Annotated in this window: 116 protein-coding genes and 2 pseudogenes (1 of these 118 cut by a window edge); 22 read left to right on the plus strand and 96 right to left on the minus strand. The window is 68.6% G+C overall.

The genetic code is table 11. From position 1 onward, the window contains the following. Together OTB19_RS02420 and OTB19_RS02425 are read left to right on the plus strand one after the other, a co-directional pair. Nucleotides 1-423 (plus strand): hypothetical protein (locus OTB19_RS02420; RefSeq protein WP_267796250.1); only part of this gene is annotated, 423 nt, incomplete at its 5' end. Nucleotides 424-434: 11 nt separating this feature from the next. Continuing rightward, nucleotides 435-1289, plus strand: coding sequence for a peptidoglycan-binding protein (locus tag OTB19_RS02425; RefSeq protein WP_324290497.1), 855 nt, complete (start codon nt 435-437; stop codon nt 1287-1289). 405 nt (nt 1290-1694) lie between these two features. Here the strand turns inward: OTB19_RS02425 and OTB19_RS02430 are convergent, their stop codons facing one another. From OTB19_RS02430 to OTB19_RS02505, 16 genes are all read right to left on the minus strand, one after another. Next, nucleotides 1695-1973, minus strand: a complete 279-nt coding sequence (locus tag OTB19_RS02430) for a hypothetical protein (RefSeq protein WP_267796252.1) — start codon at nt 1971-1973, stop codon at nt 1695-1697. A gap of 296 nt (nt 1974-2269) precedes the next feature. Next, nucleotides 2270-2821 (minus strand): histone-like nucleoid-structuring protein Lsr2, encoded by a 552-nt coding sequence (locus OTB19_RS02435; RefSeq protein ID WP_267796253.1) that lies wholly within the window; start codon nt 2819-2821, stop codon nt 2270-2272. 79 nt (nt 2822-2900) lie between these two features. Then, nucleotides 2901-3509, minus strand: coding sequence for a DUF6283 family protein (locus OTB19_RS02440; RefSeq protein WP_324290498.1), 609 nt, complete (start codon nt 3507-3509; stop codon nt 2901-2903). A 32-nt stretch (nt 3510-3541) separates the two neighbouring features. Beyond that, on the minus strand, nt 3542-3844 hold the full coding sequence (locus tag OTB19_RS02445; RefSeq protein WP_267796254.1) for a hypothetical protein: 303 nt from the start codon (nt 3842-3844) through the stop codon (nt 3542-3544). Between the two features lie 73 nt (nt 3845-3917). After that, nucleotides 3918-4256: a histone-like nucleoid-structuring protein Lsr2 gene (locus tag OTB19_RS02450; protein WP_267796255.1), complete on the minus strand. Its 339-nt coding sequence runs from the start codon at nt 4254-4256 to the stop codon at nt 3918-3920. Between the two features lie 289 nt (nt 4257-4545). Further along, nucleotides 4546-6027: a hypothetical protein gene (locus OTB19_RS02455; protein ID WP_267796256.1), complete on the minus strand. Its 1482-nt coding sequence runs from the start codon at nt 6025-6027 to the stop codon at nt 4546-4548. Nucleotides 6028-6119: 92 nt separating this feature from the next. Beyond that, nucleotides 6120-6434 (minus strand): hypothetical protein, encoded by a 315-nt coding sequence (locus OTB19_RS02460; RefSeq protein ID WP_267796257.1) that lies wholly within the window; start codon nt 6432-6434, stop codon nt 6120-6122. A 58-nt stretch (nt 6435-6492) separates the two neighbouring features. Beyond that, nucleotides 6493-6810, minus strand: coding sequence for a hypothetical protein (locus tag OTB19_RS02465; protein WP_267796258.1), 318 nt, complete (start codon nt 6808-6810; stop codon nt 6493-6495). Nucleotides 6811-7030: 220 nt separating this feature from the next. Beyond that, entirely contained in the window at nt 7031-7345 is a 315-nt protein-coding gene (locus tag OTB19_RS02470; protein WP_267796259.1) for a hypothetical protein, read from the minus strand. 81 nt (nt 7346-7426) lie between these two features. Further along, nucleotides 7427-7747: a hypothetical protein gene (locus tag OTB19_RS02475; RefSeq protein ID WP_267796260.1), complete on the minus strand. Its 321-nt coding sequence runs from the start codon at nt 7745-7747 to the stop codon at nt 7427-7429. A gap of 3 nt (nt 7748-7750) precedes the next feature. Next, complete coding sequence (locus OTB19_RS02480) at nt 7751-8080, minus strand: hypothetical protein (protein WP_267796261.1); 330 nt, start codon at nt 8078-8080, stop codon at nt 7751-7753. Beyond that, nucleotides 8080-8391 carry a hypothetical protein gene (locus OTB19_RS02485; RefSeq protein WP_267796262.1) on the minus strand — a complete coding sequence of 104 codons (312 nt, stop codon included), beginning with the start codon at nt 8389-8391 and terminating at the stop codon, nt 8080-8082. The genes OTB19_RS02480 and OTB19_RS02485 overlap by 1 nt, the downstream gene beginning before the upstream one ends. A 14-nt stretch (nt 8392-8405) precedes the next feature. Beyond that, nucleotides 8406-8609 carry a hypothetical protein gene (locus tag OTB19_RS02490; protein WP_267796263.1) on the minus strand — a complete coding sequence of 68 codons (204 nt, stop codon included), beginning with the start codon at nt 8607-8609 and terminating at the stop codon, nt 8406-8408. Nucleotides 8610-8912: 303 nt separating this feature from the next. Further along, nucleotides 8913-9476, minus strand: coding sequence for a hypothetical protein (locus OTB19_RS02495; RefSeq protein ID WP_267796264.1), 564 nt, complete (start codon nt 9474-9476; stop codon nt 8913-8915). A 1671-nt stretch (nt 9477-11147) separates the two neighbouring features. Further along, nucleotides 11148-11399, minus strand: a complete 252-nt coding sequence (locus OTB19_RS02500; protein WP_267796265.1) for a hypothetical protein — start codon at nt 11397-11399, stop codon at nt 11148-11150. Between the two features lie 790 nt (nt 11400-12189). Continuing rightward, the gene (locus OTB19_RS02505) at nt 12190-12501 is read right to left on the minus strand and encodes a hypothetical protein (protein WP_267796266.1); all 312 of its coding nucleotides are present in this window, start codon (nt 12499-12501) and stop codon (nt 12190-12192) included. A 1608-nt stretch (nt 12502-14109) separates the two neighbouring features. On the opposite strand from OTB19_RS02505, the gene OTB19_RS02510 reads away from it, so the two are divergent. Further along, nucleotides 14110-14793, plus strand: a complete 684-nt coding sequence (locus tag OTB19_RS02510) for a pentapeptide repeat-containing protein (protein ID WP_267796267.1) — start codon at nt 14110-14112, stop codon at nt 14791-14793. On the opposite strand, the gene OTB19_RS02515 is transcribed toward OTB19_RS02510, so the two are convergent. The 4 genes from OTB19_RS02515 to OTB19_RS02530 all read right to left on the minus strand — a co-directional run bounded on the left by OTB19_RS02515 (nt 14790) and on the right by OTB19_RS02530 (nt 16912). Further along, nucleotides 14790-15662, minus strand: a complete 873-nt coding sequence (locus tag OTB19_RS02515) for an aKG-HExxH-type peptide beta-hydroxylase (RefSeq protein WP_267796268.1) — start codon at nt 15660-15662, stop codon at nt 14790-14792. The genes OTB19_RS02510 and OTB19_RS02515 overlap by 4 nt on opposite strands. Before the next feature lie 91 nt (nt 15663-15753). After that, entirely contained in the window at nt 15754-15918 is a 165-nt protein-coding gene (locus tag OTB19_RS02520; RefSeq protein ID WP_267796269.1) for a hypothetical protein, read from the minus strand. A gap of 290 nt (nt 15919-16208) precedes the next feature. Continuing rightward, entirely contained in the window at nt 16209-16583 is a 375-nt protein-coding gene (locus OTB19_RS02525) for a hypothetical protein (protein ID WP_267796270.1), read from the minus strand. 80 nt (nt 16584-16663) lie between these two features. Next, nucleotides 16664-16912 (minus strand): hypothetical protein, encoded by a 249-nt coding sequence (locus OTB19_RS02530; RefSeq protein ID WP_267796271.1) that lies wholly within the window; start codon nt 16910-16912, stop codon nt 16664-16666. Nucleotides 16913-17157: 245 nt separating this feature from the next. Between OTB19_RS02530 and OTB19_RS02535 the strand changes: the two genes are divergently transcribed. Both OTB19_RS02535 and OTB19_RS02540 read left to right on the plus strand, forming a co-directional pair. Further along, the gene (locus tag OTB19_RS02535; protein WP_267796272.1) at nt 17158-18003 is read left to right on the plus strand and encodes a helix-turn-helix domain-containing protein; all 846 of its coding nucleotides are present in this window, start codon (nt 17158-17160) and stop codon (nt 18001-18003) included. Beyond that, a complete protein-coding gene (locus OTB19_RS02540) occupies nt 18000-18188 on the plus strand; it encodes a DUF397 domain-containing protein (RefSeq protein ID WP_267796273.1) in 189 nt (62 codons plus the stop codon). Before OTB19_RS02535 ends, OTB19_RS02540 begins: the two co-directional genes overlap by 4 nt. Nucleotides 18189-18250: 62 nt before the next feature. Here OTB19_RS02540 and OTB19_RS02545 read toward each other — a convergent pair whose 3' ends face one another. The 4 genes and pseudogenes from OTB19_RS02545 to guaA all read right to left on the minus strand — a co-directional run bounded on the left by OTB19_RS02545 (nt 18251) and on the right by guaA (nt 22459). Continuing rightward, complete coding sequence (locus OTB19_RS02545; RefSeq protein WP_267796274.1) at nt 18251-19054, minus strand: hypothetical protein; 804 nt, start codon at nt 19052-19054, stop codon at nt 18251-18253. A 31-nt stretch (nt 19055-19085) separates the two neighbouring features. Continuing rightward, nucleotides 19086-19931: a hypothetical protein gene (locus tag OTB19_RS02550; RefSeq protein WP_267796275.1), complete on the minus strand. Its 846-nt coding sequence runs from the start codon at nt 19929-19931 to the stop codon at nt 19086-19088. A gap of 339 nt (nt 19932-20270) precedes the next feature. Then, nucleotides 20271-20738, minus strand: a pseudogene (locus OTB19_RS02555) (class II aldolase/adducin family protein); the annotation flags it as partial. A 134-nt stretch (nt 20739-20872) separates the two neighbouring features. Continuing rightward, the gene (guaA, locus tag OTB19_RS02560; RefSeq protein WP_267796276.1) at nt 20873-22459 is read right to left on the minus strand and encodes a glutamine-hydrolyzing GMP synthase; all 1587 of its coding nucleotides are present in this window, start codon (nt 22457-22459) and stop codon (nt 20873-20875) included. 295 nt (nt 22460-22754) lie between these two features. Between guaA and OTB19_RS02565 the strand changes: the two genes are divergently transcribed. Further along, entirely contained in the window at nt 22755-23012 is a 258-nt protein-coding gene (locus OTB19_RS02565) for a chorismate mutase (protein ID WP_267796277.1), read from the plus strand. A gap of 323 nt (nt 23013-23335) precedes the next feature. On the opposite strand, the gene OTB19_RS02570 is transcribed toward OTB19_RS02565, so the two are convergent. The 7 genes from OTB19_RS02570 to OTB19_RS02600 all read right to left on the minus strand — a co-directional run bounded on the left by OTB19_RS02570 (nt 23336) and on the right by OTB19_RS02600 (nt 38125). Further along, nucleotides 23336-25000 carry a peptidase gene (locus OTB19_RS02570; protein WP_267796278.1) on the minus strand — a complete coding sequence of 555 codons (1665 nt, stop codon included), beginning with the start codon at nt 24998-25000 and terminating at the stop codon, nt 23336-23338. Between the two features lie 189 nt (nt 25001-25189). Then, the gene (locus OTB19_RS02575) at nt 25190-26971 is read right to left on the minus strand and encodes a GMC family oxidoreductase N-terminal domain-containing protein (protein WP_267796279.1); all 1782 of its coding nucleotides are present in this window, start codon (nt 26969-26971) and stop codon (nt 25190-25192) included. Nucleotides 26972-26996: 25 nt separating this feature from the next. Beyond that, nucleotides 26997-28628, minus strand: coding sequence for a succinic semialdehyde dehydrogenase (locus OTB19_RS02580; protein WP_267796280.1), 1632 nt, complete (start codon nt 28626-28628; stop codon nt 26997-26999). A 114-nt stretch (nt 28629-28742) separates the two neighbouring features. Then, nucleotides 28743-30395: a serine/threonine-protein kinase gene (locus OTB19_RS02585; RefSeq protein ID WP_267796281.1), complete on the minus strand. Its 1653-nt coding sequence runs from the start codon at nt 30393-30395 to the stop codon at nt 28743-28745. A 125-nt stretch (nt 30396-30520) separates the two neighbouring features. Then, the gene (locus tag OTB19_RS02590; RefSeq protein WP_267796282.1) at nt 30521-33325 is read right to left on the minus strand and encodes a serine/threonine protein kinase; all 2805 of its coding nucleotides are present in this window, start codon (nt 33323-33325) and stop codon (nt 30521-30523) included. Between the two features lie 116 nt (nt 33326-33441). Then, complete coding sequence (locus tag OTB19_RS02595; protein WP_267796283.1) at nt 33442-36270, minus strand: serine/threonine protein kinase; 2829 nt, start codon at nt 36268-36270, stop codon at nt 33442-33444. A gap of 148 nt (nt 36271-36418) precedes the next feature. Then, nucleotides 36419-38125 carry a glycerol-3-phosphate dehydrogenase/oxidase gene (locus OTB19_RS02600; protein ID WP_267796284.1) on the minus strand — a complete coding sequence of 569 codons (1707 nt, stop codon included), beginning with the start codon at nt 38123-38125 and terminating at the stop codon, nt 36419-36421. Between the two features lie 250 nt (nt 38126-38375). Between OTB19_RS02600 and OTB19_RS02605 the strand changes: the two genes are divergently transcribed. After that, the gene (locus OTB19_RS02605; protein WP_267796285.1) at nt 38376-39605 is read left to right on the plus strand and encodes a nucleotide sugar dehydrogenase; all 1230 of its coding nucleotides are present in this window, start codon (nt 38376-38378) and stop codon (nt 39603-39605) included. Nucleotides 39606-39792: 187 nt separating this feature from the next. After that, nucleotides 39793-40266 carry a hypothetical protein gene (locus OTB19_RS02610; protein ID WP_267796286.1) on the plus strand — a complete coding sequence of 158 codons (474 nt, stop codon included), beginning with the start codon at nt 39793-39795 and terminating at the stop codon, nt 40264-40266. A 77-nt stretch (nt 40267-40343) separates the two neighbouring features. On the opposite strand, the gene OTB19_RS02615 is transcribed toward OTB19_RS02610, so the two are convergent. The 4 genes from OTB19_RS02615 to OTB19_RS02630 all read right to left on the minus strand — a co-directional run bounded on the left by OTB19_RS02615 (nt 40344) and on the right by OTB19_RS02630 (nt 44824). Then, the gene (locus OTB19_RS02615; RefSeq protein WP_267796287.1) at nt 40344-41468 is read right to left on the minus strand and encodes a GuaB3 family IMP dehydrogenase-related protein; all 1125 of its coding nucleotides are present in this window, start codon (nt 41466-41468) and stop codon (nt 40344-40346) included. 183 nt (nt 41469-41651) lie between these two features. Then, a complete protein-coding gene (guaB, locus tag OTB19_RS02620; protein WP_267796288.1) occupies nt 41652-43157 on the minus strand; it encodes an IMP dehydrogenase in 1506 nt (501 codons plus the stop codon). A 161-nt stretch (nt 43158-43318) separates the two neighbouring features. Further along, complete coding sequence (locus OTB19_RS02625) at nt 43319-43948, minus strand: sigma-70 family RNA polymerase sigma factor (protein WP_267796289.1); 630 nt, start codon at nt 43946-43948, stop codon at nt 43319-43321. Nucleotides 43949-44212: 264 nt separating this feature from the next. Continuing rightward, on the minus strand, nt 44213-44824 hold the full coding sequence (locus OTB19_RS02630) for a response regulator transcription factor (protein ID WP_003948568.1): 612 nt from the start codon (nt 44822-44824) through the stop codon (nt 44213-44215). 380 nt (nt 44825-45204) lie between these two features. On the opposite strand from OTB19_RS02630, the gene OTB19_RS02635 reads away from it, so the two are divergent. Then, nucleotides 45205-45531: a WhiB family transcriptional regulator gene (locus tag OTB19_RS02635; protein WP_030230767.1), complete on the plus strand. Its 327-nt coding sequence runs from the start codon at nt 45205-45207 to the stop codon at nt 45529-45531. Between the two features lie 167 nt (nt 45532-45698). On the opposite strand, the gene OTB19_RS02640 is transcribed toward OTB19_RS02635, so the two are convergent. After that, the gene (locus tag OTB19_RS02640) at nt 45699-46598 is read right to left on the minus strand and encodes a LysR family transcriptional regulator (RefSeq protein ID WP_267796290.1); all 900 of its coding nucleotides are present in this window, start codon (nt 46596-46598) and stop codon (nt 45699-45701) included. Between the two features lie 79 nt (nt 46599-46677). Between OTB19_RS02640 and OTB19_RS02645 the strand changes: the two genes are divergently transcribed. From OTB19_RS02645 to OTB19_RS02655, 3 genes are all read left to right on the plus strand, one after another. Then, nucleotides 46678-47385, plus strand: coding sequence for an MOSC domain-containing protein (locus OTB19_RS02645; protein ID WP_267796291.1), 708 nt, complete (start codon nt 46678-46680; stop codon nt 47383-47385). 67 nt (nt 47386-47452) lie between these two features. After that, nucleotides 47453-48226: an SDR family NAD(P)-dependent oxidoreductase gene (locus tag OTB19_RS02650; protein WP_267796292.1), complete on the plus strand. Its 774-nt coding sequence runs from the start codon at nt 47453-47455 to the stop codon at nt 48224-48226. 133 nt (nt 48227-48359) lie between these two features. Further along, a complete protein-coding gene (locus OTB19_RS02655; RefSeq protein ID WP_267796293.1) occupies nt 48360-49061 on the plus strand; it encodes an ester cyclase in 702 nt (233 codons plus the stop codon). 126 nt (nt 49062-49187) lie between these two features. Here the strand turns inward: OTB19_RS02655 and groL are convergent, their stop codons facing one another. After that, nucleotides 49188-50816 carry a chaperonin GroEL gene (groL, locus tag OTB19_RS02660; RefSeq protein ID WP_053682585.1) on the minus strand — a complete coding sequence of 543 codons (1629 nt, stop codon included), beginning with the start codon at nt 50814-50816 and terminating at the stop codon, nt 49188-49190. A 144-nt stretch (nt 50817-50960) separates the two neighbouring features. Next, nucleotides 50961-51269: a co-chaperone GroES gene (groES, locus tag OTB19_RS02665; RefSeq protein WP_053682586.1), complete on the minus strand. Its 309-nt coding sequence runs from the start codon at nt 51267-51269 to the stop codon at nt 50961-50963. A 492-nt stretch (nt 51270-51761) separates the two neighbouring features. On the opposite strand from groES, the gene OTB19_RS02670 reads away from it, so the two are divergent. The 4 genes from OTB19_RS02670 to OTB19_RS02685 all read left to right on the plus strand — a co-directional run bounded on the left by OTB19_RS02670 (nt 51762) and on the right by OTB19_RS02685 (nt 56594). Next, nucleotides 51762-52442, plus strand: a complete 681-nt coding sequence (locus OTB19_RS02670) for a response regulator transcription factor (RefSeq protein ID WP_267796294.1) — start codon at nt 51762-51764, stop codon at nt 52440-52442. Continuing rightward, a complete protein-coding gene (locus OTB19_RS02675) occupies nt 52435-53793 on the plus strand; it encodes a sensor histidine kinase (protein ID WP_267796295.1) in 1359 nt (452 codons plus the stop codon). Before OTB19_RS02670 ends, OTB19_RS02675 begins: the two co-directional genes overlap by 8 nt. Before the next feature lie 141 nt (nt 53794-53934). After that, on the plus strand, nt 53935-55170 hold the full coding sequence (locus OTB19_RS02680; RefSeq protein WP_267796296.1) for an LCP family protein: 1236 nt from the start codon (nt 53935-53937) through the stop codon (nt 55168-55170). Beyond that, complete coding sequence (locus tag OTB19_RS02685) at nt 55158-56594, plus strand: FtsW/RodA/SpoVE family cell cycle protein (protein ID WP_267796297.1); 1437 nt, start codon at nt 55158-55160, stop codon at nt 56592-56594. Before OTB19_RS02680 ends, OTB19_RS02685 begins: the two co-directional genes overlap by 13 nt. Before the next feature lie 176 nt (nt 56595-56770). Here the strand turns inward: OTB19_RS02685 and OTB19_RS02690 are convergent, their stop codons facing one another. Beyond that, nucleotides 56771-57736: a polysaccharide deacetylase family protein gene (locus OTB19_RS02690; RefSeq protein ID WP_267796298.1), complete on the minus strand. Its 966-nt coding sequence runs from the start codon at nt 57734-57736 to the stop codon at nt 56771-56773. A gap of 168 nt (nt 57737-57904) precedes the next feature. Continuing rightward, the gene (locus tag OTB19_RS02695; protein WP_420716782.1) at nt 57905-58840 is read right to left on the minus strand and encodes a polysaccharide deacetylase family protein; all 936 of its coding nucleotides are present in this window, start codon (nt 58838-58840) and stop codon (nt 57905-57907) included. A 90-nt stretch (nt 58841-58930) separates the two neighbouring features. Here OTB19_RS02695 and OTB19_RS02700 point away from each other — a divergent pair, with 90 nt between their 5' ends. Beyond that, the gene (locus OTB19_RS02700; protein WP_420716783.1) at nt 58931-60109 is read left to right on the plus strand and encodes a THUMP-like domain-containing protein; all 1179 of its coding nucleotides are present in this window, start codon (nt 58931-58933) and stop codon (nt 60107-60109) included. On the opposite strand, the gene OTB19_RS02705 is transcribed toward OTB19_RS02700, so the two are convergent. From OTB19_RS02705 to tsaB, 5 genes are all read right to left on the minus strand, one after another. Further along, complete coding sequence (locus OTB19_RS02705) at nt 60015-60764, minus strand: hypothetical protein (protein ID WP_267796299.1); 750 nt, start codon at nt 60762-60764, stop codon at nt 60015-60017. The genes OTB19_RS02700 and OTB19_RS02705 overlap by 95 nt on opposite strands. 127 nt (nt 60765-60891) lie before the next feature. Continuing rightward, a complete protein-coding gene (locus OTB19_RS02710; protein WP_267796300.1) occupies nt 60892-61164 on the minus strand; it encodes a hypothetical protein in 273 nt (90 codons plus the stop codon). Further along, entirely contained in the window at nt 61161-62309 is a 1149-nt protein-coding gene (gene tsaD, locus OTB19_RS02715; protein WP_267796301.1) for a tRNA (adenosine(37)-N6)-threonylcarbamoyltransferase complex transferase subunit TsaD, read from the minus strand. The genes OTB19_RS02710 and tsaD overlap by 4 nt, the downstream gene beginning before the upstream one ends. Beyond that, the gene (gene rimI, locus OTB19_RS02720) at nt 62302-62823 is read right to left on the minus strand and encodes a ribosomal protein S18-alanine N-acetyltransferase (RefSeq protein ID WP_267796302.1); all 522 of its coding nucleotides are present in this window, start codon (nt 62821-62823) and stop codon (nt 62302-62304) included. Before rimI ends, tsaD begins: the two co-directional genes overlap by 8 nt. Further along, nucleotides 62820-63473 carry a tRNA (adenosine(37)-N6)-threonylcarbamoyltransferase complex dimerization subunit type 1 TsaB gene (tsaB, locus tag OTB19_RS02725; RefSeq protein ID WP_267796303.1) on the minus strand — a complete coding sequence of 218 codons (654 nt, stop codon included), beginning with the start codon at nt 63471-63473 and terminating at the stop codon, nt 62820-62822. Before tsaB ends, rimI begins: the two co-directional genes overlap by 4 nt. A 170-nt stretch (nt 63474-63643) precedes the next feature. Between tsaB and OTB19_RS02730 the strand changes: the two genes are divergently transcribed. Continuing rightward, nucleotides 63644-64204: a hypothetical protein gene (locus tag OTB19_RS02730; RefSeq protein WP_267796304.1), complete on the plus strand. Its 561-nt coding sequence runs from the start codon at nt 63644-63646 to the stop codon at nt 64202-64204. 39 nt (nt 64205-64243) lie between these two features. On the opposite strand, the gene OTB19_RS02735 is transcribed toward OTB19_RS02730, so the two are convergent. The 8 genes from OTB19_RS02735 to OTB19_RS02770 all read right to left on the minus strand — a co-directional run bounded on the left by OTB19_RS02735 (nt 64244) and on the right by OTB19_RS02770 (nt 72181). Then, nucleotides 64244-64423 carry a hypothetical protein gene (locus OTB19_RS02735; protein WP_267796305.1) on the minus strand — a complete coding sequence of 60 codons (180 nt, stop codon included), beginning with the start codon at nt 64421-64423 and terminating at the stop codon, nt 64244-64246. A 120-nt stretch (nt 64424-64543) separates the two neighbouring features. Then, nucleotides 64544-65119: a tRNA (adenosine(37)-N6)-threonylcarbamoyltransferase complex ATPase subunit type 1 TsaE gene (gene tsaE, locus OTB19_RS02740; protein WP_267796306.1), complete on the minus strand. Its 576-nt coding sequence runs from the start codon at nt 65117-65119 to the stop codon at nt 64544-64546. Continuing rightward, nucleotides 65076-66215, minus strand: coding sequence for an alpha/beta hydrolase (locus OTB19_RS02745; RefSeq protein WP_267796358.1), 1140 nt, complete (start codon nt 66213-66215; stop codon nt 65076-65078). The genes tsaE and OTB19_RS02745 overlap by 44 nt, the downstream gene beginning before the upstream one ends. Before the next feature lie 68 nt (nt 66216-66283). After that, nucleotides 66284-67420 (minus strand): alanine racemase, encoded by a 1137-nt coding sequence (gene alr / locus OTB19_RS02750; protein WP_267796307.1) that lies wholly within the window; start codon nt 67418-67420, stop codon nt 66284-66286. A 70-nt stretch (nt 67421-67490) separates the two neighbouring features. Beyond that, on the minus strand, nt 67491-68903 hold the full coding sequence (locus tag OTB19_RS02755; protein ID WP_267796308.1) for an NAD(P)H-hydrate dehydratase: 1413 nt from the start codon (nt 68901-68903) through the stop codon (nt 67491-67493). A gap of 123 nt (nt 68904-69026) precedes the next feature. Continuing rightward, a complete protein-coding gene (locus OTB19_RS02760; RefSeq protein ID WP_267796309.1) occupies nt 69027-69395 on the minus strand; it encodes a holo-ACP synthase in 369 nt (122 codons plus the stop codon). 75 nt (nt 69396-69470) lie between these two features. After that, nucleotides 69471-71318 carry a glutamine--fructose-6-phosphate transaminase (isomerizing) gene (glmS, locus tag OTB19_RS02765; RefSeq protein ID WP_267796310.1) on the minus strand — a complete coding sequence of 616 codons (1848 nt, stop codon included), beginning with the start codon at nt 71316-71318 and terminating at the stop codon, nt 69471-69473. Between the two features lie 110 nt (nt 71319-71428). Then, nucleotides 71429-72181 (minus strand): hypothetical protein, encoded by a 753-nt coding sequence (locus tag OTB19_RS02770; RefSeq protein WP_267796311.1) that lies wholly within the window; start codon nt 72179-72181, stop codon nt 71429-71431. A 285-nt stretch (nt 72182-72466) separates the two neighbouring features. Here OTB19_RS02770 and coaA point away from each other — a divergent pair, with 285 nt between their 5' ends. Then, the gene (gene coaA, locus OTB19_RS02775) at nt 72467-73486 is read left to right on the plus strand and encodes a type I pantothenate kinase (RefSeq protein ID WP_053682601.1); all 1020 of its coding nucleotides are present in this window, start codon (nt 72467-72469) and stop codon (nt 73484-73486) included. Nucleotides 73487-73517: 31 nt separating this feature from the next. Next, nucleotides 73518-74462, plus strand: a pseudogene (locus OTB19_RS02780) (DUF389 domain-containing protein); the annotation flags it as partial. 82 nt (nt 74463-74544) lie between these two features. Here the strand turns inward: OTB19_RS02780 and glmM are convergent. The 37 genes from glmM to OTB19_RS02965 all read right to left on the minus strand — a co-directional run bounded on the left by glmM (nt 74545) and on the right by OTB19_RS02965 (nt 99134). Continuing rightward, the gene (gene glmM, locus OTB19_RS02785; RefSeq protein WP_267796312.1) at nt 74545-75903 is read right to left on the minus strand and encodes a phosphoglucosamine mutase; all 1359 of its coding nucleotides are present in this window, start codon (nt 75901-75903) and stop codon (nt 74545-74547) included. Nucleotides 75904-75993: 90 nt separating this feature from the next. Then, a complete protein-coding gene (gene rpsI, locus OTB19_RS02790) occupies nt 75994-76515 on the minus strand; it encodes a 30S ribosomal protein S9 (RefSeq protein WP_267796313.1) in 522 nt (173 codons plus the stop codon). Between the two features lie 42 nt (nt 76516-76557). Continuing rightward, nucleotides 76558-77001, minus strand: a complete 444-nt coding sequence (gene rplM, locus OTB19_RS02795; protein WP_030230678.1) for a 50S ribosomal protein L13 — start codon at nt 76999-77001, stop codon at nt 76558-76560. A 233-nt stretch (nt 77002-77234) separates the two neighbouring features. Further along, the gene (locus tag OTB19_RS02800) at nt 77235-78506 is read right to left on the minus strand and encodes a glycosyltransferase family 87 protein (RefSeq protein WP_267796314.1); all 1272 of its coding nucleotides are present in this window, start codon (nt 78504-78506) and stop codon (nt 77235-77237) included. 242 nt (nt 78507-78748) lie between these two features. Next, nucleotides 78749-80377, minus strand: coding sequence for an ABC-F family ATP-binding cassette domain-containing protein (locus OTB19_RS02805; protein ID WP_267796315.1), 1629 nt, complete (start codon nt 80375-80377; stop codon nt 78749-78751). 44 nt (nt 80378-80421) lie between these two features. Further along, the gene (truA, locus tag OTB19_RS02810) at nt 80422-81273 is read right to left on the minus strand and encodes a tRNA pseudouridine(38-40) synthase TruA (RefSeq protein ID WP_267796316.1); all 852 of its coding nucleotides are present in this window, start codon (nt 81271-81273) and stop codon (nt 80422-80424) included. Nucleotides 81274-81383: 110 nt separating this feature from the next. Further along, nucleotides 81384-81848 (minus strand): 50S ribosomal protein L17, encoded by a 465-nt coding sequence (gene rplQ / locus OTB19_RS02815; protein WP_053682607.1) that lies wholly within the window; start codon nt 81846-81848, stop codon nt 81384-81386. Between the two features lie 98 nt (nt 81849-81946). Further along, complete coding sequence (locus OTB19_RS02820) at nt 81947-82969, minus strand: DNA-directed RNA polymerase subunit alpha (protein ID WP_008739666.1); 1023 nt, start codon at nt 82967-82969, stop codon at nt 81947-81949. 137 nt (nt 82970-83106) lie between these two features. Beyond that, nucleotides 83107-83511: a 30S ribosomal protein S11 gene (gene rpsK / locus OTB19_RS02825; protein ID WP_003956432.1), complete on the minus strand. Its 405-nt coding sequence runs from the start codon at nt 83509-83511 to the stop codon at nt 83107-83109. Between the two features lie 54 nt (nt 83512-83565). Then, complete coding sequence (gene rpsM, locus OTB19_RS02830; protein ID WP_267796317.1) at nt 83566-83946, minus strand: 30S ribosomal protein S13; 381 nt, start codon at nt 83944-83946, stop codon at nt 83566-83568. 199 nt (nt 83947-84145) lie between these two features. Next, the gene (rpmJ, locus tag OTB19_RS02835; protein WP_003956441.1) at nt 84146-84259 is read right to left on the minus strand and encodes a 50S ribosomal protein L36; all 114 of its coding nucleotides are present in this window, start codon (nt 84257-84259) and stop codon (nt 84146-84148) included. Between the two features lie 73 nt (nt 84260-84332). Beyond that, nucleotides 84333-84554, minus strand: coding sequence for a translation initiation factor IF-1 (gene infA, locus OTB19_RS02840; RefSeq protein ID WP_003956442.1), 222 nt, complete (start codon nt 84552-84554; stop codon nt 84333-84335). 143 nt (nt 84555-84697) lie between these two features. Further along, the gene (gene map / locus OTB19_RS02845; RefSeq protein WP_053682610.1) at nt 84698-85534 is read right to left on the minus strand and encodes a type I methionyl aminopeptidase; all 837 of its coding nucleotides are present in this window, start codon (nt 85532-85534) and stop codon (nt 84698-84700) included. A gap of 92 nt (nt 85535-85626) precedes the next feature. After that, nucleotides 85627-86274 (minus strand): adenylate kinase, encoded by a 648-nt coding sequence (locus OTB19_RS02850; RefSeq protein ID WP_053682611.1) that lies wholly within the window; start codon nt 86272-86274, stop codon nt 85627-85629. After that, a complete protein-coding gene (secY, locus tag OTB19_RS02855; RefSeq protein ID WP_053682612.1) occupies nt 86274-87587 on the minus strand; it encodes a preprotein translocase subunit SecY in 1314 nt (437 codons plus the stop codon). Before secY ends, OTB19_RS02850 begins: the two co-directional genes overlap by 1 nt. A 186-nt stretch (nt 87588-87773) precedes the next feature. Beyond that, nucleotides 87774-88229, minus strand: a complete 456-nt coding sequence (rplO, locus tag OTB19_RS02860; protein ID WP_053682613.1) for a 50S ribosomal protein L15 — start codon at nt 88227-88229, stop codon at nt 87774-87776. A gap of 1 nt (nt 88230) precedes the next feature. Continuing rightward, a complete protein-coding gene (rpmD, locus tag OTB19_RS02865; RefSeq protein ID WP_053682614.1) occupies nt 88231-88413 on the minus strand; it encodes a 50S ribosomal protein L30 in 183 nt (60 codons plus the stop codon). Continuing rightward, nucleotides 88413-89015 carry a 30S ribosomal protein S5 gene (gene rpsE / locus OTB19_RS02870; protein ID WP_053682615.1) on the minus strand — a complete coding sequence of 201 codons (603 nt, stop codon included), beginning with the start codon at nt 89013-89015 and terminating at the stop codon, nt 88413-88415. Before rpsE ends, rpmD begins: the two co-directional genes overlap by 1 nt. A 45-nt stretch (nt 89016-89060) precedes the next feature. After that, nucleotides 89061-89444: a 50S ribosomal protein L18 gene (gene rplR, locus OTB19_RS02875; protein WP_008739696.1), complete on the minus strand. Its 384-nt coding sequence runs from the start codon at nt 89442-89444 to the stop codon at nt 89061-89063. Nucleotides 89445-89446: 2 nt separating this feature from the next. Beyond that, nucleotides 89447-89986, minus strand: a complete 540-nt coding sequence (gene rplF / locus OTB19_RS02880) for a 50S ribosomal protein L6 (protein ID WP_267796318.1) — start codon at nt 89984-89986, stop codon at nt 89447-89449. Nucleotides 89987-90006: 20 nt separating this feature from the next. Then, complete coding sequence (gene rpsH / locus OTB19_RS02885; RefSeq protein WP_007265911.1) at nt 90007-90405, minus strand: 30S ribosomal protein S8; 399 nt, start codon at nt 90403-90405, stop codon at nt 90007-90009. Between the two features lie 223 nt (nt 90406-90628). Beyond that, entirely contained in the window at nt 90629-90814 is a 186-nt protein-coding gene (locus OTB19_RS02890) for a type Z 30S ribosomal protein S14 (protein ID WP_003956452.1), read from the minus strand. A gap of 5 nt (nt 90815-90819) precedes the next feature. Continuing rightward, the gene (gene rplE, locus OTB19_RS02895; protein ID WP_030388859.1) at nt 90820-91371 is read right to left on the minus strand and encodes a 50S ribosomal protein L5; all 552 of its coding nucleotides are present in this window, start codon (nt 91369-91371) and stop codon (nt 90820-90822) included. Then, entirely contained in the window at nt 91371-91694 is a 324-nt protein-coding gene (gene rplX, locus OTB19_RS02900) for a 50S ribosomal protein L24 (RefSeq protein WP_053682617.1), read from the minus strand. Before rplX ends, rplE begins: the two co-directional genes overlap by 1 nt. A gap of 2 nt (nt 91695-91696) precedes the next feature. After that, nucleotides 91697-92065 carry a 50S ribosomal protein L14 gene (rplN, locus tag OTB19_RS02905; protein WP_053682618.1) on the minus strand — a complete coding sequence of 123 codons (369 nt, stop codon included), beginning with the start codon at nt 92063-92065 and terminating at the stop codon, nt 91697-91699. Between the two features lie 105 nt (nt 92066-92170). Continuing rightward, on the minus strand, nt 92171-92452 hold the full coding sequence (gene rpsQ / locus OTB19_RS02910; protein WP_053682619.1) for a 30S ribosomal protein S17: 282 nt from the start codon (nt 92450-92452) through the stop codon (nt 92171-92173). Beyond that, entirely contained in the window at nt 92452-92676 is a 225-nt protein-coding gene (gene rpmC, locus OTB19_RS02915; protein WP_008739703.1) for a 50S ribosomal protein L29, read from the minus strand. The genes rpsQ and rpmC overlap by 1 nt, the downstream gene beginning before the upstream one ends. Next, the gene (rplP, locus tag OTB19_RS02920) at nt 92676-93095 is read right to left on the minus strand and encodes a 50S ribosomal protein L16 (protein WP_030026326.1); all 420 of its coding nucleotides are present in this window, start codon (nt 93093-93095) and stop codon (nt 92676-92678) included. Before rplP ends, rpmC begins: the two co-directional genes overlap by 1 nt. Before the next feature lie 5 nt (nt 93096-93100). Next, the gene (gene rpsC, locus OTB19_RS02925; RefSeq protein WP_053682620.1) at nt 93101-93940 is read right to left on the minus strand and encodes a 30S ribosomal protein S3; all 840 of its coding nucleotides are present in this window, start codon (nt 93938-93940) and stop codon (nt 93101-93103) included. Further along, complete coding sequence (rplV, locus tag OTB19_RS02930; protein WP_037792011.1) at nt 93940-94287, minus strand: 50S ribosomal protein L22; 348 nt, start codon at nt 94285-94287, stop codon at nt 93940-93942. The genes rpsC and rplV overlap by 1 nt, the downstream gene beginning before the upstream one ends. Nucleotides 94288-94330: 43 nt before the next feature. After that, nucleotides 94331-94612, minus strand: coding sequence for a 30S ribosomal protein S19 (gene rpsS, locus OTB19_RS02935; RefSeq protein ID WP_023539342.1), 282 nt, complete (start codon nt 94610-94612; stop codon nt 94331-94333). 12 nt (nt 94613-94624) lie between these two features. Further along, on the minus strand, nt 94625-95461 hold the full coding sequence (gene rplB / locus OTB19_RS02940) for a 50S ribosomal protein L2 (RefSeq protein ID WP_008739715.1): 837 nt from the start codon (nt 95459-95461) through the stop codon (nt 94625-94627). Nucleotides 95462-95501: 40 nt separating this feature from the next. Further along, nucleotides 95502-95825, minus strand: coding sequence for a 50S ribosomal protein L23 (rplW, locus tag OTB19_RS02945; protein WP_037792012.1), 324 nt, complete (start codon nt 95823-95825; stop codon nt 95502-95504). Continuing rightward, entirely contained in the window at nt 95825-96475 is a 651-nt protein-coding gene (gene rplD / locus OTB19_RS02950) for a 50S ribosomal protein L4 (protein WP_031146574.1), read from the minus strand. Before rplD ends, rplW begins: the two co-directional genes overlap by 1 nt. A gap of 4 nt (nt 96476-96479) precedes the next feature. Further along, entirely contained in the window at nt 96480-97124 is a 645-nt protein-coding gene (rplC, locus tag OTB19_RS02955) for a 50S ribosomal protein L3 (RefSeq protein WP_053682621.1), read from the minus strand. 14 nt (nt 97125-97138) lie between these two features. Then, a complete protein-coding gene (rpsJ, locus tag OTB19_RS02960; RefSeq protein ID WP_003948644.1) occupies nt 97139-97447 on the minus strand; it encodes a 30S ribosomal protein S10 in 309 nt (102 codons plus the stop codon). A 463-nt stretch (nt 97448-97910) separates the two neighbouring features. Then, nucleotides 97911-99134 (minus strand): hypothetical protein, encoded by a 1224-nt coding sequence (locus tag OTB19_RS02965; protein ID WP_324290499.1) that lies wholly within the window; start codon nt 99132-99134, stop codon nt 97911-97913. A gap of 446 nt (nt 99135-99580) precedes the next feature. Here OTB19_RS02965 and OTB19_RS02970 point away from each other — a divergent pair, with 446 nt between their 5' ends. After that, nucleotides 99581-99853 (plus strand): hypothetical protein, encoded by a 273-nt coding sequence (locus OTB19_RS02970; protein WP_267796319.1) that lies wholly within the window; start codon nt 99581-99583, stop codon nt 99851-99853. Between the two features lie 410 nt (nt 99854-100263). Here the strand turns inward: OTB19_RS02970 and tuf are convergent, their stop codons facing one another. The 4 genes from tuf to rpsL form a co-directional block, all read right to left on the minus strand. Then, on the minus strand, nt 100264-101457 hold the full coding sequence (gene tuf / locus OTB19_RS02975; RefSeq protein ID WP_267796320.1) for an elongation factor Tu: 1194 nt from the start codon (nt 101455-101457) through the stop codon (nt 100264-100266). A gap of 150 nt (nt 101458-101607) precedes the next feature. Then, on the minus strand, nt 101608-103734 hold the full coding sequence (gene fusA, locus OTB19_RS02980; RefSeq protein ID WP_267796321.1) for an elongation factor G: 2127 nt from the start codon (nt 103732-103734) through the stop codon (nt 101608-101610). 39 nt (nt 103735-103773) lie between these two features. Beyond that, entirely contained in the window at nt 103774-104244 is a 471-nt protein-coding gene (gene rpsG, locus OTB19_RS02985) for a 30S ribosomal protein S7 (RefSeq protein WP_053682626.1), read from the minus strand. Between the two features lie 2 nt (nt 104245-104246). Further along, nucleotides 104247-104618, minus strand: coding sequence for a 30S ribosomal protein S12 (gene rpsL, locus OTB19_RS02990; protein ID WP_007265893.1), 372 nt, complete (start codon nt 104616-104618; stop codon nt 104247-104249). Between the two features lie 422 nt (nt 104619-105040). On the opposite strand from rpsL, the gene OTB19_RS02995 reads away from it, so the two are divergent. Then, nucleotides 105041-106522: a DUF6056 family protein gene (locus OTB19_RS02995; protein WP_267796322.1), complete on the plus strand. Its 1482-nt coding sequence runs from the start codon at nt 105041-105043 to the stop codon at nt 106520-106522. A gap of 162 nt (nt 106523-106684) precedes the next feature. Here OTB19_RS02995 and OTB19_RS03000 read toward each other — a convergent pair whose 3' ends face one another. Next, nucleotides 106685-110584 carry a DNA-directed RNA polymerase subunit beta' gene (locus tag OTB19_RS03000; RefSeq protein ID WP_267796323.1) on the minus strand — a complete coding sequence of 1300 codons (3900 nt, stop codon included), beginning with the start codon at nt 110582-110584 and terminating at the stop codon, nt 106685-106687. A gap of 97 nt (nt 110585-110681) precedes the next feature. Continuing rightward, nucleotides 110682-113683 carry the 3' portion of a DNA-directed RNA polymerase subunit beta gene (gene rpoB, locus OTB19_RS03005; protein WP_267796324.1) on the minus strand. It continues 481 nt past the right edge of the window, so the window shows 3002 of its 3483 coding nt (coding positions 482-3483); its start codon lies off the right edge, out of view; it ends in the stop codon at nt 110682-110684.

Consider the following 113683-nt stretch of genomic DNA (forward strand, 5'->3'; position numbering starts at 1 on the left):
ACCAGAAAGAACCTCGGAGAACCCGCCACCGGGACGGCCACCCGGGATACCGGCCTGCCCGAATCCGGAAACCCACCACAAAAGCAATCACACCGCGTGATCAAAGATCACGCGGTGGATCGAGGCTCAGAGGCCCCCATGACCCCAACTCAGATTTTGACGGCCGGCGGCACGCTGGCCTCCCTCGTAGCGGCCGTGGTTGTCGTCCTGGCAGCAGCACGTACTAGCTCGGCGCGCGTGTGGCGCGAGGAGGCAGAGGCTCAGAAGTCTCGTGCCGACCGACTTGAAAATTCCCTCTCCGAGATTAAGGAACGTCTTTCTCGGATTGAGGCGGAGAACAAGAGGCTGATCAGCCTCCTTACGTCTCTCGACCCTACCCGCCTTGCCGTCGTCCGGCTGGCGGCTAACCCCCAGGAGGACTAATGGCAACTCCCATGACTGCTGACCAGTTCGTGAAGGCTCTTGTAGCCGAAGGACTGACTGTCAAGGAATATAAGGACTGGCGCAACCACAACCGCAATCACAAGGGCGCGTGGGGGCCGGTTCACGGCGTGGTTATCCACCACACCGCCGGCACTAACTCACTGGACCTTTGCTACGACGGATACGACGAGCTTCCTGGGCCCCTGTGTCACACGTACCTGCATAAGGACGGCACTGCCTACATGCTGGCGAATGGCCGCGCGAATCACGCAGGGACGTTCGCGCAGAACGCGGTTACGGCGGCAGCGAATGAGTCGTCCACTCACCCGCGTCCGGCTGCAAGCGAGCCGGTAGACGGAAACGTTCAGTTCTACGGCATCGAGATTGAGAATCTTGGTGACGGAGATGATCCCTTCCCAGATGTCCAGTACCGGGCTGCGGTTCAGTGGGCTGCGGCAATCTGCCGTTTCCACGGATGGACTGCTGACAGCGTGATTGGGCACAAGGAGGGAACTCGCCGGAAGGTCGACCCTGCTTTCGACATGGACGAATTCCGCCGGAACGTTGCGGCCCAGCTCGGTCAGAAGCCGCAGCCGGCCAAGCCCACCCCGCCCAGCAAGCCAACCCCTCCGGCCTTCCCTGGTGCCGGCTGGTTCCGTCCGGGCGCGAAGAACACGTATGTCACCCAGCTCGGTCGACAGCTCATTGCCAAGGGTTACGGACGCTACTACAGCGTGGGCGCTGGCCCGACTTGGACCAACGCGGATCGATCCGCAGTCCGCGCCTTCCAGATTGCTCAGGGCTGGTCTGGCAGCAATGCGGACGGATACCCGGGCCCCGAGACGTGGCGCCGACTCTTCGCCTAGCCCTTCCCAACTCCGCCCAACCGGATCCCTGTTGAGGATTCCCACATCATGAGGTGATGCAGTATTAACGTTCTCTCCAAGCACGGTGTACGTATCTATTCGATCCTGGCTGCGGCTGTGCCGCTGGCCCTGGCGCTCTGGCCAGACCTGCCGACTGAGGCAATTCTGACCTTCGCTGCGGCCCTTCTCGGTGTCGGTGTGGTAACCGCCAGCCACGAGGACGCTAAGACTCTCAAGGCGCTTTACGAGACCTCCCCTTGGGAGGATGAGCTACGAGGCCTCTAGGCCGGATGGCTCCATGAACTGAGGCAGAGGGGTCTGTCTCGGGGTTGAGAGAACACAAAAAGCCCCCTCCCCTGACTGATGTCAGGGGAGGGGGCTTTTTGTCGTTGGCCAACTTGGGGACTAAACCTTCTTCCGAGGCTTCGCCGGCTCCATGTTCTCCTTCAACAGGTGGTAAAACTCCTTCAACACCTGTTCGGCACGTTCCTGTGCCGCTTCCAAGGAGTCATAGCGACTGCCGTAAGCACCCACACCGAAATATCCGGGGAGAGAGGTCTTCAGCGTCCATTCAGACTTTTCGTCGCCTTGCCGGGCAGTAAACAGCGCAGCCAGAGAAAAATCAGAACCGAGGCTGCCAATCCACTGCGTTGACTTTTGGGTCCACGTCAGCTTGCCACTCATGCAATGCATCCTTACTTGAACTCGACTCCTCGGCCGGTCATTTCCCACCACAGCTTTCCAGCGTACCGGGCCAATAGTGCGAGTGAGGTTGTGTTGTTCGTCCTCGTCAGGTTATCCATGACGGAGCAATAGGTGACGACCAAATCAGCGACGGTGGCCGTAGCGATGTCGCTGTCATCCGGAAGTACCCGGCCGGTGTTGTTGTGTGTGCCAGCTCCGGTAAATCGCTCGGGTGTCTTTCCGCTGGGAAACCCGCCAGTCATTGACTGCTCCTCTGTGAAGGGTCTTCTGTCAGTTTAGGCGTCAGAGCGGACCTGGAAGACGTAACGACCAAAGTCGGTGACTTCCCAGTTCCAATCCAGGATCTCCAGGTTGCGGAAACGCTGACCAGTATTTCCGAGGCTCGGACGCCTACCGCTGCTCGTCGGAATCTCCCCGAGGTACTGCCCCAACACCTTGACGTTGTTGGGGGTGAGGGCCGCTATCCGTTCGGTGAGCGTCATGTCCCTCACCTTGTTCGTACGTTCACACCCGTACGAGGTCCGCTTGTGCCAGCCCTTCGCCTCCTTCTCCGGCACGTCGATGGGCTGGTAGTGCTCCTGTGCTGCCGTCTCGGGGTCCGTGCTGCCTCGCCGGCTACGAGGCCTACCCGTACCGCCGGCCTTCCGCCGGGCAACTTCCAAGTACGGAGCGAGGAGCTCCCTCAGCTCCTGGTCGTGCTCCTGCGTCAGGTCGACCTCATACTCCACCCCGTCCAGGTGGAAGCGAACGGTGTTGATCTCTCCGGGCTCGATGGACTCGGTACCGTCCAGGTCGTCAATCATGATCAACTGCGTGATGGTAGCCATGCGTTCTCCCAGGGCATGACTGAGGCACCGCCGGTATGACGGGGCCTCAGAGGTCAGGTGTGTTGGGTTGTGCAGGTACTCAGTCGGTCTCGGCCTGCTGCGTCTGTGCGTCGACCATGGCGTCATAGGACTCATACAGCTGAGGCCAGCGCTCGTCAGGGCGGAGGGCTTCGGCCGGCAACCGGCCGACCGCAACGTCAAACCGGACAGTCAGGTTCTGGTGCCCGTCGACGGCCAGCCAGCCGGCACAAGCAAGGTCTTCGCCGGTAGCCGGATCACCCTTGTGGCAGGCGAACAGCTCCTGCCCCCCAGCAGCAGCAGCGATCATCGCCTCATGGTTCCGCGCGTCCGGTTGCGTGCTCGTTGCCCGCATCTCCTCAAACCTGCTCAAGGAGAAGCGGCCAACAGGGACATCCGTACGCCAGGGGCATTCGTTACAGGGGGCCTTTCTGTGGGGCAGTTCTCTCGCCACCCTAATTTCCCCTCCTTGCCGTGTTCCACTATTGCAATCTGGAACGCGTACTGACTTTTGAACATGTGGATTCCGTACCGGTCCGTTTGCCCAAACCGAACAAGCTTGTCCCGATACATGAGAAACAGCTTTTCTGCTTCCTCGTAGCTGTGGCTGGAATCCAAGACCTGATAGGACCGGTCCGGCCTCTGCTGAAGCCATCCCTTGCCCGGCCATCGTGCGTTCATTGCCTACCTGCTGTCAGCCACTTAGTACGCCTCACGTTCCGCAGCCTCATCAACCTCAGCGGCCTTGTTCCACTCGGACACGTCGGCCTTAATCTTCTCCTTGGCCGCTTCCTCGGTAAGTCCGTGTTCGGCTGCGAGAATCCAAACGAGTGCGTACATGATTCCTACACGCTGCGTTCGAGCAGTCTTCTGGCGAGCGGACGAAAGCGATCCCTCCCGCCTCTCAAGCCCTGCCATGTTGCAGAGGACGGATGCGTATCCTCTGCCCCACTCGTTTCCAAGGCCTTCAGCAAAGTGGCGTCGTTCGTACGGCAGGTTTCCCATGTCTCTCCCAAGCACGAAGGGGCCCCGATGATCCGGGGCCCCTGGTCCTACACGTGTCTGACTGGCTGAGTGGTCAGCCCTGCGACTTCTCGAAGGCCTCGCGGATCTCGGCCGGCACGCGGCCACGGTCGTTGACGCTGTACCCGTTGGCCTTGGCCCACGCCCGAATCTCGGCGGTGTCTCCGGCGCCGGCCGGCGACGCGGACCGCTTGCGGGCCGAGGGAGCTCCACCCGTCTTCGGCTGCTTGCGGCCTCCCGCGACGTAAGGAGCCAGCGCCTTACGCAGCTTGGCCGCGTTCTTGTCGGTCAGGTCGATCTCAAACGTCTTACCGTCCAGGCCGAACACCACGGTTTCGTCCGCCTCGCCCCCGTCGATGTCGTCCGTGAGGAGGGTGACGATCTGCTGTGCCATGAGGAACTCGCCTTCGTAAGTAAGTTGGTGGCATGCTGCCACAGGGGTCTGACACCCGGCTACCCGCTTCGGCCGGGGCCCCTTGTACGGAGTGGATAAGTTCGGCAGTTAGCCTGTCTGCCGAACCCAGTACTTACGTACGCTTTACACACGGGACCGTATCAGTCCCGCCATTCTCCTGTTGCCCACTTTCGACACAGGTTCCAGTACCTCCCGTGTACGCACCGGAGAGGCTGGGGCCTTCTGGCCGGCATAGCTGCCGGAGTCGCATTGGTCTTGGGTCTGTAGGTCATGACGCTCCGGGGTCACGGGCGGCAACCTTCTTCGCCGCCTTGGTGGTGGCCTTCTTAGCCGGCGGCTTACGCGCCGCCGGTACAGCCTTCCTCGCAGCAACCTTCTTCGCTGGCACCTTGGCGGCCGGAGCCGCGCGCTTCCTTGCCGGCCTCACCGGAGGAGCTGCCTTCGGCACGGGCACCCGGACCGCCTTCGGGGCCGGCTCCACGGTCACGGCCTGGTGGTCCTCCTCCCTGTCCTTGGCAGACAACAACGTGAAGAGCGTGGGCTTTCGTCCACCCCTCGTGAAGCCTTCTGCCGTAGTTGTGTCCTGCTTCTCTACCAGGACGTCAGGCATCTGTGCGGCCTCCGCTTCGATCTGCGCGGCGGTGAACCGAGACCCAAGGGACCTGTAGAGCTGCGTACGGGTCTGGGGCCCCTTGTCCCTCAGCACCTTGCGGATGCGCTCGTCCAGCTCCATGACCGGACGCGAGGCCAGAGCAGCCGATTCGGTGACGAGCTGCCGAACGGACGTGATGCTGTACTCCACGAAGCTTCGGGCAGCTTCGATGGCCTCTACGCTGATGGTGGTCTTTCGCATTGCTGCGGTGAGCACGCACGCCACCCGCATCACCTGTTCGTCGGAGCGTTCGACAAAGCAAGCGAGAGACTCCGGCATCTCTGCCATCTCGTCTTCATAGAACTCCCGAAGCTCGTCGTACCGCTCACAAGCTGCGTCGCTCAGTTCCATGGCCCGCTCTTCCTTACGCGCCCATTCGTAGGCCAGCCGGAGAGCGCTGGACGGCTTGATACTCTTCAGCGGGTTTTCCCGAGTCGTCTTCAGAAGCTTGGACCGCTCGACCATGACGGGCAAGATTCGATTGTAAGAGCCTCCGAGAGCCTCAACGGCGGAAATGTATTTGGCCCAAATGCCCGGCTGGATGTGGGCATGGAATCCCATCATCGGACTTTCTACGTTCTGCTCGTCCCGTTCACCGTTCTTCCCTTTCGTCGTGTTCACTACCCGGTTTCCGTCCCACGCGGTACGGAAGACGCTGGAAAACGTGGGGCACCTGTTCGTTCGCTTGAGCTGAGCGGACCACTCTTCCTCTACAACGAAGATTCGTCCATCTGGTCCGCCCTCCAACATGGCAGAATCGTGCACCGCCTCAAAGAGGGTGGTTACGAGTGCAGGCCCGGACGATATGCCCTGCCGGCGACGTACAGACAGAAAGTCTCCGATAGCGTCGGAACAGATGGCCGATGCCGTGGCCAGGGCGAAGCCCTTACGTCCGATCTTGGAGCGGCCGGCGAGAGCCGTCCAAACAACTACCGGACGCCCGTTGGGCTGGAAGACGTTTCCGCTCAGCGCTGCGGAGTACATGGAGAGCACTGCCGCGAATACGCCGATGGGGTCTGCTTCCGTATGCGGCATTGCGTCTTTCACAGCCTTGCCCAAGGGGCCGTATGCCATCAAATCAAAGCGCGTCTTTTCCACGCCGCCTCTCCCTCTTTTGTTGTGGTTGCACGCCAGTCGTAAGCGTCCATGGATCGGGCCGGCACCGCCGGCCCTCACCAAAGCAGCTCAGATCAGCTCTCGTCGTCTTCCTCAGGCCGCAGAAGCTCGTACATCTCGGCCACTGCCGACCGCATGTCTGCGGCCCTCTGCTCCGCGTTCTCGGCCAGGATCTTGTAACCCTCGTTCGTGCAGCTCGACGCATCCTGAGCAGCCATAACGGCAGGGTCTTCCTGACCCTTCTGGTACTGCTCACGCAGGCTCCGCGTACTCCCTTCGAGATGTTCCGCAGAGGCCCTGAGCGCGTCAGCGAACAACGGTTCGTTGCGCCTGAGGAACTGTTCCGTGCGGGCCAACTTCTTCAGTTCTGAACCATCGACGTACGGCATGAACTCAACTCTCCTTGTGACTAGGTCTTGTCATGCAGGTTAGTGCGCGTGAGGGCGGTTAGGGTTCGTTTCGCTCAACTGCCCATTGCGCCCACTCATTTCCTTGTATGTACCAACGCGCCCCACCCTCATAGTCATACCTCCATCCCACTCCAGGAATGAACTTCTCCTCAAACAACCAGTGGTAGGGCACACACTTTGCCTCCTTCACCTCCTCAGGGTTCAGCACCTTGCCAATGACCCCGTAGACCGTGGAGGAGTATCCCCCGGGCCAGTTCCTCGGCTCCTTCTCGATAAGTACGCGCATTCCGTGGACCAACACCACGTCACCGATGCGGATTTCGGACGTGTTCACGTACAGAACTGCGACTGTCACTGTGCACCTTCCGTGCGAGCTATTCGGTATGCCTTAACGGCAACAGCGTTGAGCGCCCGTCTTGCCTGACTCGGTCCGGCATAGGCCTGCGAGACCGGCCGTACGTTCTGAAAGACCTGGAGCAGGGCGGCCATACGGGCCCCGCATGAGGACAGTTCAGCGGCCTTCTCCGCCCCTTCCGTGATCTCGCGCATGTCCTGCGCCCATCTCTGCATCTGGCTCACTCGGCAGCCCCGTAGCACTGCTCAACCGGGATGCCCTCTTTAGCTGCTTCCTCAATGCACCCCTCCGCGCTCTGTACAAAGAACCGGAGGGCCAACTCACGTGCAGCCTTTCGACTCTCCGCGTACGAGTAGTCGGGGTGTCGAATGGGCACCAGGTTCTTCGCGGCCATGAGATACATGGATTTGTCAATCCGCATGAGCGATCCGGCCTTCCTCTTACGGCTCGGAACTTCTAGATATTCCTCACCCACGATCAGGCCTACAACTCGGATTCCGAGGGTTGTCCCGTCCGAAAGCGTGTGTTTTGTCATTACGTCCCCCCTTACCGGCCCCAGTGACCGGGCACAGCCGGCCGGCCGCGCCGAAGCGCGTACGGTCGACCATGCCCAGCACTAGGACGCAGAGCGCCAGTCACCCCAGCGCCAACCCCCGTGTTGAGACAAGTAGGTTGCGCACCGGATTGCGTCCCGGTCCCACTCGGTTTCCTCAAGGGGGATCAGCGTTAGAACACGTGTGGTGAGTGCGTCGAGAAACGAGTCAGACGGGGTGGCGCTGGGAAGGACCGCCGGAAGCTCCGCGCGGTAGACCGCAACGTCTTTCAGGCTCTCGTGTTCCTTGAGTACGAACTGAATGTCTCGCTTGCCTGCCGTCCACTCGATACGGGCGAGGAAGTAGGGGGCGATAGTGCCAATCGCCAGATGCGTGTAATCCATAGGTCAGATCTCCTTTCTGAAACTCTCAGGGCTGGGAATGTCGGCCTCCAAATCCCCTGCCCTCCAATCGAGATAGGCGGTACGCCACATTGCAAAGCCTTCCGGGTCGCGGGTGTCCAACTCCCGCGCGTAGGCCTCAAACTTCGGCCGAAACTCGGCCGCTTCGTCCACGGTGGTCGGTCGCACCGTTACGCCGGCTACGCGGATGGGTGCCCCCGGGGTTGCCAGGTAAGCGGAGCCCATAAGGTTGAGCCGAAGTGTCTGCAAGGTCTGTCGGAACTGACCCTTCAGCGGCCCGTCTTGATACTTGAACTGATCCAGGTATCGGCTCATCAAACGTCCTCGCATTCCTTGTGCAGGTTGACCGGCTTCGGTCGCTCGTACGGGTCGATAGGCTCTCGGCCGGCCCGCTCGTCGTAGGACAACCAGAGTTCGAGCCGTTCCCACTCTCGGTAGAACAACTCAGTGATGTTTAGGGGAATCTCCGACAGAGTGAAGATGGACGTACGCCGGTACCAATCCCGAAGCGGTTGCCCTCGGTAGAAGTCGACGTTCTCCCCTTCCGCCCTACGGATGATTCCGGGGAGGTAGACCCCTTCACCCAACTTGATTGCCGCACGTCCGTTTCCGGGTGTGTAGACCATGGATGAGCCTCCTTCTAGCGCGCTTCGGCGCGAATGACCTGGTTCGGGTGGATGTCCTCAACCAATCGGCCCGACACCTGGACGGACAGACGCGACCCGATACCCACAAGGGGACCGGCCAAGATGTCTTCCCCCTGGATAAAGGACACGTGCACGCTGCTGCCACTTCCGCGATGCAGCGCGCGAAGCGTCTGAATGCTGAACAGAGCCTCAGTCACTACCCCTCCATTCAGAGCCCTAGGGCATTCCTAGAAGCTCGACACCAGAGGCAGGCGCAAGTGTGCCCCTGTCTCTGATATCCGGCCGCTAGGCGCGTATCACGCGCTCTCTGTGCTTGTGGGTAGGGTCTTCTAGTTCCCAGTCCCCATGACTGGCGCAATAGGTCGTTGATAGGAAGCGCGTGTTTCCGTACCGCTCCATATCGATCCAGCGGGTAGCCCTGGTTCCGCACACGTGGCAGGCGTACGAGCCGTCAGGCAGCGTCTTGAAGTGCTGGACGCTGCCTTTAGTCGTTCCCTTGCTCACGCGGCTACCGACTGCCGGCCGGCGTACTGCTCATTGCGTATGTCGTTGTAGATGAGTCCCGTAGGCAGACCCGCGAATGATTTCTCCGGCAGGTACGGGAAGGACTCGACTTCCCAACCAGCCATCTGCTCCCGGTAGAACGGGAGGGTGGTAAGCGTGTTGTACGCATCCTCAAGGGAGTACCCGTCAACAACGCAGAACCACGGTCGTTCACATTCGTCTATCTCAAGCGCCACGGTGAAGGGCCCGAAGTCGCCTTCAGTGCTGGGCACCCAACGCTTTCCGTCCCTCACCATGAGCGGAAGTTCTTCCGTGATGTACTCCGCTTCCGCCTCTCTAACACGCTGAACGGTGGCACGGAAGTCATGCCGCCCCAAGCTGGCCGTGACTACTACCGCCTGCCGCGAATACGCAGGCGTACGTACACACGTGACACGCACCATCCCGTCATCCATAAGGGCCACATCTTTTGTGATCAGGACGATTGAATTCCCGAGGATGAAACGCACACGCTTAATGGCCTTGTTCAGAATGACTTTGTCCGTGCTGCTGTCCTTCATTGCATTGCCCCCTTACCTCCACTCACCATGAGCGGATATGGCGAGCGCGTGTGCTGCTTAGCCTTCACCACACGCACCACCAGAACCGTTCTCAGAAGCTGACAGGGGGGCGCGTATCGCACGCCCTACAGGGATTGCCCGGGTTACAACACTCCTGAAGAGAGGTCACACAGCCGCTCACCCGCATTGCGTACCGGGTGACGACTCCATCCCGCAGCAGCCGGCCGGCCGCCGCTTTGAGTGCTCCGCGTTCTGCGTACGCGGTTACGTCCAGGATGTGAACCACAGCACCTATGGAGCTGACGCACTCGACTGTGAACACCCGTTGTAGGTACGCGTGACGCGTGTTCTGCTGGTTCGTCCAGCATCCGCAGCGAAGTTGTCTGAGGCCCTCGGTTACCTCCCGAAAGGCCCGGTCCCTCTCGGCTCTTCCCGCCAACCACAGTGAGCGAGCGGACGCATCTACTGTCATCGGGTCACCCTCCTAACCTGCACTCGCTAGACCACCTAGAGAGGCACGGAGGGACACAGCGCGCTTAGCCTCGCGCTGTGCCCAACCGGTGCGCCGCTACGCGCTCTTACGGAAGGTATACGGCCCGGATAATGACCATGAGGTCAACCGTGTGGACCACATCGCACGCTTCCCAGTGGTTGACCTGAGAAAGGTTCACGACAGGTACCCCACCAAAGTTGGCGTTCCAACACGTGACGCAACCGCAGTTCTCGTCAAACGGCTGAGGGTTCGCAATGTACTGGTCATTGTTGTAACTCACGGTCCCGTTCTCCCAGACGTTCCCAATGACCATGTCTCCCTCGGCCACGTCTGCCGCACGTACCACGGTGGCGAACTCGATTCCGACGGGAATAGGAGCGTGCTCCCCATCATCGAACGGGTACGGAGGCAGGCTGATTTCAATCTGTGCCACTGAATGCCCTTTCGTGTGCTTGCCAGCCTTTCTAGCAAGGCTTGGAAAGGGACAGCGCGCTTAGCCTCGCGCTGTACCCAACCAGGCCGCTCTAGCGGCTACGCGTATAGGAACCCGTCATCTCCCATGTAGAGCTCAAAGGCCCCGCATGCACGAGCGGCGACGCTGAGAATGGTTCCCGCAGGCTCCGGCCAGTCCCCATCCCAGAAGCCGGCCCCGTGCCCGTTTCGGGTAAGCCAGAAGTCATGCCCTGCGTCAGACTCGCGTCCCCCGAAGTAGGTACGGGCCGCATACTCGAATGCGGAGCAATCGTTGAGCATTCGGGCCCTAGTAAGGGGGGACAGATCATCCATGGTCGGAGGGGTGTCCCGCGTCCACTCCTCCGAGTGCTGAACATCTGACAGAGCGGTACTGATGTACTGCGCTTTGAATTCGTTAAGTTCCACGGCTTTGCCTTTCTTGCCTGACTGTCGGACGCAGTAGACAGAGGGAGACACAGCACACCTAGCCTTGTGCTGTGTCCCCGTACTGACGACTACGGCTTGACGCAGAGGTGCCCGTTACCGTCCTCAAGGACGTAAGAGCCGTCCTCGTAATACCGAGGGGCACACAGTGCAGTCAGAAAACCATCATTGAACGTTGCCACGGGGTCGACGTCCGGACGGGCGTTCATTCCTGCGGCCAGCCCAACAAGCAGACTGGCCACGACCGCGAAACCGGTGATTATCTTCATTAGCTGTGCCCCCTAGTGCAGTGAGTTGCAGTGCTTATCGGGGTCACCCATGCGAGTGCCCAGCTTTCGGAACTGACTGGGAAGGAGTTCCCCACTGACCTTGAGAGCGGACAGAAGCTCGTCTATGTCCCACCCCTCGTAGTTCCACATGGACCCCTTGCACTCCTCCCCAATTTCGGGGAACCACTCTCCGAGTGCGTTAGCCATGTGTTCTTCACATGCCGTGTAGTCGGCAGGCTCGTAGTAGAAGAACCGTTCAGCCATTACGCTTCCTCCGTCCGGATACCGCCGAGCGGCCCCCGCTCGATAATCCGGCACGGATAGTCAAACGGACTGCCGTCCGTACCGAACTCCTCGGCACGCGTCCAGTTCTCTTCCGAGTAGGGATACAGGGTGGCACTGCATTCGTCGTTGTAGACCGAAACGCAGTAGTCCCGGTAGTGCTCTCGCGCAGACTCCAAACTGGGATGCCTGGATAGGTCGAGACTGCCCCCGGGGAATGCGTTCTGCCCCAGGTACATAATCCAGCGGTAGTCAGCCACGACGGTTCCCCCTGTAAATGTCACCCTCCACATAGGTGATAACCGAGCCATCGGGGGCGCGCATGGCGTAGTAGCTGTGCCACTCCGCCCAAATCTGCGTCCACCCCGCGTCATTCAGCGAATCCCACACGCTGTAGTCCCCACCCGAGCCAGCAAAGAACCCGTCAGCCGCTATGGACTCGTGCCCGTAAGGGTTCCTCTCCGCAGACAGAATGCGGATCACGTCATCGGCCCTACCGGCCGTTTTCAGCTCATCCAGTTGGGCCCGTACGACTGCCCAAAAGTTGTCAGCCACGCTAGTTCCCCTCTCCTACTCCATTGCGTCTCTCGCATTGGATGAGAGGGTCCATGAGCCACCTAGCCTTGACTCATGGACCCGACACCCCTACGAAAGTGCTACGCGTCCCAGTGCCGGTATTCCGACCTGTGAACGTAGATCACTTGGCAGTGCCTACCGTCCGCATAGAACTGATCTATACGGGTGCAGGTAGGCCCGTGGTGAATCTCGTACGTCATGCCGCTACCTCCTTGAAAACAGGAGTCACGCGGATGTTCACGCCGTTCACCAGGGCATAGCCCGTGCGGTAGATGTCCACGCGGGTACGCTGGCAGATTCCGAGATGAGCTATCGACTCAGCGAATGCCGTGACCGTGCGAATCATGTTTCCCCACGCCAGTACCTCATAGACGAACGGCGTACCGCCGTCCAAGATGCTGACCTGAAAACGGTCATGGCTGATGTACTCCCGATGGAACGAGAAGTCTCGTACCGGGATGGTTCCGCGCTCACGCTTGCTTGACGAAACCTCAATGGCCGTTGCCATTACTCCCCCTAGGGAATCGCTGTACGGCCCCTCAGGGCCCTTGCAAGTGCCTAACCGACACTCCCCCCGACTCACGCACTTAGAGACCCGTAGAGACGCACGCAGATTGGTTGGGTGAGTATCAGTCACCTTGACCACTGGGCAGGCTTGCTAGGTCAGTGAGTGTGTGAGCCGTAGGCATTGCAGGTTGGTACTCCTCCCGTACGTCCCGGAAGGTGGCGTGAGGGTCAAGGCGCCTCAGATGGCGCCATAGGGGAATGTGCTGCGATTCACGCAATTCGTTCTCTTTGGCCACACTATTGAGTTCTCAAGGATCAGTCAGTTCCGCATCACCCGTCCGTATTCACGTCCGGAGCACTGCGGCTAGTGCCTCTCATTCACCCGCCCTTTGCGCCTATTCAGCGTCTCGGCGTGAACCCCGTTTCCGCCTGCCCTTAGGGCCGGTACTCCGGGGCCGCTCTGCTGCGGTGCGGCTGGTTGAACAATCCGATGAAACGCAGACCCCGGACCTAAACGCAACTTGTCGTCATCAGGACGAGAACATGCCATGCACGCACACACGTAAAGAGAACACAGCATGTCAGCGCACTATCGCTAGCTCAGGGATAGGACATAACCGCTCATTCTCACCCTCAGACCTAAACGCAACTTTTTGCCTGCCCTTGGCCTAGGCAAGGGGTGAGCATTACTTAGATGGGTGCATATCGGGCAGGCTCTTGACCATTTCATGGGTGAGCACAGAAAGGGGCAATGTGACCCATACCGGTATATGCAAGGTTGTTGCATAATTGCTTATGACGGTCCATCAGGTGTCCAATACGCACACCTATTACCTATATGTGGGTGAGGCGGGTCACACAGAAAGTCCACGCACTCAACAGGAGTCGTGAGGGTGGCCGAAGAGAGGCAGTCAGGCAGGGTGACCCACCCCTAGGGCAGTGCCTATCTCGCAGGCAATTGCATCCCCCGAAATGCACTCCTATCCCGCCCGACAATGAGGCATGGAATGGAATAGGTGTTCTTGCATCATCCTCTGAGGTGGCAACAAATACCCGGACGCATTCAGATGTTGTTACCACCTCACCCCTTGATGCAATAACCCACACCCCTATAGGTGGGGGTAATATAACGCGAATACTTCACAGGGACCGCAGGGGGCGCCTTCCTGCGATCGTGTACGGGTTTCATCATTCTCGGATGAAGTCGGGTCTGTGAGCCGGCCTGTGAGGCCCTCCGGGCTCTTCGCCCACCCAAGGACACCTAAGAGGCTCTTTTGGGCCCTCCAAGGGCCCTTCAAAGGGTTTTTGGGTCCCCGCGGGAAGCTCTAGAGGGTCTCGCCAGCCTCCGAGATACTGCATCAACGGCTGAGGTAGCAACATTAATGTCGTCTCGATCACATCGGTGTCCCGAAGTGGCTGAGAGGACAGGTACCTCTATCTATGCAGGGGCTCTTTAGCCCCTGCCTCAGGTCTCTTCACAGCGGATGTCCCAGAGTCCGCGCCAAGGCGGACTCTGCGTATGCTCCTAATTTTCGAAGAACCTGACAGAGCCTGGTCTAGCCGATACTCTGGCCATGGTCTGTTGTGTGCTGCGAGACAAAGGGCAAGCATGGCAAAGGGAATCGTGTCTCAGGTCGTCCGGATCAAGGCGCCGGCCAAGCCGGTAATCTCCGAGGGGCTGAGGCTGGCCGATCTGGAATCTGATCTTCTGGAGGAAGACGCAATGCTGAAGGGCCTCCGATTCGACGGAGGCCCTTTCGTTGGAATCGGCGCAGAAGTATTTGAAGCTGTCGGCTGCCGCTTCGAGAACTCCCGATTTACAGGAAGTCGCCTAGAGCGAGGACAGTTCAGCGATTCCGTGTTCAATACATGCGATTTCTCGCAGGTGAACGCGCACGATGTGTCTCTCATCCGGTGCGAGGTAACAGGCAGCCGGATTACAGGCTCATCCTGGAAGGCGGGAACGTTCCGAGACGTACATTTCTCCGGCTGCGTTATCGCCCCGGCCATGCTGCGGCAAATGAAGCTCTATGCGGTCACCTTCTCGGACTGCAAGCTTGTCGGTGCAGACTTCCAGGGGGCAGAGTTTCATAATGTCCGGTTCGAATCCTGCGATCTCACGGGAGCGCAGTTCGCGAATATCAAGATCGGCACAGCGCGTTTCGATTTGTGCACTCTCGCTGATATCGGCGGGGCAGCAAGTCTAAAGGGGGCCGCTGTACGAGGCCCAGGCGCCATGGAGTTGGCTCTGAGCCTCGCACGTGAAGCCGGCATTCGCTTCGAGGACTACTAGGCAGCGGCGCGGGCCGGCGCGTAGCTGGCGTAGCCCGGTTCAGAGATGGTGCGGGCCGCGTGGGGGAAGTCGATGTTCTCCCCCCACGCGGTCAGCTCGTCCAGGAGCAACCGGCCGTAGGGCGTGAACTTCTCGCGCTGCTTCCGAAGGTCCGCGCAGGCGTCCTTGAGGGAGGCCGTATAGAGGTCCACCAGCGTGGTTTCGCCCTGATGGTCCTCCATATACATCAGGGGGACCGTCACGGCTGCGGCGTGGAACGCCTTGTCCAGCGGCCGGCGCTGGCCGATCTTCACGGCCGAGAGCGCACGGTGCTCGTCGGCCTCCAGCTCCACGGAGGTCAGGTAGAAGGTGCGATGAACGGCGTCGCCGAGGAACAGGTTGAGGTGCAGGCCTTCGTGTACGAGGCACATGGCGTAGTCGAGCGTGGTCCAGGTTGCGCCAGGGCTCATGACGACCAGGCCGGGAAGCTGGGAGGCCGACCCACCGCCGTCCGTACCGGAGTTCAGTACGACGACATCGGAGACCATGAAGTCAACCATGGTCCGAAGGTCCGGATTGATGCGCCTGATCAGGCTCAGGGCGTCGAGGATATTGCTGTCCCACGCCTCGCGGGTGGGGCCGTCGGTGGGGCCGGCACCCCGGAAGATGTGAGGGAAGACGCCGTTCTCGGCACAGTACCTAGCCCAGGTCCCATCTTCGTAGGAGATGTTCAGGCCCTCGTGGGTGATCGGCATAGGCCGCAGTTCGGGAGCGGAGATCGCAGCGCGGTAGGAGCTGGGCAGCTCCTCCAAGGTGGGCGCCTTTCCGGTCATGGCCTGCACGAAGCGGGCCGCGTTCTGGTACGTGTGGCCGATGTTCATGAAGTGCATGGGAGCTCCTGCCTGAGGGCGATGCACGTGCCCGGAGGGATATCCCTCCGGGCACGCTTAGGGCTTTAGCGCACACGCGCTAGGGGGTTGTTCAGGCGACGTCGGAGACCCAGCCGCCCATCATGGCGTTGTTGGTGTCGGCCTGGGCCCGCTCGACGTTGTTCCGGACAGCCGCGACCTGCTCCGGGGAGTCCTGAGCCACGCCGGCCACGAGGCCGGCGAAGGCCTCGCTGTTCGTCTTCAGGGTGGTGTTCATGGTGAACCTCCAGTAGATGGATGGGTGTTGGCTTCCGCCCCATACGGGGCGGGTTTTCGTGATCGCTCCAAGGAGGAGCTGTTCTTCACTCCTTGGCTCCACGGCTTCCGGGATCGCCCGAAAGGTCTGTCTCCACCCCCGCGCCGTGGGGGAACGAATAGCGGGGGTGGAAGTTTGGTCGGAGCCTGGCAGGCCGGTACTGCCCACCAGGCCCCTTGGTGGCTCAACCCTCAGGGGCGGGCGAGAGGGGAGCCGGCTCCCCGCCGGAGGAGGGCGGGGAGGTATGGGGTTCAGAGCCGGCGGTAGACCTTCTCTTTCGCGTTCGCTGACCGTACGCGGCCGTTGTCGAAGATCAGGGAACGGCCGTTTCCGAATCGTCCACGCATATCTACGATCTTCCGTAGCCGGCCTTCAAAGAGGGCAAAGTCTCCCACCCTCAAATCAATCTGCCGCATGTCGTCGTGAGGAATCGTGCCAGGGGGAATCGTGAAGGGTTCACCCGAAGGGCGTTTGATGGCTGCCGGTTTCCTCTGGAGAGCACGACAGTTCTCATTGGCTGCGAGCCATGAACCGCCCGCGTTACGGAGCTTCATCAGCCCTGCGGGGTAGATCATCTCTACTACGCCGTTCTCGCGACGGCTCGTGTCGTAGACCTTCTGACGCACTCTGAACATGTGGATCAGCCTTTCACTGTCCGTTCGTTGCTAGTTGATCCAGATGCACACGAGCAGGAGAAGGCCGCAGACTACGAGCGCTTGGCTGGCAGCAACGGCCGCCCATCGGAGCCGATAACCCGAATCGTCCGCCCAGGAAGAATTGTTGCGGCCTCGTCCGGGCTTGCGAGGAAACATGCATCCATCCTTGCCCGCCAAGGGGTCTTGCCTGGCGGTCGTACTAGCGTCAGCTCGGCTCGGTCCTGGTGGACTTCCTCCACCTTGCCGATCAAGGCACGGTCCGAGTCCTTGACCACGTCATTCTTCTTGAAGGTGGTCACGGCCGGAGAAGGTCACGCCAGGACCAAACCGAAGGGGCCTGCCGGCTCATGGGAGCGGTGTGGTACCCGAACCCAACTCCGTAGTCCGTCCAACGGCTGGGGGGCCTACTGATCTGCCGGCCCTCGGTCGGTGCTGCTCTGGGGCTCTGCTTCCCTACCATGTCGAACCCTCCGCCATCGGGTTTGTTCGTCTGAGGCATGAGTTTGTCGTCAACTGGCTAGCCTGAACAGGTAGATCAACGTGAGTGCTGAGATCCCGCAGAAACAGGGGTAGTAGCGTGGGGCGACCGCGTAAGGAGCTGGACCGGACGACACCGGCCGGCTTGCTAGGAGCCAAGGTCAGAGACCTGCAAGACCTCCGGGGGCTCACCCCGGCGCAGTTAGCTGCGAAGCTTTTCATCTCAGAAAGTCGCCTCATCAAGATCCAGACGGCCAACGATCCACCGAACAAGGCCATGGTCGAGCGGCTTACGTCGGCCCTGGATGCGGGCGATGCTCTCATGGAGCTCTACCCCTTGCTGAGGAACGCGAGCTTCAAGGACTACGCCCAGCCGTTCCTTGCCAAGCAGGCCAAGGCGAAGACGATAAAGGAGTTCTCTCTCCTCATTCCCGGTCTGCTCCAGACACAGGCCTACGCCGCAGCCCTCATGCGGCTTGGTGATCCTGAGGGACTCGAAGATGAGATCCGGGCTGCTGCTGAGCGAAGGTACGAGCGGCAGGAGGTCTTGGAGGGCCCTGATGCCCCGTGGCTGTGGGTCGTGCTGGACAGAGGGGCCCTAACCAAGGTGATCGGTTCGCGCACCATCATGCGCGATCAGATGGAGCATCTACTCAAAGCGATTCAGATGCCGAACATTCACGTTCAGATCCTCCGAGCTGACTGCCCCACAGTCGGTGGGTCGATTAGCGTGCTCACCTCACGCAGCGGCGAGGTCTCTGCCTACACGGAGGGCTTCGACGTTGGGAGGTACATGCAGGACGTTGAAGACGCAGAGCGGTTTCAGAGGATCTATGATCAGCTCCACGCTGAGGCCCTACCGCCCAGCAAGTCAGAAGAGTTGATCCGGGAAGCACTGGGGACGTACACATGATCACGCAGCCTGCTTGGCGCACGAGCACGTACAGCGGCCAGAACGACAACTGTGTCGAGGTTGCCAAGAACGTTCCCGGAGCTGTCTTCGTCCGGGACACGAAGGACCACGAGGCGGGATCGTTCGCAGCCTCGCCGGCCGCCTGGTCCTCGTTCATGGACTTCGCCAAGGAACAGAGCATCTGAGACACTGAGTGCAGACGGCCCCCTCTCTCTTAGCCTGAGAGGGGGCCGTCGTCGTGCTCCGGTCAGGTGCTCAGCACGTCTTGCATGTACCTGGTCCCGGTTGCTGGGCTGACTCCCAACAGCGCCGCCAAGCGGCCTCCAGTCACCTTCTCGCCGCCGGCCTCCAGCTCCCGGGCGGCAGCCTTGATCTTGGCCGGCGGTACGGCCTTCTTGGGGCCCTTCCGGTTCACCTGAGGCTCATCATCGGCGGCAGCCATCTCCCTCTCAGCTTCGGCCATGACAGCCGCAGCTTCGTGAAGCGTCTGAGCGGCAGCCTCACACAGGGCGGTTGCCCCAGTGCTCACGTGGTCGTACTTCTTGATGAGCGACTCCGACCCGGAGATGAGTGAGTCAGCCGTTTCGATCATGAAGGCCTGAAGCAGTCGCCTCATGTCGTCCATCTCCTCAGAAGCCGTCCGCACCTGAGCGGGGGTCTCGGCCATGTGTACCAGGTGAGCGATCGTGAGCGGCGGTACGCAGGACACGGCCACCACCAGGACGGCAGAGGTGCTCATGTAGTTCTGCTCAATCAGGTGGCTGATCGACTGAGCAGACATGGCCAGGATGAGGGCCATCAACGAACCGATGAGTGCTGTGAGCTGCCCCGGCAGCTCCATCTTCCTGCGGTAAGCGGCGATGGCTCCGGCAGAGAGGGCGTAAACGGAGAGGCATACGGGCATGGCCGGCGCGTAGTGCGCGGACCAACCTGCGGTCCTCGCAAGGGCTACCTCCCCAGGTATCGAGAGGTACAGGGCCGCCAGGCAGGCGGACGGGATACCCACGTACAGAATCCCCTTGAGGTACCAGGGCAAAGCTGAGCTAGGCATGGTGCTGCCTTCCAAGTAGCGAGGGGGAGTTTCAGGCGTGCTTGCGGCAGTCACGGCATACGTCAGCCGTGACACCGAGGCGGAAGGGCCGGCGGCACTCCGAGCACTGCGAGCGCGTCACCTTCTGTGCGGGCTGTGAAGCGTGCACCAGGGCTGTAGGCGGCTCGGGGCGGTGCTCCTTCAGGCGGAAGGTCACCAAAGCTGCGGCCGAATCGATGGAGGCCGGCAGGGCGCGACCGAGGGCCGTGATCACTTCCATCTCGTGGAAGCCCTCAGACAGCCATGCAGCCGCCAGAGGGGCAAGCCGCTGCACCTCGGTCGGAGTGAGGCGAAGCCGACGTTCGTGCTGTCCGAGCTTGGCGAGGCACAGCACGGCTCGACTGGCTACGGCGTCAGCCGTGCCAGGAGTCTTGTCGGTGGAAGAGGGAGAAATCTCCCCCTCCTCCTTGCTGCTGTCGTCAGCCCTGCCGGCCTGCTCCTCAGAGCGCGGCTCAGGGAGGAGGTCATTTCCCTGCGGTGCTTTTCCCTTGGGATAGCCGCCGACGCTCCGAGGGGCCGCCTCTCCGACCGTCGCGACCTGGTCGGTCGGCTGGTCCGAGACGGATGTGAGGGTGACCCATCGTCCGGTCTCCGGGTCCTGGACCCGAGCCCTCTGAACGTAGCCAGCCTCAACCAGCTCGTTCATAGCGCGGCCGACCACTCGCCGGCCGTTCGGAACTCGGGAGGTCACTCCCTCTACCGTGGACTTGTTCACATCAGGTAGGGAGAGCAGTCGAACAAGCAGCCCCACCGCCTCAAGGCTGAGCGTTGAGGACCGAGCGATTACGTTGGGAATCTGGACATAGGCACGGGTGTGCCGGGTACGCTGGACGTGCATCTAGAGTCCACATCTCTAGGTGTGCTTCCCGTCAGGCTGCTACCTGACGGGGCCCCCTGAGGCTGCTACCTCGGGGGGTTCTGCTTTGGACCGTAACGCAACTTTTTGAAGAAGTCGATGGCCCGCCTCCAGGGAGGCGGGCCGGCTGTGTTGCTCGCTGTCAGGTGGCCATCTCAAGGCCAAGAGCGTCCGCCAGATCACGCAACGCTTCGTTGGAGAGCTGCGGGGCTTGGGACACCTGAACCGAGATCCAGGCCTCTAGGAGGTCATCCATACCTAACCCTTCCTTCTGTGAGCAGGCCCTGAGCTGCGGGAACCTGTGCGCCTTTGACTGAGGGATGAGTGGTCCTCGTAGAAGGCGCAGGCCTCCCGGGTCACGGGGGCCAGCAGTTCGCCGAGGGCGGCCAGCGCCCTGCCGTACGGGGCCTGCGTGCGCACCACCGCCACCACCTCGGGCCGGGCCCGGTGCACGGCCGCGTGCACGGCGAAGGCCAGTTGGTTGACCCGCCGCTCCCCCAGGAGCACCCGGCCGTCCCCGTCGACCAGCAACAGGTCCTCGGCGCCCAGCCCGGCGAAGGCCCGGCCGAAGGGGTTCACCCAGTAGCTGTCCTCGAACTCGGGGTCGCGTGCGGTGACGTGCCCGCCGACCCCGTCCTCGTACCCCAGCCGCCCGAGCAGGCGCAGCGCCCCGGCGAGCCGTTCCCTGCGGTACGCCCGCTCGTCGGCCGGGTCCGTGTGCCGGGGCGGCAGCTCGAAGCGCAACCGGTCGGCGGGAACGGGTTCCGGGGCTGGCTGCTGGTCCGGCATGGGCCACTCCTCGCTGGGCGTCGACTCGGGGCGCAAGGTACCGGCACCCCGCCGAACCGGCCAGAGGAACGCCGAAGCCGCCGCTCCCCGAGGGAAACGGCGGCTTCGTCAGGTCCGGCGGGGCCGGGTGGGGGCTACTCCCACTCGATGGTGCCCGGCGGCTTGCTCGTGCAGTCCAGGACCACGCGGTTCACGTCCCGCACCTCGTTGGTGATGCGGGTGGAGATCCGGGCGAGCACCTCGTACGGCATGCGCGTCCAGTCGGCGGTCATCGCGTCCTCGGAGGAGACGGGGCGCAGCACGATCGGGTGGCCGTAGGTGCGGCCGTCGCCCTGGACGCCGACGCTGCGGACGTCCGCGAGCAGGACGACCGGGCACTGCCAGATCTCCCGGTCGAGGCCGGCGGCGGTCAGCTCGTGGCGGGCGATGGCGTCGGCCTCGCGGAGCAGGTCGAGCCGCTCCTTGGTGACCTCGCCGACGATGCGGATGCCGAGGCCGGGGCCTGGGAAGGGCTGGCGCTGGACGATCTCGTCCGGCAGGCCCAGCTCCTGGCCGACCATGCGGACCTCGTCCTTGAACAGCTGCCGCAGCGGCTCGACGAGTTCGAACTCGATGTCGTCGGGGAGGCCGCCGACGTTGTGGTGCGACTTGATGTTCGCGGTGCCGGTGCCGCCGCCGGACTCGACGACGTCCGGGTACAGGGTGCCCTGGACCAGGAAGGCCACGTCCGCGCCGCCCTCGGCGATGATCTCGGCCTGGGCCTGCTCGAAGACGCGGATGAACTCGCGGCCGATGATCTTCCGCTTGGTCTCCGGGTCGGAGACGCCGGCCAGCGCGTTCAGGAAGCGCTCCTGGGCGTCGACGACCTTCAGCTGGACGCCGGTGGCCGCGACGAAGTCCTTCTCGACCTGCTCGGTCTCGCCCTTGCGCATCAGACCGTGGTCGACGTACACGCAGGTGAGCTGCGAGCCGATGGCCTTCTGCACGAGCGCCGCCGCCACGGCGGAGTCCACGCCGCCGGAGAGGCCGCAGATGGCGCGCTTGTCGCCGACCTGCTCGCGGATGGCCGCGACCTGCTCCTCGACGATGTTGCCGGTGGTCCAGGTGGGGGCCAGGCCGGCGCCGCGGTAGAGGAAGTGCTCCAGGATCTGCTGGCCGTGCGTGGAGTGCATGACCTCGGGGTGGTACTGGACCCCGTACAGCTTCTTCTCGTCGTTCTCGAAGGCCGCGACCGGGACGACGTTCGTCGAGGCGGTGACGGTGAAGCCCTCGGGGGCGGCGGAGCACGCGTCGCCGTGGGACATCCACACCGACTGGTTGTCGGGGGTGCCCTCGAAGAGGGTGGAGCCCGACTTGGAGACGGCCAGCGGGGTGCGGCCGTACTCGCGGGCGCCGGTGTTGTCGACCTGACCGCCGAGGGTGACCGCCATCAGCTGGAAGCCGTAGCACATGCCGAAGACGGGGACGCCGGCCTCGAACAGGGCGCGGTCGATGGTGGGCGCGCCCTCCTCGTACACCGAGGACGGGCCTCCGGACAGGATGATCGCCTTGGGGTTCTTGGCGAGCATCTCGGCCACGGGCATCGTGCCGGGCACGATCTCGCTGTAGACCCGGGCCTCGCGGACGCGACGGGCGATGAGCTGGGCGTACTGGGCACCGAAGTCGACGACGAGAACCGTGTCCGGGGCGCTGTCGTGGGCGGCGGTGTGTGCTTCAGGCACGGGCAGGCCTTCCGGCGGAAGAGGGTGTGTGTTGTCGATTCTAACGGGGGACGGGTGGGCCGTTTCGTCTCACCATCCGAACCCGTTTGGCCGGGAGCGGGGTGGAAGGTCATAATCCGTTCCATGCGCGAGCAGCTGAGCTTCCTCTTTACCTATGGCACCGGTCGGTCCGGTCGCCATGGGTCATCGTGATGCTCGCTTGAGCCGCTGACTTCCCAGAGCGCCCCGGTCCGACAGGACCGGGGCGCTCTGGCGTTCCCGCTCCTGTCGGACCCACCACCCACAGGAGAACCTCATGTCCGTCACCACCCCCGAGCAGCTGATCACCGACTCCCGCGAGCGGATCGACGCCATCGACGACCGGATCATCGGCCTGATCCAGGAGCGGATGGCCGTCTCCACGGTGATCCAGGAGGCCCGGATCGGCTCCGGCGGCCGTCGGGTGCACCTCTCACGCGAGATGGAGGTGCTCTCGCACTGGAGCGACGCCCTCGGCAAGCCCGGCACCCAGCTCGCGATGACCCTGCTGGAGCTGTGCCGGGGCCGTGTCTGAGGCGGGCCCGGGGCGTGCGGGGCCGGTCGCGGGCGGGTGTTCGTCACTCGTCCGGACCGTGACCGGCCCCGGCAGTCCTTCGTTGAGGGGGTGTCCGTGCCAGCCAGGCGCGGGTCCGCACCACCACGCGTGGCTCTGCCGGAGCGATGAGACGTACGGCCCGACGGTCGTGCGTCGTGGGACCTCGCTCCTCCACGTGACCGGACGGCAGGGGACAGCAGCCCGGTCACCACGTGAGAAGACGGCCGGCCCGGGGGACGCCCCGGGCCGGCCGTTGTGCCATGTCATGAGAAAGCCGCGCGCGGGAAGGCCGCGCCCCGGACCTACGTGCGCGCGGGGCCCCGGCGGCGGACCGCCACGTACAGCGCGCCGCCGGCGGCGATCAGTGCGGCGGCGCCGAGCGCGATCGGGCCGGCGGTGACGCCGGTGGAGGCGAGGTTTCCGCTCCCGTGGGCGGTGGTGCCCGAGCCGGTGCCGGTGCCCGTGCCCTTGGCGCCGGCGGCCGTGGCCGACGCGGTCGCCGTCGGGGTCGCGGAGGCGCCCGGCGAGGGGGTGCCGGCGCTCGTGGAGGGACGCGGGGTCGGGCGCGGACCGGTGCCGTCGTCCTCGGCGTTCACCACGAGGACGGCCGTGTTGTTGGCGGGGTTCGGGTCGAAGGAGTGCGGTCGCGGCGCGGTCGTGCCCCAGTCCCCGACGGTGACGGAGCCCTTGGCGTTCACCAGGGTCTTCTCCACCTTGAGGTCGAACGGGTAGACGACCCGCTGGTTCTCGCGCACCGTGTCGCCGAGCGCGCACACGTAGCGGGGCGCGCCGAGCTGGTCGGCGCGCTCGCCGCCGGTGGCGGTGGTGGCGGCGCAGCCGTCGGGCTTGCGGACGACCCGTACGCCGTCGGGCATCACGATGACGGTGCGGGCCGCCGAGTCGCCGGCGCGAGTGCTGCGGATCCAGGCCGGGCCCTTGTTCTCGAAGGCGAACGCGGTCGTCAGGGTGTCGCCCGAGTCGCCTTCGAGGGTCACGGCCGCCGTGGTGAAGTCGGCCGTGTTGCGGGTGTGGAAGTCGAAGGTGCGCCGGTTGTCGCCCGGGTTCAGGTCGACGGCGCGCGCGCTCGCGGCGGCCTTCGCGGCCCGCTTGGCGACGCCCAGGCGCTTGCCCGTGGCGGCCTTGCCGTCCCACTGCGCGGCCTTCGGCTCGTCGCCGGCCGGGTGGATGCCGTAGCCGAGCCGGTCGCTGTAGGCGTTCGGGTTGGCCTTGACGTGCAGCGGGCTGTCCCCGGCGAGTTCGTAGGTCTCGCCGGGCTCGAAGTCCCCGTCGACCGAGCACAGGGCCGTGGTGATGTCCGCGACGGTGCGGGTGCGGCAGTTGTCGTACGTCTCCACGAGGCTCATGCCGCGCGTGGTCTCCAGCTCCAGCACCACGCCCCTGGCCGCTTGGGTGCCCGCGTTCGTGAAGACGAGCGGCAGCGGCTGGCTCTCGCCGGGCCGGGGGTCGCCCTTGAGCGCCATCTCCCGCATGACGAGGTCCGGGCCGCCGACGCTGAGCCGGGTGGCGGCCGGGGTGATGGTGGCCCCGGCCGTCTTGCCCGTCACCGTGATCTCGCCGGTGTCGCCGTTCTTGGCGTTCTTGGCGGCGGCGACGAAGAGCTCGACGCGCGGCAGGGTGCCGCGAACGGTGCAGACGAGCGTCGTGGCGCTCGCCGTGCACTTCTCCTTGGCGCCGCCCGTGTTCTCCCGGACGGTCGCGATGCCGGCGACCTTGGTCAGGTCGACGGTGAGGACGGCCTCCCCGCCGAAGCCGCCGCCGGCCGACGGGACACCGAGGGTGAAGACGAGCGACTCCTCCTTCGGGCTGCCGGTCGCCGGAGGCACCGGAAGCGGGAGGGCGGCGGGGCCGAGCACCGGGAAGACGGGGTCCGCGGCGTGCGCGGGGGTGGTGGCCAGTCCCACGGCCACCAGGCCGCAGGCGGCCAGGAGGGAGATGCGCTTTCTCATGCCCCCGTTGACCGTCCGGGGCGCGGGGCGGTTGCCTCGTTGACCATGTGATGGACACCACAGCCCTGTCGGGCCGATTCCGCTACAACCTTCCGGGGCGACCACCGGTCACTCATGTACATCGGCGGACACCGCGCTCGGAGGGGGAGCGCGGTGTCCGCCGATGTCGTACCCGGCCGGGATCCGGCCTCAGTGCTCCGGTTCCGGTTGCCTCGGAGGTATTTCCGGGACGGCGAGGAACGGCAGCCGCAGCGCGCCGAAGGCGTCCTTCGGGACAGCCGGCCGGACCGGTTCCACGGCCGAGAGGCGGACGTAGCCGACGCCCTGGGCGGGCCGCGGGTCCTCCTCGCCGTTGTTCGGCCAGTACGACATGGCCCGCTCGGCCTGCGCCGTGATCGTCAGCGACGGGTTGACCCCGAGGTTGGCGGAGACCGCCGAGCCGTCGACCACCGAGATACCGGGGTGCCCGTACAGCCGGTGGTACGGGTCGACGACTCCCTCGCCCGGGTTCTCGCCGATCGGGCAGCCGCCGAGGAAGTGCGCGGTCAGCGGGGTGCCCATCAGCTCGCCGACGTTGCTGCCGGCGAACCCGTTGATCTCCTCGGCGAGCAGGGTCGCGGCCTCGGTGGCCTCCGCGATCTGTACCGGGTTGGGGGCGCCGTGGCCCTGCCGGGCGGTCAGCAGGCCCTTTCCGATCCCGCCGGGCTTGCGGTACGTGGTGAGGGAGTTGTCCAGGGACTGCATGACGAGCCCGATGATCGTCCGCTCCGACCAGCGCCGGTTGGAGAGCGAGCGCGCCAGTTGCACGGGGTGCTTGGCGGTCCGGGCGAACCAGGCCCGGACCCGGTGCTTGGCGTACGGCACCTGGAGGATGGTCATGAACCCCATGGCGTTGGAGCCCTTGCCGTAGCGGACGGGCTCGATGTGGGTGTTCGCGTTGGGGTGCACGGACGAGGTGATGGCCACCCCGTGGGTGAAGTCGGCCCGGCGTCCCTCGCCGTGCCGCTTGCGGTAGCGCCGGTCGTCGGTCTGGGCGCCGACCAGGCCCTCGGAGTTGGTGCGGGTCAGTTCCCCGAGCCGGTCCGAGAGGCGGGGCAGCTCGCCCCGGTCCTTCATCGTGTGCAGCAGGGTCTGGGTGCCGTACGTGCCGGCCGCCACGACCACGTACCGGGCGCGCAGCACCTTGGCCTTGCCGCGGCGGCGGTGGTCGGTGGGGACGGTGCGGACCCGGTGGCCGCCGTCGGGGTGCTCGGAGATCGCGGTGACGGTGGTCATGGGGTGGATGACGGCGCCGGCGCGCTCGGCGAGGTGCAGGTAGTTCTCGTTGAGGGTGTTCTTCGCGCCGTGCCGGCAGCCGGTCATGCACTCGCCGCACTCGGTGCAGGCCTTGCGGGCGGGGCCCTTGCCGCCGAAGTACGGGTCGGCGACCTCCTCGCCGGCCCTGGCCCGGTGCCGGCCCTCGGCGTCCTCGCCGTCCCCGAAGAAGACGCCGACCGGGGCCATGTGGAAGGAGTCGGCGACGCCCATCCGTTCGGCGGCGGCCTTCAGGTGGACGTCCGAGGGGGTCGTCGTCGGGTTGAGCCGGACCCCCAGCATCCGCTTGGCCTGGTCGTAGTACGGGGCGAGTTCCTCGCGCCAGTCGGTGATGGAGGCCCACTGCCGGTCCTCGAAGAAGGCGGCGGGCGGCACGTAGAGGGTGTTGGCGTAGTTCAGCGAGCCGCCGCCCACGCCGGCGCCCGCGAGCACCATCACGTTGCCGAGCAGGTGGATCCGCTGGATGCCGTAGAGCCCGAGCGCCGGGGCCCACAGGTAGTTCCGCAGGTCCCAGCTGTTCTTCGGCAGGCTCTGGCGGGTGAAGCGGCGGCCTGCCTCCAGGACGCCGACCCGGTAGCCCTTCTCGGTGAGCCGCAGCGCCGAGACCGACCCTCCGAAGCCCGATCCGATGACGATCACGTCGTAGTCGTACGACACTGCGTTGCCTCCCGGGCGGTCGTGCCTAACGGAATCGGAGCGCCTTCATGACCTTGAGGCTGCGGGTCATGAACGCCGCGTACTTCTCGTCGTCCATGCCCAGCGAGGGGGCCATCGGGAGCAGCCGCTGGTGTGCGACGGTCTGCGCCTCGGTGTACTTGAGGATGCCCTCGGAGCCGTGCCGGCGGCCGAGGCCGGAATCCTTCATGCCGCCCATGGGCGCCTGGGCGCTGCCGTAGGCGGGGGCGTAGCCCTCGTTGATGTTGACGGTTCCGGTGCGCAGGCGGGCGGCGACGGCGTGACCGCGCCGCGCGTCCTTCGTCCAGACGCTGGAGTTGAGCCCGTAGGCGGTGGCGTTGGCCTGCGCGACGGCCTCGTCCTCGTCGGTGAACCGGTAGATGGAGACGACCGGGCCGAAGGTCTCCTCGCCGCAGACCGCCATGGGGGTCTCGACGCCGTCGAGGATGGTGGGCTCGTAGAACAGCGGGCCGATGTCGGGGCGGGCGACGCCGCCCGCGACGAGGGTGGCACCCTTGGCGACGGCCTCGTCCACGTGCCGTTGGACGGTCTCCAGCTGGCGTTCGCCGACGAGCGAGCCCATGTCGGCGCCGTACGCGAGGGAGTTGCCGAGCCGCATGGCCTTGGTGCGGGCGGCGAACCGCTCGACGAACGCGTCCGCGATGGACTGGTGGACGTAGAGCCGTTCGATGGAGATGCACAGCTGTCCCGCGGAGGAGAAGCAGGCGCGGACGGCGCCCGCCGCGGCCTTCTCCACGTCGGCGTCGCGCAGCACGAGCATGGCGTTCTTGCCGCCGAGTTCCAGGGTGACGCCGACGAGGCGGTCGGCCGCGCCCCGGGCGACCTCGCGGCCGGTGCGGGTGGAGCCGGTGAAGGAGACGTAGTCGGCGTGCCGGACCACCTCGGGGCCGACGACGGGTCCCTCGCCCAGGACGATCTGGAAGACCTCGGCGGGCAGGCCGGCCTCGATCAGCAGGTCGCGGGCCCACAGGGCGGTGAGCGCGGTCTCCGTGTCGGGCTTCATGACCACGGCGTTGCCCGCGACGAAGGCGGGCAGCGCGTCGCCGACGGACAGTTCGAGGGGGTAGTTCCAGGGGGCGATCTGGCCGACGACCCCGCGCGGCTGGCGCAGTTCGGTGACCTTGGTGAGGGTGGGGATGGCTCCGGTGTGGCCCTTGGGGCGCAGGTACGAGGGGGCCTTGCGGCCGTAGTGGCGGGCGGCGACCGCGACGGCCTGCACCTCCTCGTGGGCGTGCAGCCGGGCCTTGCCGGTCTCCAGCTGGATCAGGTCGAGCACCTCGGCCTGCCGGGCCAGCACCAGGTCGTGGAAGCGCAGCAGGACGGCGGCCCGGCCGCGTGCGGAGACGGCGGCCCAGGCGGGCTGGGCGGCGCGGGCCCGGGCGAAGGCCTCGGCGACGTCCTCGGGCCCGGCCTCGGGCAGATCGGCCAGTTTGTCCCCGGTGAAGGGGGTGTGGTTGGCGGTGCGACCGGACCCGATCACTCCGCGGGTCAGCCGGGCGACGAGGTCGGGGGTCACCACGTCGGCGGCGGTACGGGCGCCGGCCGGGGCGGCGGCCACCGGGTTGGTGGGCTGCGGTGCGGCGCGGAGGGGGGCGGCGGGGGCCTGCGAGTCCGTCATGGCGGTGAGCGTATTCCGCCTGCGGTCCTTTGGGTACCCGTGGGTAACCGGATTTTGCCATTTCCGCCAGTGATCGCTGGCAGGATGGCCGGGCGAGGGGCCCCCTGGCCCCCGTCAGCCCTTCTTGGGCGGGGGCTGCCAGCCGCTGAGCACCGTGTCGAACTGCTGCCGGGTCTTGGCCCAGTGGGCTGCCGGGCTCGACATGTAGACCGCGTACTCGGTGTCGTCCGGGGCCACGTACATCTGCTCGATTGCCCGGCGCGGACCGGCGTGCGTGCCCTTCTCGGTCAGGGTGAACTCCCAGATCGCGGCGCGGACGGTGTCCCGGTAGCCGTTCTGCTCCAGCTTCAGCCGCTTGTAGTCCGACCGCAGCTTGAGCTGCTTCTCCAGGTCCAGCAGGTGCACGTACGGATTGTCGTAGTCCGGGGTCGGGTCGAAGGCGATCCGTACGAAGTGGTTGCCGTTGTCCGGGGTGTAGTCGATCTGGGTGCCGTTCATCTGGCGCTCCCAGCCCTCCGGGACGAAGAGCGTGAAGCCCGCCGGGTCGACGACCTTCTTCCAGCCCGCGGGCGGGGTGAGCGCCGCCTGCGGCTTGCCGTCGCCGGACTGCCCCTGATCGGGGGCGCTGACGTTCTTGTCCTCGCCCTCGGCCCTGCCCTCCGTGTACTTGAGCACCCCGAAGACCCCGCCGCCGCCGAGCAGCGCCGCGACCAGGGCCACCGCCGCCGCCCGCTTGATGCGGCCCGGGAACGGCACGGGGGCGGGGGCCGGGGACGACTGCTCGGGGAGGACCGTGGTGCCACCGGGTTCACCGGCCGTCGGGGGGCGCGTCCGGGGCTCCCGGGCGGACTCCTCGACCCCGGCGGCATCCCGGGCGGGGGACCGTTCCTCCGCGCTCATCGCACGCGTCGGGACGTACGCCTGGGCCGACTTCGGCTCCCGGCCCTCCATCGCCTCGATCAGCATCCGCTCGGCCTCCGAGGCCGAGGGCCGCTCCGCGGGGTCCTTGCGCAGCAGCGCAGTGATGACGGGGCCGAGCGCCCCGGCCTGACGGAGCGCGGGCGGCTCGTCGTTGACGACGGCCTGGAGGCTGGAGATGGGCGAGGTGCGCCGGAACGGCGAGCGGGCCTCGACCGCGGTGTAGAGCGTGGCGCCGAGCGACCACAGGTCGGAGGACGGGTCGGGGGCGCCGCCGGTGACCCGCTCGGGGGCCAGGTAGTCGATGGAGCCGACGAGTTCACCCGTGCGCGTGATGGACGAGTCGCCCTCGATCGCGGCGATCCCGAAGTCGGTGAGCAGGACCCGACCGTCCTTGGCGAGCAGGACGTTGCCCGGCTTCACGTCCCGGTGCAGCACTCCCACGGCGTGCGCGGCCCGCAGGGCGCCCAGCACGTGCAGCCCGATCCGGGCGGCCTCACGGGGCTCGATGCGGCCCGCCGCCTTCGCAGCCTCGGCGAGGGAGGGACCGTCGATGTACTCCATGACGATCCACGGGCGGTCGTCGTGCTCCAACACGTCGTGGACGGTCACGACCGCCGGGTGCTGGATCCGGGCCGCGGCCCGGGCCTCCTTCTGCGTCCGGGCATGCATGACCTCCCGGTCGGCCTGGGCCACGTACAGACCTGCCGTCAGCTCCTTGACCGCCACGGTCCTGTGCAGCAACTCATCATGCGCGCGCCACACCTTGCCCATGCCGCCGCGGCCGATGGGCTCGACGAGCCTGTACCGGCTCGCGAGCACTGCACCCGCACCTGTCTGCTGTTCCACGAAACCTCGCCGCTCTGTGCACTTCGGGCCAGATTACGGAGCTTGCGCGCGATGCCGACACCGCGCGGGCGCGGTGAGACAGCACTGTGACGCAATCGCCGCATTGACATGCCGTCAGCGCTCTGTCAACCCCCTGGTTTGTAACTCCCCGTGGCCTTCTCGAAGACCTCGGTGACCCTTCCTTCCTCGTCCTGCGGTCCGGTCACCAGGACCACGTGATAGACCCCACCCAACGCGACGACGAAGTTCCGCGCCACGACGCTCCGTCCCGCCGAGTCGATCCACGTGTACCGCCCGGTGACCCGGACCTGTTGGCCCACCGTGGTCGACTTGACGTCCCCACCGCTCGCCCAACTGGAGTTGCGGTACGGGGACAGTTCCGGCTCCTTGTCCTTCTGGTACGTGAGCGGGTCCGGCCTGCCGCCCTCGACCTTGTCCCGTCCCGGCACCACCGTCAACACGAATTGCCCGTCCACGTACCGGACCTGGCCCGCCTCGTTGATGCCGCGCCGTTCCCAACCGTCGGGAACCGCCATCTCGAAGTGCTCGGGGTCCTGTTGGGTGGTGTACCCGGGCGGCGCGGGCACGGGCGCCTTGCTCTGCGAGGCGGGCTTGGACTCCGGGGTGCCCGAGGGCGTCCGGCCGGGGCCCTGGCCGGACGTGGGCGGCGCGGAGGAGACGGGAGGTCGCGCAGTGGTGCCGCCCGGCTCCCCCTGCACCCGCTGATCCGCGGAGCGGGGCATGAACAGCAGGGCGTACCCGACCGCCGCCGCGAGTAACGCGAGCACGCCGACCAGCAGGGTCCGCCCGAGGGAGCGCGGCTTGCGGCGCGGGGCGTCCGCGCTGCGGTGGCGGCCGTGCACGTCGCCGCGCCTGCGCACGACGGGCAGCCGGGTCGGGTCCGGCATCGGCAGCATCCCGAAGGCGCCGTCGGGTTCGGGGGCCGAGCGCACGAGCGAGCGCAGCCAGCCGCGCAACTCCTCGAAGTCGGGCCGTTCGGTGGGGTCCTGACGCAGCAGCGACTCGACGATCGGGCGCAGCGGGCCGCATTCCTCCGCAAAGGCGGGGGGCTCGGAGCAGACCATCTCCACGAGGTCGGGGACGCTCTCCTCGGGGTACGGGGCGTGCCCCTGGACGGCGCGGTACAGCAGCGCGCCGAGTGCCCACAGGTCGGTGGCGGGGCCGACGGGCGCGGCGAGTTGCCAGTGCCCGTGCACGGGACCGGCCTGCTCGGGCGCCCAGCGCTCGGTGACGGCTCCCACGACGGCCATCCGGGTCTGCCGCGCGCGCTCGGCGTCCAGGCCGGTCCTGGGGCCACCGCCGCCGATGCGGGCGCCGGACCAGCCGACGACGCCGACGGGCTGCGGGGCCGCCGGCGGGACCGGCTCGGGGATCGACCGCGGGGTCGGCCGCGATGCCGGGCGGGGCACGGCGATCCCGGTCCCGGGCTGCGGCTCGCCCGGCCGCACGGCCGGGAAGGGGCCGGACGGGTCCGGGGGTTCGGCTTGGCGGTACCCCTGGGGCAGGGCGAGCTGCGCGGGCAGCGCGGGCACGTTCACGGCGCCCGTCGACTCGGCGTCGGGCGCGGTGCCGTGCTCCGGGTCGTACGCGGACTCCGGGTCGTAGGCGGACTCCGGGTCGGGCGTCGGTGCGTACGCGGAGTCCGGCTCGGAGCCCGGGTCGGAGTCCGGTTCCCGCTCGGCGGCCGGGTCCGTGTCCGGGTCCGGCCGGCGGCGCGGGGTGGCGCCGTGCCAGGGCGCGGCCGGCGCGGCATCCGGGCCCCCGTACGGGTACGAGTACCCCTGCGGCAGGTTCGAGCCCTCCGGGCGCGGCTCGGGTGCGGCGCCGGTGCCCGCCCTGCGTTCCTCCTCGACCTTGGCTGCGGCCGCCCGCGCGCCGGCCCGGTAGGCGGCGATGGAACCGGCCCGCGCGGCGGCCTTGAGGTCGGGCCGCTCCTCGGAGGACGCCTGGGTGTCCGCGGGACCCGCCTGGAGCGCCGGAAGCACCGGGATCGGGGGGCGTTCCGGGGTGATGTGGTCGGAGTACCGCGGCCCGGTGTCGTACCCCGGAGCCACCAGCGGCGCGTAGGCGATGCCACCGGACTCCCGCGCGGGCGGAAGCGTCCGGGATGCGGATTCGGGCCCGGGCTCGGGTTCGGGTACGGGGGCGATCGGCGGCCGGCCGGGGCCGGGGATCCCGTCGTACGGGTCGGTCGCCCGGGTGCCGGGGCCGGCTTCCCCGCGCACGGGGTCGTGGCCCGACGGGCCCTGCCACGGCAGCCCTTGGGGCGTCGGGTACCGGTCGATCGGCTCGGACGCGGAGAGCGAAGCGGAGGGGTCCGTACCGATCCCGGCGCCCTCGGGCACCGGGTCGTACCCGCACAGGGCCTCTTCCGCGGCGCCCGCCGCGAGCCCCGTCAGGACGACCCGGCCGTCCTCGCATATCAACACGGTCCGCACGGTGATGTTGCGGTGGGTCCAGCCGTGCGCGTGCAGCACCCGCAGCGCGGTCAGCACGTCGGCGGCCACCTCGGCCGCTCGGTAGGGGCTCAGCGGTTCCTCGGCGATCAGCGCCGCCAACGGCCGTGCGGGGACGAGTTCGCTGACGATCCACAGCGAACCGCCCTCCGCGAAGACGTCGAAGACCTGGTCGAGGCGCGGATGGTCGGGTACCGAGGCGGCCGCCTGCGCCGCCGCGATCGCCCGGCGCACGGCCGGGAGTTCGCCGGGCGACCGACGCCCGGTCGCCGGACCGTGCGTCCCGTCCAGCAGCTCCGCGTCCACGATCTCGGGCAACGGCACCTGCCGGACCAGGACTTCCTGACCGCTGCGGGTGTCGAAGGCCCGGGTCTCGACCGGCTCGTACTCGTCCGACGGCGGCAGCGGCAGGCGGTATCGGTCGGACAGGATCCGACCCGCGTAGTCCTCCACATCGCCTCCCCCGAGTGCGGTACCCAACCCCATGGTTCCCGCGGACACGATACGTCGCCCGGGGCGCCCGCGTCCCGGGCCTGGCAAGGCCCGCCCCCGCCGGGGGACGACCGGGCTCAGCCCAGGGGCTGGAAGGTCTCGAATGCCGTGTTGCGCATCAGGGTGCACTCGGGGCCGTCCCACTGGTCGGCCGGGCAGCTGACCATGATGGCGTAGCCGTGCGTCGCGTCCACCTTGAAGCCCCGGTTCAGCACCCGGACCTTGCTGCCCTTCTGCTCGCGCTCGAACTCCCAGTCCGCCGCGGTCGGATAGCCGCGGTAGTCCACGCCGTCCAACCTGATCAGGTGATAGCCCGTGCTGCTGCCGGCGACGGCCGGGGCCAACTGGGACCAGGCGAGGCGCGCGTCGCCCGTCGGGCTGTCGGTGAAGTCGACCTGGATGCGCGGGAAGCCGCCGTCACGGCTGTATATGGCGCCGGAGTTCTCGCCCGCCGTGTCGGTCTGGCGGAAGCCCTCGGGCATCGCCATGGAGAAGTGGAACCGCAGGTCCGAGACCTTCGCGTAGCCGGCCGGCAGCCCGGCGCCCGGGCCGCTGCCCTGACCCTGCGTCTGGCCCGTGTTCTGGCCCTGGCCCTGACCCTGGCCCTGCGCTTGGCCCTGACCCTGGCCCTGACTCTGCGCGGGACTCTGTCCCGGGCTGGGCTCGCCGCTCTTCTTGCCCCCGTCGGATCCGCTGTTCGAGGACCCCTTGCCGGCGGTGCCCGCCGACGCGCCGACGGCCGTACCCGGGGTCGCCGCCCCGGAAGCGGACGGCCGGGAACCGGCCTTGTCCTTGCCCTTGTCCTTGTCGTCGTCCCCGCTGAACGCCCACACGATCAGCGAGCCGATCACCGCCAGGACCACGACCACACCGGCGATCGCGAGCGCGATGGTGCGGCGCGACATCACATCGGTGAGCGACGCCGGGATCGGCTTGGGGCGGGACGACGGGGCCTCGGCGGCAGACGCCGTCGAGGCGGCGGCGGCCGCGGTGGCGGCCTCCGCCGCGGCGGCCTTGCGGGCGGACTTCAACGCCGCCCGGGCCCGCTCGCGCTGTTCGCGCTCGCGCCGCTCGCGTTCCTTCTTCTCCGCCTTCTCGGCGGCCTTCTCGGCAGCCTTGGCGGCGGCGACGCGCTCGGCGGCGGCCTTGGCCTCGGCCTTCTCCGCCTTCTCCGCCTCGACCTTCTCCGCCTTCTCGGCCTTCTCGGCCTTCTCGGCGGCGAACTTGTCCGCCGCCTCCTTGGCGTCGGCGAGGGAGATCGCCTTGGTCTCCTCGACGGCCGGGGGCATCGCCGGCGCGGGCTCGGGGGCGTCGAGCACCGCCTTCAGCATCGCCCGGGCACGGTCGTCGTCGAGCCGCCCGGCCGGGTCCTTGACCAGCAGGCCGTAGATGACCTCGGTCAAGGGACCGGCGTTCTTCGGCGGTTCCACCGGTTCGGTCATCACGGCGGTGAGGGTGGCGAGGGCCGAGCCCTTGTCGTACGGGGGCACGCCCTCGACGCAGGCGTACAGCAGGCCGCCGAGCGACCACATGTCGGCGGGCGGGCCGGGCTTCTGGCCCCGGGCGCGCTCGGGAGAGATGTAGGAGGGGGCGCCGACGAGCATGCCGGTGGAGGTGACGGAGGGGTCTCCCTCGACCTGCGCGATGCCGAAGTCGGTGAGCACGACACGACCGTTGTCCGCTATGAGCACGTTGGACGGCTTCACGTCACGGTGCAGGATGCCCTGGTCGTGGGCGGCGCGCAGGACGTCGAGGACGGCGAGTCCGACCTCGGCCGCGCGACGGGGCGTCAGCGGGCCGCGCTCGCGCACGAACTCGGCGAGGGAGGGGCCCTCGATGAGTTCCATGACGATCCACGGGCGGCCGTCCTCGTCCACGACGTCGTAGACGGTGACGGCGCCGCCGCTGCGGATCCGTGCGATCGCCTTGGCCTCGCGGAGGGTGCGGGTGATGAGGCGGCGCTTCTCGTCCTCGTCCACGCCCATGCTGAAGCGGAGTTCCTTGACGGCGACCGTCCGCCCGAGGATCTCGTCCTCGGCGCGCCACACGGTGCCCATGCCGCCCTTGCCGAGGACGGATCCGAGCCGGTACCGGCGGGCGAGCAACCGCCCTTCGTCCTGACCGGTTTCCGCCTTGACCGCGGGGCTCTTCGCGCCCTCGGGCGACCGCTGCGCGGGCACGACCTCGGGCCTCGCGGCACCGGTCCTGACCGGATCGGGCTTCGCCGGCGCGGGCCTGGCGTCCGCAGGCCTGGCGTCCGCGGGCTTGGCGTCCTCGGGCCTGGCCGGCGCGGGCTTGTTGGCGTCCTCGGGCTCCGCGGAGGCCACCTTCACGGCCGACACGGGTTCCGCCTTCGCGGCGGGGGCGGCCTTGGCCGGGCCGGAGCCGGCGGGGGACGCCGACTTCTCGCCACCGGACGCGGGCTTGCCGGCGGGCGCGTTCGCGGGCGCGGCCTTGGCCGTGCGCGGCTTCGGCACGGGCTTCACGTCCGCAGGGGTCGCGGACTTCGCGTCCGCGGGGGTCGCCGGTTTCGCGTCCGCCGAGGCGGTGGGCTTGGCGTCCCGCGGCCCGTCCGACTCCGCGTCGGCGGTGGGGGCGGCCTTGGCGAGGTCGGGCTTCGCCGCCGAAGCGGCGGGTGCGACCGCGCCCGGCTCGGACCCGGCCGCCGGCCTGGCGTCCTCGGGCTCCGCCTGCGCGGCGGGCGACTTGGCCGGGCTCGGCCCGGCCGGGGTGGACTTCGCCCCGGACGGACCCGGCTTCGCCGCGGCGGGCTTCACACCCTCCGGTTCCGCCGTGGGCTCGGCCTTGCGCGGGCTCGGCTTCACACCCGCCGGCTCGGTGCTCGGTTCGGCGCTCGGCGCCTTACCCGCGGAATCCGGCGACTCGGTGTGCTCCGGCTTCGACATGCGTCCCCTCTGCGATCGTGCAGCCTGCCCGGCTGCCCCGGCAGCCGCCGAGGGGCACGGTAACCCGCCCCGGCAGAAACCTCATTGTTGCTCACTCCGCAACGGACGGGCGCCCCGGGGCAACGGTTCCCCCTTCCGCATCCCGGAGTTACAACGGAACGATGTCGGGAGCTCCCAGCCTGGCCGCGTCCGCCGTCAGGTCGTCCGGTTGGCGCTGCGATTCCCGTTCCGCCTGCACCCGCTTCTCGTAGTGCTCGACTTCGTTCTCGATCTGCTTCTTGTCCCAGCCCAGTACCGGAGCCATCAGTTCCGCGCACTCCCGGGCCGATCGCGTGCCCCGGTCGAAGGTCTCGATCGAGATCCGCGTCCGACGCGTCAACACGTCGTCCAGGTGCCTGGCCCCTTCGTGCGAAGCCGCGTAGACGACTTCCGCCCGCAGGTAGTCCTCTGCCCCCGTGAGCGGCTCGGCCAACCCCGGATCCTCCGCGATCAGGTCGAGCAGTTCCTCCGTCAGGGACCCGTACCGGTTCAGCAGGTGCTCCACCCGCGCCACGTGGATGCCCGTGCGCGCGGCGATCCGGGCGCGGCCGTTCCACAGGGCCCGGTACCCCTCCGCGCCCACCAGCGGGACGTCCTCGGTCACGCACTCCGCGACGCGTTGGTCCAGCCCGTGCACCGCCTCGTCCACCGCGTCCTTGGCCATCACCCGGTACGTCGTGTACTTGCCGCCCGCCACCACGACCAGCCCCGGCACCGGGTGCGCCACCGTGTGCTCGCGCGAGAGCTTGCTGGTCGCGTCGGACTCGCCGGCCAGCAGGGGTCGCAGGCCCGCGTAGACGCCTTGGACGTCGTCGCGCGTCAGGGGAACCGCCAGTACCGAGTTCACGTGCTCCAGCAGGTAGTCGATGTCCGCGCTGGACGCCGCCGGGTGCGCCTTGTCGAGGTCCCAGTCGGTGTCCGTGGTGCCGACGATCCAGTGCCGCCCCCAGGGGATGACGAAGAGCACGGACTTCTCCGTGCGCAGGATCAGCCCGGTGGAGGAGTGGATCCGGTCCTTCGGGACGACCAGGTGGATGCCCTTCGAGGCCCGGACGTGGAACTGCCCGCGCTCCCCGATCAGGGCCTGCGTGTCGTCCGTCCACACCCCGGTGGCGTTGACGACCTGCTTCGCGCGGATCTCGTACTCGCCGCCGCCCTCCACGTCCCGCACCAGCGCGCCGACCACCCGTTCGCCCTCGCGGAGGAAGCCGACGACCCTCGCCCCGTTGGCGCACTGCGCCCCGTACGCGGAGGCCGTTCGGACCAATGTGGTGACGTACCGGGCGTCGTCCATCTGGGCGTCGTAGTACTGCAGGGCGCCCACCAGGGCGTCCTTGCGCAGCGCCGGGGCGACCCGCAGCGCGTGCTTGCGCGAGAGGTGGCGGTGGGTGGGGAGCCCGCGCCCGTGACCGCTGGAGAAGGACATCGCGTCGTACAGGGCCACGCCCGAGCCGGCGTAGAGGCGCTCCCAGCCCTTGTGCTGGAGCGGGTACAGGAACGGAACCGGCTTGACCAGGTGCGGCGCGAGCCGCTCCAGCAGCAGGCCGCGTTCCTTCAGGGCCTCGCGGACGAGGGCGAAGTCGAGCATCTCCAGGTAGCGCAGTCCACCGTGGATCAGCTTGCTGGAGCGGCTCGACGTGCCCGAGGCCCAGTCCCGTGCCTCCACCAGCCCGGTGGACAGGCCTCTGGTGGCCGCGTCGAGCGCGGTGCCGGCGCCGACCACTCCCGCGCCGACGACCAGCACGTCCAGCTCCCGTTCGGCCATCCGGGCAAGTGCCTCGGCCCGCTGAACCGGTCCCAGTGTCGCTGTCCTCACGGCTGCCTCCCGTTGGTGCGGGGGAATCCCCGCTCGATGCGGGTGATCCCGCTCACATCCCCGCTGTTGATTCTGACCTTCCGCGCACACATCGGCCACCGCCTGTGGACAACACAACGGTAGCCACCACCTCACAATGCGACATATCTGTCATATATACGCCTAGTCTGACATTGCGCCTGCTCCAGCCCTCCACAGGACTTGCGCGCCCAGCCCCCTCATGCAAGGGAAGGGAAGGGACGGCACCTCCATGCCCGCAGATCTCGCCGTCATCGGACTCGGCCACCTCGGCCTCCCTCTCGCTCAGGCGGCCGTCGCCGCCGGAATCGAGACCGTCGGCTTCGACAGCGGTCCGACCACGGACAGCACCCTCACCGCCGCCGAGATCCGCCGCATGTCGGCGGCCGGCTTCCGGGTCACCACCAACCCCGCCGAACTGGGCCGGGTCCGTACCGCCGTCATCTGCGCCCCTACCCAGCTCGGCGCCGATCGTGCGCTCGATCTCTCCGCGGTCGGCGACGCGGGCCGCGCGCTCGCCGCCCGGCTGCGCCCGCACACCACCGTCATCCTGGAGTCCGCCGCCCATCCGGGGGTCACCGAGGACTACCTGCGCCCGATCCTCGAAGCCGGTTCGGGGCTGCGCGCGGGCCGCGACTTCCACCTGGCCTACTCCCCCAGCCGGCACGACCCGGGCAACCGCACGCACGGGATCTCCAACACCCCCAAGGTGATCGGCGGCCTCACGCCCGCCTGCACCGAGTCCGCGCACGCGTTCTACGCCCGCCTCACCGAGAAGGTGGTGCGCGCCCGCGGCCTGCGCGAGGCCGAGACCGTGCAGCTGCTGGAGACCAACTACCGGCACGTGAACATCGCCCTCATGAACGAGATGGCCGTCCTGTGCCACGACCTCGGGGTCGACCTGTGGGACGTCATCCGGTGCGCCGAGACGAAGCCGTACGGGTACCAGGCGTTCCGCCCCGGCCCCGGCGTCGGCGGCCACGGCGTCCCGCTCGACCCGAACTACCTCCCCCACACCACCCGCACCCCCGGTCACCCGCTGCGCATGGTCGGCCTGGCCCAGGAGATCAACAACCGGATGCCGCAGTACGTCATCCAGCGCTCCGCCGCCCTGCTGAACGAGCACGGGAAGTCCGCCCGCGGCGCCCGGGTCCTGCTGCTCGGGGTGACGTACAAGCCGGACCTCGCCGACCAGGAGGGCTCGCCGGCGCGCGAGATCGCCAGCCGGCTGATCGACCTCGGGGCCCAGATCAGCTACCACGACCCGTACATCCCGGCCTGGCGGGTCCGCGACCAGCCCGTCCCGCGCGCCGACTCGCTGTACGAGGCCGCCGCCAACGCCGACCTGACGATCCTGCTCCAGCACCACCGCACCTACGACCTGCAAGGTCTGGCCGTCAAGGCGCAACTCCTGCTGGACACCCGGGGCGCCAGCCCGATCGGCGCGGCGCACCGCCTCTGACACCTCGCGCCAGCCCCCGGAGCGGCCCTCGCCGGCCGCTCCGGGGGCTGTCGGGCGCGGTCCCCCCGATAAATCCCCCGCCGAATGTCAGAGCCTGCTGTTAGCCTGCGGCGTTCTTATCTCGCACATACGTCCCGGTGGACACCGGTGACCCACACGTGTGCCGTGTTCCCTGGGGGGATTTCTCATGAGCCAGCAGTTCCAGCCGCCCGCGCCCGACTCCTACACCGCCGCTCCCGCCCCCGCCCCGGCGCGCGGCGGCAATGTCGGCCTCGGCATCCTGGCCGCCGTCGTCGCCGCCCTGGTCGCGGCCGGCGCGTACGGCGGCATCATGAACGCCATCGACCGTCAGGTCGGCTACGCCGCGGTCGGCGTCGGGCTCCTCGTCGGCCTCGCCGCCGGCAAGGTCGGCGGCAGGAACCCGGCCCTCCCCGTGGTCAGCGCGATCCTCTCGATCGGCGCCGTCTACCTCGGTCAGCTGTTCTTCATCGCGCTCGCCCTCGCCGACTACGCCCACATCGGCGTCGCCGACGTGCTGAGCGACCCGGGCATCGGCGGCCTGAACGACATCTGGAAGGAGTCGGCCGAGGCCATGGACTACCTCTTCCTCGGCATCGGCGGCTTCGTCGCCTTCGGCGCGGCCAAGAAGGTCAGCGACTGACACCGGTCCCGCACACGCCGGAGGGCCGGCACCCCGATCGGGGTGCCGGCCCTCCGGCGTACGGGCGTGGAAGCCGGTCAGCGGCGGTGCTGCGAGTCCGCGACGGTGACCTCGACCCGCTGGAACTCCTTGAGCTCGCTGTAGCCGGTGGTGGCCATCGAGCGGCGCAGCGCGCCGAAGATGTTCATCGAGCCGTCCGGGGAGTGCGACGGGCCGGTCAGGATCTCCTCGGTGGTGCCCACCGTGCCGAGGTCGACCTTCTTGCCGCGCGGCACGTCCTCGTGGACGGCCTCCATGCCCCAGTGGTTGCCCTTGCCGGGCGCGTCCGTGGCACGGGCCAGCGGGGAGCCCATCATCACGGCGTCCGCGCCACAGGCGACGGCCTTCGGGATGTCGCCCGACCAGCCCACGCCGCCGTCGGCGATGACGTGCACGTAGCGGCCGCCGGACTCGTCCATGTAGTCGCGGCGGGCCGCGGCCACGTCCGCGACGGCGGTGGCCATCGGGACCTGGATGCCGAGCACGTTGCGCGTGGTGTGCGCGGCGCCGCCGCCGAAGCCCACCAGCACACCGGCCGCGCCGGTGCGCATGAGGTGCAGGGCCGCAGTGTAGGTGGCGCAGCCGCCGACGATGACCGGGACGTCCAGTTCGTAGATGAACTGCTTGAGGTTCAGCGGCTCCGCGGCGCCGGAGACGTGCTCGGCCGACACCGTGGTGCCGCGGATCACGAAGATGTCCACGCCGGCGTCGACGACGACCTTGGAGAACTCGGCCGTGCGCTGCGGGGACAGCGCGGCGGCGGTGACGACACCCGAGTCGCGCACCTCCTTGATGCGCTGCCGGATCAGGTCGGCCTGGATCGGCGCGGCGTAGATCTCCTGGAGGCGGCGGGTGGCGTCCTCCTCGTCCAGCTCGTTGATCTCGTCGAGCAGCGGCTGCGGGTCCTCGTAGCGGGTCCACAGACCTTCGAGGTTCAGCACGCCGAGGCCGCCGAGCTCGCCGATCCGGATGGCGGTCTGCGGGGAGACCACGGAGTCCATGGGGGCGGCCAGGAAGGGGAGCTCGAAGCGGTACGCGTCGATCTGCCAGGCGATCGAGACCTCCTTCGGGTCCCGCGTACGCCGGCTCGGGACGATGGCGATGTCGTCGAACGCGTACGCCCTGCGGCCGCGCTTGCCGCGCCCGATCTCGATCTCAGTCACGTGTGGTGGCCTTTCCTCTGGGTCTGCCCGTCCAGTATCCCCGAACCCCGGGGGCCCGCGTTCCGGTGACCGCTGTACGGACGCGGTCCGGCCGAGCGCCGACGCGATCCCGGGGTCCGGGAAGGGTGAAGGGCGGCCCCGGATCGACCGGAACCGCCCCGTTCACGCGTGTGCGCGGGCCGCTCAGCCCTTGCGGGAGTAGTTCGGCGCCTCGACCGTCATCTGGATGTCGTGCGGGTGGCTCTCCTTGAGGCCCGCCGAGGTGATCCGGACGAACCGGCCGCGGTCCTGGAGCTCGGGAACCGTGCGGCCGCCGACGTAGAACATCGACTGGCGCAGGCCGCCGACGAGCTGGTGCACGACCGCGGAGAGCGGGCCGCGGTACGGGACCTGGCCCTCGATGCCCTCGGGGATGAGCTTGTCGTCGCCGCCCACGCCCTCCTGGAAGTAGCGGTCCTTGGAGAAGGACTTCTGCTCGCCGCGGGACTGCATCGCGCCCAGCGAGCCCATGCCCCGGTAGGACTTGAACTGCTTGCCGTTGATGAAGAGCAGCTCGCCCGGGGACTCCTCACAGCCCGCGAGCAGGGAGCCCAGCATCACCGTGTCGGCGCCCGCGACCAGGGCCTTGGCGATGTCGCCGGAGTACTGGAGGCCGCCGTCGCCGATGACCGGTACGCCTGCGGCCTTGGCGGCCAGCGCGGCCTCGTAGATCGCGGTGACCTGCGGGACGCCGATGCCGGCGACGACGCGGGTGGTGCAGATGGAGCCGGGGCCGACGCCGACCTTGATGCCGTCGCAGCCGGCGTCGATGAGCGCCTGGGCGCCGTCGCGGGTGGCGATGTTGCCGCCGATGACGTCGACGGAGGAGTTCGACTTGATCTTGGAGACCATGTCGCCGACGAGACGGGAGTGGCCGTGGGCGGTGTCGACGACGATGAAGTCGGCGCCCGCCTCGATGAGGGCCTGGGCCCGCTCGTACGCGTCGCCCGCGACACCGACGGCCGCGCCGACGAGCAGCCGACCGTCCTTGTCCTTGGCGGCGTTCGGGTACTTCTCCGCCTTGACGAAGTCCTTGACCGTGATCAGGCCCTTGAGGATGCCCGCCTCGTCGACCAGCGGAAGCTTCTCGATCTTGTGGCGGCGCAGCAGCTCCATGGCGTCCACGCCGGAGATGCCGACCTTGCCCGTGACCAGCGGCATCGGGGTCATGACCTCGCGCACCTGGCGGCTGCGGTCCGACTCGAAGGCCATGTCGCGGTTGGTGACGATGCCGAGCAGCTTGCCCGCCCCGTCGGTGACCGGGACGCCGGAGATGCGGAACTTCGCGCAGAGCTGGTCGGCCTCGCCGAGGGTGGCATCCGGGTGCACGGTGATCGGGGCGGTGACCATGCCGGACTCGGAGCGCTTCACGAGGTCGACCTGGTTCGCCTGGTCGACGATCGAGAGGTTGCGGTGCAGGACGCCGACGCCGCCCTGGCGGGCCATCGCGATGGCCATCCGCGCCTCGGTGACCTTGTCCATGGCCGCGGACAGCAGCGGGACGTTGACGCGGACGTTGCGCGAGATGAGGGAGGAGGTGTCGATCTGGTCCGGCGCCATGTCCGACACGCCCGGGAGCAGCAGCACGTCGTCATACGTGAGGCCGAGTGTGGCGAATTTGTCGGGCACTCCATCGGCGTTCACAGTCATGACACCTTCCCAAATGGTCTTGCTCAGCGCGGATGTCCATGCTAACGGGATCGCGACGCGTCTCATTCCACGACCAAGGTCAAGCAGAAGTTTCGTCGTTTCCTACTACTGGACTCCTGCGGACGGACTCCTGCCCCGGGACCCCGACCGCGGCCGGCGGTCTACTGCTCCGCGAGTGCCCGGAGCCGACTGAGCGCCCTGTGCTGGGCCACGCGCACCGCGCCGGGGGACATCCCGAGCATCTGCCCGGTCTCCTCCGCGGTCAGGCCGACGGCCACCCGCAGCACGAGCAGTTCGCGCTGGTTCTCGGGCAGGTTGGCCAGCAGCTTCTTCGCCCAGGCCGCGTCGCTGCTGAGCAGCGCGCGTTCCTCCGGGCCGAGTGAGTCGTCGGGCCGCTCGGGCATCTCGTCCGACGGGACCGCCGTGCTCCCCGGGTGCCGCATGGCGGCCCGCTGAAGATCGGCGACCTTGTGCGCGGCGATGGCGAAGACGAAGGCCTCGAAGGGGCGCCCGGTGTCCCGGTAGCGCGGCAGCGCCATCAGGACGGCGACACAGACCTCCTGCGCCAGGTCCTCGACGAAGTGGCGAGCGTCACCCGGAAGGCGGGACAGCCGGGTGCGGCAGTAGCGGATCGCGAGGGGGTGGACGAAGGCCAGCAGATCGTGCGTGGCCTGCTCGTCGCCGTCCACGGCCCTGCGGACGAGAGCGCTGACGGCCCCGGCTCCGCCGCCCCTGGCGGTGCCGGTGGAGCCTGTGGCCGCGGGTGACCCCGGGGCCTCGTCGTCGCGCATCAATCCATGGTGCCTTGGCGCGGGTGCATTCGCGGCACCGTCGTCCTTGTTGTGCATCGAAGCGTTATGAGCGGGTGCGCCAGAACTCATCGCCTGCGCCCTCCCCTCCGCTCGGCCCGAATGGTCCCTAGGCCACATCTTCGAGAATGCGGCACACCCTCAAGGATGCGGCATCGCGCACGAAGCGACACGTCCCCCGGATTGTGCCCCGCCAATCCCCGGTTTCGCACCGGGTCCGGGCGGGACACTCTCAACGGTCCGCGATCAGCGGACCAGGCCCCATCGGAACCCGAGCGCCACGGCGTGCGCACGGTCCGAGGCACCCAGCTTCTTGAACAGCCGACGGGCGTGCGTCTTGACCGTGTCCTCGGAGAGGAAGAGCTCGCGCCCGATCTCCGCGTTGGACCGGCCGTGGCTCATGCCCTCCAGGACCTGGATCTCGCGCGCGGTGAGCGTGGGCGCGGCGCCCATCTCGGCCGAGCGGAGCCGGCGCGGGGCCAGTCGCCAGGTCGGGTCGGCGAGGGCCTGGGTGACCGTGGCCCGCAGTTCGGCGCGCGAGGCGTCCTTGTGCAGGTATCCCCGGGCGCCGGCGGCGACCGCGAGGGCCACGCCGTCCAGGTCCTCGGCGACCGTCAGCATGATGATGCGGGCGCCGGGGTCGGCCGAGAGCAGCCGACGGACCGTCTCGACACCGCCCAGGCCGGGCATCCGTACATCCATCAGAATCAGATCGGAACGGTCGGCACCCCAGCGGCGGAGGACTTCCTCGCCGTTGGCTGCCGTCGTCACACGCTCGACGCCGGGCACGGTGGCAACCGCGCGACGGAGCGCCTCTCGGGCAAGCGGGGAGTCGTCGCAGACGAGGACGGATGTCATGACCGCCCTCCGCAGCTGCTGATGCGCGTCACCTTGTGCCTCCAGGCTGGTACGTATCGTCACCTGTGCGGTCGATGCCCCCGGACACCTGTCCGAGAACTTATTGGTTCAACCGCCTTCGCACTCTCAACGATGGTCACTCGAAAGAGTTACGGGTCGGACGGACACCTTCGGCACTCTACGTGAGGAAGCGATCACGACGTCGGAGGCGCGGGCGGCCTGTCCTCCATCTGGAGCTATGCCCTATTTGGCGGCTTTCCTTCCATTTGGCACGTGTCTGAGGCTAGATTCCCAATGAGTCATATTTACATCTACTCCGACAGTAGGTGTGGAGACATGGACCGTATCCGCCTCAGTACCGGCACCAAGAGGGACTACCAATGGCAGATTTCTCCCGCCTCCCCGGACCGAACGCCGACCTCTGGGACTGGCAGCTGCTGGCTGCCTGCCGCGGGGTCGACAGCTCCCTCTTCTTCCACCCGGAAGGCGAGCGGGGCGCGGCCAGGAGCGCGCGCGAGGCCTCGGCTAAAGAGGTCTGCATGCGCTGCCCGGTCCGTTCGGAATGCGCCGCGCACGCCCTCGCCGTCCGCGAGCCCTACGGGGTGTGGGGCGGCCTCACCGAGGACGAACGCGAAGAGCTGATGGGTCGAGCCCGGCACCGCCTGATCCCCGCGTCGAGCACGATCGGCCCGATCGCACCGCACTAGCCGGTTCGCACGAAACGCCCGAAGGAACGTTTCCTCGAATCCGTGACGCTCACGTACGCGCCACGGACCCCACGGGTCCGGTCCGTCACCCGCCCGGCCGTACCGCCGTCCGGCAGGCGCCCGACGGACCGCCAGGCGGGGGCCACCCGGCCCCCGCCTGGCGCCCGTCAACGCGTCGCGGCCCGCTCCAGCTGGGTCAGCGTCGCCGCCACGGCGGGGACCCTCGCCAGGTCGGCCAGGGTCAGCGCCACGACCTCCCGCTCCACGGCGGGCTCCACGGCCACGGTGCTCACCCCCTTGGCCCGTACCGACTCCACGGCGAGCTCGGGCAGCACCGCCACGCCGAGCCCCGCGCCCACCAGGCCGACCACGGCCGGGTAGTCGTCGGTGGCGAAGTCGATGCGCGGGGTGAAACCCGCGTCCTCGCACACCTCCACCAGGTGGCGGCGGCAGCGCGGGCAGCCCGCGATCCAGGGCTCGTCGGCCAGCTCGGCCATGCCCACCCGCTCGGCCCCGGCCAGCCGGTGCCCCTCGGGGACCAGACCCACGAGGCGGTCGGTGAGCAGCGGGCGCACCACCAGGTCCTCCCATTCGGCCGCGGAGGCAGAGGAGCCCCCGTACCGGAAGGCCAGCGCCACGTCGCAGTCGCCCTCGCGCAGCATCTCGACCGAACGCGGCGGCTCGGCCTCGACCAGGGAGATCCGGGTGCCCGGGTGCTGGGCGCGCATGGCGGCCAGTGCGGTCGGCACCAGCGTGGAGCTGCCGCTGGGGAAGGAGACCAGCCGCACCCGGCCGGCGCGCAGCCCGGCGATGGCCGCGACCTCCTCTTCGGCGGCGGTCAGTCCGGCCAGGATTCCGGCGGCGTGCCGGACCAGGGCCTCACCCGCCTGGGTCAACCGCATCTCCCGGCCCGTACGGATCAGCAGCGGGGTGCCGGCCGACTGCTCCAGCGCCTTCATCTGCTGGGACACGGCCGGTTGGGTGCAGCCCAGCTCGCGGGCGGCGGCGGAGAAGGAGCCGGTCCCGGCGACGGCGCGCAGAACTCGCAGATGACGTGCTTCGATCACCCTTCGAGCATAAGGGCATCTTTGACCGTGGCGCCAATAATCAGCGGACCCTTTGAGGAGCCTCGACTAGCGTGTCCGCATGCATCTCATCTCCGTGAACGTCGGCCGCGCGAAGTCCGTCGGGTACTCCGACTCGAAAAACGGACTGACCGGCATCGGCAAACGCCCCGTCCCCGGCCCGGTGCGGGTCTTCGCTCCGGGCCCCAAGGGTGTCGGGGCGAGCGGCGTCGAGGGGGACGACGTCTGCGACCTGCGCCACCACGGGGGTGAGCACCAGGCCGTGTACGCGTACGCCCGCGAGGACCTGGACTGGTGGGAGGGCGAGTTGGGGCGCCCGCTGGCCGGCGGGTTGTTCGGCGAGAACCTCACCACCTCCGGCATCGACCTGAATTCGGCACGCCTCGGCGAGCGCTGGCGGGTGGGGCGCGACCTCGTCCTGGAGGTGGCCTCGGCCCGCATCCCGTGCCGGACGTTCCAGGGAGCCTTGGGCGAGCGCGGATGGGCGAAGCGGTTCACCCGGGAGGCCCGGCCGGGTGCGTACCTGCGGGTGATCGAGGAGGGCTCGGTGTCGCCGGGCGACGCCGTCGAGGTGCTGCACCGGCCGGACCACGAGGTGTCGGTGGAGTTCTGGTTCCGCGCCTTCACCACCGAACGGGCCCTGCTTCCGCGCACCCTCGCGGCGGGCGCGGCGCTGGAACCGGCCGCGCGGGAGACCGCGCGCACATACGACCTGCGCCACGGTTCCCCGGCGGCGCGGGTCGACTCCGGTGCGGCGGGCGGGGCCTGACACGGGGTCCGGCGGACCGGACGGGACCCTGACGACAGGGCCCCGCGGCGGCGACTAGGTTGCGCACATGACGACTGCGTTGATTACGGGATCCACGGCGGGCATCGGCGCCGCCTTCGCCCGGCGGCTCGCCGCCCAGGGCCACAACCTCGTGCTGGTGGCCCGCGACACCAAGCGACTCGCGGAGCAGGCCACCGAGTTGCACGACCGCCACGGCATCGAGGCCGAGGTGCTGACGGCCGACCTCTCCACCGACGCGGGCATCGCGGCGGTCGAGGCCCGTCTCGGCGACCGCACCCACCCCGTGGACCTGCTGGTCAACAACGCGGGCTTCGGCAACAAGGGCCGCTACCTCGACGTTTCCATGGCCGACGAGTTGACCATGGTCAAGGTGCACATCGAGGCCGTGCTGCGGCTGACCTCGGCCGCCGGCGAGTCGATGCGCTCGCGCGGTCGCGGCGGCGTGATCAACGTGGCCTCGGTCGCCGCCTTCCTGCCGCGCGGCACGTACGGGGCGAGCAAGGCCTGGGTCGTGCAGTTCACCCAGGGCGCGGCGAAGGACCTGGCGGGTTCCGGGGTGCGGCTGATGGCGCTGTGCCCGGGCTTCGTGCGGACGGAGTTCCACGAGCGGGCCGGCATGGGCACGGACAACATCCCGGGCTGGCTCTGGCTGGACGCCGACAAGCTGGTGGCCTCGGCGCTGGCCGACCTGGCGCGCGGCAAGACCGTGTCGATCCCGGATCCCCGCTACAAGGCGCTGATGGGCGTGGTGAAGCTGACTCCGCGCGGGCTGCTCGGCGGCATGTCCTCCCGTACGGGTCGCAAGTACGGCCCGCAGTAGACGACCCGCGGCAGTACGCCCGCAGTGACGCGGACGTCCGCCGCGGCGGGACACATCCGAACCAACCAAACCCGCCAAACGGGTGAAATCTCCCTAAACTGGACCTGTCCCATCCAGTGCGGGAGGCGACACCATGACATTCGTACAGGTGATCGATTACGAGACCACGCGGTTCGACGAGATGAACGCCCTCATCGACCGCTGGGCGCAGCAGGCAAGCGGCCGGCGCACGGTCACGCACACCATGATCGGCAGGGACCGCGAGACGCAGACGCACTACCTCGACCTCGTCGAGTTCCCCTCGTACGAGGACGCCATGAGGAACTCCCGACTCCCCGAGACGGAAGGGATGTTCCAGGAGATGGTGGCCCTCTGCGAGGGCATGCCGACGTTCATGAACCTGGACGTGGTCCGGAACGAGCACCTCGACAAGCTGCTCGTGACCCGGATCTTCGAGGAGGTCGCGGAGAAGGGCGATTTCGCGGTCGTCGACGAGTGCGTCGCGGCCGACTACACCGACCACGACATCATGGCGGCGCCCGGCACGGGCGACGGCCGGCAGGGCATGAAGCGGACGATGGGCATGTGGCGGGACGCGTTCGACTTCTCGTTCGACCTGCACCGTCAGATCGCCGAGGGCGACTGCGTCACCACCCTGTGGGCCTGGACCGGCACCCAGAAGGGCGAGTTCATGGGTGTCCCGCCGACCGGGAAGGAAGTCGCGATGTCGGGCTGCACGACCTTCCGCATCGAGAACGGTCAGGTGGCGGAGGGCTGGTGGTACTACGACGCGCCGGGCCTCATGCGGCAGATGGGCATGACGGACGCCGCCTGAGCCGACGCCCGCCGGGACCCGGACACGGGGAAGGCCCCGGTCCCCCACCGCTCGGCGGTGATTGACCGGGGCCTTCCCTCGGATCAGCGGGGCCCGCCGAAGCGGCGGGCGCCCTGCGGCTCAACCTCAGTGGCTGTGGCCGTGACCGTGGCCGTGACCGGCGTCGCCCTCTTCCTCGGCCGGCTTCTCGACGACCAGGGTCTCGGTCGTGAGCAGCAGCGAGGCGATGGAAGCGGCGTTCTCCAGCGCGGAGCGGGTGACCTTGACCGGGTCGATGACGCCGGCCTTGACCAGGTCGCCGTACTCGCCGGTGGCCGCGTTGAAGCCCTGACCCTTGTCGAGCTCGGCCACCTTCGCGGTGATGACGTAGCCCTCGAGGCCGGCGTTCTCGGCGATCCAGCGGAGCGGCTCGACGGCGGCGCGGCGGACCACGGAGACACCGGTGGCCTCGTCGCCGGAGAGGCCGAGGTTGCCCTCGAGCACCTTCACGGCGTGGACGAGGGCGGAGCCACCGCCGGAGACGATGCCCTCCTCGACCGCGGCGCGGGTCGCCGAGATGGCGTCCTCGAGGCGGTGCTTCTTCTCCTTGAGCTCCACCTCGGTGGCGGCGCCGACCTTGATGACGCAGACGCCGCCGGCGAGCTTCGCCAGGCGCTCCTGCAGCTTCTCGCGGTCCCAGTCCGAGTCCGTGGACTCGATCTCGGCCTTGATCTGGTTGACGCGGCCGAGGACCTCTTCGGAGCTGCCGCCACCGTCGACGATGGTGGTGTCGTCCTTGGAGATGGTCACGCGGCGCGCGGTGCCCAGTACGTCCAGACCGGCCTGGTCGAGCTTGAGGCCGACCTCCTCGGCGATGACGGTGGCACCGGTGAGGGTGGCCATGTCCTGGAGCATCGCCTTGCGACGGTCGCCGAAGCCGGGGGCCTTGACGGCGACCGCGTTGAAGGTGCCGCGGATCTTGTTGACGACGAGGGTGGAGAGCGCCTCGCCCTCGACGTCCTCGGCGATGATCAGCAGCGGCTTCGAGGCGCCGGCCTGGATGACCTTCTCCAGCAGCGGCAGGAGGTCCTGGATGGAGGAGATCTTGCCCTGGTTGATCAGGATGTACGGGTCGTCGAGGACGGCCTCCATACGCTCCTGGTCGGAGACCATGTACGGCGAGAGGTAGCCCTTGTCGAAGGCCATGCCCTCGGTGAACTCCAGCTCCAGGCCGAAGGTGTTGGACTCCTCGACGGTGATGACACCGTCCTTGCCGACCTTGTCCATCGCCTCGGCGATGAGCTCGCCGACCTGGGTGTCCTGCGCGGAGAGCGCGGCCACGGCGGCGATGTCGGACTTGTCCTCGATCGGACGCGCGGTCGCGAGGAGCTCCTCGGACACGGCCTTGACGGCGGCGTCGATGCCCTTCTTCAGGGCGGCCGGGGAGGCGCCGGCGGCGACGTTGCGCAGACCCTCGCGGACCAGCGCCTGGGCCAGCACGGTGGCGGTGGTGGTGCCGTCACCCGCGATGTCGTTGGTCTTGGTCGCCACCTCCTTCACGAGCTGCGCGCCCAGGTTCTCGTACGGGTCGTCCAGCTCGACCTCGCGGGCGATGGTGACACCGTCGTTGGTGATGGTGGGGGCGCCGAACTTCTTGTCGATGACGACGTTGCGGCCCTTGGGGCCGATCGTCACCTTGACCGTGTCGGCAAGCTTGTTGACGCCGCGCTCAAGGGCACGACGGGCGTCCTCGTCGAACTTCAGAATCTTCGGCATGGAAGCGGTTCAGCCCTCTCGATAACTCGGGTTCAACGAACTGCGCCCCTCGCCGCCCGGCAATCAGCGGGGTGACCAGGGGCGCAGCTCAAAGCAAAACTGGTGAAGAGGAAGAGGATCGCTCCTCTTGCCTGCTTCGTTCGACTACTTCTCGACGATCGCGAGTACGTCGCGAGCCGAGAGGACGAGGTATTCCTCGCCGCTGTACTTCACTTCGGTGCCGCCGTACTTGCTGTACAGCACGATGTCGCCGACGCTGACGTCCAGCGGGAGACGCTGGCCGTCCTCGAAGCGACCCGGACCGACCGCGAGGACGACGCCCTCCTGGGGCTTCTCCTTCGCGGTGTCCGGGATGACCAGGCCGGAAGCCGTGGTCTGCTCGGCGTCGAGCGGCTGGACCACGATGCGGTCCTCGAGCGGCTTGATGGCAACCTTGGAGCTGGTGGTCGTCACGATCCGACCTCCCCCTTCGGAGATCCGGGGTTAACTGTCTGAGGTGGCGACCAGGTCGATCCGTCGTCGCGGGTGCCGGACCTGCCTGTCGCTGTGTTGGCACTCACCAGGGGCGAGTGCCAGGTGCGACACTATTCCGGCGATTAGCACTCGGTCAAGCGGAGTGCCAATTTGCCTCCCGGCGAGGCGCGCGCCGAGCCGGCCGCCGGGGGCCCTCCGGCCCTGCGGGCGGGGGGTTCCGGGCCTCTGCGTCGACTCCCCCGGAAGTCGCCCCACTTGTCCCTCGGGCAGGCGTTCGGCGTGATCGCCCCCGGCTTCGGCCTCCGGAACCTCCGCACCCCCGCCCGTGCGGCCCGGCGCGGCCCTGCGGTCCGGCCCGGGGCCGCTTCCGCGCCGGCGCCGGCCGTCCGAGGTCCGCGCGACGCACCCCTGTGTCGGGTCCGGCTCCGGGCCCGACATCGGCTCCGGCGACCGATATGTGACGCTTGAGCCGTGCGCATCCTGGTGGTCGAAGACGAAGAGGGCCTGGCCGAGTCCCTGCGGCTCGGCCTGTCCGCCGACGGTCACTGGGTCGAGGTCGCCCACGACGGACACCGCGGCCTCGACCTCGCGCTGACCGGCGGCCCGTACGACGCCGTGCTCCTCGACCTGATGCTCCCCGGCCTCGGCGGCCACGAGATCTGCACCCGCCTGCGCGCCCACGGCGACCGCACGCCCGTGCTGATGCTGACCGCCAAGGACGGCGAGCACGACGAGGCCGACGGGCTCGACGCGGGCGCCGACGACTACCTCACCAAGCCGTTCTCGTTCGTCGTGCTGGCCGCACGGCTGCGCGCGCTCGCCCGCCGCGCCGGCACCCCGCAGGTCGGCGTCCTGCGGGCCGGCGATCTCGTCCTGGATCCGTCCGGTCGGCGCTGCCGGCGCGGGGAGCGGGACATCGAACTCACCGCGCGCGAACTCGGCGTGCTCGCCTGCCTGATGGAACAGCCGGGCCGGGCGGTCGCCAAGCAGGACATCCTCGACGAGGTCTGGGACGTCCCGCACGCCATCGACCCGAACATCGTCGAGGTGTACGTGTCCTCGCTGCGCCGGAAGATCGACGCGCCGTTCGGGCGCCGCTCGATCCTCACCGTGCACGGGACCGGCTACCGGATGGCGCCCGACGGTGGTTAGGACGGTCCGGGCCCGGGCGGCCGCGGCCGCCGCCCTCGCCATGGCCGCGGTGCTCGGCGCCGGCGGGCTCTGGCTGTACACGCTGCTGCGGGCCAACCTGCTCGACAACACCACCGGACGCACGGAACTGGCCGCACGGAAGGTCGTCGCGCAGCTCGACACCCGGACCCTGCCTCCCGACGGCCGACTGGCCGCGCCCGACGGCGGGGTGGACCTGGTCCTCGTCCGGGACGCGGCCGGGCGGACCGTCGCCGGCAGCGGGGATCCGCGCGGCGCCCCGGACCTCGACGGACCGCGCCCGGCGGCCGGGGAGGACTCCCGGTCGGCCGTGGTGCCCGTGGGGCGCGCCGGTTCGGAGCGGGGGGCGGCGGTGGTGGTCCGCTCGCCGGGGCCGCCCGGGGGCCGGGGCCCGTACACCGTGTACGCGATGACCGTCCTGCGCGACGTCGACGACGCGACGCGGGCCATCGGGGTCGGGCTGCTCGCCGGCGCGCCCCCGTTGATCGCCTTCGCGGCGGCGCTGGCCTGGTGGGTGACGGGGCAGGCGCTGCGCCCGGTCACGGCGATCCGCACCGAGTTGGCGGCCGTCACGGCGAGCGAGCTGGGGCGCCGGGTCCCGGATCCGGGCGGGGCCGACGAGATCGCGCGGCTCGCCCGGACCGTCAACGACACCCTCGACCGGTTGGAGCGTTCCGACGCCCGGCAGCGGCAGTTCACGGCGGACGCCTCGCACGAGCTGCGCAATCCCCTCGCGGCCGTGCGGTCCCGGCTGGAGGTGGCCCTCGACCGGCCCGACCGGGCCTCGGTGGCGGCCGCGCTGGCCGACACCGAGCGGCTCCAGCGGATCGCGGCGGACCTGTTGCTGCTGGCCCGACTCGACGGTGGTCCGCCGCCCCGGTCCGAACCGGTGGACCTGGCGCTGCTGGCGGCGGAGGACGTGGCGCGCAGGGCGGCGCCCCGGGTGCCGGTGCGGCTGGAGGCGGGGGCGGCCGTACCCGCGTACGGGGATCCGGCGCGGCTGGAGCGGGCGCTGGCCAACCTGGTGGACAACGCGCTGCACCATGCCCGCGCGGGGGTCGTCGTACGGGCGGCCTCGGACGGGGCGTGGCGGGTGCTGGAGGTGTCCGACGACGGCCCGGGGATCCCGGAGGCGGACCGGGAGCGGGTGTTCGCGCGGTTCGTCCGGCTGGACGCGGACCGCGGGCGCGCGAGCGGCGGGACGGGCCTGGGGCTGCCCATCGCCCGGGAGATCGCCCGCGCCCACGGCGGTGACGTGCGGGCGGGGAGCGTGCCGGGCGGTGGCGCCCGCCTCGTGCTCCGGATCCCCCGCCCCGGATCCGGCCCGGCCTGAAGCGCGTCGCGGGCCCGGATCCGGCCTGGCCTGGCCTGGCCTGGCCTGGCCTGGCCTGGCCTGGCCTGGCCTGGCCTGGCCTGAAGACGGTTTCAGGACCCTCAGGTTTCCTTCAGCGGGGCTCCCCCAGCATCGACAGGCATGAGCGCGCACCGCAGGAAGACCAGCCGCCGCCTGCCGCGGCGTCGCCGCCTCGGCCGCACCCTGCTGACCGCCGGCTGTGTGCTGACGGTCCTGGCCGGCGGCACCGCCTGGTACGTCTACCGGGACCTGTCGTCGAGCATCGGCAGTTCGAAGGCCCTGGAGGGAGCGGAGAAGTCGGCGCACGGAGATACGAACATCCTGCTCATGGGGCTGGACAGCCGGCGCGACCAGAACGGCGAGCCGCTCCCGGACTCGATCCTGGACAAGCTGCACGCGGGCAGTTCCGACATCGGCGGCTACAACACCAACACCCTGATCCTGCTCCACGTGCCCGGCGACGGCAGTCGGGCCCGGGCGTTCTCCATCCCGCGCGACGACTACGTGGAACTGCGCGGGATGCCGGGCCGGGCGCCGGGCGCGGCCGCCGGCAAGGCCAAGATCAAGGAGGCCTACGGACGGGCGAAGGCGCTGCGCGAGGAGCAGCTGGCGGGCGAGGGGGTCAAGGACCGGCGGCGCCTGGAGCGCGAGGGCCGGGAGGCGGGACGCAAGGCCGAGATCGAGACCGTACGGACCTTCCTGGGGGTGCCGGTCGATCACTTCGCCGAGCTGAACCTGGCCGGTTTCCACCACCTGGCCGAGGCCCTGGGCGGGGTTCCGGTGTGCCTGAACAAGGCGGTGAAGGACAGGTACTCGGGGGCGGACTTCCCCGCCGGCCCGCAGACGCTGAACGGGCAGCAGTCGCTGGCCTTCGTGCGGCAGCGGCACGGGCTGCCGGGCGGTGACCTGGACCGGACGAAGCGGCAGCAGGCATTCCTGGCGGGTGCGACGAAGAAGCTGAACGACGCGGGCACCTTCACGGATCCGGTGAAGTTGATCAAGCTGGTCGACGCGGCGAAGCAGGACGTGGTGACCGACGCCGGCTGGGACCTGCTGTCGTTCGTGAAGCAGGCGAAGAACCTGTCCGGCGGGAAAGTGCAATTCACGACACTCCCCGTGGAGGGCTTCGCAAGGAACCATGACGGGGACATCAACGTCGTAGATGATATGAAGATAAAGCGCCTCATTGCCGAGCAGATCGGGCCCAAGGCCCCTGCGAGTCCGAGCGCGCCGGGCGTCGCTCCCTCCGGACCGGGCGCGTCGTCCGCGCCGTCTTCACCGCCGTCCGCACCGCCGTCTCCCGGGCCCTCACAGCCGGAGAAGATCGACGGTGGCGGCGTCCCGTGCGTGGACTGAGGCCCCTGACGGAGGCGGGCGCGCGCCGCCGCACCGAGGCGTTCCTCCTCGTCCTCGTCGTCGGCATCGCCGTTTTCGGCCACTGCGCGGCGAGCCTGGCGATGAACGACGAGCTGCCGCGCAACCTCACCGGCTTCGTCATCAGCCTGACGCTGCTGTCGTTGGTGGGGCACTTGGGCATCCGCCGGTTCGCGGCGTACGCGGATCCGTTGATCTTCCCGCTCGCCATGCTGCTGACCGGGCTGGGGCTGGTCCTGCTCCATCGGCTCGACCAGGGGTACATCGAGCGGTACAACTCGGACGCGAACGCTCCCGGCCAACTGCTGTGGACGGTGGTCGGGGTCGCCGCCTGCATCCTCGTGGTGGCGCTGCTGCGGGACCACCGGCTGCTGCAACGGTTCATCTACATCACGATGGCCGTGGCGCTGGTCCTGCTGATCGCCCCGGTGTTCTCGCCGGCCGACACCTACGGCGCGAAGCGCTGGATCGTCGTCGGCGGCCTCTCGCTCCAGCCCGGCGAGTTCGTCAAGATCATGATCGCGATCTTCTTCGCGGGCTACCTCGTGATCCACCGGGACTCGCTGGCGCTGACGGGCCGGCGGTTCCTGGGCGTCCGGTTGCCTCCCATGCGACAGCTCGGGCCGATCATCACCGTGTGGATCCTGTCCATGCTGGTGCTCGTCTTCGAACGCGACCTGGGCACGTCGCTGATCTTCTTCGGCGTGTTCGTGGTGATGCTGTACGTCGCCACCGAGCGCACCAGTTGGATCGTCTGCGGGGTGCTGATGGCCTCGGTCGGCGCCTTCGTGGTGGGCTCGACCGAACCGCACGTCAAGGGGCGGGTGGCCGCCTGGCTGAACCCGCTCTCCTACTACTGGAAGGACCGGCCGCCGGGAGTCGTCTCGGACCAGTCCGCGCAGGCGCTGTTCAGCTTCGGCACGGGCGGCGTCACCGGCACCGGTCTCGGCATGGGCCACCCCGAGCTGATCGCGTTCGCGGGGCGCAGCGACTTCATCCTGACCACCGTGGGCGAGGAACTCGGCCTGGCCGGGGTGATGGCGGTACTGCTCCTGTACGCGCTCCTCGTCCAGCGGGGCCTGCGGATGGCGCTGGCCGCGCGCGACCCGTTCGGCAAGCTGCTCGCGGTGGGCCTGTCGGCGGCGCTGGCGCTCCAGGTCTTCGTGGTCGCGGGCGGCGTGACCGGCCTGATCCCGCTGACGGGCAAGGCGCTGCCGTTCCTGGCGAAGGGCGGCTCGTCGCTCCTGGCCAACTGGATCATGATCGCCCTGCTGCTGCGGATCAGCGACAGCGCGGAACGCCAACGCGAGGCGGACGCCCGCGGCCCGGCGGAGACGACGATCACCCCGGTGGTGGTGGCGGGCACGGGGGACCGGGCGGCGACGGGGGCCGGCGCCCCGGGGTAGCCGCCGGGGGCAATCCCCCGCGGGTGGTCGGGCTCCAGATGGTCGGCTCCGCACGCCGGGCACGCGGGTGGTCGGGCTCCGGGGGGCGGCCTTCGGATGGCCGGGCTCCGGGTGGTCGGCTCCGCACGCCGGCCCGCGGGTGGTCGGCCGCGCGCGGTCCGCGCCCGCGTGTCGGCTTACAGGTAGTCCTCCAGGCGGCCTATCGCGTAGCCCTGCTCCTGGATGCGCTTGAGCATCCGGGTCGTCATCTCGATCTCGGTGGAGCCCTTGAGCTCCGAGGGGCCGCGGAAGTGGGCCAGGATGATGTCGCCCGGCTTGAGGGCGGAGCCCTCGGCGTACTGGAAGTCGTTGATCTGCATCGACGCCCGCCAGAGGACGACGGTCGCTATGCCGCACTCGGAGGCGGCCCTGAGGGTGTCGTCGTTGTAGTTGCCGAACGGCGGCCGGAAGAGCGTCGGCTTGGCGCCGAACCGCTTGGCCAGGCGTTCCTGCTGCCCGCATATCTCCTTCTTCTGCGCCGCGTAGGACAGCGTCCGGAGGTTGGGGTGGGTCAGGGTGTGGTTGTTGATCGTGCTGCCGCTGCCGTTGTCGCGCAGGGCCTGGAAGTGCCCGTAGTCGGACGAGGCCACGTTGTCCGTGAGGAACATGCCGATCGGCAGCTTCAGATCGGCCGCCATCTTCAGGAACTCGGGGTTCTTCTCCGCGCCGTCGTCGAAGGTCAGGAAGACGACCTTCTCGGCGGGGGCCACGGGTATCCGGTCCACCAGCGTCGGCCTGCCCGGGGCGGCCTTGGGGAGTCGGGGCTTCTGCGCCGGCTTGGGGGCGTAGACGACCGGGGCCTTCAGACCCCACTTGCGGTAGGGCTGCTCCGCCGTCGCGGGCGCTCCGGCGGGCGCGCTCGACGCCGGGGCCGGGGCCGAGGCGGACGGGGAGGCCGCACCCGTCTCCGGCTTGGTCTTGCGGCCCAGTCGTTCGATGGGTTCCACGCTGTTGCCGCATCCCGCCAGCGACGCCACGAGGGCGCCGACCGCGAGCGCCCCGGCCACTCCTCGGCGGGCGGCGGGAGCGAGGGGAAGACCGCCGACGCGGGGCGCGCTCCCTGAAGGAGCAGTATGGGAAAGGTGTTTGAAAGTCATACGCACGTGCGGAATGTATACCCGGATGGGGATATTCCGTTGATATGACCCGTCAGGGCCCGCCGAAACGCGCGGTGCGGACGGTGCGGCGGAGGCGTGCGGAGCCGGTTTCCCCGCGGGGAGGGATTCCGCACGCGTACCGCTCGTCGGCCGAGGGGGGTCAGACGACGGGGATCAGACGTAGTCCTCCAGGCGGCCGATGGCGAAGCCCTTGTCCGTGACCGTCTTCAGGGTGTGGCGCACCATGTCGGTCATGGTGGCCTTCCAGTCCTCCTTGCCGCGGAAGTGCGTGAGGATGATGTCGCCCGCGTGCAGGTCCCGGTCCCATTCGCGCCAGTCCATGCGGTTGGGGAAGGCTTCGGCGTTCCACAGCGGAACCGCCTTGATGCCACAGGACTTGGCCGCGCGCAGCGTGTCCTGGTTGTAGTTGCCGTACGGCGGCCGGAAGAGGCTCGGCCGCTTGCCGAACTGCTTCTGGATCGTGTCCTGCTGGCCGCAGATCTCCTCGCGCTGCTGCTCGTAGGAGAGCGCGGGCATGTAGCGGTGGTTGAGCGTGTGGTTGTTCAGGGTGACGCCGGCGGCCTGCATCTCCTTGAAGTACGGGTAGTTGTCCTTCACGACGTAGTCGCTGAGGAACGCCGTGTACGGGATCTTGAGTTCCTTCATCATCTTCAGGAACTCGGGGTCCTTCTCGGCCCCGTCGTCGACCGTCAGGAAGACGACCTTCTCCTCGGTGGGGACCGTGGTGAAGACCGGCGGGTACTCCGACTGGTCCTCGACCTCGAAGCCGTCCCGCGTGGTGATCTCCGGCTTCACCTTGGGCGGCGCCGGCGCGACCAGCGGGACCTTCGCCAGGCCCCAGCGCTTCGCCGCGGCGACCCGGGCCTGCTGGGCGGCCTTGGCCCGCTCGGCGGGGTTCACGAGTGCGCCCGCGGCGCCCTCGGCGCCGATCTTGGGCTTCGTGGCGGGGCCCGATTCCGTGGAGCTGCACGCCGTGCCGAGGGCGGCGACCAGCAGCGCGGCGAGGGCCACGCCGTACCGGCCGCGCGGACGCGCCGCTGACCGGTGACCTTGTTGCGTCTTATTTCCCTTTTGTCGTACAGGCTGCATAACGCCGGATCCTTACAGCACCACCCGGCGCGTCCCCGGCGACACCTCGACCGGACCCGGACCTTCCATCGACTGGCCCACAATGAACCGGTGACCCCCGAAGACTTCGCCGCACTGCTCACCCCCGAGGGCGACGCCCTCCTCGCCTCGCTCCGCGACCACGACCCCGCCCGGGAACTCGCCCTCGCCACCCGGCTGCGCCGCGAGCACCCGGCCGCGCTGGTCTCCGCCGCGCTCGGTCAGGCCCGGCTGCGGCAGCGGGCGGTCGCGAAGTTCGGGGCCGAGGACGCCTTCCGGATGTACTTCACGCCCGGCGGCGGCGAGATGGCCACCCGCGCGTCGGTGGCCGGGTACCGGGCCGAGCGGCTCGCCGCCCTGGGCGTGCGCAGCGTCGCCGACCTGTGCTGCGGCATCGGCGGCGACGCCCTGGCCCTGGCCCGCCTCGGGATCCGGGTGCTGGCCGTGGACCACGACCCGCTGACGGTCGCCGTCGCACGGGCCAACGCCGAGGCGCTGGGGCTGACGGACCTGATCGAGGTCCGGGAAGCCGATGTGACGGACGTGGACACCACCGGCTACGACGCCGTCTTCATCGACCCGGCCCGGCGCGGCGGGCGCGGGAGGATCTTCGACCCCGAGGGCTACTCGCCGCCGCTCTCCTGGGCCGTGGAGGCCGCGCGGGCCGCACGGTGCGCGGCCATCAAGATCGCCCCCGGTATCCCGCACGAGGCGGTGCCCGCCGAGGCGGAGGCCGAGTGGATCTCCGACCAGGGCGACGTGAAGGAGGCGGTGCTGTGGTTCGGGACCTCGCCCGGCACCGTGCGCGCCACCCTGCTGCCCGGCCCGCGCGCGCTGGAGACCGCCGACCCGTTGCCCGACCCGGAGGCCGGCCCGGTCGGGCGCTGGCTGTACGAGCCCGACGGCGCCGTGATCCGCGCCCATCTGGTCGCGGAGGTCGCCGAGCGGCTGGACGGTCGGCTCATCGACCCGACCATCGCCTACATCACCGCCGACGAGCTGCGCGCCACCCCGTACGCGACCGCGTACGAGATCACCGACGTCCTGCCCTTCGGCCTCAAGAAGCTCAAGGCCCTGCTGCGCGAGCGCGGGGTGGGCGTCCTGACCGTGAAGAAGCGGGGCTCGGCGATCGAGCCCGAGGAGCTGCGCAGGAAGGTCAAGCCGCAGGGCCCGAACTCCGCGACCGTGTTCCTGACGCGCGTGGCGGGCGCCCCGTCGATGCTGATCGGCGCGCCGGCGCCGCGGGACTGAGCCGCCCGGACGGCGCGAGCCGCCCGAAAGGTCCGGCGGGTCCGGCGGATCGCAGGGCGCACATCGCCCAGCGGTAGTGGGCGCCGGCCTTGCCGAGGCCCAGCAGGGCGGTGACCCACAGGATCAGGCCGAGTCCCATCGTCAGGACGAGTTCCGGGTACGCGCCCTCCCCCGGCCGGGTCCCGGCCGCCGCCCCGAAGGTCACCCGGAGGCCGAGCGCGCCCAGGGCGAGGGAGGCCAGCAGCCAGGCCAGGCTCCGGCCGGGGGCGCGCAGCCGGCGGTCGGCGGCCGGGTCGCGGTCCGAGGCCGCCCAGGCGCACTGCAGTTGCCGTATCCGCCGGTCCAGTCGGGCGCCCCGGCCGAACCAGATGCCGGCGGGCACCAGCACGCCGGCGGCGAGCGCGGCGAAGACGAGGCCGAGGGCGCAGGCGAGGGGGCCGCCCTCCTCGAAGGCCATCAGGGCCATGCCGACGAAGGACCAGCCGAGCGCGAAGACGGCCGCGACGGCCCAGAGCAGCAGGAGCCGCTCGATGCCCAGGGTGTGGCGGACGAGTTCCGCCAGGGAGCGCGCGCGGTCCGCCCGTACGACGGACTCGTCCAGCCACTCGCGCAGGTGCGCGGGCGGGGGCGGAGGAGGCAGGTCACGGCGAGGCATGCGCACGACCGTAGCGGGACCCGCTCCAGGACCGCCGGAGGGAGCCTGGACGGACGTGGGAGCCGCCCCCGGGCCGCTGACGGCCCGAACCCGCCCCGGACCCGCCGCGCTCGGCCGAAAGCGCGGCTCAGCCGCCCGTGACCTCCACCGACTCGAACCGCCAGCGGTGCACCGCCCGGGTGATCAGGTCCGCGTCCGGCTCGGGCAGTTCGGGGAGTTCCCCCGATGCCCCCTCGGGGGCGTCCCACCAGGTGAGCACCAGCACCCGGTCCTGGGCGGCGCGGAACACCTCGCGGCGCAGCGGTTCCCGGGCCAGGACCCGGGAACGCGCCCACTCCAGCAGCTCGTTGCCCCGCCCGGCGACGGCGCGGGCCTCCCACATCAGCGTGACGGTGCTCACGAGTAGAGGTTGTCCTTGCTCAGCTCGTGCACGTGGTCGTGGGAGTGCCCGTGGTCGTGGGAGTGCCCGTGCGCGTGACCGTCGTGGTCGTGGTCGTGCGCGGTCCCCGGCACGTGCGGTTCCGTCACCGGCAGCGAGGAATCCGCGGACAGGTCCCAGTCCGAGGCCGGCCGGTTCCGCTTGACCATCTCCGCGCCCAGGGCCGCGACCATCGCGCCGTTGTCCGTGCACAGCTTCGGCCGCGGCACGCGCAGCACGATCCCCGCGTCGTCGCAGCGTTCCTGTGCCAGCGAGCGGAGCCGGGAGTTGGCCGCGACGCCGCCGCCGATCATCAGGTGGTCGACGCCCTCGTCCTTGCAGGCGCGGATGGCCTTGCGGGTGAGCACGTCCACGACGGCCTCCTGGAAGGAAGCCGCCACGTCGCGCACCGGCACGTCCTCGCCGGCCTTCCGCTTCGCCTCGATCCAGCGGGCCACGGCCGTCTTGAGCCCGGAGAAGGAGAAGTCGTACGCCGCGTCGCGCGGCCCCGTCAGTCCGCGCGGGAAGTTGATCGCCTTCGGGTCGCCCTCGCGCGCGAGGCGGTCGATGACGGGACCGCCGGGGAAGCCCAGCTGGAGGACGCGCGCGATCTTGTCGAAGGCCTCGCCCGCCGCGTCGTCGATGGTCGCGCCGAGCGGCCGTACGTCGGTGGTGATGTCCGGGGCCAGGAGCAGCGAGGAGTGGCCGCCGGAGACCAGCAGGGCCATGGTGGGTTCCGGCAGCGGGCCGTGTTCGAGCTGGTCGACGCAGATGTGCGAGGCCAGGTGGTTCACCCCGTACAGCGGCTTGCCCAGGGCGTACGCGTAGGCCTTGGCCGCCGAGACGCCGACCAGCAGGGCGCCGGCGAGGCCCGGACCGGCGGTGACGGCGATGCCGTCGAGGTCGCGGGCGCTGACCCCGGCCTCCTTCAGGGCGCGCTCGATGGTCGGCACCATCGCCTCCAGGTGGGCCCGGGAGGCGACCTCGGGGACGACTCCGCCGAAGCGGGCGTGCTCGTCGACGCTCGACGCGATCGCGTCCGCCAGCAGGGTGGTGCCGCGGACGACGCCGACGCCGGTCTCGTCGCAGGACGTCTCGATGCCGAGGACGAGGGGTTCGTCAGCCATGGGACTCACTTCTCACGGGTTGTGCGGAGCTCAGGGAGTTCGCGGGGTCGGCGAGGCGCATCACGAGCGCGTCGACGTTGCCCGGTTGGTAGTAGCCGCGTCGGAATCCGATCGGCTCGAAGCCGAAGCGCTCGTAGAGCTTCTGGGCCCGCGTGTTGTCCACGCGCACCTCCAGGAGCACTTCCGCGCATTCGAAGGCGGTCGCGGCGCGCAGCAGGTCGGTGAGCAGCCGGGCGCCGAGACCGGTGCCCCACTGTTCGCGGGCCACCGCGATGGTCTGTACGTCGCCCAGGTCGCCGGCGGCGGCCAGTCCGGCGTAGCCGACCAGTCGGCCGGCCCCGTCCTCGGCGACCACGTAGCGGCGGGTGGCGTGCGGGCCGCGGGCGTGGGCGAGTTCGGACCAGAACATCCCGGCGGACCAGGCGTCCTCGGGGAAGAGCTCGTGCTCGAGCTCCAGCGCCGGTTCGATGTCCCACCAGCGCATGTCGCGCAGCACCACGGTCGGGGCGGTCACTGCGGGGTGACCACCTTGTAGTTCTTGGGTACCTGGGCGTCGGGGCGGCGCAGGTACAGCGGCGTCGGGGGCAGGAACTCCGCCCCGGCCGCCAGTCGTTCCGCGGCCAGGGCCGCGAGGGCGCCGGCGGACTGGTGCTCGGGGGCCCGCGCGTCGGTGAAGACGTCCGGGTAGAGCACGGCGCCCTGGCCGACGGAGGGCAGGCCCGCGACCTGTTCGGCGATGTCGGCGGGGCGGTCCACGGCGGGTTCGCCGACGCGGGTGCGCGGGTCCTCGTAGCGGGCCCAGTAGACCTCCTTGCGCCGCGCGTCGGTGGCGACGACGAAGGGGCCCTCGATGCCCGCGGCGTACGCGAGCCCGTCGAGGGTGCACAGGCCGTGGACGGGGACGCCGAGGACGGAGGCGAAGGTGGAGGCGGTGACGAGGCCGACGCGGAGGCCTGTGTAGGGGCCGGGGCCGACTCCGACGACGATGCCGGTGACGGCGTCGAGCTTCAGCCCGGCCTCGGCGAGCACCTTGTCGACGGAGGGCAGCAGCAGCTCCCCGTGGCGGCGGGCGTCGACCTGGTTCGACTCGGCGAGGACGGACTCGCCGTCGTGCAGGGCGACGGTGACGGCGGGCGTGGCGGTATCTACAGCGAGCAAGAGCACGCGAACAGCCTACGACTCCGGGGCCCCGGACCCTTCCGGCCGGTCGCCGGGCACCCTGGCTGCTACCTTTCGACCGGGGTACCGCGAGGTACCGCCCGAACGCCCCGGGGCAGGCCCGGCAGGTCGTTTCGGCACAAGGCTTTCAGGACCGCGCGGAGAGGTGGAGCAAGGTGGCACGCAGCAGCTCGGGAATCGTGGCCGGGCTCACCGTGGCGGCGCTCGCCGCCGTCGGCTTCCTCGGCTACCAGGCCTCCGCGACGGCGCCCGCGCACCCCGTGAAGGCCTCCCCGCAGGCACCGGCGTCCGGCGCTCCGAGCCAGTCCCCCGCCAAGCAGGCCCCGGCGAAGGCCACGGCTCTGCCGGAGGGCTCGGGCACGGGCGAGCGCGTCGTGTACTCGGTGTCCGGGAAGCGGGTCTGGCTGGTGGCCGCGGACGGTCGCGCGGCGAAGACCTTCGCGGTGATGCCGAGCACGGTGCACCCGGCGGCCGGCACCTATGTCGTCGGTTCCCGCGCGGGCGCGGTGCCCGGCTCGGACGGGGCGCCGATCGAGCACGTGGTGCGGTTCGCGAGCGTGGACGGCATCTCCATCGGCTTCAGCGCCCGGGTGGACGGCAAGACCCCGGCGCCGGACCCGGCCAAGAAGACCGGCGGCATCCGCATGTCGCGGCTCGACGGTGACGCGATGTGGACGTTCGCCACGATCAACTCGAAGGTCGTCGTCGTTCCCTGACCCGCCGGCGGGTCCGCCCGTTTCACCCGTATGTGGGAATCAGGCCGCTTCGGACTCCGGAGCGGCCTGTTCCGTGTTCACGGGTGCCTGGGAGGCCGGCTCCCACGCGGGCGGCGTCGAGACGGCTCTGGCGGCCGCGCACGAGGCGAGCAGGGCCCGCATGGACACGACCGTGCGGGGCGTTCGCTCCGCTCCCGCTGCTGCTCCTGCTGCCGACATGGATGCCTCCTGGACGGGCCCGGGACGCCGCACTTAGGTAAACCTAACCAGCGCTCGCCACCATGTCACCACGAGCGTACCCACCGGCGCAACGTTTTCCCGACGAGTTGTCGGTACCTTTTACCTCGCGGCCCGATCCACCCGCCCGGTCGCCTCGGCGAGCCCCGCCAGCCCGGCGTCCGCCCAGCGCGATCCGACGCCGCGCACCGTGACCCGGCGCACGTCGTCCAGGACCTCCTCGTGCCCCACCGCCCGGGCGATCACCACGTGCAGCCGGTCGTCGGAGAGCTCCTCGACCTTCCCGTCGCCCCACTCCACGACCACCACGGACTCGGGCAGCGAGACGTCGAGGTCGAGGTCCTCCATCTCGTCCAGGCCGCCGCCGAGCCGGTACGCGTCCACGTGCACCAGCGCCGGGCCGCCGACCAGCGACGGGTGTACCCGGGCGATCACGAAGGTCGGCGAGGTCACGGCCCCGCGCACGCCGAGGCCCTCGCCCAGGCCCCGGGTGAGGGTGGTCTTGCCGGCGCCGAGTTCGCCGGTCAGCAGGACCAGGTCGCCGGGACGCAACAGGGCGGCGACGCGACGGCCCAGTTCCTGCATGGATTCGGGCGAGTCGACGGTGATCAGGGTCTCGGTGGCGGCGCCGGCCTCAGGAGCCTGGCTGCGCTGCGCTTCCCGCGGTGCTTCTTCCATGCCCGCCAACGTTAGCGGCTTCGGATCCCGCGTCCGGCACGGCTCCGGTGCGGGCCAGCAGTCCCATCAGCAGCCCGGTCACGATCTCCGGGCGCTCCAGCATCATCAGGTGCCCGGTGTTCTCCAGGACCACCAGTTCGGCGGCCGGCAGGGCCTCCTTCATGGCGACGCTGTGCTCCGCGGGGGTGATCATGTCCCGGTCGCCCGCGACGACCGTGACGGGGACGCCGGCGAACCGCTGGAGCGCGGCGGTCTTGTCGTGGATCTGGAACGCCGGGTAGAACTCGGCGACCACGTCGATCGGCGTCGCCTCGATCAGCCGCTCGGCGAACCGCGCGACGCCCGGGTCCACGTCCCGCGAGCCGAACGAGTACTGCTTGATCATGCCCGCGAAGAGGTCCGCGGTCGCCCGCCGGCCCCGCTCCACGAGCTCCACCTGCGAGCCGAGCACCTTGAGCACCCCGGGCAGCAGCCGGCGCACGGCGCCCATCCCGACCGCCGGCAGCCCGTACGTCACCTCGCCGAGCAGACCGCTGGAGGTGCCGACCAGCGCCACCCCGAGCACGCGGTCGCGCACCAGCTCGGGGAACTGCTCGGCCAGCGCCATGATGGTCATGCCGCCCATGGAGTGCCCGACCAGCACCAGCGGCCCCTCGGGGGCGGCGGCGTCGAGGACGGCCTTGAGGTCGCGGCCGAGCTGGTCGATCGTGACGGGTTCGCCGTCGGCCTGGGCGAGGCCGCGCATGCTGCGGCCGTGGCTGCGCTGGTCCCAGTACACGGCGCGGACCACTCCGCGCAGGGCGGCCCGCTGGAAGTGCCAGGAGTCCTGGCCCAGGCAGTAGCCGTGGCAGAAGACGACGGTGACCGCGGGCGGTGTCCTGCGGCGCAGCCGGCGCCGCTTGCCCGGGTCCTGCGCGGGCAGGTCGTCCACCTCGTAGTACAGCTCGGTGCCGTCCTCGGCCCGGGCGGTGCCCTCGGTGCCGCGCAGGGAGCCGTAGTCCCCGGCGGCGTCCAGGGCCAGCCGGGCCTTCATCCGGATGCCGCGGCCCACCGTGATCCGTTCGACGGCGACCCCGGCCGCCGCTCCGGCGGCCATCACGCCGATCGCGGCTCCGGCCCAGCCGGCCTTGCGCCAGTTCTCGCTCACGCCGTCGCCGTCCTCACTCAGCCGTTGCGGTACACCCGGGGCACGCGCCCCCCGATACGGGTGACGATCTCATACGCGATCGTGTGCGCCGCTTGAGCCCAGTCCTCGGCGGTGGGTTCGCCGAGGTCACCGGGGCCGAAGAGGATCGCCGGATCGCCGGCCGCGACGTCGGCGTCGCCGATGTCGACGACGAACTGGTCCATGGCCACCCGGCCGGCCACTCGCCGGACCTCGCCGCCCACCAGGACGGGGCCGGAGCCGGAGGCGTGGCGCGGGATCCCGTCGGCGTAGCCCGTGGGGATCAGGGCCAGTCGGGTCTCCCGGTCCGTCACGTAGTGGTGCCCGTAGCTGACTCCGTGGCCGGCGGGGACGCTCTTCACGAGCGCGACGGACGCCTTCAGCGACATCGCGGGCCGCAGCCCCAGCTGGGCCGGGGTGCCCAACTCGGGCGCGGGCGACACGCCGTACACGGCGATCCCGCAGCGCACCAGGTCGAAGTGGGACTCCGGCAGCGTGAGCGTGGCCGGCGAGTTGGCGATGTGCCGCACCTCGGGCTCGACGCCCTCCTTCTCGGCGTACGCGAGCATGTCGCGGAACGCGGCGAGCTGGAGCGCGATCGAGGGGTGCCCGGGCTCGTCGGCGCAGGCGAAGTGCGACCAGACGCCGGTGACGTCGACGGTCCCCTCCGCCTGCGCGGCGACGGCGGCGCCGACCAGTTCGGCCCAGTCCGCGGGCTGGCAGCCGTTGCGCCCGAGGCCCGTGTCGGCCTTGAGCTGGATCCGCGCGGGACGCCCGGCGGCGCGCGCGGCCTCCCGTACCTCCTCCAGCGCCCACATCCCGCTGACCGCGACGTCCAGGTCGGCCTCGACGGCTTCCCGCCAGGGCCCGCCGGGCGTCCACAGCCAGCACAGGATCCGTGCCTCGATGCCGCCGGCGCGCAGCGCGAGCGCCTCCTCGGGCGTGGCGGTCCCCAGCCAGGTCGCGCCGGCCTCCAGGGCCGCGCGGGCACAGGGCAGGGCCCCGTGCCCGTATCCGTTCGACTTGACGACGGCCATCAGCTCGGCCCGGGGCGCCCGCTCGCGCAGCGCGCGCACGTTGCTCCGCACGGCGGCAAGGTCGATCTCGGCGTAGGCGCGCGTCGGTGTCTCGTTCATCCCGCACAGTCTCTCAGACCCCCCCGGGGGCTCCGTTCCCCCGCGTGTCGGGGTGCGGACGGGTGCGGGGTCACCCCGAGCGGACGTCCCGCCAGGCGCTCGGCACCGCGTCCGCCACCTGCTGCGCGAGGACCGGCGCCCCGTCGGAGGCGAAGCGGCCGGCCAGTCCGTGCAGGTACGCCGCCACGGCCCCGGCGTCCGCCCCGGACAGCCCCGCCGCCAGCAGCGACCCCGCCACCCCGGACAGCACGTCGCCGCTGCCCGCGGTCGCCAGCCACGGCGTCCCCGTCGGGTTCACCCGGACGACCGGATCGCCGTCGGAGGCGATCAGCGTCGTGGAGCCCTTCAGCAGGGCCGAGGCGCCGTAACGGCGTGCCAACGCCCGCACCGCCGCCAGTCGCCCCGCCTCCACCTCCTCCCGGGACACCCCCAGCAGCGCCGCCGCCTCCCCCGCGTGCGGGGTCAGCAGGGTCGCCGCGGACCGCCCGCGCAGCACCTCGGGGTCCAGGCCGCGCAGCCCGTCCGCGTCGACCAGTACCGGTACGTCGGACTGCGCCAGCACGCCCGCGACCTCGTCGGCCCGCGCGTCCCCCAGCCCCGGCCCGACCACCCACGCCTGCACCCGGCCCGGCCCGATCAGCGTCTCCGGGTACCGGGCGAGCACCGCGTCCGCCGCCGGACCCACGTACCGCACCGCGCCCGCACCGCCGCGCAGCGCGCCGGCCACGGCCAGCACCGCCGCCCCCGGGTAGCGCGCGGAGCCGGCGACGATGCCCACCACACCGCGCCGGTACTTGTCGCTCTCGGCCGTCGGCTCCGGCAGCAGCCGGGCCACGTCGGCGTGTTGCAGGGCCTCCAGCTCCGGGGCGGGCAGCGCGAGCCCGATGTCCACCGGCCGCACCACCCCGGCCAGCGCGGCCCCCGGGTCGATGAGCAGGCCGGGCTTGTGCGCCCCGAAGGTCACCGTGACGTCGGCCCGCACGGCCGCCCCCGCCACTTCCCCGGTGTCCGCGTCCACCCCGCTCGGCAGGTCCGCGGCGACCACCACCGCGCCCGTCGGGATCCGTTCCACCAGCGCGGCGGCCGCCGGGCGCAGCCCGCCCCGCCCGCCGATCCCGACGAGCCCGTCCACGACCAGGTCGGCACGCTCCGGAACGGCCGACTCCACCCGGCCTCCGGCGGCCAGCAGCGCGGCGGCCCCGCCCGGGTGCACCCGGGCGGGGTCCATCGGCACCGCCGTCACCCCGGCGCCGCGCCGGGCCAGCCGGGCGCCGGCGTACAGGGCGTCGCCGCCGTTGTCACCGGGGCCGACCAGCAGCACGACCCGCGCCCCGTACACCTTGCCCCGACGCCGGGTCAGCAGGCCCGCGCACACGGCGGCCAAGCCGGCCGCCGCCCGCAGCATCAGGGCGCCCTCCGGCAGCCCGGCCATCAGCTCGCGCTCGGCGGCCCGTACGGTCTCCACGCTGTAAGCAGTACGCATGGCACCAGCCTGCCCGAAAACCCGGCGCGGGCCCCGGCTCCCGGGCCCTTCAGGAGCCGGAAGAGCCCCGTGAGGACCGGAAGGGCGGGAAAGGGCCGGAAGGACCGGGGCCGGAGAGCCGACCTACCCCTCGGCGATCACCACGGCCGACGCCACGCCGGCGTCGTGGCTCAACGAGATGTGCCAGGACTTCACGCCCAGGGCCAGCGCCCGGGCCTCGACGGTCCCCGACACCCGCAGCCGGGGCTGCCCCGTCTCCTCCACGTACACCTCTGCGTCGGTCCACAGCAGTCCGCCGGGCGCGCCGAGCGCCTTGGCCAGCGCCTCCTTGGCCGCGAACCGGGCGGCGAGCGAGGCGGTGCCGCGCCGCTCGCCGCTCGGCAGCGTCAACTCGGCGTCGAGGAAGAGCCGTCGGGCCAGGTTCGGCGTCCGCTCCAGCGCGGCGCCGAACCGCTCGATCTCGGCAACGTCAATCCCCACACCGACAATCACGACGCACACCACTCCCACGCAGCCCGTGTTCCCCCGTCACCACCGCGGCGACGGATCGGCGCCCGCGCGCTTGGCTCACTCCACGGTCACCGACTTGGCGAGGTTACGCGGCTGGTCCACCTCGTTGCCCCGCGCCGTCGCCAGCTCGCACGCGAACACCTGCAACGGAACGGTCGCCACCAGCGGTTGGAGCAGCGTCGGCGTGGCCGGGATCCGGATCAGGTGGTCGGCGTACGGGACCACCGCCTCGTCGCCCTCCTCCGCGATGACGATCGTCCGCGCACCGCGCGCCCGGATCTCCTGGATGTTCGACACGATCTTGTCGTGCAGCACGGAGCGTCCGCGCGGCGACGGCACGACCACCACCACCGGCAGGTCCGGCTCGATCAGCGCGATCGGCCCGTGCTTCAGCTCGCCCGCCGCGAAGCCCTCGGCGTGCATGTACGCCAGCTCCTTCAGCTTGAGCGCGCCCTCCAGCGCCACCGGGTAGCCCACGTGCCGGCCGAGGAAGAGCACGGTGTTCTTGTCGGCGAGCGAACGCGCGAGCTGCCGTACCGGCTCCATCGTCTCCAGGACGGTGTCCACGGCCGCCGCGATGTCCGACAGCTCCCGGATCACCGACTCGATCTCGTCGCCCCACTTGGTGCCCCGCACCTGCCCGAGGTACAGCGCCACCAGGTAGCAGGCCACCAGCTGTGTGAGGAACGCCTTCGTCGAGGCGACGGCCACCTCGGGGCCGGCGTGCGTGTACAGCACGGCATCCGATTCGCGCGGGATCGTCGAGCCGTTCGTGTTGCAGACGGCCAGCACCTTGGCGCCCTGCTCCCGCGCGTGGCGCAGCGCCATCAGGGTGTCCATGGTCTCGCCCGACTGCGAGATCGCGATGACCAGCGTCCGCTGGTCGAGGATCGGGTCGCGGTAGCGGAACTCGCTGGCCAGCTCCGTCTCGCAGGGGATGCGGGTCCAGTGCTCGATGGCCAGCTTCGCGATCATGCCCGCGTGGTACGCCGTACCGCAGGCCACGATCACGACCTTGTCCACCTCGCGCAGCACGGACGGCGGGATGCGCACCTCGTCGAGCGTCAGCAGGCCGTTCGCGTCGATGCGGCCCAGGAGAGTGTCGGCGACGGCCTTCGGCTGCTCGGCGATCTCCTTGAGCATGAAGTAGTCGTACCCTCCCTTCTCGGCCGCCGAGGCGTCCCAGTCCACGTGGTACGCCCGTACGGACGCGACCGAGCCGTCGAAGTTGGTCACCGAGACCCCGTCGCGCCGCAGTTCGACGACCTGGTCCTGGCCCAGCTCGATCGCGGACCGGGTGTGGGCGATGAAGGCGGCCACGTCCGAGGCCAGGAAGTTCTCGTTCTCCCCGACGCCCACCACCAGCGGCGAGTTGCGGCGCGCCCCGACCACCACGTCCGGCTGGTCGGCGTGCACCGCGACCAGCGTGAACGCCCCCTGGAGGAGACGGCACACCTGCCGCATCGCCTCGGTGAGGTCCCCGCAGACCTCGAACCGCTCCGCCAGCAGGTGGGCGACCACCTCGGTGTCCGTCTCGGACTCCAGGCGGTGGCCGCGCTCCGCCAGCTCGGCGCGCAGCTCGGCGAAGTTCTCGATGATCCCGTTGTGCACGACGGCCACGCGTCCCGCGTTGTCGAGATGGGGGTGCGCGTTGACGTCGGTGGGCCCGCCGTGGGTCGCCCACCGCGTGTGCCCCAGGCCCGTGGACCCGGCCGGCAGCGGGTGCCCGACCAGTTCCTTCTCCAGGTTGACGAGCTTTCCGGCCTTCTTCACGGAGGAGAGTTCCCCGTCCGCGAGCACGGCGACGCCCGCCGAGTCGTAGCCGCGGTATTCCAGTCGCTTGAGTCCGGCGATGACCACATCGAGCGCAGATTGCGCTCCTACGTAACCCACAATTCCGCACATAGGCGGCAGGGTACGCCGTGGTCGGCCTCCCGCCCGGTACCTGAACAGGACGAAAAAAGACCGCCCCGGCGGACACGCCGGGGCGGTGGGGGCGGCAGTGCCGCGAGGGGTCAGCCGAGCTTCTTGACCTGCGCGTCGACGACGACCTTCGGCTGCTCGGAGTCGCCGGCCAGGTTCAGCGCCCAGAACGTCGCCAGGACGTTGCCCTTGCGCACGACGACCGTGTGCGTCTTCTTCTTCTGGCCGTCGCCCATGTCCATCACGGTGGAGAACCCGGCGGCCTCGTCACCGGAGGTCACCGGCTCGGAGGTGACGTTCCCGATCGGGGTCTTCTCGCCTTCCGAGCTGATGGCGAAGCCGCCGGCGCAGGCCGTGATCGCGGTCTTGACGGAGGCGAACGCGTCCTCGGCGCCCTTGCCGTCGTAGGAGGAGAGGGTGACCGAGGTCGCCGTCGACTTCAGGGCGCCCATGGCCGCCTCCAGCTTCTCGTCCACGCTCGCGCCCTCGGCCGCCGGCTTGGGCAGCTCGACGGTCATGATCCGGCCCACGCCGGTGGACGTGGCGAGCGGCTGCATGGACTGGGCCTGCGCCAGCACCTTGCACTCGGGCTTGTCGGAGTCGACCGGAGCGGTCTTCTCCTCCTTGAACGGCTCGATCTTGTGCGTGGGCAGCTCGGCCTGCGTGACCAGGAGCGCGGCCAGCTCGGCGGCCGTCTTCCCCTTGGCGGCGGGAGCGGCCGACGCGGACGCCTTGGCGTCCGTCTTGGTGTCGGAGGCCTTGTCGGAGCCGCAGGCGGTGGCCAGCAGCGTCAGGGACACGGCGGAAGCGGTCAGGACGGTACGACGGACAAGAGCGGAACGCACGGTGTTTCTCCCCCACAGGCGGTACACAGAAAAGTCGAAAGGCATGCCGGACGGCCCCGGAAACGCCCAGGTGAGGGGCGCACATCGGAGCTGCGACGCGTATCAAGATAAAGTAAAACCCGATGACCCGATCGGGTTTATTCGGCCATCGGCGCAATCGTGACCCCGGCGATACCGACCGGGTCGTCGAATCGAGACCGGCCGCCGCGCGCCCCCGCCCCGCACCCCGCCGCACGTGACCGACCACACCACCCACAAGCGGTCCCGAGCCCCGACAATGGCAGGGTGATCACTTCGCCGCCACGAAGCACGCCGGACCGCGCAACGGAGCGCGCCGGCCATCGCCGGGCTCCCGACGCCTCCCCGTACGTCGACCTCACCCGGGCCGAGTGGAGCGCCCTGCGCGAGCGGACCCCCCTCCCCCTCACCGCCGAGGAGGTCGAGCGGCTCCGGGGTCTGGGGGACGTGATCGACCTCGACGAGGTACGGGACGTGTACCTGCCGTTGTCGCGCCTGCTCAACCTGTACGTCGGCGCCACCAACAACCTCCGCGGCACCCTGAACACCTTCCTCGGTGACGCCGGCAACGGCCACGGCGCCCAGACGGGCACCCCCTTCGTCATAGGGGTCGCCGGCTCCGTCGCGGTCGGCAAGTCCACGGTGGCCCGCCTCCTCCAGGCCCTCTTGGCCCGCTGGCCCGAGCACCCGCGCGTGGAGCTCGTCACCACCGACGGCTTCCTGTACCCGATGAAGGAACTCCAGCGCCGCGGCCTGACCGCCCGCAAGGGCTTCCCCGAGTCGTACGACCGGCGCGCGCTGACCCGTTTCGTCGCGGACATCAAGGCGGGCAAGGACGAGGTAACCGCCCCCGTCTACTCCCACCTGATCTACGACATCGTCCCGGGCGAGCAGCTCGTCGTGCGCCGCCCGGACATCCTGATCGTCGAGGGGCTCAACGTGCTCCAGCCGGCCCTGCCCGGCAAGGACGGCCGCACCCGCGTGGGTCTCGCCGACTACTTCGACTTCAGCGTGTACGTCGACGCGCGCCCCGAGGACATCGAGCGCTGGTACCTGGGCCGCTTCCGGAAGTTGCGCGAGACCGCCTTCCAGAACCCCTTCTCGTACTTCCGCAAGTACACGCAGGTCTCCGAGGAGGAGGCCATGGAGTACGCGCAGACCATGTGGCGGACCATCAACAAGCCCAACCTGCTGGAGAACGTGGCGCCCACCCGCGGCCGGGCCACGCTCGTCGTCCGCAAGGGCCCGGACCACAAGGTCCAGAAGTTGAGCCTGCGAAAGCTCTGACCGCACGGGCGGCGGAGTCTAGGGTGCGGCCATGCTGCATCTGCGGATGATCATCCCGTCCGAACGCACGGACGCCGTCGTCGACGTCGTGGAGTCCACGGTCGGCACCGCCCACCTCGTCGTCCTGCCCGGCGCCGGCCGCGACCCCCGCGGCGATCTCGTCCTGTGCGACGTCGCCCGGGAGGCCGGTGACGAACTGCTCCGGGAACTCAAGGGACTCGGGATCGACGAGGACGGCTCGATCGCCGTCGAGAACATCGACCTGTCGTTGTCGAAGCGGGCCGACGCCGCCGAGGAGGAGGCCCCGGGCGAGGGCGCCGACGCCGTGCTGTGGGAGCAACTGACCGAGGCGACCCACGAGGAGTCCACGCTCACCATCACCTACTGCGCCTTCATGATGCTCGCGACGATGATCGCGGCCTGTGGCGTGGTCCTCGACAACGCGGTCCTGATCGTGGGCGCCATGGCCGTCGGCCCCGAGTTCGGACCGCTCGCCGGGGTCTGTACGGCGGTCGTACGGGGCGTCCCCCGGCTCGCCCTGCGCTCGCTGGGCGCGCTGCTGATCGGCTTCGCCGTCGCGATCGCCGCCACCACGGTGTTCAGCCTGGGCATGGACGCGATCGGACAGTTCTCCGAGGAGATGCTGGACAGCCCCCGCCCGAACACCGGCTTCATCTGGAAGCCGGATCCGCTGTCGTTCGTGGTCTCGCTGCTCGCCGGCGTGGCCGGGGTGCTCTCGCTGACCTCGGCGAAGTCCGGCGCCCTGGTCGGCGTGGCGATCTCGGTGACCACCGTCCCGGCGGCCGCCAACGCCGCCGTCGCCCTGGGCTACGGGGAGCTCGCCCAGATGTGGGGTTCGATCGAGCAGCTGCTGGTGAACCTCGGCGGGATCATGCTCGCCGGCATCCTGACCCTGCTCGCGCAGAAACTGCTGTGGCGGGGCCCGCGCGGGGGGGGGGTGGCTCGCCGGCAGCGAGCCCGCGCCGCCGCAGAAACTGCTGTGGCGGACCCAGCGAGGTCGGTGGGTCCGCCACGGGAAACGCTGAGGTGCGGGTCGGTCAGCCGAGGGCCGACTTCACCACGTCCGCGAGCCGCCCCGCGACCGCGCGGGCCTGCTCGATGTCCGCGGCCTCCACCATCACCCGTACGAGCGGCTCCGTACCGGACGGACGGAGCAGCACGCGGCCGGTGGTGCCCAGCTCGCGCTCGGCGTCGGTGACCGCCGCCGCCAGCTCGGCGGAGGTGGTGACCCGGGACCTGTCCACGTCCGGGACGTTGATCAGGACCTGCGGCAGCCGCTGCATCACGCCGGCCAGGTCGGCCAGGGACCGGCCGGTGGCGGCGACGCGGGCGGCCAGCATGAGACCGGTCAGCGTGCCGTCGCCGGTGGTCGCGTGATCGAGGATGATCACGTGGCCGGACTGCTCGCCGCCCAGCGCGTAGCCGTGCTCCTTCATCGACTCCAGCACGTAGCGGTCGCCGACACCGGTCTGCACGACCTGGATGCCCTCGCCCTCCATGGCCAGCTTGAAGCCCAGGTTCGACATCACGGTGCCGACCACGGTGTTCTCGCGCAGCTGGCCCGCCTCGCGCATGGCCAGTGCCAGCACGGCGAGGATCTGGTCGCCGTCGACCTCGTCGCCGTTGCCGTCCACGGCCAGGCAGCGGTCGGCGTCGCCGTCGTGCGCGATGCCGAAGTCGGCCCCGTGCTCGACGACGGCCTGCTTGAGCAGCCCGAGGTGGGTGGAGCCGCAGCCGTCGTTGATGTTCAGGCCGTTCGGCTCGGCGCCGATCGTGATGATCTCCGCGCCGGCCCGCGTGAACGCCTCGGGCGAGACTCGGGCGGCCGCGCCGTGCGCCTCGTCGAGCACGACCTTGAGGCCTTCGAGGCGGTTGGGCAGGACACCGATGAGGTGCGCGACGTACTTGTCGAAGCCCTCGTCGTAGTCGGAGACCCGGCCGACGCCGGAGCCGGTGGGCCGGTCCCAGGGAGCGCCGGTGCGGTGCTCCTCGTAGACGGACTCGATCCGGCCCTCCAGGTCGTCGGCCAGCTTGTGGCCGCCGCGCGCGAAGAACTTGATGCCGTTGTCGGGCATCGCGTTGTGGCTGGCGGAGAGCATCACGCCGAGGTCGGCGCCCAGCGCACCGGTGAGATACGCCACCGCCGGGGTGGGCAGCACACCGACGCGCAGGACGTCCACGCCCGCGCTCGCGAGGCCGGCGACGACCGCGGCCTCCAGGAACTCACCGGACGCGCGGGGATCGCGGCCGACCACCGCGGTGGCCCGATGACCGGCGAACGTACCCGCCTCGGCCAGTACGTGTGCGGCCGCCACGGAGAGACCGAGCGCGAGCTCGGCCGTCAGATCCGCGTTGGCAACGCCCCGTACACCGTCCGTCCCGAAGAGTCGTCCCACTGTTGTCCTCCCGAGTTAACGCTTCGCTTGTGACCGCTGTGACAAATATGTGCCGCTTGTGGCGGTTCGTTGCTGAACAGCAGGCGCAGATTAACGCTTGCTGTACTGCGGAGCCTTACGGGCCTTCTTGAGACCGGCCTTCTTGCGCTCGACCGCACGGTCGTCGCGGGAGAGGAAGCCGGCCTTCTTCAGCGCCGGGCGGTTGTTGTCCACGTCCGCCTCGTTCAGCGCACGGGCCACACCGAGGCGCAGGGCGCCGGCCTGGCCGGAAACGCCGCCACCCGAGATGCGGGCGATGACGTCGTAACGGTTGTCCAGCTCCAGGAGCTTGAACGGCTCGTTGACTTCCTGCTGGTGCACCTTGTTGGGGAAGTAGTCCTCAAGGGTGCGACCGTTGATCTTCCACTTGCCGGTGCCCGGAACGATCCGGACGCGGGCGATGGCGTTCTTGCGACGGCCCAGGCCGGCGGCCGGCTGGGGGTCGCCGAAGCGACCGGCAAGGGACTCGGAGGTGTAGTCGCCCTCGGCGACGACCTCGGACTCGCTGGTGTACTCCTCGACGTTGCCCTCGAACTCTTCGACGGGGGTCGTCTCGGCGGTGGTCTCGGCCACGATGCTCCTCAGAATTTTCTACGTCTTAGGGGGTGGCCGGAACTACTGCGCGACCTGGGTGATCTCGAACGGCACCGGCTGCTGGGCAGCGTGGGGGTGCTGGTCGCCCGAGTAGACCTTCAGCTTCGAGAGCATCTGACGGCCCAGGGTGTTCTTGGGGAGCATGCCCTTGATGGCCTTCTCGACGGCCTTCTCCGGGTTGTTCGCCAGGAGGTCGTCGTAGCGCACCGAGCGGAGACCGCCCGGGAAGCCCGAGTGGCGGTACGCCATCTTCTGGGTCGCCTTGTTGCCGGACAGGTGAACCTTGTCGGCGTTGACGATGATGACGAAGTCGCCCATGTCCATGTGGGGGGCGTAGGTCGGCTTGTGCTTACCCCGCAGGAGGGCAGCGGCCTGGGTCGCCAGACGGCCGAGGACAACGTCCTGGGCGTCGATGACGAGCCACTGGCGCGAGATGTCGCCGGGCTTGGGGCTGAACGTACGCACGCGTATGCCTTCGCTTCTTCAGTGGTGGTATCCCAAGGGCGCAAGCCCCACGGGAAGGTCCTGACAGGGTCACCACGGACGATCACGACAGCCCTCGTTCACAACGGGGACGCAACCCGTGTGCGAACTGCTGGTCATCGGTCCGGTGGACCGGCGCAAGGCCCTTTCACGTGAGAATGAGCAAGCCAATACGCAGAACAAACCAGCAGGGTACCCAAGCAGACCCGTACGGGTCAAAAAGCGGTCCGCGATGCCGACTCGGTCGACGTCGCGGCGCACTCCGGTTCGGTCCTGGGTGGGGACCCCGCAGTTGTTACCGGGTACAGAGTAACCCGGCCGGAGGACAGCCCACGACGCGCCAACACGATCGCGAGCCCGCACAGCGTCGCGCAGTCGCGGAACGCCCGCCTCTTGCGGGCCAGCTCGGTGGGCCACGGGACCCCCGCCAACTGGGGCACCAGAGCCGCCCAGAACCAGGGCGAGCGCGGCGTGGAACCGGCTCGGACCCCCGACACCAGCAGCAGCGGAAGCACCACCAGGAGGTAGTGGTCGAAGGAGGGCCGCGAGACCAGGAATGCGGCGAGCATCACCATGCAGGCGGTCTCGACCAGCCGCAGTTCCCCGTCGTCGGCGTCGTCGGAACGCCGCCAGCGGACCCAGGCCGCCCACAGGCCGCCGGCCGCCCCGGCGGACGCCACCAGCACGGCGAGCAGCCCCGGCGCCCCCAGTCGCGGCAGCACCGCGACCGGCGAGGCGTCCCACGGCAGCGCGTACTCGTCCTGCCCCTGGAGCAGGAACGGCAGCGTCTTGGTGAAGAACAGCGTCGGGCTCGGCATCATCAGCGCCCCCAGCAGCGACAGCGCCACCGGCGTCAGCACCGCCGCGGCCAGCCCCCGCCACTGCCGGGCCACCAGGAACAGCACGCCGATCGGCACCAGCATCGGCTTGCAGGCGATCGCCAGCCCGACCACCAGTCCGGCCGCCGCCCACGAGCGCCGGTGCGCCAGCAGCAGCGCCACCGGCAGGGCGGCCGCCGAGATCGCCGTCCAGTTCCCGATCAGCACCAGGTTCAGGTACGGCTTGTAGGCCAGGGCGAAGAGCCCGAAACCGCCGATCGCGAACCGCGACGTCACCGGCACCGCGAACAGCCGCAGCGCGGCCCACCACCCGACGCCGATCAGCCCCGACATCGCCGCCGGCAGCAGCCAGCGCAGCGCCCACGTGGGCAGCAGCGCCTCCGGCACCGCCATGAGGACCGCGCTCGGCAGGTACAGGAACCGCTTGTCCTCGTACGGGGACACACCGGACAGCAGGGCGTCCGCGGCCTTGACCACGAAGGCGTTGTCCGAGCCCCAGTTCTCCCGCAGGCTCGTCGAGATCGCGATCGTCAGCACGATCGCGAGGGAGACCGCCCACAGGGACCGGGGCGCCGGCCGGAGCAGCCAGGCGAGCCGCCCGCCTCCGGGCGCGGGCGCCCCCGCGCCACGTCGGGAATCCCGCCTCACGAGCCAGATGCCAGGCCGCAGCCGCACGCCGTCTCCCCCTCGAAATCCGCGCCGGGGTGGTCCGCCCCTCACGCTTCCGCTCGACCCGCCGGGTCTCAGCGCTTCCGCTCGACCCGCCGCTCGTCCCACACGGGCTCCTGAGACCCATCCCTCACCGCCACCCTCGCACCCTTCGGCCCAGGGGCCGCAGAGGCTTCGGTCGGCTGCGCCGGACTCCGCCCGTCGAAACGCACCGCCGGGTCTCAGCGCTTCCGCTCGACCCGCCGCTCGTCCCACACGGGCTCCTGAGTCTCCCGCACAACACCGTCCGAACCGAAGACCAGATAGCGGTCAAATGTGCGCGCGAACCAGCGGTCGTGCGTGACGCACAACACAGTGCCGTCGTACGACTCCAGGCCGTCCTGGAGGGCCTCCGCCGACTCCAGGTCGAGGTTGTCCGTCGGCTCGTCGAGCAGCAGCGCCGTGGTGCCGGCCAGTTCGAGCAGCAGGATCTGGAAACGCGCCTGCTGCCCGCCCGAGAGCTTCTCGAAGGGCTGCTCGGCCTGACGCTCCAGCTCGTAGCGGCGCAGGGCGCCCATCGCCGCGCCGAGCGGCTTCGCCGCCTCCGTCCACAGGATGTCCACGAGGGTGCGCCCGAAGAGCTCGGGGTGGGCGTGGGTCTGCGCGAAGTGGCCCGGGAGCACCCGCGCGCCCAGCTTCCAGGTACCGGTGTGCTTGACGTCCTCGCCCGCGAGCAGCCGCAGGAAGTGCGACTTCCCGGAACCGTTCGAGCCGAGCACCGCGACCCGCTCGCCGTAGAACACCTCCAGCGAGAAGGGCTTCATCAGCCCCGTGAGTTCCAGGTTCTCCACGGTCAGCGCGCGCACGCCCGTACGCCCGCCCTTGAGCCGCATCCGGATGTCCTGCTCGCGCGGCGGCTCCGGCGGCGGGCCGGCCTCCTCGAACTTCTGGAAGCGGGTCTGCATCGCCCGGTACCGCGAGGCCATGTCGGGGCTGGAGGCCGCCTGGTTGCGCAGCCGCAGCACCAGGGCCCGCAGCCGGGCGTGCTCCTCGTCCCAGCGCCGCTTGAGCTCCTCGAAGCGCGCGAAGCGCTCCTTGCGGGCCTCGTGGTACGTCCCGAAGCCCGCGCCGTGCACCCACACGTCGCTGCCGGTCGGGCTCGCCTCCAGGCTGATGATCTTCTGGGCGGCCTGGGTGAGCAGTTCCCGGTCGTGCGAGACGAACAGCACCGTCTTGCGCGTCGCCTTGAGCTGCTCCTCCAGCCAGCGCTTGCCCGGGACGTCCAGGTAGTTGTCCGGCTCGTCGAGCAGCAGCACCTCGTCCGGCCCGCGCAGCAGCGCCTCCAGGACCAGCCGCTTCTGCTCACCGCCCGACAGCGTGCGCACCTCGCGGAACTGCGCGCTGTCGTACGGGATCGCCAGCGCGGCCATGGTGCAGACGTCCCACAGGGTCTCCGCCTCGTAGCCCTGGACGTCGGCCCAGTCGCTGAGCGCCTGCGCGTACGCCATCTGCGCGGCCTCGTCGTCCACGGTCAGGATCAGCTGCTCGGCCCGGTCCACGGCCTTCGCGGCCTCCCGGAGCCGCGGCTGCGCCACCGACACCAGCAGGTCGCGCACGGTCGTCTCGTCCCGGACGGAGCCCACGAACTGCGACATCACGCCGAGCCCGCCGCTGACCGTGACCCCGCCGCCGTGCGGCTGGAGGTCACCGGAGATCAGCTTGAGGAGCGTGGTCTTGCCGGCGCCGTTCGCCCCCACCAGGGACACCACCGAGCCCTCCCCCACACGGAAGGAGACGTCGGGGAGCAGGACCCGCCCGTCGGGAAGGTAGTACTCCAGGTGGTTGACTTCGAGATGTCCCATGCCGGGCATTCTCCAGGCCGGCGCTCATCCGCCCAAACCGATTTGCTCCCGGGTCAGCAGCAGCCGGCCCCGGGAAGGGTGCGCAGGTTCCGCGCCTCCTTGCTGCGGGCGGCCAACAGCTCGTCGGCCGGGTAGCCGACCTCCTCCAGGGTGAGCCCGTGGGGCTTCACCACGTGCACCGAGGAGTCCCGTACGGCCGCGGCCAGCACCTTGCCCGGCCAGTCGGTCGGCCGGTGGCCGTCGCCGACGTGCAGCAGGGCCCCCACCAGCGAGCGGACCATGTTGTGGCAGAAGGCGTCGGCCCGGACGGTCGCGGTGACGATGCCGTCCTCGCCGCGCTCCCAGGAGAGCTGCTGGAGCGTGCGGATGGTCGTCGCTCCCTCGCGCTTCTTGCAGTACGCCGCGAAGTCGTGCTCCCCGAGCAGCGGGATGGAGGCCTCGTTCATGGCGTCCACGTCCAGCGGCCACTGGTGCCACAGCACGTGTCCGCGACGCAGCGGGTCCACGCCGGCCTGGTGGTCGCCGACGCGGTAGGCGTACCGGCGCCAGATCGCCGAGAACCGGGCGTTGAAGCCCTCGGGGGCCTCGGCGGCCCTCCACACCCGGACGTCGTGCGGCAGCCGCCCGGCGAGCCTGCGCAGCAGCTTGTCGTGGTGCTCGGCCCACACCTCCTCGGCCAGGTCGAACTGCGCGACCTGCCCGCGGGCGTGCACCCCGGCGTCCGTGCGCCCGGCCACGGTCAGCTCGACGGGCTCGGACAGCCGCATCACGGTCTTCAGGGCCGACTCCAGCTCGCCCTGCACGGTCCGCAGCACGCGCTGCTTCGCCCAGCCGGAGAAGTCCTTGCCGTCGTACGACAGGTCCAGCCGCACCCGGACGTGCCCGGGCTCCACCTCGTCACTCACGTGAGCGATCCTCTCAGAAACACGGAAACCACCGGACAACGCAGAACGGGCCCGCCCCGGAAAGGGGCGGGCCCGTTCAGAGCCGTTCAAGCAAGCGAGATCCCGGAGGATCAGGCCTCCTTGGTCTCCTCGGCGGCCGGGGCCTCGGCGGCCTCGGCTTCCTTCACGGCGCGCTTGGTGGCGGCCTCGGCCTCACCGGTGGCCTGCTGGGCGACCGTCAGGGCCTCGACCAGCTCGATGACCGCCATCGGGGCGTTGTCGCCACGACGGTTGCCGACCTTGGTGATGCGCGTGTAACCACCGGGGCGGTTCTCGTAGCGCGGGGCGATCTCGGTGAACAGCGTGTGCACGATGCTCTTGTCCGTGATCGTCTGAAGCACCAGGCGACGGTTGTGGATGTCGCCCTTCTTGGCCTTGGTGACCAGACGCTCGGCGTAGGGACGCAGGCGACGGGCCTTGGCCTCGGTGGTGGTGATGCGGCCGTGCTCGAAGAGCGCCTTCGCGAGGTTCGCGAGGAGGTGCTTCTCGTGCGCGGCGCTGCCGCCCAGACGGGCACCCTTTGCGGGACGCGGCATGGTGATACTCCTTCATATCTGCACCGGCCGTGTCAGGTACCGGTGTCAGTTCCCCCGCGGCGGCTGCCGCGGGAAAGTCTCTTGCTGCGAGCCGAGGCTCAGTACTGCTCGGTCTCGACGAATCCGGCGTCCGCGTCGTCGTCGGCGCCGAAGGCGTCGGCGGCGGCGGTCGGGTCGAATCCGGGCGGGCTGTCCTTGAGGGCCAGGCCCATGCCGGCCAGCTTCGCCTTGACCTCGTCGATCGACTTCGCACCGAAGTTGCGGATGTCGAGCAGGTCGGCCTCGGAGCGGGCGACGAGCTCACCCACGGAGTGGATGCCCTCGCGCTTGAGGCAGTTGTAGGAGCGGACCGTGAGCTCCAGCTCCTCGATCGGCAGCGCCAGGTCGGCGGCCAGGGCCGCGTCCGTCGGCGAGGGGCCCATGTCGATGCCCTCGGCGTCGATGTTGAGCTCGCGGGCCAGACCGAACAGCTCGACCAGGGTCTTGCCGGCGGACGCCATGGCGTCACGCGGGCGCATGGCCTGCTTGGTCTCGACGTCGACGATCAGCTTGTCGAAGTCGGTGCGCTGCTCGACTCGGGTCGCCTCGACCTTGTAGGTGACCTTGAGGACCGGGCTGTAGATGGAGTCGATCGGGATGCGACCGATCTCCTGGCCCAGCTGCTTGTTCTGGACGGCGGAGACGTAGCCGCGACCGCGCTCGACGGTCAGCTCCATCTCCAGCTTGCCCTTGCCGTTGAGCGTGGCGAGGACGAGGTCCGGGTTGTGCACCTCGACACCGGCCGGGGGCGCGATGTCGGCAGCGGTGACCAGGCCGGGGCCCTGCTTGCGCAGGTACATCACGACCGGCTCGTCGTGCTCCGAGGAGACGACCAGCTGCTTGATGTTGAGGATGATGTCGGTGACGTCTTCCTTGACGCCCGGCACGGTGGTGAACTCGTGCAGGACGCCGTCCACGCGGATGCTGGTGACAGCGGCACCCGGAATGGAGGACAGGAGCGTACGGCGCAGGGAGTTGCCGAGGGTGTAGCCGAAGCCCGGCTCCAGCGGCTCGATCACGAACCGCGAGCGGTACTCGTCGACGACCTCTTCGGTCAGCGAAGGACGCTGAGCGATAAGCATGTGTGTTCCTTCAGTCGTGGACGCCCACTATTTGACGTCCGACGGGCACTACGTACAGCAAGGGTACGGGCGGCACGTCCCCCGCGAGGGGTTCGTACCGCCCGGACACTCAAAGACGCACAGGTGCGTCCGTCGCGTCAGACGCGGCGGCGCTTCGGCGGGCGGCAGCCGTTGTGCGGGGTGGGGGTGACGTCCTGGATCGAGCCGACCTCGAGGCCGGTGGCCTGGAGGGAGCGGATCGCGGTCTCGCGGCCGGAGCCCGGACCCTTGACGAAGACGTCAACCTTGCGCATGCCGTGCTCCTGCGCGCGGCGGGCGGCCGACTCGGCGGCCATCTGCGCGGCGAAGGGGGTGGACTTGCGCGAGCCCTTGAAGCCGACGTGGCCGGCGGAGGCCCAGGAGATCACGTTGCCCGAGGGGTCCGTGATCGAGACGATGGTGTTGTTGAACGTGCTCTTGATGTGGGCGTGCCCATGAGCGACGTTCTTCTTTTCCTTGCGGCGCACCTTCTTGGCAGCGCCCTGACGACCCTTGGGGGGCATCTAAATCTCCTACGGGAGGTGGTCGGTCCTACAGCGCAAGACCGCTGAACAGGACTACTTCTTGCCCGGCTTCTTCTTACCGGCGATCGCGCGACGCGGACCCTTGCGGGTACGAGCGTTCGTGCTGGTGCGCTGACCGTGCACCGGGAGGCCACGACGGTGGCGAACACCCTGGTAGCACTGGATCTCGACCTTGCGACGGATGTCGGCCTGGATCTCGCGGCGGAGGTCACCCTCGGTGCGGAGGTTGGCGTCCACGTACTCGCGGATCTTGACCAGGTCCTCTTCGGCCAGGTCACGAACGCGGGTGTCGGGGTTCACACCGGTGGCCTCAAGGATTTCCTTGGACCGGGTGCGACCGACACCGAAGACGTAGGTGAGTGCGATCTCCACGCGCTTTTCGCGCGGGATGTCAACACCGGAAACGCGTGCCATTCAATGGCTCCTGTGTGTTCGGGGGTCTTCAGCAGAATCGACCCCGACCGCCGACCACACCTGTTGGGTGGTGGTACGTCCGGGTCCCCGGCCCCCGCCGGAGGTGCCGCCGGCCCTGGTCAGGGCTGGGCGGATTCTGCGTGTGTACGTTTTCTTACGTCGCGCGAAGAACTGCGGAGTGCAGGTCGGTCGGCGTGCGTCAGCCCTGGCGCTGCTTGTGGCGCAGGTTGTCGCAGATGACCATGACCCGACCGTGACGGCGGATCACCTTGCACTTGTCGCAGATCTTCTTGACGCTCGGCTTGACCTTCATTGGGTGAGGTTCTCCGGGTCAGTGCCACCACCCGCGCCGGGACAAGACGCCCAGACGGGAGTGAAGACAAGATCTACTTGTATCGGTAGACGATCCGGCCACGCGTCAGGTCGTACGGAGAGAGCTCCACGACAACCCGGTCATCAGGGAGGATGCGGATGTAGTGCATGCGCATCTTGCCGCTGATGTGCGCGAGGACTTTGTGACCGTTCTGAAGTTCCACCTTGAACATCGCGTTCGGGAGGGACTCGATCACGGTGCCCTCGATTTCGATGGCACCTTGCTTCTTGGCCACGCTTCGCCTTTCGAATCGGCTACCTTGATCGGCGCCGTGCCTTGCCCATGCAGGGCATGGGGATGCACGAGAGCCGACGCATCAGTCTACGTCAGGGCATCCGGAAAGACGAATCCGGAAAGTTTGCCCCACATTGTAGATCATTAACCGAGGGGGTCCGGGGCCGTGGTGACCCCGTACTCCGCCAGTTTCGCCTTGCCGCAATCGGGGCTGGTCAGCACGATCGGCCCCGCCTCGGTCAGGGCGATGGAGTGTTCCCAGTGGGAGGACCACGTGCCGTCGGTCGTGATGACCGTCCAGTCGTCCGCCAGTACCTCCGTCTGGGGGGTGCCCAGGGAGACCATCGGCTCGATCGCCAGGCAGACGCCCGGGACGAGCTTGATCCCCTTGCCCCGCTTGCGCGAGACGTAGTTCAGCAGGTGGGGGTCCATGTGCATCTCGGACCCGATGCCGTGGCCGCCGTAGTCCTCGATGATCCCGTACTTGCCGGTCGCGGGACGCGGCTGGCGGCGGATGTAGCCCTCGATCGCCTTCGAGATGTCCACGAGGCGGTTGCCGAGCTTCATGGCGGCGATGCCGGCCCACATGGACTCCTCGGTCACCCGGGAGAGCTCCAAGAGCTCGGGCGCGTGACCGGTGCCCACGAAGGCGGTGTACGCCGCGTCGCCGTGCCAGCCGTCGACGATGGCGCCCGCGTCGATCGAGATCACGTCGCCGTCCTTGAGGACGGTCTTGTCGTCCGGGATGCCGTGGACGACGACCTCGTTGACCGAGGTGCAGATCGTCGCCGGGAATCCGCCGTAGCCGAGGAAGTTCGACTTCGCGCCGGCGTCCGCGATGACCTTGCGGGCCACCATGTCCAGATCCCGCGTCGTGGCGCCCGGCACGGCCGCCTCACGGGTCGCCGCGTGGATGGCCGCGACGACCAGCCCCGCCTCCCGCATCTTGGCGATCTGCTCGGGGGTCTTGAGCTGCACCATGGACGTGCCTTCCACCTTCTGAATCGGGACTTCTCAACAGTACGGCCGCGGCGCCCTGAGGACACCGCGGCCGTACCTGCACAGCAGGGGTACTACTTCTTCAGGGCTTCCATCGCGCGCTTCGTGACGTCCGCGACCTCACCGAGGGCCGGGATGGTCACCAGCAGGCCCTGGGCCTTGTAGTAGTCGATGATCGGCTCGGTCTGCGTGTGGTAGACCTCCAGCCGGTTGCGGACCGTGGCCTCCGAGTCGTCGCCGCGCTGGTACAGCTCGCCGCCACAGGTGTCGCACACGCCCTCGGCCTTGGCCGGGGCGTAGGTCACGTGGAAGACGTGCGCGGAGTCGTTGCGGCAGATCCGGCGACCGGCGATGCGCTTGACGACCTCGTCCTCCTCGACCTCCAGGTCGAGGACGGCGTCCAGCTTCATGCCGGCGGTCCGGAGCATCTCGTCCAGGGCGACGGCCTGCGACACGTTCCGCGGGAAACCGTCGAGCAGGAAGCCGTTCGCGGCGTCCGCCTGCTCCATCCGGTCCTTCGCCATGCCGATGGTGATCTCGTCGGGGACGAGGTCACCGGCATCCATGAACGCCTTGGCGCGCCGGCCGAGCTCCGTGTTCTGGCTGATGTTGGCGCGGAACAGGTCGCCCGTGGAGATGTGCGGGATCGACAGGTTCTTGGCAAGGAACGCGGCCTGCGTTCCCTTGCCCGCACCGGGGGGTCCGACGAGGACGATTCGCATCAGCGGAGGAACCCTTCGTAATTGCGCTGCTGGAGCTGGCTCTCGATCTGCTTCACGGTTTCCAGACCGACACCCACGATGATCAGGATGCTCGTCCCGCCGAACGGGAAGTTCTGGTTCGCGCCGAAGCCCGCCAACGCCATCGTCGGCACAAGAGCAATGAGACCCAGGTACAGCGACCCCGGCCAGGTGATCCGGTTGAGTACGTAGCTGAGGTACTCGGCGGTGGGTCGGCCGGCGCGGATGCCCGGGATGAAGCCACCATACTTCTTCATGTTGTCGGCAACTTCCTCGGGGTTGAACGAGATCGCCACGTAGAAGAACGCGAAGAAGACGATCAGGAGGAAGTAGACGGCGATGTAGTACGGGTGGTCGCCCTTGACGAAGTGCTTCTGGATCCAGGTGGCCCAGCCCGCGGTGGAACCGCTGAACTGGACGATCAGGGCCGGGATGTAGAGCAGCGACGAGGCGAAGATGACCGGGATGACACCGGCCTGGTTCACCTTGAGCGGGATGTACGTCGAGGTGCCGCCGTACGCGCGGCGACCGATCATCCGCTTCGCGTACTGGACCGGGATGCGGCGCTGCGCCTGCTCGACGAAGACCACGAGGGCCACCATCGCGAGCCCGACCAGGATGACGACGCCGAACTCGACCCAACCGTCGGCGATCTTGCCCTGGAGCTTGATCTGCCAGAGGGCGCCGATGAAGCCGGCGGCGATCGAGATGAACATGAGGATCGACATGCCGTTGCCGATGCCGCGGTCGGTGATCAGCTCACCGAGCCACATGACGACACAGGTACCGGCGGTCATGGTGATGACCATGACGACCATGGTGAAGATCGAGTGATCCGGCACGATCTGACTGCGGAGCTGGCAGGACCCGAAGAGGGCGCCGCTCTTCGCGGTGGCGACGAGGCCGGTGCCCTGGAGGATCGCGAGGGCGACCGTCAGATAGCGCGTGTACTGAGTGATCTTCGCCGTGCCGGACTGCCCCTCTTTTTTGAGGTTCTCCAGCTTCGGGATGACCACGGTCAGCAGCTGCAGGATGATGCTCGCCGTGATGTACGGCATGATGCCGAGCGCGAAGATCGTGATCTGCAACAGCGCGCCACCACTGAACATGTTGACGAGACCGAACAGGCTGTTGCCGCTCCCGGCCTGGTCAACACAGAACTGAACGTTCTTGTAGTTCACGCCGGGCACCGGAATGTGGGACCCGAGGCGGAACAACACGATGATGGCGAGCGTGAAGAACAGCTTCTTGCGCAGGTCGGGCGTCTTGAACGCCCGGGCGAACGCGGTGAGCACGGTGCCTCCTGCGACCCCCGCGCTACTGCGTCAGAGGTGACGGTCTGAGGGATCGACGAATACGTACAAGCAAAGGTGCAGGCCACCTTACCGGCGACACGGCCCTCCGTGGAACGACCAACCGGGGATGCCCCATATGTGAGGCATCCCCGGTCGGGTTTCAGCTATTAATCACTGAGTTTCGTCTTAGACGAGCTCGGTGACCGTGCCACCAGCGGCGGCAATCTTCTCCTTGGCGGAGCCGGAAACGGCGTCAACCGAGACCTGCAGCGCAACGGAGATCTCGCCCTGGCCCAGGACCTTGACGAGGCTGTTCTTGCGAACCGCGCCCTTGGCGACCAGGTCGGCCACCGTGACTTCTCCACCCTCGGGGTAGAGAGCGCCGAGCTTGTCCAGGTTGACGACCTGGAACTCGGTGCGGAACGGGTTCTTGAAGCCCTTGAGCTTCGGCAGACGCATGTGGAGGGGCATCTGCCCACCCTCGAAGCGCTGCGGGATCTGGTAACGGGCCTTCTGGCCCTTCGTACCACGACCGGCCGTCTTACCCTTCGACGCCTCACCACGACCGACACGGGTCTTCGCGGTCTTGGCGCCGGGGGCGGGACGGAGGTTGTGGGCCTTCAGCGGGCTGTTCTCAGCCATGTTAGTCAACCTCCTCAACCGTCACGAGGTGGCGGACGGTCTGCACCATTCCGCGGAACTCGGGGCGGTCCTCCTTGACGACCACGTCGTTCAGGCGCTTGAGCCCGAGCGAACGCAGAGTGTCGCGGTGGTTCTGCTTGCTGCCGATGTACGACTTCGTCTGCGTGATCTTGAGGCGAGCCATTACGCACCCGCCCCGGCACGTGCACGAAGCAGAGCCGCGGGGGCGACGTCCTCGAGGGGCAGACCACGGCGAGCCGCGATCTCCTCGGGACGCTGCAGGCCCTTGAGGGCCGCCACGGTCGCGTGCACGATGTTGATCGCGTTGGAAGAGCCGAGCGACTTCGACAGGATGTCGTGAACGCCGGCGCACTCCAGAACGGCGCGCACCGGACCACCGGCGATAACACCGGTACCGGGGGAAGCCGGCTTCAGGAGCACGACGCCCGCGGCACGCTCGCCCGTGATCGGGTGAGGGATGGTGCCCTGGATGCGCGGAACCTTGAAGAAGTTCTTCTTGGCTTCCTCGACACCCTTGGCGATGGCCGCGGGAACTTCCTTGGCCTTGCCGTAACCGACACCTACAGTGCCGTCACCGTCGCCCACCACGACCAGCGCGGTGAAGCTGAAGCGGCGACCACCCTTGACAACCTTGGCGACGCGGTTGATCGCGACAACGCGCTCAACGTAAGCGGTCTTCTCGGCGGCAGGGCCACCGTCGCGACCCTTCCGGTCCCGCCGCTCGCCGCCACCGGCACCGCTTCCGCGGCGCTGGGGTCCAGCCATTGGATTACCTCTCTCTGTTACGTCCGTGAGTCCCGGAACCGGGGCTTAGAACTTCAGCCCGGCTTCGCGGGCGGCGTCAGCCAGAGCGGCAATGCGCCCGGCGTATCGGTTGCCACCGCGGTCGAAGACAACGGTCTCGACCCCGGCAGCCTTCGCACGCTCGGCCACGAGCGCGCCGACGGCCTGGGCCTGGGCGCTCTTGTCGCCTTCGCCACCGCGGATCGAGGTGTCCAGGGTCGACGCGGACGCCAGGGTGTGACCCTGGAGGTCGTCGATGACCTGAGCAACGATGTTGCGGTTCGAACGCGTCACGACGAGGCGCGGACGCTCCGCCGTACCCGACACGTTCTTGCGAATGCGGATGTGGCGGCGAGCCTTGGCAGCGCGCTTGTACGCGTCGCCCTTGGCGATCTTCACACCGTATGCCATGGCTACTTACCAGCCTTTCCGACCTTGCGGCGGATGACTTCGCCGGCGTACTTGACACCCTTGGCCTTGTACGGGTCGGGCTTCCGCAGCTTGCGGATGTTGGCGGCGACCTCGCCGACCTTCTGCTTGTCGATGCCCTCGACCGTGAACTTGGTGGGCGACTCGACCTTGAAGGAGATGCCCTCGGGCGCCTCGATCAGGATCGGGTGGCTGTAGCCAAGCTGGAACTCCAGGTCGGAGCCCTTCGCGGCGACGCGGTAACCGACACCGCTGATTTCGAGAGCCTTGACGTATCCCGTGGTCACACCGGTGATCATGTTCGCCACCAGCGTGCGGGACAGGCCGTGGAGGGCCTTGTTCTGACGCTCGTCGTTGGGGCGGACGACGTTCAGGACGCCGTCCTCACCCTTGGCGACGGCGATGGGCGCAGCGACGGTGTGCGAGAGGGAACCCTTGGGGCCCTTCACCGCGACCGTGCGGCCATCGATGGTGACGTCCACACCGGCGGGAACCTGGATGGGGAGCTTGCCGATTCGCGACATTGCTTTTCCTCCGTTCCCGACTACCAGACGTAGGCGAGGACTTCCCCACCTACGCCCTTCTTGCCTGCCTGCTGGCCGGTGAGGAGACCGTGGGACGTGGAGATGATCGCCACGCCCAGGCCGCCGAGCACCTTCGGCAGGTTGGTGGACTTCGCGTACACGCGCAGACCGGGCTTCGAGATCCGCTTGATGCCCGCGATGGAGCGCTCACGGTTCGGCCCGAACTTCAGCTCGAGGACGAGGTTCTTGCCGACCTCGGCGTCCTCGACCTTCCAGCCGGTGATGAAACCCTCCTGCTTGAGGATCTCTGCGATGTGCGACTTGATCTTGCTGTGCGGCATCACGACGGTGTCGTGGTACGCCGAGTTAGCGTTACGCAGACGCGTGAGCATGTCTGCGATCGGGTCAGTCATGGTCATGAAGTGGCCTTCGGCCTCTCTCGCCGGGGTTTCCTGTATGCGCCATCCCTCTCCCCACTCAGTGGCGGGACGGGTGCGGTGCGGGGACCTACGGCGTAGTAAGTCGTTATGGGCGGCAGACGCCCAACCACACAAGCCTAAGGCATGCGCGGCCGGGCACCTGCCGTCCAGATGCTTACCGAGAGTCTCTGGTTCTCTCCAAGTCCCTAAGGACAGGAGGGATTTACCAGGAGCTCTTGGTCACGCCCGGCAGCTCGCCACGGTGAGCCATCTCACGAAGGCAGACGCGGCACAGGCCGAACTTGCGGTACACGGAGTGAGGGCGACCGCAGCGCTGGCAGCGGGTGTACGCACGCACACCGAACTTGGGCTTGCGGGCAGCCTTCGCGATGAGAGCCTTCTTCGCCATCTCGCTTACGCCTCCTTGAAGGGGAAGCCGAGGTGACGAAGGAGGGCACGGCCCTCGTCGTCGTTGGTCGCCGTGGTGACCACGGTGATGTCCATACCCCGGGTACGGTCGATCTTGTCCTGGTCGATCTCGTGGAACATGACCTGCTCCGTGAGACCGAAGGTGTAGTTGCCACGGCCGTCGAACTGCTTCGGCGACAGACCACGGAAGTCACGGATACGCGGAAGCGCGAGCGACAGCGTACGGTCCAGGAACTCCCACATGCGGTCACCACGGAGGGTGACGTGGCAGCCGATCGGCTGACCCTCGCGCAGCTTGAACTGCGCGATGGACTTCCGGGCCTTCGTGACGGCCGGCTTCTGACCGGTGATCGTCGTCAGGTCCTTGATGGCGCCGTCGATCAGCTTGGAGTCGCGGGCGGCGTCGCCCACACCCATGTTGACCACGATCTTCACGAGGCCGGGAATCTGCATGACGTTCTCGTAGGAGAACTCCTCACGCAGCTTGCCCGCGATGTCCTCGCGGTACTTCGTCTTGAGACGCGGAGTGGTAGCCATCAGATGTCCTCACCCGTCCGCTTGGCAACGCGGATCTTGTTGCCCTCGTCGTCGAAGCGGTATCCGACGCGGGTGACGACCTTCTGGCCGTCCTTCTCCACAACCAGCTGAACGTTGCTGACGTGGATCGGCGCCTCGGTGATCACGATGCCACCGGTCTGCGAACCACCAGCGGTCTGACCGGCCTTGGTGTGCTTCTTGACCCGGTTGACACCCTCGACGAGGACGCGGTTCTCAGTAGGGATGGCCGTGATGACCTTGCCCTGCTTGCCCTTGTCCTTACCGGTGATGACCTGAACCAGGTCGCCCTTCTTGATCTTCATGCTTACAGCACCTCCGGCGCGAGCGAGATGATCTTCATGAACTTCTTCTCGCGCAGCTCACGGCCCACCGGGCCGAAGATACGGGTGCCACGAGGGTCGCCGTCGTTCTTGAGAATGACAGCGGCGTTCTCGTCGAAACGGATGTACGAGCCGTCCTGGCGGCGGCGCTCCTTGACGGTGCGAACGATGACGGCCTTGACGACGTCACCCTTCTTCACGTTACCGCCGGGGATCGCGTCCTTGACGGTGGCGACGATGACGTCACCGACGCCCGCGTAGCGGCGACCCGAGCCACCGAGAACACGGATGCAAAGGATCTCCTTGGCACCAGTGTTGTCGGCGACACGCAGTCGCGACTCCTGCTGGATCACGTCTATCTCCTGATTGTCTGCCGGTTCCCGGTGGGGGCTTCACTCCGAGGAGTGCGGCCCCCACCGAGCCTGGCGGAACGAACCTGAGGGAAACCCCTCAGGTACTTACTTGGCCTTCTCGAGGATCTCGACGATGCGCCAGCGCTTGCTCGCCGACAGCGGACGCGTCTCCATGATGAGGACGCGGTCGCCGACGCCGGCAGCGTTCTGCTCGTCGTGAGCCTTGAGCTTGTTCGTACGGCGGATGACCTTGCCGTACAGGGCGTGCTTCACGCGGTCCTCGACGGCGACGACGACAGTCTTGTCCATCTTGTCGCTGACGACGAGGCCCTCACGGGTCTTGCGGAAGCCGCGGTCCTGGGTCTCAGTCACATTCTTCTCGCTCATCAGGCGCTCTCCACCGTCTCGATGCCGAGCTCGCGCTCGTGCATCAGGGTGTAGATCCGGGCGATGTCCTTACGGACGGACTTGAGCCGGCCGTTGTTCTCCAGCTGGCCCGTGGCCGCCTGGAAGCGCAGCTTGAACAGCTCTTCCTTGGCCTCGCGCAGCTTGCCAACGAGCTCCTCGTTGCCGAGCTCACGCAGCTCGGACGCCTTGGTTCCCGTCGCCATCACGACTCACCTGCCTCGCGCCGAACAATCCGGCACTTCATCGGAAGCTTGTGAGCAGCACGGGTGAGCGCCTCACGAGCAATCTTCTCGTTCGGGTAGGACAGCTCGAACATGACCCGACCCGGGTGCACGTTCGCGATCCACCACTCGGGAGAACCCTTACCGGAACCCATGCGGGTCTCGGCGGGCTTCTTCGTGAGCGGACGGTCCGGGTAGATGTTGATCCAGACCTTGCCGCCACGCTTGATGTGACGGGTCATCGCAATACGAGCCGCCTCGATCTGGCGGTTCGTCACGTAGGCGGGGGTGAGCGCCTGGATGCCGTACTCGCCGAACGAGACCTCAGTACCGCCCTTGGCCATACCGCGGCGCTTGGGGTGGTGCTGCTTGCGGTGCTTGACCCTACGAGGGATCAGCATGTCGGTCAGGCCTCCGTTCCGGTGCTCTCAGCCGGAGCGGCGGCGGGAGCGTCGGCCTTGGGGGCCTCGGCACCAGCAGCCTGCTGCGGCTTGCGGCCGCCACGGCCGCCACGCTCGCCACCACGACCACCGCGGCCACCGGCCGGACGGTCGTTCGCGCCACCACGAGCCGGGCGGTTGCCCGCACGGGCCGCGGCGTTCTCGGCGCGAACCTCGGCGATGTTCTTGACGTCGCCCTTGTAGATCCAGACCTTCACACCGATACGGCCGAAGGTGGTCTTGGCCTCGAAGAAGCCGTAGTCCACGTTCGCGCGCAGCGTGTGCAGCGGCACACGACCCTCGCGGTAGAACTCGGAGCGGGACATCTCGGCGCCGCCGAGGCGACCGCCGCACTGGATCTTGATGCCCTTGGCGCCGGCCTTCATCGTGCCCTGCATGCTCTTACGCATGGCGCGACGGAAGGAGACGCGGGAGGAGAGCTGCTCGGCAACGGCCTGGGCAACCAGCTGAGCGTCGAGCTCGGGGTTCTTGACCTCGAGGATGTTCAGCTGGACCTGCTTGCCCGTGAGCTTCTCGAGGTCACCGCGGATGCGGTCGGCCTCGGCGCCACGGCGGCCGATGACGATGCCAGGACGAGCGGTGTGGATGTCCACACGCACGCGGTCACGGGTGCGCTCGATCTCAACCTTCGAGATGCCGGCGCGCTCCATGCCGGACGTCATCATCCGACGGATGGCGACGTCTTCCTTGACGTAGTCCTTGTACAGCTTGTCGGCGTACCAACGCGACTTGAAGTCGGTGGTGATGCCGAGCCGGAACCCGTGCGGGTTTACCTTCTGGCCCATTACCGGGAACCTTCCTTGCTGCTGACGACCACGGTGATGTGGCTGGTCCGCTTGCGGATCCGGTAGGCACGGCCCTGCGCACGCGGACGGAACCGCTTCAGGGTCGGGCCCTCGTCCACGAACGCCTCGCTGATGACCAGCGTGGAGGCGTCCGGGTGGTTGTAGTTGTGTGCGGCATTGGCAATGGCGCTGTCCAGCACCTTGCCAACCGGCACGCTCGCGGCCTGCGGGGCGAAACGCAGGACCGCCTGAGCCTCCGTGGCATCCATGCCACGGATAAGGTCCACCACTCGGCGGGCCTTCATGGGCGTGACGCGGATGTACCGCGCCTGGGCCCTGGCTTCCATGGTTGTCCCTTCGGTGTAAGTCATAGTCATAACCACCCCGCCTTTAGCGGCGCTTCGACTTCCGGTCGTCCTTGACGTGGCCGCGGAAGGTGCGAGTCGGCGAGAACTCGCCGAGCTTGTGGCCGACCATCGACTCGGTGACGAACACCGGGACGTGGATCTTGCCGTTGTGCACCGCGATGGTGTGACCCAGCATGGCCGGGATGATCATCGAGCGACGGGACCAGGTCTTGATGACGTTCTTGGTACCGGCTTCGTTCTGTACGTCCACCTTCTTGATGAGGTGTCCGTCGACGAAGGGTCCCTTCTTGAGACTGCGCGGCATCTAAACCCGCTCCTAGCGCTTCTTGTTCGTCTTGCGGCGGCGGACGATGTACTTGCTCGAAGCCTTCTTCGGCGAGCGAGTACGACCCTCCTTCTGACCCCACGGGGAGACCGGGTGGCGACCACCACTGGTCTTACCCTCACCACCACCGTGCGGGTGGTCGACCGGGTTCATCGCGACACCGCGGACGGAGGGGCGAACGCCCTTCCAGCGCATGCGGCCGGCCTTGCCCCAGTTGATGTTCGACTGCTCGGCGTTGCCGACCTCACCGACGGTGGCGCGGCAGCGCGCGTCGACCAGGCGGATTTCTCCGGACGGCATACGAAGGTGGGCCATCGTGCCCTCCTTCGCCAGCAGCTGCACGGACGCACCGGCGGAGCGGGCGAACTTCGCACCGCCACCGGGACGCAGCTCGATCGCGTGGATCGTCGTACCAACCGGGATGTTGCGCAGCGCCAGGTTGTTTCCGGGCTTGATGTCGGCCGTCGGGCCGTTCTCAATCCGGTCACCCTGCTTCAGGGCCTTCGGCGCGATGATGTAGCGCTTCTCGCCGTCGGCGTAGTGCAGCAGCGCGATGCGCGCGGTGCGGTTGGGGTCGTACTCGATGTGCGCGACCTTCGCCGGCACGCCGTCCTTGTCGTGACGACGGAAGTCGATCACACGGTAGGCGCGCTTGTGGCCGCCACCCTGGTGACGAACAGTGATCCGACCGGTGTTGTTACGGCCGCCCTTGCTGTGCAGCGGGCGAACCAGCGACTTCTCCGGCGTGGACCGCGTGATCTCGACAAAGTCGGCGACGCTGGAGCCACGACGGCCCGGGGTCGTCGGCTTGTACTTGCGGATACCCATTTCTCAGTCCTCGTCCGATTCCGGACGACTCAGGACTCCGTTAGGAGGCCTGGCCGCCGAAGATGTCGATTCGGTCGCCCTCAGCGAGGGTCACGATGGCGCGCTTGGTGTTCGCGCGCTTGCCGAAACCGGTCTTGGTGCGCTTGCGCTTACCCTGACGGTTGATCGTGTTGACCCCGGTGACCTTGACCGAGAAGACCGCCTCGACGGCCTGCTTGATCTGGGTCTTGTTGGCGCCAGGCGCGACGATGAACGTGTACTTGTTCTCGTCCAGCAGCGCGTAGCTCTTCTCCGAGACAACCGGCTTGATCAGCAGGTCGCGCGGGTCAGTGAAGGTCTTGCTGGTAACGGTCGCCTCAGACATCAGGCGTCGCTCCCTTCGGTCTCATCGGCCTTGGGGCCAGACACGAAGGACTCGAAAGCGGCCTGAGTGAAGACCACGTCGTCAGAGACGATCACGTCGTACGTGTTCAGCTGGCCCGGCTCCAGGATGTGAACCTGGGGCAGGTTGCGGGCGGACAGCCACGCGGCCTCGTCGGCGCGGTCGACGACCAGGAGCAGGTTCTTGCGCTCCGAGATCTTGCCGAACAGCGTCTTCGCTGCCTTCGTGGAGGCGGCACCCTCGACCACGCCGGTGACGACGTGAATGCGGGAGTGACGCGCGCGGTCCGAGAGGGCACCGCGGAGAGCGGCGGCCTTCATCTTCTTCGGGGTCCGCTGGGAGTAGTCACGCGGCTGCGGGCCGTGGACGACGCCACCGCCGACGAACTGCGGAGCGCGGGTCGAACCCTGACGGGCGCGGCCGGTGCCCTTCTGGCGGTACGGCTTGCGGCCACCACCACGGACTTCGCCACGACGCTTGGTCTTGTGCGTGCCCTGACGGGCAGCAGCCAGCTGAGCGACAACGACCTGGTGGATCAGCGGAACGCTGGTCTTCGCGTCGAAGATCTCCGCGGGGAGCTCGACGGTACCGGCCTTGTCGCCTGCCGGCGAAAGGATGTCAATGGTGCTCATTACCTCAAGCCCCCTTGGCCGCGGTACGGACCAGGACGAGGCCGCCGTTCGGACCGGGGACCGCGCCCTTGATGAGGAGCAGACCCTTCTCCGCGTCAACCGCGTGGATGGTCAGGTTCTGGGTGGTGACGCGCTCGTTGCCCATACGACCGGCCATGCGCATGCCCTTGAAGACACGCCCAGGGGTGGCGCAGCCACCGATCGAACCGGGGGAGCGGTGCTTGCGCTGGACACCGTGACCGGCACCGAGGCCCTTGAAGTTGTGACGCTTCATGACACCGGCGAAGCCCTTGCCCTTGCTGTTGCCCGTGACGTCGACCTTGACGCCCGACTCGAACACAGCGGCGGTGATCTCCTGGCCGAGCGTGTACTCGCCGGCGTCGGAGGTGCGGAGCTCCACCAGGTGGCGGCGGGGGGTGACGTCGGCCTTGGCGAAGTGACCCTTGAGGGGCTTGTTCACCTTGCGAGGGTCGATTTCGCCGAAGGCGATCTGGACCGACTCGTAGCCGTCGATGTCGTTCTTACGGACCTGGGTAACGACGCAGGGTCCGGCCTTGACCACGGTCACCGGGACGACACGGTTGTTCTCGTCCCAGACCTGGGTCATGCCGAGCTTCTCGCCCAGGACGCCCTTGATCTGCTTTGCCATCTTCTCGACGCCTCTCAGAGCTTGATCTCGATGTCAACGCCGGCCGGAAGGTCCAGGCGCATCAGCGAGTCAACGGTCTTGGGGGTCGGGTCGAGGATGTCGATCAGGCGCTTGTGCGTGCGCATCTCGAAGTGCTCGCGCGAGTCCTTGTACTTGTGCGGCGACTTGATGACGCAGTACACGTTCTTCTCAGTGGGCAGCGGCACCGGGCCCGCGACCGACGCACCAGTGCGCGTCACCGTCTCGACGATCTTCTTCGCCGACGAATCGATGACCTCGTGGTCGTAGGCCTTGAGCCGGATGCGGATCTTCTGTCCCGCCATGGCTACTCCGTAGTCCTGTCTGTTGTGGAAACGCTCTGGCTCCCGGGCGGCTGTGGATCTCTCCACTGCTTCCCTCCGACCCACGCGGTCGGGCGTGTCGCACACCCTCTACAGAAAATTCCCATACGGAAATTCCCTCGTCCAAGGGGGTACGGTCCCAAGACCGCGCTTCGGGGGAGAAACACCCACCGGGTGCCTGGTCCGCACCGTGCTGACACTTCCCAGAAGATTCCCGTACGTCCGCCCCCATTGCTGCCCTGAGGGGCAGGTAAGGGCGACGAGTACTGTGGGACTCGCTTCCGGTCCTCCCGGCGGGAGGCGCGCAGCATCGGCACTCAACCGAGCAACTTGAGTAGTCTGCCATACGAGACACGTACTGCGCCAATCGGGCGCAGAAGAATACCCCGCCGCGCAGACACGTCAAACCGTGCCGCGCGGCGGGCGCCCGTGCAGGGGCCGCTGGTCAGGAGCGCGAGAGCGTCCCGCACTCCCCCGCGGGCCGGTCGGCGAGGTCCTTGCTGCGGTCGTAGGGATCCACGGCGGCCCCCGTGGGCCGGTCGCCGGACACCTTGTCGCGGTCGAACTGCGGGTGCAGGTAACCGTCGTGGACCCCGCAGCTGTCGTTGCCGAACTCTTCCTCGTGTTCGCCGTACTGCAGCGTCCCCGGGGTCACCCGGAACGTGACCGGGTCGTTCATGTACAGGCTCATCCGGCGCCGCACGATCGTGCGTTCCACCTGGTCCGAGCCGGCCGCGGCCTTCACCAGCGGGTAGACGAAGGTGTAGTCCGCGCGCACCCGCACCTCGCCGTCCGTGTCGCCGGCCTCGAAGCTCATCCGGCCCCGGACCTTGACGACCTCGCCGACCAGCCGGACCTCGGCCGGGTCGAAGCGACTGAACAGCGAGGTCGGGCTCGCGTCCTCGGACGGCTTGTCCAGGGCCCGCGCGAAGAGCGACCGGCCGCCTTCCTCCTGGAGGGGCTCCAGGAGCTTCAGGGCGGCCTCGGGGCGCCCTCCGCGCAGCGTCGCGGGGTCGATGTTCGAAGCGACCAGGAGTTCCTTCGTCAGGGTGAGCGCCTGGGCCACCCGCTCCTTCGACAGGCCGCCGACGGCCTTCGCCTCCGGCACCTCGATCGCGTTCGCCCCTTCGGCCCACTGGAGCGCCGGGGAGCCGCGGAAGGGCTCCTTGAGCGTCGGGCGGTCCGGGTCCGCCGACGGCGCCGCCGTCGGCCGTACGGACTCGGCGGGGAGCGGCTGTGCGGCCTGCGCGCCGTTCCCCTGGGAGTTCTCCCCGGTCAGCCGGTCGATGAGCAGCTCCGGCCGTACGACGACCAGGGCCAGGGCGGCGATGAACACGATGCCCGCGGTCGCCTTGAGGCGCCGGTTGCCCGTGCGGCCCCCGTCCCGCCCCTGCCACGCGGGCCCGGTCCGCCACCCCTCCGGCTCGGCGGCCCGACGGGCCGCCCGGGCCCGGCGCCCCCGCCACCGTCCCCGTTCCGCCGCGGCCCGCGCCTCGTCCTCCCGGCGCAGCCGCTCGGTGACCATCCGCGCCCGTGCGGACGGCTCGTGCGGAGCGGCCCCTCCCCCGACCCCGGACTCCCGCACGAACCGCTCCCACGCCTCGTCGGAAACGCCCGGTCTGCCGGCGTCGTCGTTGTTGCCCATGTCCCCGCCCCTGTAAAGATCCACGTCATGCGCTGCGGATCCTTACACACCCCCGACAGCGCGCTTCCACGGGGCCCGAATGGTGCGCGAACGGCTCGTCCCGGCCTTGGAGTTCGGGGTTCCCGGAGAACTCGGCGCCCCGGCCGGTCGCGCTCGACTCGGCACCTCACAGGGGTGGTTGTCCGAGCAGCCGACCACCCTCGGGAGCACGTCCCACCGGGTCGCGGGGGCCGCGTCGCGGGGGGCCTCGACGTCTGGGACAAGTACTCCGGAAGCGAAAGAACCACGCCAGACCCCTCCAGCCTCCCGGACGGGGCGCGTCGCTCACACGAGTGAACTACGCCAACTGGACTGGCTGGCACCCGGGTTGTCGGGCATACGCTCGCGGCGACAACTCCAGACATGCGTCGGCCCCCGACGGGACTCGCAATCCCGGCGGGGGCCTACCAACAAGGAAGTAGAGCTTCCCGATGGATAGCCAGAAGGGTACCGCCGTCGTGCGCGCCCCCGGGCGGAATCCGGGCGACACCCCTCGATCAGGTGTCATCCACGTCAACGTCCGCCACACGCGGCGCTTCACCGTGGTCGGCAACCACCTCGCCCAACACCCCGAGATGTCGCTCGTCGCGATCGGCCACGGGGTCCGCGTCCAGTCGCTGCCGACCGGGTCCCGCATCGGCATCAGGGACCTCGCCCCCCGCTTTGCCGAGAGCCGCCGCAGCCGCGCAACCCCGCCGGGCTGATCGCCCACCGGCTCACCGCCCAACTGCCGCCCGCCCTGCCCGACGAAGGCCCCCGCGCGGCCGCCCACGTACCGCCGGACCCCTTCCAGACATGCGAGGACGACGCCTGCGGCCTCGCCTTCCGGTCACCGGTGCCGGGCCTGTGCGGCGAATGCCGGGCCCCCGGGACGGCCGTCGCCTGGGCCCCGACGCCGTCCTCACGCACCCCGGCCCGCGCCCCGGCCCGCACCCGGGCCCCGGCAGCGCCCCGACACCGCCCCTCCGCCCCTCCGCCCCTCCCCCTTCGCCCCGGTGCGACCTCGCCCCGGGTACGACGAAGGGCCCCCTCCTCGACGCCGAAGCGTCGGGGAAGGGGCCCCTCTGTCAAACGTGGTGCCCGCTCTCGCGAGCCACCAGGTCAGACCGCGAAATTACTTCGTGATCTTGGTGACCTGGCCGGCGCCGACCGTACGACCACCCTCACGGATGGCGAACTTCAGGCCCTCTTCCATCGCGACAGGCTGGATGAGGGTGACAGTCATGTCGGTGTTGTCACCGGGCATGACCATCTCGGTGCCCTCGGGGAGGGTCACAACGCCCGTCACGTCCGTGGTACGGAAGTAGAACTGCGGGCGGTAGTTGTTGAAGAACGGGGTGTGACGGCCACCCTCGTCCTTCGACAGGATGTACGCGGCGGCCTCGAACTCGGTGTGCGGCGTGACCGAACCGGGCTTGATGATGACCTGGCCGCGCTCGACGTCCTCGCGCTTGATGCCACGGAGGAGCAGACCGACGTTCTCGCCCGCCTGGCCCTCGTCGAGCAGCTTGCGGAACATCTCGATGCCGGTGACCGTGGTGGTGGTCTTCTCCTGCTTGATGCCGATGATGTCAACGGTCTCGTTGACCTTCAGGACACCACGCTCGATGCGGCCGGTGACGACGGTGCCACGACCGGTGATCGTGAAGACGTCCTCGACGGGCATCAGGAACGGCTTCTCGGTGTCACGCGGAGGGGTCGGGATCGACTCGTCGACCGCGGCCATCAGGCCGAGAAGCTTCTCGCCCCACTCCTTGTCGCCCTCAAGAGCCTTGAGCGCGGAGACCTGAACGACCGGAAGGTCGTCGCCCGGGAAGTCGTACTCGGAGAGCAGCTCACGGACCTCGAGCTCGACGAGCTCAAGGATCTCCTCGTCGTCCACCATGTCGGCCTTGTTCAGGGCGACAACGATGTAGGGAACGCCGACCTGGCGGGCCAGGAGCACGTGCTCCTTGGTCTGCGGCATCGGGCCGTCGGTGGCGGCAACCACGAGGATCGCGCCGTCCATCTGCGCGGCACCCGTGATCATGTTCTTGATGTAGTCCGCGTGACCGGGGCAGTCGACGTGGGCGTAGTGACGCGCCTCGGTCTGGTACTCGACGTGCGCGATGGAGATGGTGATACCGCGCTGGCGCTCCTCAGGAGCCTTGTCGATCTGGTCGAAGGCCGAGGCCTCGTTCAGGTCCGGGTACGCGTCATGCAGCACCTTGGTAATGGCGGCCGTGAGGGTCGTCTTACCGTGGTCAATGTGACCGATGGTGCCGATGTTGACGTGCGGCTTAGTCCGCTCGAACTTCGCCTTCGCCACGGGGGTCCTCCTGGAGAGTGGTTCTGTACGCCTTACAGATCGGCGCCAGGTGATCTTTGCTGGATAGCCGGTTCCCCCGGGGCAATGGGAGTTTTGCTCCTGTTGCCCCAGAGGCTCCGGTGACAAGCCTAAAGCGTGTACTCGGAAGAGTTACTCGCCCTTGGCCTTCGCGATGATCTCCTCAGCGACGTTCCGGGGAACCTCGGCGTAGGAGTCGAACTGCATCGAGTAGCTGGCGCGACCCGAGGTCTTGCTGCGGAGGTCTCCGACGTAGCCGAACATCTCCGAAAGCGGCACGAGGCCCTTCACGATGCGAGCACCGTGACGCTCCTCCATGGCCTGAATCTGGCCACGGCGAGAGTTGATGTCGCCGATGACCTCACCCATGTAGTCCTCGGGCGTGGTGACCTCAACGGCCATCATCGGCTCAAGGAGCACGGGAGAAGCCTTGCGCGCGGCCTCCTTGAAGGCCTGCGAACCGGCGATCTTGAACGCGAGTTCGGAGGAGTCGACCTCGTGGTAGCCACCGTCGAGAAGAATGACGCGGACGCCGGTCATCTCGTAGCCGGCGAGGATGCCGAACTTCATGGCTTCCTGCGCACCGGCATCCACGGAGGGGATGTACTCACGCGGGATGCGGCCACCGGTGACCTTGTTCACGAACTCGTAGGTCGCCTCGCCACCCTCGATGGGCTCGATCGCGATCTGCACCTTGGCGAACTGACCGGTACCACCGGTCTGCTTCTTGTGGGTGTAGTCGTGACGCTCGACGGTCTTGCGGATCGTCTCGCGGTAGGCCACCTGCGGCTTGCCGACGTTCGCCTCGACCTTGAACTCGCGACGCATGCGGTCGACGAGGATGTCGAGGTGAAGCTCGCCCATACCACCGATGATGGTCTGGCCGGTCTCCTCGTCCGAGTGAACCTGGAAGGAGGGGTCCTCCTCCGCGAGACGCTGGATGGCAACACCCAGCTTCTCCTGGTCACCCTTGGACTTGGGCTCGATGGCGACCTGAATGACCGGGGCCGGGAAGTCCATGGACTCCAGGATGACCGGGTTCTTGTCGTCACACAGCGTCTCACCGGTGGTGGTCTGCTTCAGGCCCATGACGGCGACGATGTCGCCGGCGCCCACCGAGTCGATCTCCTCACGCTTGTTCGCGTGCATGCGGTAGATCTTGCCGATGCGCTCCTTCTTGCCCTTGACGGAGTTCAGCACCGCGGTGCCGGCCTCCAGGCGACCGGAGTAGATCCGGACGAAGGTGAGCTTGCCGAGGTGCGGGTCGCTCGCGATCTTGAACGCGAGGGCCGACAGCGGCTCGGAGTCGGACGGCTTGCGCTTGACCACGACCTCCGGGTCCTTGACGTCGTGGCCTTCGATGGCCTCGACGTCCAGGGGGGAGGGCAGGTAGCGCACGACGGCGTCGAGCAGGGGCTGAACGCCCTTGTTCTTGAACGCGGTGCCGCAGAACACGGGGGTGACGGTGGTGTCGCCGCCCTTGCCGGACGCGATGGTGATGCGACGAACAGCGGCGTAGAGCTGCTCCTCGGTGGGCTCGACGCCCTCCAGGAACAGTTCCATCAGCTCTTCGTCGTTCTCCGCGACGGCCTCGACGAGCTTGCCGCGCCATTCCTCGGCGAGCTCGGTGTGCGAGGCGGGGATGTCGACGACGTCGTACATCTCGCCCTTGGAGGCTTCGGCGGACCAGACGAGGGCCTTCATGCGAACCAGGTCGACAACGCCCTGGAAGTCCATCTCGGCGCCGATCGGGAGCTGCATGACGATCGGGGTCGCGCCGAGGCGGTCCGTGATCATGTCAACGCAGCGGAAGAACTCGGCGCCGGTACGGTCCAGCTTGTTCACGAAGCAGATGCGCGGCACGCCGTAACGGTCGGCCTGACGCCACACCGTCTCGGACTGCGGCTCCACACCGGCGACACCGTCGAAGACGGTGACGGCGCCGTCGAGGACGCGGAGCGAACGCTCCACCTCGACGGTGAAGTCGACGTGGCCCGGGGTGTCGATGATGTTGATGGTGTGGTCAACGTCTTCGAGGGGCCAGTGGCAGGTCGTCGCGGCAGACGTGATGGTGATACCACGCTCCTGCTCCTGCTCCATCCAGTCCATCGTGGCAGCGCCGTCGTGGACCTCACCGATCTTGTAGGACACACCGGTGTAGAACAGGATGCGCTCGGTGGTGGTCGTCTTGCCCGCGTCGATGTGGGCCATGATCCCGATGTTGCGGACCTTGGCCAGGTCAAGCGAAGTGGTAGCCATAAGGCTTCGGTCTTCTCTCGGTCTCGATGTGGGGTGGGACTACCAGCGGTAGTGCGCGAAGGCCTTGTTGGACTCGGCCATCTTGTGCGTGTCCTCGCGCTTCTTGACGGCAGCGCCAAGACCGTTGGAGGCGTCGAGCAGCTCGTTCATGAGGCGCTCGGTCATGGTCTTCTCACGACGGGCGCGGGAGTAACCCACGACCCAGCGCAGCGCCAGGGTGGCGGCGCGACCGGGCTTGACCTCGATCGGCACCTGGTAGGTGGCTCCACCGACACGGCGGGACTTGACCTCGAGCGACGGCTTGACGTTCTCCAGCGCGCGCTTCAGCGTGATGACCGGGTCAGCGCCGGTCTTCTCGCGGAGGCCTTCCATGGCGCCGTAAACGATGCGCTCGGCGGTGGAGCGCTTGCCGTTCAGGAGGATCTTGTTGATGAGCGACGTCACCAGAGGAGATGCGTAGACCGGGTCGATGATGACCGGGCGCTTCGGGGCGGGGCCCTTACGAGGCATTCTTACTTCTCCTTCTTGGCGCCGTAGCGGCTGCGGGCCTGCTTGCGGTTCTTGACAGCCTGGGTGTCAAGCGCACCGCGGATGATCTTGTAACGAACACCCGGCAGGTCCTTCACACGGCCACCACGCACGAGCACGATCGAGTGCTCCTGCAGGTTGTGTCCCTCACCCGGAATGTAGGCCGTGACCTCGATGCCGGAGGTCAGACGCACACGCGCGACCTTACGGAGCGCCGAGTTCGGCTTCTTCGGGGTGGTCGTGAACACACGCGTGCAGACGCCGCGACGCTGGGGCGAAGCCTCAAGCGCGGGGGTCTTTGTCTTCTCGACCTTGTCCTGCCGGCCCTTCCGGACCAGCTGCTGGATCGTAGGCACTACTTCTCCGGTTTCTGTGTGCCGTGTAGTGAAACTAACCTGGAACTTGCCGACCCACGCGGTCGGGTGTGTCGGATCCGGCGGACCTCCGTGCAAGCACGGAAACGCTTGGATCGCGGTGGCTGATTCGTCCCTCATGCGGTTGATGGACACGCACGGGAACCAGGCACACCCCAGGCACAAGGTATGAGCGTACCTACCTCATTGACTCCGGTCAAAACAAATGCTCCCGGGCACCTTCGGCGCAGGCCGGCGGCGTCCCGGCCGGCGGACCGCCGCGCGGCGGTCCGAGGAGGTGGAAGCCGCAGGGGGCGCGAAGTCTAGACTTCTACCCGATCATCCCCGGTCCCGGACGCCGTTTCTCGCCCTCTGTGGCACGGCGAGCGGCCGCCGCGGAACGGCCCCGTCGCGAAAGATCCCGAATGCCGCTCGATTCCATACGAGAACGCCTGCGTCCGCTCTTGTCGTACGCCGCAGTCGTCATCGCCCTCGCCGCCTCTGCCCTGCTGGCCGTCGGCGCCTTCCTGGGCCTCTACGTCCGCCCCACCTCGGATGACTGGTGCGCCGCCTGGAAGGCCCGCGACATGGGCATCTTCGGGATCACCACCGACTTCTACAACACGCAGAACGGCCGGCTCACCAACGCCTTCATGAGCGGGATCGTCTACTCCGACGGAATCCTCGGCACGAAGGTCATGCCCACCCTCATCATCCTGACGATGGGCGCCGGCCTGGTGATGCTGGCCCGCGTCGGCCTGCGCGCGCTCGGCTGGCAGGTGCCGATCGCGGTGCTGATCGCCGCGTCCGTCGTGGTCACCGCCCTGTTCTCCTTCGCGGGCACGCGCAACTACCAGGCCCTGCTGTGGGCCCCGGCCACGATCTCGCACACGGTCCCCGCCATCATCGGGATCTGGGCCGTGCTGATCGCCGTCTGGGCCGGCCGTTCGGGCCGTGTCTGGCCGCGCCGCCTCGCCCTCGCCGCCGCCGTCGTGATCGGCTTCGGCATCGGCACCCTGAGCGAGCCCTTCACCATCGTGGGCGGCCTGTTCATGGGCGTGGCCATGCTGCTGAGCATCCCGAAGGTGGGGCTCGCCCGCACCTGGTGGTCCTTCACCTGGCTCGCCACGTACTGCGTCAGCAGCCTGGTCGGCCTGGCCGTGCTGTACACCTCCCCCGGTGCGAAGTGGCGCCGCTCGGTCCAGCCGCACACCGACTCGATGCTCTCCGGGAAGGCCCTGCGCAAGTCCTTCGAGGACTGGGGCAACATCTGGGACGCGATCGGCGGCCAGTGGGCCTACCTCGGCGCCGTCGCCGCGGGCCTCCTGATCGGTCTGGCCGTCGCGTACCTCTCCCCCACGGGCGCCGAGCGCGTCACCGCGATCCCGGGCCGCCTGAAGGTCCTGCTGGTCGTCCTGCCGGTGCCGGTCCTGATGCTCGCCTCCTTCGTGGTGGCCATGGCCCTGAACAACGGCTACGGCCCCACCGGCTGGACCTACGCGCGGACCTGGAACAGCTTCATGGTCCCGTTCCTGATGACGCTGTGCCTGTACGGGATCCTGGCCGGCCGCGCCATCGGCGTCCGGCTCGCCTCCGTCGACCGCGGCAGCCTGCTCCCGGGCGCCCTCGTCGTGGTCCTCGCCGCCGGGTTCACCGTCGCCTCCGTGGGCGCGCTCGTGCCCGCCGTGCAGGAGATGACCAAGGACACCGTCTACCGCTCCCTGGTGTGGGACAAGCAGGACGCCCGGATCCGCAAGGAGGTCTCCCGCGGTGCGACGGACGTGATGTACAAGCCGTCCTACATCGGGAAGCTCGCCGAGCCGTACTTCACCAAGAACAAGGACAAGGACTGGGTCGCCCAGTGCGTGTCGAAGTACTACGGCGTCGAGGACATCCACAAGCCCTGACCCCGCCCCGACCCCGCGTCCGTACCCCGGCGCCTCCCGGACTTCCGGGGGCGCCGGCGTCGTACGGCCCCCCTGCGGCCCCCGGACGGGTAGCCCTTCCCCGGACACGAGGAAGCCCCCCGCCGCTCCTCTCGGAGCGACGGGGGGCTTTCTCGGTGACCTTTAGCCGTTGTACGGGCCGTAGTCGTAGTCCTCCAGCGGGACAGCCTGGCCGGAGCCGGTGCCGAAGGGCGAGTAGTCGATGTCGTCGTAACCGACGGCCGAGTACATCGCGGCCTTGGCTTCCTCGGTGGGCTCGACCCGGATGTTGCGGTAGCGGGCGAGGCCCGTACCGGCGGGGATGAGCTTACCGATGATGACGTTCTCCTTGAGGCCGATCAGGGAGTCGGACTTGGCGTTGATCGCCGCGTCCGTCAGAACCCTGGTCGTCTCCTGGAAGGACGCCGCCGACAGCCACGACTCGGTGGCGAGCGAGGCCTTGGTGATACCCATCAGCTGCGGACGGCCGGAGGCGGGGTGACCGCCCTCGGTGACCACACGACGGTTCTCGGTCTCGAACTTCGACCGCTCGACCAGCTCGCCCGGCAGGAGCTCCGCGTCGCCGGACTCGATGATCGTCACGCGGCGGAGCATCTGCCGAATGATGATCTCGATGTGCTTGTCGTGGATCGACACGCCCTGCGAGTTGTAGACCTTCTGGACTTCGCCGACCAGGTGGACCTGGACCGCGCGCTGACCGAGGATGCGCAGCACGTCGTGCGGGTTGGTGGCACCCATGGTGAGCTTCTGGCCCACCTCGACGTGGTCGCCCTCGTGCACGATGACCTTGGCGCGCTTGGAGATCGGGAACGCCGTCTCCTCGCTGCCGTCGTCGGGCGTGATGACGATCTTCTTCGTCTTCTCGGTCTCCTCGATCCGCACGCGACCGGCGGCCTCGGAGATCGGGGCGACACCCTTCGGGGTACGGGCCTCGAAGAGCTCGACGACACGCGGCAGACCCTGCGTGATGTCGTCACCGGCCACACCACCGGTGTGGAAGGTACGCATCGTCAGCTGGGTACCGGGCTCACCGATGGACTGGGCGGCGATGATGCCGACCGCCTCACCGATGTCGACCAGCTTGCCGGTGGCGAGCGAGCGTCCGTAGCAGAAGGCACAGGTGCCGACTGCGGACTCACAGGTCAGGACCGAGCGGGTCTTGACCTCCTCGACGCCGTTCGCGATGAGGGCGTCGATGAGCACGTCACCGAGGTCCACGTTGGCCGGCGCGATGACCTTGCCGTCGATGACGACGTCCTCGGCCAGCATGCGGGCGTAGATGGAGGTCTCGACGTCGTCGGCCTTGCGCAGAACGCCGGCCTCGTCCTTGACACCGATCTTGAGCTTGAGGCCGCGCTCGGTGCCGCAGTCCTCCTCGCGGATGATGACGTCCTGCGAGACGTCCACCAGACGACGGGTGAGGTAACCCGAGTCGGCGGTACGCAGGGCGGTGTCCGCCAGACCCTTACGGGCACCGTGCGTGGAGATGAAGTACTCCAGAACGGTGAGGCCCTCACGGAAGGACGCCTTGATCGGACGCGGGATGGTCTCGTTCTTCGCGTTCGACACCAGACCACGCATACCGGCGATCTGTCGCATCTGCATCATGTTTCCTCGGGCACCCGAGTCAACCATCATGAAGATGGGGTTCGTCTTGGGGAAGTTCGCGTTCATCGCCTCGGCAACCTCGTTGGTCGCCTTGGTCCAGATCGCGATGAGCTCCTGCGTGCGCTCGTCCTTGGTGATCAGACCGCGCTCGTACTGCTTCTGGACCTTCTCGTCCAGCTCCTCGTAGCCCTTGACGATGGCCTTCTTGGCCTCGGGCACGACGACGTCGGAGATGGCCACGGTGACGCCCGAACGGGTCGCCCAGTGGAAGCCGGCCGCCTTCAGGTTGTCGAGCGTCGCCGCCACGATGACCTTGGGGTAGCGCTCCGCCAGGTCGTTGACGATCTCGGAGAGCTGCTTCTTGCCCACCGAGTAGTCGACGAACGGGTAGTCCTCGGGCAGCAGCTCGTTGAAGAGCGCGCGGCCCAGGGTGGTGCGCAGACGGAAGCTGTCGCCCGGCTGGAACTCCTGCTCGCCCTCTTCGCGGACCGGGGGCACCCAGCCGCGCGGCGGGATGGTGCCCACCGGGAAGCGAATGTCGACGGCCGACTGGAGAGCCAGCTCACTGTTGTCGAACGCCATGGTCGCCTCGGCCGTGGAGCCGAACGCGCGGCCCTCGCCCTTGGTGTCACGGAGCTCGCCGTCGGTGGTGAGGAAGAACAGACCCAGCACCATGTCCTGGGTCGGCATGGTGACGGGACGACCGTCGGCCGGCTTCAGGATGTTGTTCGAGGACAGCATCAGGATGCGGGCCTCGGCCTGCGCCTCCGCGGAGAGCGGCAGGTGCACGGCCATCTGGTCACCGTCGAAGTCCGCGTTGAACGCGGTGCAGACGAGCGGGTGGATCTGGATGGCCTTGCCTTCGACCAGCTGGGGCTCGAAGGCCTGGATGCCGAGGCGGTGCAGCGTGGGCGCACGGTTCAGCAGAACCGGGTGCTCGGCGATGACCTCTTCGAGCACGTCGTAGACGACCGTGCGGCCGCGCTCGACCATGCGCTTCGCCGACTTGATGTTCTGCGCGTGGTTCAGGTCGACCAGGCGCTTCATCACGAACGGCTTGAAGAGCTCCAGCGCCATGGCCTTCGGCAGACCGCACTGGTGCAGCTTCAGCTGAGGACCGACGACGATCACGGAACGCGCGGAGTAGTCCACGCGCTTGCCGAGGAGGTTCTGACGGAATCGACCCTGCTTGCCCTTGAGCATGTCGCTCAGGGACTTCAGGGGACGGTTGCCGGGACCGGTGACCGGGCGACCACGACGACCGTTGTCGAAGAGGGCGTCGACGGCCTCCTGGAGCATGCGCTTCTCGTTGTTCACGATGATCTCGGGGGCACCGAGGTCGAGAAGGCGCTTCAGGCGGTTGTTGCGGTTGATCACGCGGCGGTACAGGTCGTTCAGGTCGGAGGTCGCGAAGCGGCCACCGTCCAGCTGCACCATCGGACGCAGGTCCGGCGGGATGACCGGCACGCAGTCCAGAACCATGCCCTTGGGCTTGTTGCTGGTCTGCAGGAACGCGGAGACGACCTTGAGGCGCTTGAGCGCACGGGTCTTCTTCTGGCCCTTGCCGGTACGGATGATCTCGCGGAGGCGCTCGGCCTCCTCCTCCAGGTCGAAGGACTCCAGGCGCTTCTGCAGCGCCGCGGCGCCCATGCAACCGTCGAAGTACGTGCCGAAGCGGTCACGCAGCTCGCGGTAGAGGAGCTCGTCGCCCTCCAGGTCCTGGACCTTGAGGTTCTTGAAGCGGGCCCACACCTCGTCGAGGCGGTCGATCTCGCGCTGGGCGCGGTCACGGAGCTGCTTCATCTCGCGCTCGGCACCTTCGCGCACCTTGCGGCGTACGTCGGCCTTCGCGCCCTCGGCCTCAAGCTCGGCCAGGTCGGTCTCGAGCTTCTTGGCACGGCCTTCGAGGTCCGCGTCACGGCGGTTCTCGATCTGCTGGCGCTCGACGGAGACGTGCGCCTCCAGCGACGGGAGGTCGCGGGTGCGACGCTCGTCGTCGACGAACGTGATCATGTACGCGGCGAAGTAGATGACCTTCTCGAGGTCCTTCGGCGCGAGGTCCAGCAGGTATCCGAGGCGCGACGGGACGCCCTTGAAGTACCAGATGTGGGTGACGGGAGCGGCAAGCTCGATGTGGCCCATCCGCTCACGACGCACCTTGGCGCGCGTGACCTCGACGCCGCAGCGCTCGCAGATGATGCCCTTGAATCGGACACGCTTGTACTTGCCGCAGTAGCACTCCCAGTCCCGGGTCGGACCGAAGATCTTCTCGCAGAAGAGTCCGTCCTTCTCGGGCTTGAGGGTGCGGTAGTTGATGGTCTCCGGCTTCTTGACCTCGCCGTGCGACCAGGTTCGGATGTCGTCCGCGGTGGCAAGGCCGATCCGCAGCTCGTCGAAGAAGTTGACGTCGAGCACTGTGCGTCAATCCCTCTTTCGGGGTCGAGTCTCAATCATGGTCTGAACGGTCCCGGGGATGACGGGGGGCTCTTGAGCGAGCCCCCCGTCAGGCCCGTCAGACCTCTTCGACGCTGCTCGGCTCGCGCCGGGACAGGTCGATACCGAGCTCCTCCGCCGCGCGGAAGACGTCCTCGTCGGTGTCGCGCATCTCGATGGACATGCCGTCCGAGGACAGCACCTCCACGTTGAGGCAAAGCGACTGCATTTCCTTGATGAGCACCTTGAAGGACTCGGGAATGCCCGGCTCGGGGATGTTCTCGCCCTTGACGATGGCCTCGTAGACCTTCACGCGGCCGGTGACGTCATCGGACTTGATGGTCAGCAGCTCCTGGAGGGCGTAAGCGGCGCCATAAGCCTCAAGCGCCCACACCTCCATCTCACCGAAGCGCTGGCCACCGAACTGCGCCTTACCACCCAGCGGCTGCTGCGTGATCATCGAGTACGGACCGGTCGACCGAGCGTGGAGCTTGTCGTCGACCAGGTGGTGGAGCTTGAGGATGTACATGTACCCGATGGAGACCGGGTCCGGGAACGGCTCGCCGGAGCGGCCGTCGAACAGACGCGCCTTGCCGGACGGGAGGACCAGACGGTCACCGTCGCGGTTCGGGATGGTGTGCTCGAAGAGGCCGGCGAGCTCGTCCTCGCGGGCACCGTCGAACACCGGGGTGGCGACGTTGGTACCGGGCTCGACGCGGTCGGCACCGATGACCTTCAGTCGCTCGGCCCAGTCCTCGGCGAGACCGGAGACGTCCCAACCGCGGCTGGCGAGCCAGCCGAGGTGGATCTCCAGGACCTGTCCCGGGTTCATTCGGGACGGGACACCCAGGGGGTTCAGGATGATGTCGACCGGCGTGCCGTCCTCAAGGAAGGGCATGTCCTCGATCGGAAGGATCTTGGAGATGACACCCTTGTTGCCGTGGCGGCCGGCGAGCTTGTCACCGTCGGTGATCTTGCGCTTCTGGGCGACGTAGACGCGGACCAGCTGGTTCACGCCCGGAGGAAGCTCGTCGCCCTCCTCGCGGTCGAAGACGCGGACACCGATGACCTTGCCGATCTCACCGTGAGGAACCTTGAGCGAGGTGTCACGCACCTCGCGGGCCTTCTCACCGAAGATCGCGCGGAGCAGACGCTCCTCCGGGGTCAGCTCGGTCTCACCCTTGGGCGTGACCTTGCCGACCAGGATGTCGCCGGCGACGACGTCCGCACCGATGCGGATGATGCCGCGCTCGTCGAGGTCGGCGAGGACCTCCTCGGAGACGTTCGGGATGTCCCGGGTGATCTCCTCGGGGCCCAGCTTGGTGTCACGGGCGTCGACCTCGTGCTCCTCGATGTGGATCGAGGAGAGGACGTCGTCCTGCACGAGGCGCTGCGACAGGATGATCGCGTCCTCGTAGTTGTGACCTTCCCAGGGCATGAACGCGACGAGCAGGTTCTTGCCGAGGGCCATTTCGCCCTCTTCGGTCGCGGGACCGTCGGCGAGGACCTGCGCCTCGATGATGCGGTCACCCTCGTTGACGATGACCTTCTGGTTGACCGAGGTGCCCTGGTTCGAGCGGGAGAACTTCGCGACGCGGTACGTGGTGTACGTGCCGTCGTCGTTGGCGACGGTGATGTAGTCGGCCGAGACCTCCTGGACGACACCGTCCTTCTCCGCGCGGATCGAGTCACCGGCGTCGACGGCGCAGCGGTACTCCATGCCGGTGCCGACGAGCGGCGCCTCCGCCTTGATGAGCGGAACGGCCTGGCGCATCATGTTCGCGCCCATGAGGGCACGGTTGGCGTCGTCGTGCTCCAGGAAGGGGATCATCGCGGTCGCGACGGACACCATCTGGCGCGGGGAGACGTCCATGTAGTCGACGTCGTCGCCGGCGATGTAGTCGATCTCGCCACCACGACGGCGAACCAGTACGCGGTTCTCCGTGAAGCGCATGTCGTCGGACAGGCCGGCGTTGGCCTGGGCGATGACGAAGCGGTCTTCCTCGTCCGCGGTCAGGTAGTCGACGTCGTCGGTGACGACACCTTCGATGACCTTGCGGTACGGGGTCTCGACGAAACCGAACGCGTTGACGCGGCCGTAGGACGCGAGCGAGCCGATCAGACCGATGTTCGGGCCTTCGGGGGTCTCGATCGGGCACATGCGGCCGTAGTGCGACGGGTGCACGTCACGGACCTCGAAGCCGGCCCGCTCACGCGAGAGACCACCCGGACCGAGCGCCGACAGACGGCGCTTGTGGGTGAGACCCGACAGCGGGTTGTTCTGGTCCATGAACTGCGACAGCTGGCTGGTGCCGAAGAACTCCTTGATGGAGGCGACGACCGGCCGGATGTTGATCAGGGTCTGCGGCGTGATCGCCTCGACGTCCTGGGTCGTCATCCGCTCGCGGACGACGCGCTCCATACGAGCCAGACCCGTGCGGACCTGGTTCTGGATGAGCTCGCCGACGTTGCGCAGACGACGGTTGCCGAAGTGGTCGATGTCGTCGGTCTCGACGACGATCGAACGGCCGGACTCGCCGGTCGTCTCGGTCTCACCGGCGTGCAGCTTGACCAGGTACTTGATGGTCGCGATGACGTCGTCCGTGGTGAGCACACCGGCGTCCAGCGGCTCGTCCGCGCCGAGCTTCTTGTTCACCTTGTAGCGGCCGACCTTGGCGAGGTCGTAGCGCTTCGGGTTGAAGTAGAGGTTCTCGAGCAGCGTCTGAGCGGCCTCGCGGGTCGGCGGTTCGCCCGGACGCAGCTTGCGGTAGATGTCGAGCAGCGCGTCGTCCTGGCCCTGGGTGTGGTCCTTCTCCAGGGTGGCGCGCATGGACTCGTACTCGCCGAACTCTTCGAGGATCTGCTCGGTGGTCCAGCCGAGAGCCTTCAGGAGGACGGTGACGGACTGCTTGCGCTTGCGGTCGATGCGGACACCGACCATGTCGCGCTTGTCGATCTCCATCTCCAGCCAGGCACCCCGGGACGGGATGATCTTGGCTGCGAAGATGTCCTTGTCGGACGTCTTGTCGATGGAGGAGTCGAAGTAGACACCAGGGGAACGGACCAGCTGCGACACGACGA

The organism is Streptomyces sp. H27-H5 (assembly GCF_026627505.1).
Taxonomy (GTDB): domain Bacteria; phylum Actinomycetota; class Actinomycetes; order Streptomycetales; family Streptomycetaceae; genus Streptomyces.

Coding starts and splice junctions, on each gene's coding strand:
- rplP (WP_030026326.1), bottom strand. CDS start 93,095: ATGCTGATCCCTCGTAGGGTCAAGCACCGCAAGCAGCACCACCCCAAG.
- OTB19_RS02635 (WP_030230767.1), top strand. CDS start 45,205: ATGGCAGATTTCTCCCGCCTCCCCGGACCGAACGCCGACCTCTGGGAC.
- tsaD (WP_267796301.1), bottom strand. CDS start 62,309: ATGGCTGACGAACCCCTCGTCCTCGGCATCGAGACGTCCTGCGACGAG.
- OTB19_RS02735 (WP_267796305.1), bottom strand. CDS start 64,423: ATGTCGGCAGCAGGAGCAGCAGCGGGAGCGGAGCGAACGCCCCGCACG.
- OTB19_RS02515 (WP_267796268.1), bottom strand. CDS start 15,662: ATGCACTTCATGAACATCGGCCACACGTACCAGAACGCGGCCCGCTTC.
- rpsK (WP_003956432.1), bottom strand. CDS start 83,511: ATGCCCCCCAAGGGTCGTCAGGGCGCTGCCAAGAAGGTGCGCCGCAAG.
- OTB19_RS02680 (WP_267796296.1), top strand. CDS start 53,935: ATGAGCGCGCACCGCAGGAAGACCAGCCGCCGCCTGCCGCGGCGTCGC.
- rplR (WP_008739696.1), bottom strand. CDS start 89,444: ATGGCATACGGTGTGAAGATCGCCAAGGGCGACGCGTACAAGCGCGCT.
- OTB19_RS02755 (WP_267796308.1), bottom strand. CDS start 68,903: ATGCGTACTGCTTACAGCGTGGAGACCGTACGGGCCGCCGAGCGCGAG.
- OTB19_RS02630 (WP_003948568.1), bottom strand. CDS start 44,824: ATGACATCCGTCCTCGTCTGCGACGACTCCCCGCTTGCCCGAGAGGCG.
- rpsG (WP_053682626.1), bottom strand. CDS start 104,244: ATGCCTCGTAAGGGCCCCGCCCCGAAGCGCCCGGTCATCATCGACCCG.
- rplV (WP_037792011.1), bottom strand. CDS start 94,287: ATGGAAGCCAGGGCCCAGGCGCGGTACATCCGCGTCACGCCCATGAAG.
- fusA (WP_267796321.1), bottom strand. CDS start 103,734: ATGGCTACCACTTCGCTTGACCTGGCCAAGGTCCGCAACATCGGGATC.
- rplO (WP_053682613.1), bottom strand. CDS start 88,229: ATGGCTGAGAACAGCCCGCTGAAGGCCCACAACCTCCGTCCCGCCCCC.
- rpsC (WP_053682620.1), bottom strand. CDS start 93,940: ATGGGCCAGAAGGTAAACCCGCACGGGTTCCGGCTCGGCATCACCACC.
- rplE (WP_030388859.1), bottom strand. CDS start 91,371: ATGGCTACCACTCCGCGTCTCAAGACGAAGTACCGCGAGGACATCGCG.
- OTB19_RS02610 (WP_267796286.1), top strand. CDS start 39,793: ATGAGCCAGCAGTTCCAGCCGCCCGCGCCCGACTCCTACACCGCCGCT.
- tsaE (WP_267796306.1), bottom strand. CDS start 65,119: ATGGAAGAAGCACCGCGGGAAGCGCAGCGCAGCCAGGCTCCTGAGGCC.
- OTB19_RS02850 (WP_053682611.1), bottom strand. CDS start 86,274: ATGCGAATCGTCCTCGTCGGACCCCCCGGTGCGGGCAAGGGAACGCAG.
- OTB19_RS02520 (WP_267796269.1), bottom strand. CDS start 15,918: ATGAACACCACCCTGAAGACGAACAGCGAGGCCTTCGCCGGCCTCGTG.
- OTB19_RS02995 (WP_267796322.1), top strand. CDS start 105,041: ATGCCGCTCGATTCCATACGAGAACGCCTGCGTCCGCTCTTGTCGTAC.
- rpsS (WP_023539342.1), bottom strand. CDS start 94,612: ATGCCGCGCAGTCTCAAGAAGGGACCCTTCGTCGACGGACACCTCATC.
- rpsM (WP_267796317.1), bottom strand. CDS start 83,946: ATGGCACGCGTTTCCGGTGTTGACATCCCGCGCGAAAAGCGCGTGGAG.
- OTB19_RS02650 (WP_267796292.1), top strand. CDS start 47,453: ATGACGACTGCGTTGATTACGGGATCCACGGCGGGCATCGGCGCCGCC.
- OTB19_RS02580 (WP_267796280.1), bottom strand. CDS start 28,628: ATGACGGACTCGCAGGCCCCCGCCGCCCCCCTCCGCGCCGCACCGCAG.
- rplD (WP_031146574.1), bottom strand. CDS start 96,475: ATGAGCACCATTGACATCCTTTCGCCGGCAGGCGACAAGGCCGGTACC.
- OTB19_RS02545 (WP_267796274.1), bottom strand. CDS start 19,054: ATGCCTAGCTCAGCTTTGCCCTGGTACCTCAAGGGGATTCTGTACGTG.
- OTB19_RS02460 (WP_267796257.1), bottom strand. CDS start 6,434: ATGCCGTACGTCGATGGTTCAGAACTGAAGAAGTTGGCCCGCACGGAA.
- alr (WP_267796307.1), bottom strand. CDS start 67,420: ATGAACGAGACACCGACGCGCGCCTACGCCGAGATCGACCTTGCCGCC.
- OTB19_RS02470 (WP_267796259.1), bottom strand. CDS start 7,345: ATGACAAAACACACGCTTTCGGACGGGACAACCCTCGGAATCCGAGTT.
- OTB19_RS02970 (WP_267796319.1), top strand. CDS start 99,581: ATGGATAGCCAGAAGGGTACCGCCGTCGTGCGCGCCCCCGGGCGGAAT.
- rplB (WP_008739715.1), bottom strand. CDS start 95,461: ATGGGTATCCGCAAGTACAAGCCGACGACCCCGGGCCGTCGTGGCTCC.
- OTB19_RS02645 (WP_267796291.1), top strand. CDS start 46,678: ATGCATCTCATCTCCGTGAACGTCGGCCGCGCGAAGTCCGTCGGGTAC.
- OTB19_RS02745 (WP_267796358.1), bottom strand. CDS start 66,215: ATGGCCGCCGGAGCGGCGGCCGGGGTCGCCGTCGAACGGATCACGGTG.
- OTB19_RS02625 (WP_267796289.1), bottom strand. CDS start 43,948: ATGCGCGACGACGAGGCCCCGGGGTCACCCGCGGCCACAGGCTCCACC.
- OTB19_RS02475 (WP_267796260.1), bottom strand. CDS start 7,747: ATGGATTACACGCATCTGGCGATTGGCACTATCGCCCCCTACTTCCTC.
- rplQ (WP_053682607.1), bottom strand. CDS start 81,848: ATGCCGCGTCCCGCAAAGGGTGCCCGTCTGGGCGGCAGCGCCGCGCAC.
- rpmJ (WP_003956441.1), bottom strand. CDS start 84,259: ATGAAGGTCAAGCCGAGCGTCAAGAAGATCTGCGACAAGTGCAAGGTG.
- guaB (WP_267796288.1), bottom strand. CDS start 43,157: ATGACTGTGAACGCCGATGGAGTGCCCGACAAATTCGCCACACTCGGC.
- OTB19_RS02890 (WP_003956452.1), bottom strand. CDS start 90,814: ATGGCGAAGAAGGCTCTCATCGCGAAGGCTGCCCGCAAGCCCAAGTTC.
- rplX (WP_053682617.1), bottom strand. CDS start 91,694: ATGAAGATCAAGAAGGGCGACCTGGTTCAGGTCATCACCGGTAAGGAC.
- OTB19_RS02540 (WP_267796273.1), top strand. CDS start 18,000: ATGATCACGCAGCCTGCTTGGCGCACGAGCACGTACAGCGGCCAGAAC.
- groL (WP_053682585.1), bottom strand. CDS start 50,816: ATGCCGAAGATTCTGAAGTTCGACGAGGACGCCCGTCGTGCCCTTGAG.
- OTB19_RS02550 (WP_267796275.1), bottom strand. CDS start 19,931: ATGCACGTCCAGCGTACCCGGCACACCCGTGCCTATGTCCAGATTCCC.
- OTB19_RS02430 (WP_267796252.1), bottom strand. CDS start 1,973: ATGAGTGGCAAGCTGACGTGGACCCAAAAGTCAACGCAGTGGATTGGC.
- rplW (WP_037792012.1), bottom strand. CDS start 95,825: ATGTCTGAGGCGACCGTTACCAGCAAGACCTTCACTGACCCGCGCGAC.
- OTB19_RS02705 (WP_267796299.1), bottom strand. CDS start 60,764: ATGCCTCGCCGTGACCTGCCTCCTCCGCCCCCGCCCGCGCACCTGCGC.
- OTB19_RS02505 (WP_267796266.1), bottom strand. CDS start 12,501: ATGGCAACGGCCATTGAGGTTTCGTCAAGCAAGCGTGAGCGCGGAACC.
- rplC (WP_053682621.1), bottom strand. CDS start 97,124: ATGGCAAAGCAGATCAAGGGCGTCCTGGGCGAGAAGCTCGGCATGACC.
- OTB19_RS02485 (WP_267796262.1), bottom strand. CDS start 8,391: ATGGTCTACACACCCGGAAACGGACGTGCGGCAATCAAGTTGGGTGAA.
- OTB19_RS02425 (WP_324290497.1), top strand. CDS start 435: ATGACTGCTGACCAGTTCGTGAAGGCTCTTGTAGCCGAAGGACTGACT.
- OTB19_RS02820 (WP_008739666.1), bottom strand. CDS start 82,969: ATGCTTATCGCTCAGCGTCCTTCGCTGACCGAAGAGGTCGTCGACGAG.
- OTB19_RS02450 (WP_267796255.1), bottom strand. CDS start 4,256: ATGGCACAGCAGATCGTCACCCTCCTCACGGACGACATCGACGGGGGC.
- OTB19_RS02435 (WP_267796253.1), bottom strand. CDS start 2,821: ATGGCTACCATCACGCAGTTGATCATGATTGACGACCTGGACGGTACC.
- OTB19_RS02595 (WP_267796283.1), bottom strand. CDS start 36,270: ATGTCGAAGCCGGAGCACACCGAGTCGCCGGATTCCGCGGGTAAGGCG.
- OTB19_RS02495 (WP_267796264.1), bottom strand. CDS start 9,476: ATGAAGGACAGCAGCACGGACAAAGTCATTCTGAACAAGGCCATTAAG.
- rpsJ (WP_003948644.1), bottom strand. CDS start 97,447: ATGGCGGGACAGAAGATCCGCATCCGGCTCAAGGCCTACGACCACGAG.
- OTB19_RS02500 (WP_267796265.1), bottom strand. CDS start 11,399: ATGGCTGAACGGTTCTTCTACTACGAGCCTGCCGACTACACGGCATGT.
- OTB19_RS02695 (WP_420716782.1), bottom strand. CDS start 58,840: ATGCAGCCTGTACGACAAAAGGGAAATAAGACGCAACAAGGTCACCGG.
- rpsQ (WP_053682619.1), bottom strand. CDS start 92,452: ATGAGCGAGAAGAATGTGACTGAGACCCAGGACCGCGGCTTCCGCAAG.
- rpsE (WP_053682615.1), bottom strand. CDS start 89,015: ATGGCTGGACCCCAGCGCCGCGGAAGCGGTGCCGGTGGCGGCGAGCGG.
- map (WP_053682610.1), bottom strand. CDS start 85,534: ATGGTGCAGCTCAAGACCCCCGAGCAGATCGCCAAGATGCGGGAGGCG.
- OTB19_RS02510 (WP_267796267.1), top strand. CDS start 14,110: ATGGCAAAGGGAATCGTGTCTCAGGTCGTCCGGATCAAGGCGCCGGCC.
- rplF (WP_267796318.1), bottom strand. CDS start 89,986: ATGTCGCGAATCGGCAAGCTCCCCATCCAGGTTCCCGCCGGTGTGGAC.
- OTB19_RS02445 (WP_267796254.1), bottom strand. CDS start 3,844: ATGGGAAACCTGCCGTACGAACGACGCCACTTTGCTGAAGGCCTTGGA.
- rpmD (WP_053682614.1), bottom strand. CDS start 88,413: ATGGCTCGCCTCAAGATCACGCAGACGAAGTCGTACATCGGCAGCAAG.
- OTB19_RS02655 (WP_267796293.1), top strand. CDS start 48,360: ATGACATTCGTACAGGTGATCGATTACGAGACCACGCGGTTCGACGAG.
- OTB19_RS02565 (WP_267796277.1), top strand. CDS start 22,755: ATGTCCGTCACCACCCCCGAGCAGCTGATCACCGACTCCCGCGAGCGG.
- OTB19_RS02440 (WP_324290498.1), bottom strand. CDS start 3,509: ATGGCCGGGCAAGGGATGGCTTCAGCAGAGGCCGGACCGGTCCTATCA.
- rpmC (WP_008739703.1), bottom strand. CDS start 92,676: ATGGCGACGGGAACCAAGGCGTCCGAGCTGCGTGAGCTCGGCAACGAG.
- OTB19_RS02570 (WP_267796278.1), bottom strand. CDS start 25,000: ATGAGAAAGCGCATCTCCCTCCTGGCCGCCTGCGGCCTGGTGGCCGTG.
- glmS (WP_267796310.1), bottom strand. CDS start 71,318: ATGTGCGGAATTGTGGGTTACGTAGGAGCGCAATCTGCGCTCGATGTG.
- rpsH (WP_007265911.1), bottom strand. CDS start 90,405: ATGACCATGACTGACCCGATCGCAGACATGCTCACGCGTCTGCGTAAC.
- OTB19_RS02480 (WP_267796261.1), bottom strand. CDS start 8,080: ATGAGCCGATACCTGGATCAGTTCAAGTATCAAGACGGGCCGCTGAAG.
- OTB19_RS02605 (WP_267796285.1), top strand. CDS start 38,376: ATGCCCGCAGATCTCGCCGTCATCGGACTCGGCCACCTCGGCCTCCCT.
- OTB19_RS02805 (WP_267796315.1), bottom strand. CDS start 80,377: ATGCCCGGCATGGGACATCTCGAAGTCAACCACCTGGAGTACTACCTT.